Here is a 115,343-nt window from a genome sequence, read left to right as displayed (position 1 = left end):
GTACTTTTTCTGTTCATTTATTATTTCATTTGCGATAGGTAAGCTAAATAAAATTATTTAAAATATTAAATAAATGAAAAAACTCCTCCTTGTTATATTACCACTATCAGCCTCTATTTTGACACTTTGCTCGTCATCAGAAACAGCAGAACCAGATACTAAAATTCCAACACCAAAAACACCAGACCCTATACCTATTTATGGCTTTCAGAAAGAGGTAAGCTGGTCTGATGAGTTTGACAAAGATGGAAAACCTGACGCTAATACTTGGGGGTATGATTTAGGAGGAAATGGTTGGGGAAATAATGAAGCTCAAGTTTATACCAACGAACTTGAAAATGCTAGAGTAGAAAGTGGCAATCTGATAATTGAAGTAAAGAAAAAAAATGCAGCTTATACTTCTGCTAGGCTTGTCACTAAAAACAAAAAGGACTTCTTATACGGGCGAATGGAAGTTAAAGCTCTTCTTCCTATAGGGAGAGGTACATGGCCTGCCATTTGGACACTGGCTAGCGAAAACAATTATGGTGAAAGCTATTGGCCAGACAATGGTGAAATGGACATCATGGAACATGTAGGAATGGACCAAGACAGAATTCATACAAATATTCATACCAAAGCATTCCATCATTCAATAGGTACAAACAAAGGAAATAATAAAATTGTAGATAAAGCCTCTGAAGAGTTTCATATATATAGACTTGACTGGTATCCAAATACCATCAAATTCTATATTGACGACCAACTATTATTTGAATTTAAAAAAGAAGCTGGTTACACCTGGAAAGAGTGGCCTTTTGACAAGCCGCATCACCTACTATTAAATATTGCCGTTGGCGGAAACTGGGGAGGTCAGCAAGGTATTGACGATAGCATTTTCCCTCAAAAAATGCTAATAGATTATGTCAGGTTTTTCGATTTAGTAGAAATCAAATAGAATTAATTAATTGCTGGACGTTTCACTTTTACAATTACCCTGTTATTAATGGTATGACCGTGATAAGTTTTTGCTGCAAATTGATAATCGCCATCAGGTAGGTAGCCTAAGTCAAATACATTCCCAAACTGTTGAATGTTATAATAAGTTTGACCCGTGCTTACATTTACTAAAAGTTGGTCCGTATCCCAGTTTATTCCTTGGGCAGAAACCGTCACTCTTCCGTCATGTCTTGTCATCGTTGTTACTGTGCTCCAGTGCCCTCCTTGATAATTTCTATAAACGGTATATCGTGAGGCTGTTTGATAGCCATCATCTGAAATATCAACAATAAAGTCTTTCTTAACGGAGAAAGATGGTGTTACCATCATATCTCTATTAGGTCTTACTTGGAAAAGTGGATAAGAATATGTCTCAAAACCATAAAAGTCTCTACCGTTTACCCTAACATTAAGGTTAGCAATATTTCTATCTGCATATAAATTATATACAGGAATATCATTCCATAATGGCCTTCCCTCTAATTCAGAATTAACCATGATGTAATAGTCCTTTGTTGATGGATTAATACTTGGCATAGAATACGTTGGTAAGCCATACCACTCTTCCAGTGTATTTGTATAAACTTTTTGGTTTCTTACATCTCTATATTCCGGACAACCTGCCTTAGTTCTCAAAAGTGTATTTCTTTCCCAGCCATCATAAGGCTCTTGGTAATATTGATAATTTATATCGGAATTAGGAATAACGGGACCAGCTGTGGTCATTAATTTCCAATCCGTTAAGCCTTCAATTTTATATTCTGGAGTATATTTTGAAATCAAATTTCCAACAAAAGAATTTGAAGAAAAGTTAGCATAGAGGTGAGGATTGGTAGGACCATGATTTGAAAAATCTTCACATTGCTTTTCTGTATCAGGGGTTGGGTCGGGGTTTGGATCTGGGTCAGGGTTTGTACCGGGAATTTCACTAACTATTTGAGCATCAAATGAACTACCATACTCTGAATCAAAAAACTCATCAAGGTCAATATATTCTGTAGCCTTAATTTCTAAACAAGCTTCTGAAGAGCCCTTAATTACAGTATTTACAACATTAACCTCGTTTCCATACTCCGTCTGACAGTTTGGGTCATCTACTGTTCTAGAAACCTCAATTTGCTGATTTGAAACAGCCATATTTTGGGCTTCATTATTTTGTGCTTTGGCTTCTGATAAGGTACTTTGTGCCTGCACCTGATAACCTAAAGCTGTGAGAAGTATTATTGATTTTAAAACACGCATATAATTTCTTTTCCTGTATAAACCAAATAACTCAATTATTATGCCATCTACTGAAATCAAAAAAACAAGTATGGAAGAATTAGGGCGAATAAGCCCTAAGGAATTCAAAAAAAGTGATAAAGCTCCCATTTGTTTAGTCCTTGACAATATTCGTAGTCTTCAAAATGTAGGTTCAATTTTCAGAACCGCCGACGCTTTTAGAATCACCAAAATATATCTGTGTGGAATCACAGGACAGCCACCAAATAGAGAAATTGAAAAAACAGCTTTAGGAGCTACAGAGTCAATTGATTTTGAATACTTCAAAACGACTTTAGAAGCGATAAATGCCTTAAAAGAAAATAATTATAAAATAATTTCAATAGAACAGGCTCATAACAGTACCTCTTTAGAAAATTTCAAAATCCAAGCTAAGACGAAATATGCTTTTGTTTTTGGAAATGAGGTATTTGGAGTAGAAGAAACTGTAGTTCAAGAATCGGACGAAGTTGTAGAAATCCCACAATTTGGCACTAAACACTCTTTGAATGTCAGTATTTCAGCCGGAATTGTCATTTGGGACTACTACTCAAAAAACAATTTAAATCTTTTCTCAAGCCCATCATAGTCGAGCGTTAAGAAATAGATTCCTGTAGGCAAGTCTGAAGAAACTCTAATTTTTTGAGGGTAACTCAATTTCTGAATAACAAAGGGGTTCATCAGTATCCTGCCTTTGGCATCTTTTAAGGAAACTACTGCATCAATAGGAACCTCCGATGTTAAAGAAAAATCGCCGTCAATTACAGGATTAGGGTAAACAATTAAACCATTATGCTCAGGGCTTTTTTCATACCTAAATAATTCTGACTTTTCTGAGGCACAAGAAGAGGCGTAAGGTGCTGAATGAACTTCAACGCCCTTAACGGAATAAAAGCCATTTTCACTAGCCAGGATTTCGGATTCAACCTGACCTGCCAAGTCTTTACCTTCAAAAAACCATTGAAAACTTTCATAATCTTCAAGTGAAGAAACACCAACAGAGTAAGGCCCTGATTTAAATAAGGAGGGTGGTGAAGGTTTTTCAAATATCTTTATAGAAACGGGTTCTGAAAACGCTGACTCGCAACCATTTTCTGTAATAGTCAGAACTTGATATTCTCGCTCTCCTACACCATTAATAACAAGTTGGTCACCCCATTCTCCACTGCTCCACCGAAATATTCTATTCTCTGAACTAGCCATAAGCACAATGGACTCTCCATCACAGGCTCCATAACTACCAAATAAGCTAGTTATAGTTGGTGGTTCTGGTGTTGGAGTAAAAGACGCTCGTAGCGTAGGCGACCTAGCGGATTTACATCCATATTGGTCGGTTTGAACTGCATAAACAGGGTCTGTAGTATTAGTCAAAAACTCATAACCGGTGGTACCATCTGACCATTCCACCTCATTGGCTGTGGAATTAATATAAAACCTTGCATTTTTCCCGCTACAAGCTACACCATCATTTTCTGCAATTATACTTGGTGCTGGAGGCACTAAGCCATTCACGGTTACCTTTTCTGTTAAATGATAGTTACCGGTATTATCTCTTAACAAACCAGAAGCATCACCACTGATAATTGACATTGAACTAGCCGTAGAACCATTAACCCATTTATAAGCTGAGAATCCATTTTTTACGGCAGAAATGCTAATCGTATTACCCGAATTACATGCATACTTTAACTCTTCTATAGCTGTTCCTAGGGTGGGCTGCATTGATTGAATTACATTAAAGCTTAAGTCCCTATCAAAAGCATATGCCAGTTCCGTAATACCACTGTAAGATAAATGCACCCCATCCGTTCTAGGATTTTGGATTCTATCTGTAAAAGGACCTGAAAAAACGTTACTATTATCTGCCACAACCTCATTCTGAGCGGCTATAATCTGACCATAGGTTTTATCAAAAATATAGGATGTTCTACTTACCATCCAATTAATGTTTTTCCCTGTATCTGTAGCCACCTTTTTAACTAAAGTATTTAAGCGGTTTTTGTAATCAATTTGTTTGGTATCGAAATCATTCTCCCCTTGCATCCAAAGAATGGTTCTGAGTCCATAAATAGAAACATGATTCTGCAAAGTAACTCTCATAAAAGAGTAAGGAGCACCATTCTCAAAAGCCGTTCCTAAGCCATCATTATAAGTCGGTAAACCAGCTGAACTACTCACCCAGTTTTCAATAGTAGTACCTTCATAAGCTACATTAAAGAAAAGTATAGGAACGTTAAGTTTAGCTGCCAATAAATCTCCAAGCTGTCCCCATGCCCAAGCACTTTGCCCATGAGGCCCAATATTTAATTCCCTATCTAAATGACGAATATCAGTAAGTGTTGGATTTTCAGGTATTTCGTCTTTATTATAATAGCCATAACCATTTACTCTGTCATCAAAAGCTCCCACAGGAGGATTAAAAAGAAGAAAGCCCTGGGCATTTGATTGTCCAGCTACCATAAAGACCTCACCAATTCCTACTTTATAAACTACTGATGAAGATGAAACATTTCCGTTTACTATAGATCTTACCTCTAACCTATACCAGCCACCTACACCTTTTACTTTTCCAGAATAAGCTCCATTTAGAAGATTAGAATCAATGACTTGCCAGTCTGTGGCAACACCTTGACCTGATGTTACAGGCACCAACCTCCCTTCCACCGCATCAGCATTCACAGGACCAATCCCATAGACAGCAATTTCTCCTTGATTAGAATTATCACGTTGAAATATAGCTCGCTCAGAGGGAAAAGCGATGCTTAATTGAGCGTTACCTATTTGAACAAAACCTAATAAAAAAAATAGTAATCCTAAAAGTCTTCCAATCATTATTTTAACACAAACAAATTACAATTAAGCCCCTTGAAACTGTTTTAAGAATCTAACATCATTGTCAAAAAATAGCCTGATATCATTAATATCGTATTTCAACATAGCAATTCTCTCAATACCCATTCCAAAGGCAAATCCTGTGTACTCTTCAGGGTCAATATTGGCACTTTTTAATACATTAGGGTCTACCATTCCAGAACCTCCTATTTCAACCCAACCAGTTTTTTTGCAAATATTACATCCCTCGCCTTTACAGATAAAGCATGAAATGTCTATCTCGGCACTTGGCTCAGTAAAAGGAAAATAGCTAGGTCTTAGTCTTATTTCAGTATCCTTACCAAACATCTCTTTTGCAAAGTGAAGTAGTGTATTTTTCAAATCTAAGAAACTAACATTTTTATCAATATACAAACCCTCAGCTTGATGAAATTGGCAATGTGCTCTAGCGGAAATAGCCTCGTTTCGGTAAACTCTCCCAATCATAATAGATCTAATAGGTGGTTTACTGTTTTCCATTAATCTTACCTGCACATTTGAAGTATGAGTTCTAAGTAAAACATCATCACTTTGTTGCTCTCCCTTTGATACGAAAAACGTATCCTGCATCTCTCTTGCCGGATGATTCTCAGGAAAGTTAAGAGCTGTAAAATTATATCTATCTGTTTCTATTTCAGGTCCATCTTCACTACTGAAGCCCATTCTTGCAAAAATTTCTGTAATTCTCCTTTTCACTAGGGTCAATGGGTGCAGTGCTCCCAAGTCATTATTTAGGTCAGGTAAAGAAAGGTCAAAAGCATTGCTCACACTTTTCTCTTCAACCACCTCAGATTGAAGCTTTTGAAATTTTTCGTCTAGGTTATTCTTTAACTTATTTAACTCCTGCCCAAATTCCCTTTTCTTTTCCTTTGAAACAGTTTTAAACTCGTCAAAGAGCTCATTTAAAGCTCCCTTTTTACTTAAAAATTTTAAACGGTACTTTTCCAAGTCATCAGAATTCTTGACTTTCCATTCTTCCGCCTCTTGTAATATTCTATTTATTGAGTCTAACACTGAACTTTGGTTTTAATAAAAAAGTCTACAAAGATAAAAAGAAACTAAGAATAGTCTCAATCCTATCTAATAGAACATCATAATAGATAAAACATCACTAACTAGCTAAATCTTCAAAGAACATCTACCCAAAGCACTACGTATTTCTACGCTATAATCTCTACTAAAAATAACATTAAGTATTAATTATCAACCAATTAATAAAATTCAGTATTCCAGTCTAAGTTGATTATAACAACATTATGGCCTAACATTGTAAATGAAAACTAGACTTACAATAAAACAAAAGCCAGATAATGCTAAAGTATAATGAGGCTCAAAAATTTAAAGTATTTCTTAAAAAGAAAAGCAATCAAATAAGGCCAGAAAATATTTTACGCCTAGAAGCCCAAGCTAACTACACCTATGTCTACACAAAATCTGGCAAATTCATTTTTGCCAAAACATTAAAATCATTTGAGACCACATTAGACTCAGCTCAATTTATTAGAGCTCATAGGTCTCATTTGATTAACAAAACGCATGTTAAATCTGCATCCTCAAAGGGCCAAGGATTAGTCTTAAAATTAGAATCAGGAATAGAAATTGATGTATCAAGAAGACGACAAAGAAAAGTGAGAAAGTTCTTTGCCTCTATCTAACTCAATAAGATTTTAAAAAGTCCCATAAAAGCAGCTATTCTTTTTATAAGAGTGGCTGCTTTTTTAATTTATCAAAGCAAAATCTTGCTTCGCTTGTAATAAGGTAGTGCTGTTAAAATGCCACCATTCGCTGGTTATTGGCATAAAGCCCGCCTGTTTCATCACAGATCTCAAAATCTCTCTATTAGCTATTTGCTCTTTATTCAACAAACCTTGAGCTAGCATTTCCATTTCTTTTCTTGGATATGCTAAATATCCAAAATAGTCATATTTCGTACCCATATCCAGAAGGCTGTCTTTTGCCACATCATAAATACTTAAGTCAATAGCACAGCCATAATTATGCAATGAACCCACCATAGGGTCGGCCACATAGGCTTTTCTCACATTCACAGGTATACTATCCAGAGCATCCCACAAAATTTGTTGAACACTGTGCGGTCTTACAGCATCAAAAACCATTAATCTAAGATTAGTACTTTGACTTATCAAACTATCACTGGCTACGCCAAGTTTTGCAGCAACAAATTTGGGTAGAAAAGCCTTTTCAAGTTCCCCATAAACATCCTTGCCAAAAAAGTTGTCTTTCGTAGAGTATTTCAAATCAACTAAAATTAGTGGTGATTCCTTCTGAATATCAACCAAACCTTGAGCTATTAAACTTTTTTCCATTGCTCCTATTTCTAGCTCCTTCATAGTTGCCAGCACTGAAAGTCTTTCTTTTTGAGGATTAGATATGGGTTTCTCTGCTTCAGAAGCACAAGAAATGGTTAGAACCAATACCACAAACGACGATAATATTTCTTTCAAAAAAGTCTTTAGAATCATTAAAATCCGATACTTAATAGAGTAATTTGCTCTAAATTTCGTCAATTAATTTTTAGACATCTTCCTTTTATGGTTTTAAATTACGTTTGGTCTGGGTTCTTTATTATTGCCATGATTGTGGCATTATTTAAATACTTCATTTTAAACGACCAGCTGATTTTTGAAACCTTGGTTGCTGGAATTTTTGATTCTGCAAAAACAGGTTTTGAAATATCACTAGCTCTAACTGGTATAATGACCTTATTCCTAGGTATTTTAAAAATTGGCGAAGCCGCAGGTGCAATACGATTTATGTCAAGAATTGTAGGCCCGTTTTTCAACAAATTGTTCCCCGAAGTTCCTAAAGGTCATCCTGCTCATGGTCAAATGATCATGAATTTCTCAGCAAATATGCTCAATCTTGACAACGCTGCTACACCGTTTGGACTCAAGGCAATGGAAAGTTTACAAGAACTTAATCCAAATAAAGACACCGCATCCAATTCTCAAATTATGTTTTTGGTTCTTCAAACTTCCGGTTTGACCCTAATTCCAATTAACATTATGACTTATAGGGCTTCTATGGGTGCTTCTGACCCATCTGATGTATTTATTCCGCTTTTGATAAGTACCTATTTTGCCACAGTTATAAGTCTTATAGTTTTAATGTTTAAACAAAAAATAAAAATCTGGGACAAAACCATTATCGGTTGGATTGGTGGAATTTCAGCCTTTATCTTATTACTACTTTGGTATTTATCAAAACTGAGTCAAGGTGAAATAGAGGGGTTTTCTAAAGTTTACAGCAATCTTATATTATTCTCCGTTATAGTAGTTTTTATCATCGGAGGATTAAGAAAGAAAATTGACATTTTTGACACCTTTATAGAGGGAGCTAAAGAAGGATTCCAAGTTGCAGTAAAAATAATCCCCTACCTAGTGGGTATGTTAGTAGCCATAAGTGTTTTAAGAAACTCAGGGGTGCTTAATGCTATAACTGATGCATTAGCCTTTATTATAGGTAGCATGGGAATTGACACCAGGTTTGTAGAAGCTCTCCCTGTGGCCATTATGCGTCCTTTATCAGGTAGTGGAGCAAGAGGCTTAATGTTAGAAGCTATGGCTCCTGAAAATGGTGGACCCGACTCCTTTATAGGAAGATTGGTGTGTATATTTCAGGGAACAACAGACACCACTTTTTATATTGTGGCACTGTACTTTGGCTCTGTTGGTGTAACCAAAGTCAGATATGCTATCCAATACGGCCTTCTTGCTGATTTTATAGGCATTGTGGCAGCTATTTTGATAGGTTACATGTTCTTTGCTTAATGCCTTCTTCTATAGTTGAACTGTGTTGGCTTTCTGCAACTACCGCTGCTGCAGCCTACATTTAATAAGGTTTGAATTAAAAAACCAAAACCTAAAACATAGAGAAAAAAGCTATGCCCGTAAAAAAATGCTAGGCCTATAAAAACCAATGAGACCACCAAATACGTAATTCGAATAGGTGTCCAGTTTTCTAAAAGATTTTTCATAAAAATTACTGTTTACACTTATTTACGTTTTTTTTCTCATCTAAGTTCTATTTCAATTATGTCAAAGAAAATACTTCTTCCTATTGCCCTTTTTTCAATCCTATTTACAGCATGCAGTAAAACTGATGTAAATCCCCCCGAAATTATAAGTGACGAAGAAATTGCTATGAACAATGGCGATATTGAAATTTTATACAATGGTGACTTCATGGATGCTGCCCACCCAACTTCCGGATTGGTACAGGTTTATGAAGAAAATGGTGTAAAAAAACTACGCTTTACCAACTTCAAAACTGACTCTGGACCAGACTTAAGAGTCTATTTAGCAGAAAACGACGGAGCGGCGAATTTTATAGAAGTAAGTAAAAAAGTTGAAAACGGAACTTTAGAATACACTTTACCTGCCGAAGTTGACCTATCAAAACAAAATCATGTATTGATATGGTGTAAATTATTTAAAGTCAATTTTGGCACAGCTGTGCTTGCCATGCCTCAGTAAAACGCACTGTTTTAAACCGTTATATAAAATCCTTTCATGATTTTAATAATTTGTTAAGACCTTCAGTAATTTTGATTTTCGAAAACAATATCTAGTAAATTGATTTTGAATTCTTTATTAACCTTAACATATACTATCATGAAAGCTATATTTATTAGGTCAATTTTGGTAATGACCGCCTCATTCACATTTGTATCCTGCAGCAAAAGCGGGACAAAAGCTCTCGACAAGGGAGACTACTACAACGCCGTCCTTCAATCTGTAGACAAGCTAAAAAAAGACATTGACAACGAAAAGTCTTTATCGGTTTTGCCAGAAGCTTATACCTATGCCAGCCAAGATTTACTAGCAGATATAAGTTCTGCAAAAAATGCAAACCAACAGTTTAGGTGGGAAAGAGTCTTAGATGACTATTCTAAACTAAATAAAATGCATGACCTTATAGCTCGCTGTATGCCTTGTAGAAGGGTAATTAGCCCTACCTCATATTTCAAAGAAGCAGAAGAAGCAAGAGATTTAGCTGCAAATGAAAGATATATATACGCCAATGAAATGCTGGAGAGAGGAACTATTGAAGCTGGGAGAGCTGCATTTGACTCCTATGAAGAGCTTTTCCAGTTTGCTCCAAACTTTAAAGATGTAAGAATTAAAATGGATGAGGCTCTAAATGCAGGCTCTTATCATGTAGTGGTAGAACAACCAACTATCAACTCTAGAACTTACCAGCTCAGTCATGAATACTTTCAAGAGCAGATTGATGAGTTTCTTAGAGAAAACAAGCGTGTGAATAAGTTTATAAGATTCTATAGCCCAACAGAAGCTAAAGCTACCAAGGTGCAACCTGACCATATAGTGCGATTAGAATTTGTTGATTTTATAGTTGGTGAAACCTTCCTTGAGAAAAAGGAAACAACGCTAACAAGTGTAGATAGTGTCAAAACAGGAACTGCGACTATTAAAGGTGAAAAAGTAGATGTTTATGCCAAAGTAAAGGCCAAGTTTTATGATAACAGAAAAATAGTAAACTCAAAAGGCTTGCTTATCATGCAGATAATTGATTTCCAAAATGATAAACTACTAAAAAAAGAAGAGCTTCCAGGGGAATTTACTTGGGTTAATGAGTGGGCTAGCTTTAATGGAGATGAGCGTGCTTTGACAGATAAGGAATTAGCTTTAACTAAAAACAAAGAAGAAGTACCTCCAGCACCACAGCATTTATTTATAGAATTTAGTAGACCCATTTATGAGCAATTTACTTACAAAATAAAAAGATTCTACGACGACTATTAGCATCTAAAACCAAAAAAAGTCCTGTCGGTATTAAACCAATAGGACTTTAATATTATTATTTTATCCAGCTTTAATTAAGCTCTATTTCTTCTCCATGTGAATTAATAAAATGGAAATCTGTAACTCCTAAAGAAGAATCTTTAGTAAGCTTTATCCATTTCTTATACTTCATCAGCCATTTCATCTGACGTGATATTAAACCTTCTTTGTAATAAGCATAAATAAATGGGTGCAGAATCATACTCACACCAGATTCATTTTGCTTCTCCATCAAATGCTCAAGGTTATTCTCAATAGTATCAGTAACCGCAATACTAGCTTGAATATTACCAGTTCCACTACAAGTAGGGCATTTCTCTTTGGTAATAATATTCATTTCAGGCCTTACACGCTGACGAGTAATTTGAGCTAAGCCAAACTTAGTAATTGGTAGTATGGTATACTTTGACCTATCACCTTTCATCTCAGCCTTCAAAACATCGTTTATTTCACGTCTGTTTTGAGCCTTTTTCATGTCTATGAAATCAACTACTACAATACCGCCCATATCTCTTAAGCGTAACTGTCTAGCTATTTCTTTAGCTGCTTCCTTATTAACATTAATGGCTGTGGCTTCTTGGTCTTCCTCTTTGGTTGACTTATTTCCACTATTAACATCAATAACGTGTAAAGCTTCTGTATGCTCAATGATCAAATAGCCACCACTTGGTAAACTAACAGACTTACCAAAGCATGATTTCAGCTGCTTTTCAATACCATATTGCTCATAAAGCTTTGATTTAGTGCTGTTATGGTATTTTAGGATCTTCGCTTTTTCTGGAGCTATACTTTGAAGAAATGAGCTGATTTTGTCATGGTTTTCTTTATCATCAACCACTATATTGTCAAAATCATCATTCAGCATATCTCTTAAAAGAGAAGCTGCACGATCCATTTCTGTAACAATTCTATCACGAGATTTCGCACTTTTCAATGCTCTTATCCCAGCTTCCCACTTCTCAATACACTCTTCTAAATCACGTTGAAGCTCTTGAATGTCTTTATTCTCAGCTACTGTACGAACAATCACCCCAAAGTTATCTGGTTTGACAGAGTACAATAATTTATGAAGTCTTTGACGTTCTTGTTTACTAGTGATTTTCTTTGAAATATTAACGGCATTCGCAAATGGTACTAAAACCACGTAACGACCAGCTATTGATATATCACAAGACAGTCTGGGGCCTTTAGATGAAATTGGCTCTTTAACTACTTGCACTAAAATTGGTTGCCCTTTAGTTAGTACATCAGTGATTTTACCAAGTTTATCAATTTGAGGCTGTAGCTTAAAACCTTTTAACTTTGTACTAAAAGGTTTTTTATTCAAAATACCTTTGGTGTAGGCATTTAATGATTTGATGTTCGGGCTTAGGTCATGGTAATGAAGAAAGGCGTCTTTCTCATAACCAATATCAATAAAAGCGGCGTTTAGACCCGAAACTACTTTTTTCACCGTCCCTAAATATATATCTCCAACGGCAAAGTGACTCTCTGCGTTGTCGAAATGATATTCAATAAGACGTTTGTCCTGCAAAAGAGCTATCCGCTCACCTTTCTGCGTGGAACTTATAAATAATTCGTTGCTCAAATTTGAGTTAGAATTAAGGGTGATAAATTTATTAGATAAAACTAAAAAAGCAGTAAACAGGTAGATCTATATGAATAGCTCCTCTGCTCACTGCTAGTTTACTTAAGAAGATTGAAATCTATAGTTGCAAAGAAGACTACTTCTTCTTATGTCTATTCTTTCTTAAACGCTTCTTTCTTTTGTGAGTAGACATTTTATGTCTTTTTCTTTTCTTTCCGCAAGGCATAATTTATAAGCTAAATACCCTATCCCACTGGGCAATTTTAAAAATAATTTCTTTGAAAACAACCCCTTTGGGAAAAGGTCAGTTATTATCGAATCGCAAAAGTAGAAATTAGTTTAAACTTTTCAAAGTGTTGTCGATTTCATTTTGCAATACCTCGCCAACATCAAATTTTGAAACTTCTAAAAGAATCTCTTTCGCTTGGGCTCTCTCTCCAGTTTCTATCAAACTGTAAGCAAGACCCAATTTTGCATTAATATTAGTAGGTGACAGACCCAAAACCTGCTGAAACCTAGACACAGCCTTATCATACTGCCCAGACTGCATAGATAATGCCCCCATACTCATAATGGCCGGTATAAACTTCGGGTCTTCGTCAAGCACCTGTCTTAACATCAAAATAGCCTGCATTGGCGAACTTGATGTAGTATAGGTCATTGCCATATTCGTTTTAGCCTGAAGTTGATTTGGGTTAATCTCTAAAACCCGTTGGTAAACCTCTCTAGTTTTTTCTGCCATTTCCTCTCTTTTAATAGGATTTAGCGTCAACGAATATGCTTGGTAATATAAATCTGCGGTTTGTAACCAACTAGCCTCTGTATTACTAGTCTGAGCCAAAACGCCTGAATAGTAAGCAGCACTATCAAAAATGCTTTGCTCGCTAAAGAAATCAACCAATGACTGGTTCATCTCTTCCTCGGTCAGATTTTCCGAGTTTTTAATTGAAGTAAGTGTTTGTTCTTGCTCTGAGCTAAGAACTGTGTGACTTTCAGTATCTTCAGATGAAGAAGTAGTACTGGCGGATTGCTCCTTTGAATCACCATCGGTGCTAATAACAGTTTTAGGTAGAAAATAAAGCCCCACTGTAAGCAAAGCTCCTACCAATAACATAATACCAAAATGATTTTGAGGTTTCAATCCGCCAGACATAAAATTACTTAATGTTAGTTTTGATCATATCAACAAACTCCTTAGCTGGTTTAAAGCTAGGGATATGATGCTCGGGTACTGTAACCGTTGTTTTCTTTGAAATATTCCTGGCCTTTTTAGCGGCTCTTTTTTTGTTGACAAAACTTCCAAACCCTCTAACGTATAGAGCTTCTCCGCTTCCTAATGTGTCTTTTACTGTTACGAAAAAGGCTTCTAGTGTTGTTGATACACTGGCCTTATCAATACCAGTTTTGTCAGATATCACTGCAATTGCTTCTGCTTTAGTCACTTTATTAAAAAATTTTAGTTATAATTAAGAGATTATTAAGATGATTTATCATCTCGAATACTTTAATGGGCTCGCAAAGATAGCCCAATAGATTTTACACACACAAATTTATAATGATATTTTCATCTAGTCAATTTACTACAAGTGAGTTATCAAAACAACATCATAAACAATAATATTTAGGCATTTATGCTTTCAAAAAAAATTATCGGATGGTATCAAAAAAACAAACGCGACCTGCCATGGCGAAGAACTCAAGACCCTTACAAAATATGGCTATCCGAGATAATTTTGCAACAAACTAGGGTTGAACAGGGTTTACCCTACTATAATGAGTTTGTAAGAAAATTTAAAACCGTCGAAGATTTGGCGAATGCCAGCGAAGAAGAAGTACTACGAACTTGGCAAGGCTTAGGCTATTATTCACGTGCTAGAAACCTCCATTTTACAGCCCAATATATTAGTAAAAATTTAAAGGGCGTGTTCCCAAAAACTTACTTAGAGCTACTAAAACTAAAAGGAATTGGTGCCTATACCGCTGCGGCCATCTCATCCATATCATATGGTGAGCAGAGAGCAGTAGTTGACGGTAATGTTTATAGAGTTCTTTCTAGAGTATACGAAATTGCAACTCCCATCAATAGCTCAAAAGGCATAAAAGAATTTGCCACATTAGCCCAAAAACTAATTACTTCAGATAACCCAGCAGACTACAATCAAGGAGTTATGGAGATTGGAGCTAGAGTCTGTCTGCCGAGAAATCCAATTTGCACAGAATGCCCTATAATAGACCACTGCGGAGCTTTCAAGAACAAAAGTCACGACAAATATCCTGTAAAGTTAAAAAAACAAAAGAGCAGAGACAGGCACTTTAACTATCTCGTTATTAGCAATGAAGATAAACTATTCTTAAAAAAGAGAGAAAATAACGACATCTGGATTGGGCTTTTTGAATTTCTGCTAATTGAAACAGAAACAGCTACTGAAGACATTACAGCGTTAGAAAAAAGTTTTCCAAATTGGCTAAAGAACATTAAAAATATTGGTACTCCAATAAGCTCAAAACAAGTACTCAGCCATCAGAATATCTTCGCAAAATTTTGGCCAGTAGAAGTAGATAATCTTGGAGATTTACACTCAAAAGACTTCTATTCTAGCTACAATATTGAGCAATTGCCTAAGCACAGGCTCATCGAAAAGTATTTATTGGACAATATTAAATAGAAGCGTATCTTTAAATTTCATAAAGTGAATCAGAACCATGGCAGGATTAAATAAAGTATTACTTATAGGCAATGTGGGAGGAGACCCAGAAATAAGAACGCTTCCTAGCGGAGCTAAAGTGGCAAACTTCTCACTAGCTACCACAGAAAGCTATACCGACAGAACAGGTCAAAAGCAAAGCCAAACAGAGTGGCATAGAATAGAGATATGGGAAGGCCTAGCCAACGTGGTGGAACAATACGTTAAAAAGGGTGACCCGCTGTATATTGAAGGAAAAATAAAAAACGAGAAATGGACTGACCAAAACGGTCAAGAAAAAACTGGAATTAGAATTAGGGCTAATTCAATGCAAATGCTAGGTGGAAGACCTTCTTCTGGCAACAATAGTGCACAAGAAAGCAGCGGAAACACTTACGGTAATCAGAACACTCAAAGCACAAGCAACAAGGCTTCTGAGCCAGCTTCTCAGATGATTACTGGTTCTGACGAAGATGACCTTCCTTTCTAAATTCTTTCTATCTGTAATATCTTAAATTCGGTTCTTCTGTTTCTGCGATATTCGGCTTCAGTACATTGAACGCCGTCTTTACATTTATTGACAGGGTATTTTTCTCCCATACCTACTGCCTTAATTCTAGAAGATGTAATACCTTTTCTTACTAGGTAGGCTTTAACGTCATCTGCCCTCTTTTGAGAGAGTAGCAAATTACTTCTTGATGTACCTCTGGAGTCAGTATGAGAAAATATCTCAATAACCATATCTGAATATGATTCCATCACTAAAATCAACTGGTCTAAATCCTGCTGGGCACTAGAGGCCAATTTAAAATCTTTAGTTTCGTAATAGATATTATCAAGTTTAACAAAATCACCCACTTTGAAAATTCTTGGATCAAAGAACGAATTTGACGCTCGTTTAGCACCACTTGTACCGGAAGAGCCAGTATTAGATTTACCTGCCGCCCCTCCTACTCCGAAACTTCCGCTGTTATCACTACCAGCAGCACTATTACCTCCCCTATTGCTATTTCCAGTACCAGTACTTGTCACTGAAGGGTTGGCTCTAAGCACTCTCCTATCTTCCATAGGAACAAATTCATAGTTAGTGGCGAAACCCGCCTTTATGGCTATAAACTCGTAATCACAAGCTGGGTCTCTGTCAAAGCTATATTTACCATCTTTAGAAGTTACAATTTCCGAAGCTCTCCCTGTACATTTATTGACAAAACGAACCCTTACGCCTTCTACTCCTTTATCCACATCTCCTAAAAAGATAATCCCTCTATATTTATCAATTCTAGAAAGATCTCGCTCTCTTCCCATGACTAATACTTGTGGTCTTAGGATATTAGCATCTTGAGGCTTTTCTAGCACAACATCAATTGGGTTTACCCGATAATCAGAAATACCTTTGGTGTCAATATACTTGCCCGTGCTTACATAACTTGTATCTGCAAATTCAAAGTAATAAACAGATTCGGCATTTAAGCACAACTCCATTTTTCCATCACTATCTGTCTTGCCCTTCTTAATATTATCTTTATCGCTCAATTCGTAATAAATAAATGACAAGTTGGCCACAGGCTTTTCATCTGACACCACAGAAAGTAAAGCGTCTTTACAGCCTAATTTATCGCCGATTCTAGTAAACCTATAAATGTCATCATCAGAACCTCCTCTCTTACGATTACTGCTAAAATATCCCTTCTTAAAATCCTTATCACTAAGAATCCCAAAATCATCAAATGAAGAGTTTAATGGCTCTCCCAGATTATGAAGTCCACTTTCTACCTCTCCGTTTTCACTTAAAGTAATTGTAAACAAATCTAAGCCACCTAAGCCTGGATGCCCGTCAGATGAGAAATAAAGATTATTGGCTTCGTCAATAAAAGGGAACATCTCATTCCCATCAGTATTAATTTCTGGCCCAGCGTTCTTAGGCGTTTGCCACTCTTCATCCTCTAGTTTAGAATAATAAATATCCGTACCTCCATAGCCACCTGGCATATCAGACACAAAGAAGAGCGTTTTTTCCCCTGGCATAAATGCAGGATGACCCGTAGAGTAATTGCCATCATTAAATGGAAATCCTTCTAAGTTACCCCAATCTTTACCTATTTTCTTTGCCAAATAAAGGTGCACTCTATTCAAACCATCATCCGATTCATAAGATAAGTTTTTGATGCCATTTCTTGTAAAAATCACACGCTCACCATTATCAAAAAACTGACAGGGTCCTTCATGATATGTTGAATTCAATTTTCCGCTAAAACCTTCTGAAGCTAATTTCGGTTTAGTTTGAAAACCCATTGCTGTTTTGAAGCTAAGTGTAGGTCCATCATTGGCAGTATGCCTACTATAAGAATCATTTAAACTTGCTGTAGCATTAGCTTCATAAGAGCTTGAACTTAAACTGGCACTGCTAGAACCATCTTCGGATTCTAACTGCCCTTCGTTATCAATAAAGAATAAATCCAAAAATGGAGAGTAATCCCAAGCAAAAACTCTTTTAATAGGTGAATTCTTTGAACGAGCAGAAACAAAGACTAAACCGTCATCATAAGACGTTGGACTAAAGTCCGCATTGTTCGTATTGATAGGTAAAAAATAAGTTTGATAACTACTGGAATTTCTTTTTAAGGCTTGAATATTTGACTGCAAGGCTTTAAAGTCACTTGCTCTACTATTTGGGCTATTTTCTCCATATTCTGACCAAACTTTCGAAGATTGCTCATATTTACCGTTTCCTGCCAATACTTTGGCATACTTAGCCAAAACGTCTTTGTCGGCTTCAGAATCGCCCCTCACTAATGATGCCAGAAGTGAAAAATATTCTTCCGCCTGCTTGTAATCATTAATATTATATAGTGAATAAGCTAGCTTAGTGAGTACCTCTTTCTTCTGTGCTTCATCTAGAGAGTTATCTCTCTTCAAAATGTATTTAGCGTCGTTAATCACTCTCTGGTAAGATAATTTGGCATAATCCTTTGCCAATTTATCTACTTGCCAATTGCCACTTTGGGCAAAAGTCATGCATGAAATAAAAAATAATATTATAGTAAGTAAGCGACTCAAACGACCAGGTTTTTAAGTTAAGACCCTAACGCTAAACTAAGCAAAAATCGTGCCTTAGGCAGCTTTAAATGAAAAAAAATACCATCAAAACCTGATGGCATTTTTCACATCTTGCGAATACTAAAACCTATTTAGGGTCTAGTGCTAAAGTCACTCTTTCTAATAAATCTTTATAATGATAAGCAGTTAACTTATCTGAGGTCCGCTGAGCGGTAGTAAGTCTCGATTTTAACAAAAGTAAATGCCCTCGAGCTATGGAAGGAAGGTCTGTTTGATTTAAATCAATAGTACTACCTTGAAAACCATAAGTAACGCCTACAGGAACTGTCCGAAGAACCGCTTTCCCTGGTGTTAACAAGTCTATCAACTCTGACACATAAACTTTGTGCAGGTTCCTTCTGTATTGGTCTGCTGCTGTTCTGCTTTTGATTTCAGAAAGAATTCCATTTTCTAAATCTGTCAATAATTCATCTACAGAATAATTTCCGGCATCCATAGCACTATATTCCATAACTCTTGCCAGTCTTTCGCCATTCAGTATTTGACTAAGTACTCTTGCCTGCGTACGTTTAATTTCTTCTAAGCCAGTCTCCGCTTTAGTTTTACTATAAATGGATAGTGGGTAAAGCCATTCTGGCGTTTTGAACAGCTCTTTATTTAAAAAGGCTACCGCCTCTTTTTGCTTTGCCTGTGGCACCACCACAAACTGCTCACCCTCCATATCATAGGTTTTCTGCGTATCATAAACACCACCAATGTTTTTAGTCACATGCCCCATGTACCTTCTAAACTGGGTAGCTACTTGACCATGTAGTTCTCCTAATTCCTTGTAAGATTCTGCATCCTTTGCACTCCATTTCTCAAGGTTAGGAATTATTCTTTTTAGATTTTTAATTCCATAAGAAGATGCTAGCATGGCATCATCACCTAAATCTTCTGTTTGATATCTTGGGTCGTAAGGGCTTATTTCTGTACCAAATCTTAAGTTTGGTGTTTTATAGGCCTCTTTGGTCCATTCGTTTAGAATTAACTTTTCTTGTTCTTCGTTTTCTGTGTCCGCAAAATAACTGTAACCCCATTTTATAGCCCATTTATCATATGCTCCTATTCCTGAGAAAAGATGTGTGACACTATCTTCTGGCTGAGCTACATAGTTAAATCTGGCATAATCCATTATAGAAGAAGTATGGCCGTTTTCTGCCAACCATTTGTCATCTCGCAGCTTTTCTACTGGTGTGGCTGATGATGCTCCCATATTATGCCTTAAACCTAATGTATGACCAACCTCATGAGAAGAAACAAACTTAATTAACTCGCCCATCAAATCGTCATCAAATTCCATTTCCCTAGCTCTTGGGTCTACAGCAGCTGTTTGCACCAAATACCAGTTTCTTAACAATCGCATCACGTTATGATACCAACCAATGTGACTCTCTAGTATTTCGCCACTTCGTGGGTCATGTACATTGGGTCCATAGGCATTAGAAATAGGTGAAGCAAAATACCTAACAACAGAGAACCTAGCGTCTTCCAAACTCATAGTGGTATCACCTTCTGGCCAATATTCTCCTCTTATCGCGTTTTTCCAACCTGCTTGCTCAAAAGCTACATTCCAGTCGTCAATCCCTGCTTTGATATAAGGTTTCCATTTATCTGGCGTAGCTGGATCCACGTAATATACAATTGGCTTAGCAGGCTCAATCAGTTCTCCTGCTTTCTGAAGTTCCGCATCACTTTTACTTTTTGGCTCCAATCTCCAACGAACCGCAAATACATCTGAATCAGACTTTTGGGACTCTTCTTTGAAAACATCATATTGATTAGCAAAATAACCAACCCTTGCGTCAAACAATCTTTTACGCATTGGCACTTTAGGAAGCACCAAGAAAGATGTATTAAACTCCATAGTTACCACACCCGCATCTCTTGAAGCTGGTAAATAACGGCCAACCGATGGTGATGGCTTTAATTGCAACCTTGGAGTAGAAACCCCAAAAGTTTTAACGGTTCTTATTTCTGTATTTATCGGGTACGTTTTTATATTTTCAATATAAGACCTGTCTTTTTTTATACTCGTAATATTGAGCCTTTGCTTGTCTATTGGACTCAAAGAGAAAACTTGCTCATCTCCATCAAAGGTAGATGTCATATCAATCACGTATGATTTAAGATCTGAAACCGTATCATTCTTTATTGCTTTTATTTCAAAAGCTCCAATAATAGGGTCGGCACTAGAATTCCTAACTGCTGTTGCAATAGGTTTGGTGCTATCAGGACTCATGATGATGTAAGAAATAGACTTCATGAATAACTGGTCTTTGGGACCTTTTTCAAATTTCACCACCTGCCTATTCACCAACTCTCCACCATAAATAGAACCTCCTGCAGCTGTTTGAGAATAACGAGAAACTGTCATAATTTCTCTTCCTAATAAAGTATCCGAAACTTCGAAATACCACTTATCATTCATCAAATAGACATTGAAGAGTCCGTTTTGGCTCACCGCAGTACTATCAATAAAGTCACTAAAGGCCTTAGGACCTTTCTTTTCTTCTTTTTTCTTTTCCGGAGTTTTAGCTTTTGACAAACTATCAGAAACAGCCTGTGCCATAGCCTCCATTTCTTTCTTCTTTTTCTTCTTTTGGGCGTTTGCTCCAAAGAGTATGAAGAAACACATGGCAAAAAGTATTGCCTTTTGAAATCTCATTTTATAACAGTTTAAGGTTTATATGATATTTGATTGACAATAGCTTTCAAAGAAAGCTGCATCAATAACTTTAATCGCAATATAATTTAGTCTTTACTCGCATTCAATAATCTTGTATTTTTTAACGTTGATATTTAGTCAATTGATAAGTAAACTAGCCTAAATTTACATTCGCTTTTGGTTTTTTTGAATATTTTGAAGGATATTGCCATTCAGTCAAATAATACCCTATCTAGACCTTTTATTAATGCCCTTAGAACGTACTACAAGTAAAATCTCTTCTGAAACTTTGATTGACCAAAGTAAAATAAACTCTGAGGAAACTATTAATTACCTCAAAAACAACAATTTAGAAACATTAGGAGACTTAGAAGGCATGAATTCTATGTGCTACATAGAAGGCGTTGATAAAGACTTTTACTTGCACAGCAAGTCTTATGATTTAGATTTTGACATAGAAACCGTTTGGGATGGATACATGACAGTGCCTCCTTCTACCTCTTGGTGCGGAAGCAAATTATCTTTCTCCTTCGCCTTTGACTCTAAACCTAGAAACATTTCTTATGCTGGAGATAAATATGATGGTTTAAAAGACAATCAGTTAATCTTTATAGTTATAAAATTACTTTTCGGTTTTTTCAAATTAGCTGTAACACACTATGTAAGTAAAATCTCGGCAAAAGAGAAATTGGTAAAATTATGCTATGTGGAGGGCGGAAAATCTTCCGGCTCACAGTATATTAGGTTTGAAAAATTAGAAAAAAATAAAACAAGGGTTATTCATGACACTCGTTACAAAAGCGACTCAAAATTTAGAGACGAAAAGCTTTACCCCCTTCTTCATGAAATGATTATAAATCAGTTTCATAATAATGTTAAAAAGTATCTAATATCAGATTACAGACCCCAGCTGGTCAGCTAACTTTTGAACAAGGTTTTTAATTTTCATTGCCTGAAGTAAGACTTCTTCCTGCTCGTCTGTGTCTTCTATTGACTCTAATTTTTCAACCAGTTTTAGATAATCGTTTTCAAAACGTTCCTTCTTTATCCTAAGAATATTTCGGTAACTTAAATCATCTAAACTTTCTACATAATCTCTAATGAAAATCTCATATTTCTTCCAGCTTTCACTTAACTCATACGGAGGTGAAAGCCAATCAACTACCTTTTTCTGAACTTGCTCATCAGGATGAGAAGTAAAAAATGACGTTTCTGGTAACCTTCCTGCGTCATATTCTTCCCTATATATCTCAAGAATCTTGTTTAACTGAACCGACTGGAATTTAGCATCCCCTATTTCATGTAAGACGTAATCTGCCAAACGTACCTCCTCCCCTGTTTCTGGGTCTTTTTCTATCACTGCACTTCCGTAGCAAACTAAATCTTTAACAAAAAGCTCTTCTTTATAAGATACTGAAGAAATTAAATTATGCTCTTTATTAGCACTGGAGGGGTCATCAGGAGGGTTTATAAAAAAATCATCGGGCGGTAAATCTCCATCTGAAGGAGGCCCAGAGAACCTACTCTTAGCTTTATTTTTATTGCTAGTACTTTTTCTTAAAAGCTTATTACCTTCATTTATTAAAACAGCTTCGTCTATCTGTAAGAGTGTAGCTACTTCCTTATAAAAAACCGCTCGCTTAATAGCATCCGGAATCTTAGTAATAGTTTCTACCAACTCACTAATCAAACCGGCTTTAGCTACAGGGTCGTTACCTACTTTCTCTAAGCTAATTTCGGTTTTGAAGCGAATAAAATCCTTCGACTTTTCAGTAACGTAAGTCTTAAAAGCTTCCGAACCCACGTTTTGAACAAAACTATCAGGGTCTTCTCCATCAGGAAAAACCACCACCCTCACATTCATCCCTTCCTCCAGAATGAGGTCTGTTCCTCTCAAAGATGCATTTATACCTGCGGCATCACCATCATATAATACGGTAATATTAGTACTGAATCGTCTTATTAACTGTATTTGCTCTTTGGTAAGTGAGGTTCCTGAAGAAGCCACCACATTTTCAATACCAGATTGGTTTAAAGAAACCACATCTGTATAACCTTCTACCAAATAGCAATTGTCTTCATTCCTAATGCCATTTTTTGCAGTATATATACCATAGACAATTCTACTCTTATGGTAAATATCTGTCTCTGGCGAATTAAGATATTTAGGAGATTTTGGATTGGGTTTTAGAATTCTAGCTCCAAAAGCAATAGGTTTACCTGCCACATTATTTATAGGAAAAATAACCCTACCTCTAAACCTGTCAATTGGGTCTTTTCCTTCTTTGATAATGGTTAGGCCGGCCTTTTCTAAGATAGGTAAAGAGAAACCACTCTTTAAAGCATGCTTAGTAAAAGTATCCCAGGCATCAGGACTATAGCCTAAACCAAATCGCTCTATAGTGGCATCATTAAAACCTCTCTCTTTGAAATAGCTGTAACCTATACTTCTACCCTCATCAGATTTTAACTGCTCCATGTAATACTTTTGAGCAAACTCTGATACTATAAAAAGGCTATCTCTTTCATTTTGAGCTAAGAGTTCTTCATCGGTATACTCTTTCTCCTTAATTTCAATTCCATACTTTTTTGCCAGCCATTTTAGGGCTTCAGGGTAACTTAGCCCCTCTAAGTCCATAATAAAGCGTACAGCATCACCTCCTTTGCCGCAACCAAAACATTTATAAATTTGTTTGGTAGCCGAAACAGAAAAAGAAGGAGTTTTTTCATTATGAAAAGGGCAACACGCAATCATGTTGGCTCCTCGCTTCTTTAAAGAAACAAAGTCGCCAACTACATCTACCACATCTGCGGCTTGCAGAATCTGCTGAATGGTATCCTGAGGAATCATACCCAAAATTAGTGTTAAACATCCTCAGATAAAATGAAATCAAGAAATCATATAATTCTTAATACTATTAGCCATAATTAAAAGCCAAACTGGCAAGGTATTTGCCTACTCTTTGCCGAATTAAACTAATAGTTTATGACTAAAATACAATCATTCCTACTCATAGGATTGACCGTTATACTTGCTACTTCATGTAATAAAGGCACTGATGACGCCGAACCAATTCAAGAAGAGATCTCAACGCCAGTTTCTAATTACTCTGCTGCTATCTTAAACGATTATGCAGGACTTCAGTTAGAGGTAGTAAAAGCCACTCCGGGCTATGAGGGCCCTGTAGCTGCTAGAAGCATGGCTTACCTTGCACTTGCTGCATATGAAGCCGCTGTGCCAGGAATATCTAATAAGCAGAGCTTAGCTGGAAAATTACAAGGCTTTGATAACGTTCCGGTTATTGAAGAAAACCAAGAGTATAACTGGCCAATCGCGGTTAATGCCTCACAGCATACCTTAATGAAACTCCTTTATGGAACTACCAGCGATGTTTACAAAACAAAGATGGATGACCTTAAGAAGGAATATGAACAAACCTTAAAAGTTGGTGTTGGAACAGATGCCATAGAGCGTTCTATTAGGTTTGGAGCTGAAATGGCAAACGCTGTTTGGAACTATGCTAAAACGGATGGAGGGCACTTAGCTTACGATAATAATTACCCACTTAGTAATTCTCTTTTCAATTCTGTTTCATCATGGAAACCTACTGGAGATAAAAGCAGACCACTATTACCAAAATGGGGAGATGTAAGAAGCTTTGCTTCGGCCAACAGTTCATTCAGAGCACCAGCAGCTGAAGCCTTTTCTTTTGATGAAAATTCGACATTTTTTGCTCAAGCTTATGACACATATCTTACAGTAAACTCATTAAGTGTTGGTCAAAAAGAAATAATGAATTTCTGGAAAATGCCACATGGTTCTGTTACCCAGGCTGGAAATCAGTTAGCTTTAGTTTCAAAATTGATTACCAAAGAGAATTATAAACTGGATCAGGCACTCGAGCTTTATCTACAAGTTACATTTGCTATGCATGATGCTCTTGTCAGTTCGTGGAAAAGTAAGTTTGGCAACAACTTAATGCGACCAGTAACCTACATCAATCAAGCGATTGACCCTAAGTGGTCCCCTTTGCAAGAATCTATTGCGGCTCCTGATTATACATCAGAGGAAGCTTCTTTAGTTTCGGCTGTTGCCACTATTTTGGCAAATGAATTTGGAGAAGAGTATACTTTCGAGATTACAAATCAAAGCACCTCCTCTAAAAGAGCATACAAAAATTTTACAGACTATATTAAAGAGGCTAAAGTAGCTCCAGTTTACGCAGGTATTCACTACAGAATGTCTACCGAAAGCGGAACAAGCCAAGGTATTCAGATTGCTAATAACGTTTTAAACATTAACCTGAATAGTTTGTCAACTACAGATAGTTCAGCGGTAAGAGTAGCTTTTTAGCCAAAGAAAAATTTATTTGTAAAGAAAATCAGTACTTGAAATTCATGAAAAAGGGATTCTATTTTTTAAAATGGCATCCCTTTCTCTTGCAAAAAGTTTTTCTTTTATCCTTCGACACTCATGCGTTGACGGTTGGTTTCATAAAGTAAAACACCGCAAGCCACAGAAACATTAAGTGAACCTACTTTTCCTAGCATTGGTATTTTACCTAGCATGTCGCATTTCTCCATTAGTTCGTCAGAAATACCATCTTCCTCAGAACCCATCACTATAGCCAATGGCCCTGTAAGGTCATGTCTAAAATAAGTATCTTTTGTTTTTTCTGTACATCCTATAACCGTAAATCCGCTTTCTTGAAGCTCTTTAACAGCCGCTGTAAGTTCGTTAACTCTACAAACCGGAACATGCGTTAAGGCTCCAGAAGAGGTCTTCATTGCATCCGAATTTATTTGTGCCGCTCCTTTGGTTGGAATAACTATAGCGTTCACCGCAGATGCTTCTGAAGTCCTGGCAATAGCTCCAAAGTTTCTTACGTCGGTTATTCTATCTAAAATAAGAACGATAGGTGTTCTACCAGTTTCAAAGGCACTGGCAATAACATTACTTAAACTAGCATAATTGATAGCCGAAACATAAGCAATAACCCCTTGGTGGTTTTTACCAGTGACTTTATTAAGTCTTTCTACTGGTACTCGCTGAATCCCGATATTCCTTTCTCTTGCCAAGGTTTCCACCTCGTCATGAGAAAAACCTTTCTGAATCAATATTTTTTCTACATCTTTCTCAGAGTTTAAAACCTCCAAAACAGACTGAACACCAAACACAAAATCATCTGTATTTTGTTTAGGTGCTGGCTTATGAAATCTAGTTTTTTGCTGAAATGAATCCTGCTTTACTCCAAAACGCTTCCTGTTCTCCATGCTTCTACAAACGGGTACCAGTATGCCCCATATTCTGGGTATCTCACTAGCTCATAATGGTCCTCGCTAAATTGATTTTGTTTACGATAAAATGTAAATATTATTTCGGAGAAATTGGCACTTTGAGCGTATAACCATACTTCTCGCTGACCCGACCTTTGAATTCTGGACGGTGGGCCCAAAATTAGGTAAATCATTCCTTTATCTGTCTTCCATCCCTCTTTATATGTTGAAAACAAATCGTTAGCCTTCTCTACTCTTCTATAGTACGACTTGATAATTTGCTTCGCCAAAGATTCTTTTCCGGCAGTCATAGCTAAAAAATATAAATCTAAAGACTCTTTAAACTTCTCGGTTTCCTTTAAAGCTTTTATCTCATCATTAGTACTCATGTAAATAAGTGGCTCTACTAAATCTTCTACTTTAGTAAGACGTGGGTATCGATTATTTACCACCAAAAAACCAAAACCATTTTTAACGCCTTCGCTACTATCTAAAAGCACATATGTGCCTTCCTTTGATAAATTCAGCGTTTCGCCAGACATAAAACTTATAAGTTCCTCTTCTTTAAAACCAGTAAGTTCATCTCTCTTAGAGGTGCTCATAGGCGAAAGTGCCGCAAGACTTTCTGAAGAATACCGCTTCAAATAAAGCGGCTGCGGCTTACCATTCATACTTTTAAAAGCAATGGGCGTACCCGCCAAAACGAAAGATTCAAAAGTGGGTCTGCTACTATTATTCACAAACAAACCGTATCTATGATTTGGCCTAGTGCCATTAAAGTCAATAAGTGTTTGATTTGTAAACTTCCTAGAAGCTGATAAATCAATAAACTCTAAAGCAAAAATGGCCTCCGAGTATTCTCTTAATCTTGGAATTTCTAATTTCAGGTAAAGTCTATTACCTTCTAATTCTGCATTATTAGCATCCATTTCTATTCGGCCAGATTCTAACTTTTCCTTAATCCCCGCAGAAGGATTGTATGCCCAGTTTGTTTTAAACTTCTTATTTAAAGCCGCTACCGAAGTTAAGCCACTCCCATCTAAATTTTCAAAATCAACCTTCAGATACATTACTATCATGGAGGAATCTTTCAAAATGTAGTCTGTTTTAATAGCAGAAATTAATGGTTCAACATCCTTTTTAACATTTCGTTGTAATGCAGAAGCATCACCATTTACGGCAGTTTTCTTTTGCACTTTACAGGCAGACAGAAAACCTATCATCAAAAAGACCAATAATGTATGTAAGTAGCTCTTTTGTATCATAACTTTATCCTCAAATATAAACATATACTAAAGAACGAATAGTTGGGTTCATAATTATTTATGAAAGAAATAGAAAACAGAACCGATATTATAAACCTTGTCAATAAATTCTACGAATACGTTCATGCCGACCCAAAAATGGCTCCTGTTTTTGTGATGCCACCTGAGCAATGGGAAAGACATTTAGAAAGAACATATAATTTTTGGGACAACTGGCTTTTTCAAACTGGCAGCTATAAGGGTGGTTTAATGTGGGCCCACATTGAGAAAAATCAAAGCCATCCTATCACCACAGAACTTTTTGAGCATTGGCTTTCGCACTGGTTTAGAACAGTTGATGAACTTTTTACCGGAGAAAAAGCAGAGTTTCTGAAAAGTAAAGCTTTGGAACTTGGTCAAATAATGAATGCTAAACTAAACCGTCAATGAAATATCAAAGCATCAAGGTAGAACGTACCGCTCGCTATATTTTATTAGGTGAAGTTTCTGAAAAGACTAAAAACATCTGGGTTTGTTTCCATGGATACGGCCAATTGGCGTCTTACTTTGGAAAGAAATTCAAATTCATGGAAAACGAAGAAACAGCTATCCTAATTCCAGAAGGCCTTTCAAGGTTTTACCTCAATAATAAATACGAAAGAATAGGTGCAAGCTGGATTACCAGAGAAATGAGAGAGGACGAGGTAAATGATTATGTCAATTACCTGAATGTTCTTTTGGCTCAAATAAGCCAACAAGTCAATATGAAAAACCTCAATATTAACGTTTTAGGATTTTCACAAGGCTGTACCACAGCATGTAGATGGCTAAATCAGACTTCATTCTTTGCCTCCAACCTAGTGCTCTGGGCAGGTTTTTTCGGAAACGGAATTGAAGATGTTATTGAACCAAGCAAACTAAGCTCTACCAAGAGCTATTATGTTTATGGCACTAGCGATGTCTATTTGGTTAATCAGCCAGAAATGAAGAAGAAAATGCTGGATAATCTAAGAGAAAAAATCTCACCTACCATCATCGAATTTGACGGAGACCATGTCATTCGCCCAACAGTATTAAAAGAATTGATGGCTAAGATTGCCAATTCTTAATAACGTTGGTCATTTGCTCAAATTCTATCAAAAAACCATCATGACCATAGGTAGAATTTATTCTAGCAAAGGTAGCCCCTGGTATCAAATCACCTAAAACCTCCTGCTCGGCTATCGGGAAAAGCATATCGGACGAAATCCCAATCACCAGCGTTTTTGCTTTTATTTTAGAAAGTGCATCTGCAATAGACCCTCTACCACGGCTCACGTCATGTGAATCAAACATTCTGCTTAATACCCAGTAAGAATAAGCGTTAAATCGCTTTTTGATTTTTTCTCCTTGGTAACTTTGGTAAGTACTAGCTCTAAAAAAGTTTATTTGACCTTCGTCTCTTGACTGCGTTCTGTTATAAGTCTCGTAGTTTCTGTAAGAAAGTAAGGCAATACTGCGTGCCACTTTCATACCCTCTTTTCCTGCGTTTTCATGTGGTTCTTGCCAAGTTGGGTCGCTGGCTATTGCCATTCTTTGGCTTTCATTGAAAGCAATTCCCCATGGAGAATGAATGGCGTTTGTAGAAAACAAAATCAAATTCTCAAACAAATCAGGATTACTCACAGCCCACTCCACTGCTTGCTGGCCACCTAAAGAACCACCCATTAAAGTATGTATTTTTTCAATGCCTAAATCTGCTCTTAATAACTCAAAACATTGAATCACATCACGAATAGTGAGCATTGGAAAAGAAAAGAAAAATGGTTTCCCAGTGTCTGGATTAACACTTAACGGGTTTGAACTACCATAATGTGAACCAGGAACATTCACACATATCACAAAATGCTCTTTTGGATTAAAAAGCCTATTTTCACCAATCAATCCAGCCCACCAATCAGATGGGTTTGCGTTGCCTGTGAAAGCGTGACATACCCAAACTACATTACTTTTATCTTCATTAAGCTCACCATAAGTAGTATAGCCCAATTCCAACTCAGGAAGAAACTCGCCGTCTTCTAAGTGAATGGGTGCGTAATGATGAAATGTATGATTCTTTAACATAAATAGACTTAAAAAAAGAAAAATGCACGGTCAAAAATCCCTGACCGTGCATTAATTATTAGGCTTCCATTGCTTGCGTAATATCAGCTTTGATATCTTCTAAATGCTCAATACCAGCAGAAATTCTTAATTGATTTGGTAGAACACCAGCGTTTAACTGCTCTTGCTCTCCTAGCTGCGAGTGTGTAGTGCTGGCAGGATGTATTATCAATGTTTTTGCATCGCCCACATTAGCTAAATGCGAAATCAATTTCAATGAATTGACAAATTTCTCTGCCTTAGCTCTGTCTCCTTTCAGGTTGAATGAAAGCACACCACCAAAACCTCTTGTCAAATATTTCTTAGCCAAATCATGCGTAGGATGACTTTCAAGACCTGGGTAACTTACATCTTCTACCTCTGGGTGAGCTTCTAACCATTTGGCTAAACCCATGGCATTTTCACAAGTTCTCTCCACTCTTAAAGAAAGTGTTTCAAGCCCCTGTAATAACATAAATGAGTTAAACGGAGACTGAGCAGGACCAAAATCTCTAAGACCTTCTACTCTACATCTAATGATAAATTGGATGTTTCCGAATGGCCCGCCAATTCCAAATACATCATTCATCACTAAGCCATTATAACTTGGAGATGGCTCCGTAAATTGAGGATACTTACCATTTCCCCAGTTGAAGTTTCCGCCGTCTATAATCACACCACCCATGCTAGTACCGTGACCACCAATCCATTTGGTAGCAGATTCTACTACCACATTAGCTCCTAGTTTCAATGGCTGCACCAAAGAACCACCAGCACCAAAAGTATTATCAACTATTAGCGGTAAATCATGCTTTTTAGCCAAAGCTACCAAAGCCTCAAAATCAGGAACATTAAGACCAGGGTTTCCGATAGACTCTACATAAAGTAATTTAGTTTTCTCATCAATTAAAGATTCAAAACTGTCAACATCGTTTCCGTTTGCGAACCTTGCTTCTACTCCTAAGTTTTTAAAAGAGTTTTTGAATTGATTAAAAGAACCTCCGTATAAGAAAGAACTACTTACGAAATTATCTCCTACTGTAGTAATATTGTTGATAGCTAAAAACTGAGCTGAGTGCCCAGAAGCTGTAGCTAAAGCAGCAACTCCACCTTCTAAAGCCGCCATTCTTTTCTCAAAGACGTCATTAGTTGGGTTCATGATTCGGGTATAAATATTCCCAAATTCTTTCAGAGCAAAAAGATTAGCTCCGTGCTCAGAGTCTTTAAACTGATAGGCAGTAGTTTGATAAATAGGTACTGCTCTTGACAGCGTAGTTGGGTCAATTTCTTGACCTGCGTGTAATTGTAGGGTTTCAAATTTTAAATCAGACATGACCAATTTTAATTTTTAAAATGTTTATAATCATATACCAAAACATAAGATATATGCTCCCGAAAATCGGAATAAAACCAACAGGATTGTTTGAAAATCACAGACTGGTTTATAAGTCCCAAGGGCCTTTATTGCACCATTAGGTAGGTATTGGCACCTTATCGCATTATGCGGGACAGGTTGCCCGAGGTTCATAGAGCCTATTCTCTCCCCTCGTCTTTATAAATCAATCTTAAATGCGGGAAATCCGCTTTGAGAATGATGTTGCAAATATAAGTTTTTGATTATTTAAATTCCAAGACATACTTAGACTTTATTGACCCCTAGACTAAAAGCTTAATGCTTTCTTACAAACCGAAGTGTTTCATTATCAGCACTACTAATCTCTAAAAAATGCCAAGTAGGGTTAGCCAAAACATCTGGATAAAAGTAGAATCCTTTACCATCTGCTAACGTTTGGGTGAAATTGATAAAGGTTGGGTTATTCATCACATCTCGCTGTAAATAGCCAAGAGCCATTCGGTATTTAAACCCCTTCACAAATCCTATAGAAGTACTCACAACCTCATAAAAACCTGTAAAGCTGCCAGTATTAAACTTTCCATTTAACTCGCCTTTTTCAATGTCAATGTCTAGGTAGTTGCTCGATGCGATAGCTTTTTGATAGCTCGCTATGCTTAACTCAGCACCTTCTATTAAAAAGTACTTCTCTTGCCCAAAAGCAGAAAAACTTAAACTAATTAAGACCAAAAGAAAACTGTATCTCATGATTCTAAGGTAAGGTGAATTTCATTATTATCTAAAGTGAAACTATAAACTAGCTCAAAGTCTCGCATGGCATTGATAAAGGCTATCTTTTTGTATTCGGTCAAATCCCCTTTTGAAATTTCTTTGACCTTCAAAAAACCACTATCAATTAAAAACTGGCGTTTAACTCCTTTTAGCAAGTATGATTTAGGCGTAAACCAATCTGTTCCATCAAAAAATGCTAGATTGGAATAACTCGCATCTGTCAATTTCCCATTTTTTAGAAAAATAACATCCTCTGCATCAGTTTCAGAAACTGCATTATTTAAATAAACACGGTCTGCATATTTAAAAGAGTAATCATAATCGCCACATTCTTTTAATAGCACTTTTTGATGCAAGGCAGCTTTATAAGCCTTGAAAGTCACTTTTGAAATTCCCTCAGCATAATTCATTCTGCACTTGTAAAGGCCATCATCCTCAGGGAGCTTATCTAAAAAATCGATTGGATTAATAGGATTACGTAATCCCAGTTTTTCAAAACGAGTCCTGTTAAGTCGCTCTGCATGGTAATCCATTAAGAAAAACTCTCCTTTCTGATATTTGACTGTTTCAAAGAATAGGGACATATATTTTGCTTAATAATTCTTCGTATTCCTTTTCGGCAATACTTCTGGATGTTATTCCACCGCCACTTTTAAAAACTAAGCCTTCTGAAGTTTGTTCTATAAACCTAATCATAACTGCCGAATCGAGCTTTTCTCCATCAAACACGCCAAAAACACCTGTATAAAAACCTCTCTTTTCCGATTTAAAAGTAAGCCTTTCTGCCTCCTTTATTATCTCTAATGTTTTTGGCTTAGGTGCTCCTGAAATAGAGCCAGCAGGTAATAATTTAAATATTATCTCCCCTACTCGCTCTCGCCAATTCACTCCTAGCTCTCCACAAACCTCTGAACTTACTTGTAAAAGTTCTGAGCCATCCTGCCTTTTTATTCTGTCAATATACCTAAAACGCTCCACCCAGACCTTATTCGCTACACTGCTAAGGTCATTTCTTATAAGATCTACAATGGTGGTATGCTCGTATTTTTCTTTTTCATCTGCCAAAATAATAGCCTCCGCTTTTTCTATTTGAGCATTGATAGTCCCTTTCATTGGGAAAGAAGAAATTTTACCTGAAGAACCAATTTGAACAAAAGTTTCAGGCGAAAAGCAAATAAATTCACCTTTGACAAAAAGCTTATATTTGGATTTACATTGATGAAAAAGTGTTTCTAAAGACCAATTGCTAGTAATCTCAGTTTCGGCTGTCAGGTTTGTCAAAAAACTATTTCCTTTCTTTAGATTAGCTAAAACTTGACCAAAAGCTTTTTTAAAAGTCTTTAAGCCAATTGGTTTCTTAATTATCTGAAGAGGTTCTAAATTTTCAAAATTGATAGGATTAAAATTCTGATAACTGACAAAATTATCATTCATGGCATAAATCAGCCTATTACTATCTAAAGCATGGAGTGGAATAACCATGGGGGCTTCCATTTCAAAGTCGACCATAAAAAGAAAAGGAGTTTGGCTTTTGCCAAACTCATTCATCTTTTCTATTACGTCTATATTTTTTTTACGCTTCTGCATAAGCTTCTAGTGGCAGACAGCTGCACACTAGGTTTCTGTCGCCATAGGCCGAGTCAATTCTACTTACCGACGGCCAAAATTTACTCTGTTTCACATATTCTGCAGGAAACGCCGCTTTATTTCTAGCATAAGGTCTTTCCCATACGTCAGACATCACTACCTCCATGGTATGTGGTGCATTTACCAATACATTATCTTCAGAAGGATAGTCTCCATTCTCTATCTCTGCTATTTCAGCTCTAATAGAAATCAATGCATCACAGAATCTATCAAGCTCTTGTTTAGATTCTGACTCCGTAGGCTCTATCATCAAAGTACCTGCTACTGGAAAAGAAACCGTAGGAGCATGGAAACCATAATCAATTAGCCTTTTGGCTATATCTTCCACCTCTATACCTGCTGATGCTTTAAAAGCACGACAATCTACAATCATCTCATGAGCACATCTTCCATTTTTACCTGTATATAATATAGGAAAGTGCTCTTCTAATCTGGTTTTAATATAATTGGCGTTTAAAATAGCATATTGTGTAGCATTCTTTAAACCTTCTGCACCCATCATCTCTATATAGGCATACGAAATAGGCAAAATACTGGCACTACCCCATGGTGCTGCAGAAATAGCATGCGTAGACCCAAATGAATATCCACTAGAATCAGTCTCTGCACTTTTTCTATCTTTCATTTGTACATGTCCTGGCAAGAATGGTTCTAAGTCTTTCACTACGCCAATTGGCCCCATCCCAGGACCACCTCCACCATGAGGAATACAAAATGTTTTATGAAGGTTAAGATGACAAACATCCGCTCCTATAGTTCCCGGTGAGGTTAAGCCTACTTGTGCGTTCATATTGGCTCCGTCCATATAAACTCTACCGCCATGCTCGTGAATCAAGGCACATATTTCTTTAATACCTTCTTCAAAAACCCCATGGGTAGATGGATACGTCACCATCAAACAAGCTAAGTTTTCAGAATGCTCCTTTGCTTTAAGTTTTAAATCTTCTAAATCAATATTACCGTTATCGTCACAAGCCGTCACCACTACTTTCATACCAGCCATTACCGCTGAGGCTGGGTTGGTTCCGTGAGCGGAAGAAGGTATGAGTGCAATGTTCCTCTCCGTATCACCTCTGCTCTCATGAAACGCTCTTATTACCATTAGGCCTGCATATTCTCCCTGAGCACCTGAGTTAGGCTGTAAAGAAACGGCATCGAAACCTGTTATCTCCGCTAGCCAGTCTTGAAGGTTTTTGAAAAGCTCATGGTAACCTTCTGTTTGATTTGCCGGGGCAAAAGGATGAAGTCCTCCTATTTCTGGCCATGTTACAGGAATCATTTCTGCCGTAGCATTTAATTTCATGGTACAGCTACCTAATGAAATCATAGAATGAACAAGAGACAAATCTTTATTCTCCAAAGTTTTTAGATAACGTAACATCTCATGCTCCGAATGATGTGTATTAAAAACTTCATTCGTCAAAAAACTAGAACGCCTTTTCAGTATACTTGGAATACCTGACTCAATTTCGCCTTTAAGGCTCATCAAAACTCTGTCTCCTCTTGTCTCAGCAAAAATCTCTAACAAGTCGCCTACGTCACTCAATGTTTTAGCTTCATCAAAGCTTACGCAAACAGTATCGTCATCAACATACCTAAGATTGATACCTTTGGCTTCCGCCAATTCTTTTAGTTTTTCTGAGCCATTTACCTCTACAGATACCGTGTCAAAAAAGTCCTCATTATTGATTTTGAAGTCTAGGCCTTGAACAGAGTTGGCAAAAAATCGGGCTAAACCGTGAACTCTTTCCGCTATTCTTGTTAAACCTTCCGAGCCATGATATAAAGCATATGCAGCGGAAAGCACAGCTAATAACACCTGTGATGTACAAATATTTGAAGTTGCCTTTTCTCTTCTAATATGTTGCTCTCTAGTCTGAAGTGCCATTCTGTAGGCATCATTTCCATGAGCATCTTTTGACATGCCTATAATTCTTCCGGGAATTTGTCTTTTATAATTTTCTGTAACAGCAAAAAATGCTGCATGTGGCCCTCCAAGTCCCATTGGAATACCAAACCTTTGGGCAGTACCTAAAACACAATCTGCTCCCATCTCACCAGGAGATTTGATAAGCGTTAGTGATAATAAATCTACGGCTACAGCTACTTGAACATTTGCTGCATGAGCATCTTCAATAAGCTCCGTAAAGTCTTTTATTTCTCCGTCTTTTCCCGGGTTTTGAATCAAAACGCCGAAAACCTCTTCTGAAAACTCCATTTCTGCTTCCGAAACCACTTTTACCTTCAAACCTTGAGATAGGGCTCTACCAATAACAATATCAATAGTTTGAGGATGGCAATTTTCAGAAACTAAGAAAACATCAGCTACTTTCTTTTTAGCTCCTTTTCTGTTTCCATAAAACATTGCCATGGCTTCTGCTGCTGCAGTACCTTCATCTAGTAAAGATGCGTTCGCCAAAGGCATTTGTGTTAAATCACAAATTACTGTTTGAAAATTAAAGAGCATTTCTAGTCTTCCTTGGGCTATTTCTGCCTGATATGGTGTATATGCAGTATACCAAGCAGGATTCTCTAAAATATTTCGCTGAATTACATTTGGCAAAATTGACTCATAATAACCTAAACCTATAAAAGACTTGAAGACTTTGTTCTTATTGGCTAGAACTCTAAAATCTTTCAAAAACTGAGTTTCTGTTTTAGCTTCAGGCAAAGAAAGTGACTTCTTTAATCTGATGTCTGCAGGAACCGTTTCTCTAATTAGTTGGTCTATATTTTCAACGCCAACTTTGTGTAGCATTTCGTCTAGGTTTTTTGACCTTTTCCCATGATGCCTGTCTTCGAATTTTTCCTGAGTGGTAAGACTAATTGTCATATGATTTCAATACTTTATTTAAGGTAAATTTCAGCGGCACAAAAGTACTAAGAATGAATTGTTTGATAAAGCGAAACCTTTTACCTTATTTAACAATCATTTAATAACCATATCAAAAACCATTTTCAGAATGAAAACTCCTTTTGTCCTAATATTCCTCTCGAGTTTATTATCTATTAATGAGGCCACTTCCCAAAACAAATCAAAGATTTATGCAGAAACCATTACTACCTCTGATTTAAGAAAGCATCTAGAGATTATCGCCTCTGATGATATGGAAGGTAGAGAAACTACAACCAAAGGTCAATACAAGGCGGCAAATTACTTAGCAGGTCAATTTGAGAAACTGGGTTTGGAACGCATAGTAGACTTAGGTGAGTATAAATCATATTTTCAATGGTTTGATGTAGCAGTACAAGGTAAATTACAAAAATTACTAGCAGCAGACAGTGAAGTGCCGCCAAACTTTGAAAGACGGTCAACCATGAATATCCTAGGTTTGCTACCTGGTAAATCAAAAAAAGAAGAAGTTATTGTTATTTCTGCCCACTATGACCACATAGGAATTGACAGTAATGGGGAAATAAACAATGGTGCTGATGATGACGGTAGTGGTACTGCTGCTATACTAGAAATAGCAGAAGCTTTTACAAAAGCTAAAAATGAAGGGTACGGTCCAGAAAGAAGTATACTATTTTTATTAGTAGCTGGAGAAGAAAAAGGGCTTTTAGGTAGTAAATACTATGCAGACTTTGCTCCCGCCATTCCACTTGCTAATACAGTTTGCAATCTTAATATTGATATGATAGGAAGAAAGGACCAACATCACGAGACAGACGAATACGTTTACCTCATAGGGGCAGATAAGCTATCTTCCGACTTAGATAAAATAAGCAAGAAGGTTAATAAGAAATATATTAAATATAAACTCGACTATACCTATAACGATGAAAAGGATCCAAATCGGTTTTATTACCGTTCTGACCATTATAATTTTGCAAAAAATAATATTCCCGTAATATTCTTTTTTACGGGTGTTCATGAAGATTATCACAAACCCGGTGATGATATTGAAAAAATAATATTCCCTAAATACTCCTACATTACTAGGCTAGTTTTCCACACTGCATGGGAAGTCGCCAATAGAGCAGAAAGATTACAAGTTAATCGTTAAATCAAACCCAATTGTCTCCTTTCGATTATAGTCCATCTACTTAACCTACAATTCTGACCAGAAATTAACCTATCCGCTAAATAACAAAATATGAGTTTTTCGCATAAAAAAGCCTTCCAACGACTCTAAAGCGGTCTAAGGTAAAATCATAAAAAAATGAAGCAGCCATAAAAAAAGGAATCGTAAATGTTTTAGGTTCTAAGGTATTTTCCTTAGAATTGCCAAAGTTTTGTTTAGAATCTGACTACTTAAATCAGTTTTAGCGTTCTTTCGAAACCAATTAATATTTTTTTTATAACAAACGGTTTTATTAAATCAAAAACCCCAAAAATTCTAATCTAATGGAAAAAAAGACTACAGCTCCTGCGGCAAAGAAACCCGCACCAAAAAAAGCGGCAGCACCAAAAAAAGGTGGAGGACTTAATGCAGGTATTATCATTCCAATTTTGTTGGCAATTGGTATTTGCATCTGGATGTTCATTCTTGGCGATGGTGCTAACTTTGACGATCCTGAGGTAAAACATCACCCATCTAACATGTTAGGAATTGTTTACTCTGGTGGTGTTATTGTACCAATCCTTATTACTTGTTTTTTAATTGTAGTCGTTTTCTCTATTGAGCGTTTTATCACTATCGGTAAGTCTTCAGGAAAAGGAAACTTAGATGCATTTGTTGCAAAAATTCGTTCTCAGGTTTCTGCTGGTAACTTGGCAGACGCTATAAAAGAATGTGACAAGCAAAGTGGTACTGTAGGAAATGTTGCAAAAACTGCTCTAGCTAAGTACAATCAATTGGTTGGTGAAACTCAATTAACTAAAGACCAAAAATTAGCTGCTCTTCAGAAAGAAATCGAAGAAGCTACTTCTTTAGAGCTACCTATGTTAGAGAAAAACTTAACTATCCTTTCTACTTTAGGTTCTGTTGCTACGCTTATTGCACTTCTAGGTACAGTACTTGGTATGATTCGTTCTTTCTTCGCCATTGGTGAAGGTGGAGGAGCTCCTGATGCTGCTGAGCTAGCTCGTGGTATTGCTGAGGCCCTAATTAACACAGGTCTTGGAATTGGAACTTCAGCCGTTGCCATTATCATGTACAACTTGTTTACTAGCAAAATTGACAGTCTTACATTTAAGATTGACGAAATTGGAATGAGCTTACAGCAAACTTTCTCTGCTAATAATTAATCAACTAATTCTTTAGTTAATTAGAATAATTGTTTAACTTTAAGCATTAAAAGAAAAATATATGGCAGCTGTAAAACCAAAACGACATGGTCCTTCAATGGACATGACTGCGATGTGTGATGTGGCATTCTTGTTATTGACATTCTTTATTATGGCTAGTTCATTTAAGAGTGAAGAAACAGTAACTATTGATACTCCATCTTCCATATCCTTAGATTTAATCCCTGAAACTGATGCCTCTATGGTGTCAATTGACAAAGACGGGAAATACTATTTCGGCATTGTAGATCCATCTCAAAGAGATGACTTTGCAAAGATTTTAAGTGATAAATACAACCTTGGTTTATCTAATAAAGAGATTGTGGGTTTCTCTACATTGTCGGAAGTAGGTGTACCAATGAAACAATTGAAAGCTTATATCAATTTAACAGAAGAGCAAAGAATGTCTTATGACCTAACAGGAATCCCGTTAGACTCTACAGACAACGAGCTAGTTGATTGGGTAAAAACTTTCGGTGAATCATTTTCTGGTTCTAAGATTACTGTAAGAGGAGACGGTGGCACACCTTATCCTTCTTTAAGAAATCTATTTAAAGAATTCAGTGCGGCAGATTTGAATAAGTTTCAACTGATAACCAAAACCGAGAAATAACAATGGCAGAAGTACAAGTAAAAGATTCCGGCGGAGGTAAAGGTAAATCGAAAGTAAAGAAAGGTGCAGGTAAACCAGACATGACACCAATGGTGGATTTAGGTTTCTTACTTATCACATTCTTTATTTACACTACCACCTTCAGTAAGCCGAATACAATGGTGTATAACACACCTAAGGAGTTACCACCGGAAGATAGAGTAGAACAAGAACTTGATATTAAAGTTTCTAACACTATTACTATCATACTAGGTGAAGACAATAGAGTTTTCTGGTACCAGAAACCTTTGAAAGAAGTAACCGCTGACGACTTAGTGGAGACAGATTATTCAAAAGAAGGTATTAGAACCGCTATTCTTTCAAAGAAAAGCAAAGCTCTAAGCCCAGAGAATTGGACCGTAATCATTAAGCCAAGTGACGAGTCTACTTGGAAGAATTCGGTTGATATCCTGGATGAGATGGCCATTACTGAAAGTAATAAGAAGGCCGTAGTGGAATTGCAACAAGTAGAAAAGGAAGCCTATTATACAAAAATAGGTAAGCCAATACCTGCTGAATAATTTTAAATTCCTTAAGAAATGGATAATAATAAAAATAGCAGTCCAGCAAATTTGGATGATATAATTTTTGAACATAGAAATAAGACCTACGGTGCTTATTTCTTGAGAAAGAATTATTCCAAATTTCTGACAAAAGCAGCAGTATATGGCATTAGTTCATGTCTCTTGCTTATAGGAGGTGCTTGGGGATACCAAAAATTTGTTGTTCCTAATTTAGCACCAGAAGAAATAACCTCTGTAGAGATTGACTTATCTGCATTGGAAGAGGAAATGGAAGAGGAGGAGGAAATTGACATTCCGCCACCAGAGGAGGAGGAACCACCACCACCACCACCAGAACTTAAACAAGTTCAATTCTTACCTCCTGAGCCTAAGGCTGATGAAGAGGTAATTATTGAAACGCCTCCTCCAGAAGATAAAGATTTGGAAGATGCCATTGTATCTACACAAGATGTAGAAGGTGAGGATGTGACTGATGTATTTACGCCACCACCTCCACCACCTCCAGCTATCACAAAACCAGCTGGCCTTGGTAAACCAAAAGAAGAACAAATCTTTACTGCGGTAGAGCAAAATCCTGAATTTCCGGGAGGAACAACAGAAATGTATAAGTTCATTGCTTCTAAAATAAAATACCCACCAGCAGCTCAAAGAGCTAACATTTCAGGTAGAGTATTTGTGAAGTTCGTTGTTGAAAAAGATGGTTCAATAGGTAAAATTGATGTTCTTAAAGGAATTGGTTTTGGCTGTGATGAAGAAGCAATTCGTGTAATCAAAGCTATGCCAAAATGGAATCCTGGACGTCAAAACGGTAAGAATGTTCGTGTATTCTTTACTATGCCAGTATTTTATCAACTTGAGTAATGCTTGGACGTAAGGACCCTAAAAAACTATGGGAATTGACAAAAGTTATTCTCCATGTTACAATGGGCTTGTTATATATAATCATTGGTGCCTATATTATAGATAAGCAATGGTTTATGTCAAGCTTACCACCTAATGTCAGTTATGCCTTAGGAGGAGTACTCATAGTTTACGGGATATTTAGAATTTACCGTATTTGGAAAAACAGGTCACTTTAAGTGACCTGTTCTTTTTTAAAAGACTCTCTAAAACCATTTGCGATAATTATCGTATTTATGATAAATGCTCTTCATATGAAAAACTTATTTCTAACAAGCCTCGTCCTTACCTTTCTAATTTCTTGCTCTCACCCAAAAGAAACCGATAAATTATCTGTAGCTAGGGGAGAAATAACCGTGGCTGTTGATGAATCATTTAGACCAATAGCAGAAGCCGAAATTGGTGCATATCAAGCACATTATCCAGAGGCAAAATTTAACGTACAATATTTACCTGAGCAGAAGGCTGTGAATTACATGCTTTCAGATTCCGCAGAATTAATAATGATTTCCCGAGAACTATCTTCGGAGGAACAGAAATATTATACCCAACGTAATAGAGAATATCACCCTGCCATTATGGCTCTAGATGCTGTTACACTTATCGCTAATAAAGAAAGTGATCTCTCCAGTATTTCCATAGAAGAGATAGAAGCCATACTTAAAGGTAAAGAGTCCAACTTAAAACTTATTTTTGACAATAGTAGCTCAAGTAACCTAAACATGATGCTGTCAAAATTTGACATAAAAGATATAAACAAATCTAATATTTTCGCTACCAACGGAACCTTGGAGGTTTTTGAACAGGTACAGAAAAATAAGAATGCAATTGGTCTTATAGGCCTTAACTGGATTAGCGATGAGGATGATAAAAAATCCATGAATTTAAAAAACCAAATAAAAATTCTAGGTATAAATACTACCACTTCAGAAAAGCCTGTTTACCCAACCTTAAGTACAATTAAGAGTCAAGAATACCCTTTTGTCAAAATAATATATCTTCATACCACCCAGAATGGTTGGGGAGTTGCAATGGGCTTTATAAGATTTGCTTGTACTCAGATAGGTCAACTTGTGGTAGAGAAAATGGGACTTCAACCATTTTACCTCATTCCTAAGAATTATCAACTTACCTCAAGTGACCCTTTTGAAGTAGTAGAATAAGAATATTTTCTATTAACAAATCCTTTACAATCCTATTAAACTTAAAAAAGTCTAACTAAAACATAAAAAAAACATTAGTTTGTGGAGCTAAAGGCTTTTGGTTAAGCCACATTTTTATAAATTTGCAGACTTTAATTTAACAGAAATACAAACCTTAACTTGGAAGTGAAGATGAAGAAGATTATGAAAACACTGTTATTTAGCTTTTCAGTTTTAATGCTGACAGCTTTAAATGGCAATGCCCAATCAGTAGATGAAGGCCTTAAACATTTAAATGCCGAACGTTATATATTAGCTGAAGAAACATTTACAGATTTAGTTAAATCAAATCCAACGGCTGAAAATTATTTTGAGTTAGGTAGATACTATTTAAGCACGCCGAATGCTAAAGAAAACCTTGACAAAGCTCAAGAAGTTTTTACAAAAGGAAATGCTCTTGACAAAAAAGGCAATCCATTAAATAACATTGGTCTTGCCATGGTAAAAATTGGCAAAGGAGATTTAGCTGGAGCAAAACTTCTTATTGAAGACGAGATTGGTAAAGGTAGAGGAGCTAAAGACTCTGAACTTATTTACAGAGCTGCCGAGGCTTACACCATGTTCGATTGGTCAAACGACCCAGCCGAAGCTATCATTTTAATTGATAAAGCTTTAGAGGTTAAAAAAATTGATAATCCGCAATATTATGTAGTTAAAGCCAAAGCTTACGACATAATGAATGAGGGTGGTGATTTGATGAACGCTTTGAGAAATGCTGAAAGACTTAATCCTAAAGATAAAGCAGCAATCTATTCTTTCATGGCTAAGATTTGGCTACAGGGTAAAAACTACCCAGAAGCACAAGCAGCCATCGACAATTCAATTGCGGCTGACCCAACGCATGCACCAGCCTACTACTATAAATCTTCTTTACTTCAAACATACCAGAAATGGGGAGAGGCTGCTGAAGCTGCAAAGAAATACCTTGAAAATGGTGATGGCGACTGTATGGCTAACTTAAGATATGCCAAGCTTGCTTTTACAGCAAAAGATTTTGACAATGTTTTAGCTAAGATAAAAGAAATTGAGTCTTGCAATGAAGACCCAATAGTTTTCAGATTAGCTGGTATTTCTAAATTTGAGCAAGGTAAGTATGACGAAGCCATAGCTGACTTAAAGAAATATACTAGCGTTGCTTCTAAAGAGGAAATCTTTGGATTAGATTATGGTTTCATAGGAAGAGCATTCTTAGCTAAAGCTACTGATGATGAAGAACCAGCAGCAAACGAAGCTTTAGCAATTCAAAATATGGATAAGGCTGTTTCTATGAATGATACTACTTACGAGTACTACACAGAATTAGGAAGATACTTCCAGGAGAAGAGAGACTATGACAACGCATTAGTCTTTGTAAAGAAATCTATTGACAATAAAAAGAAACCAAACGGACAAGACTTTTGGACTTTGGGCTCTCTTCAGTATATGACGAAAAACTTCGAAAAAGCTGATTCTACTTTTGATAAGGTAAAAGCAGCCTATAAGGACTCATGGCCTATGCCGTATTTAATGAGTGCTAGAACCAAAATAAACATAAACAGAGAAGATACTACCTTTATTGCTTCGGAAATGTATGAAAAATACATCTCTCTAATTCCAGAGGAACAAAAAGCAGCTGATGCTAGAAATCTTTCTGAAGCTTACAGTTATCTAGCTGGTAAAGAGTGGTTGGTTAACAAGAATACAGAGAAAGCAATGGTCTATGTTGACGAACTTCTTAAATATGACCCAACTAATCAAAGAGCAATTGACCTTAAAAATTCAATATTAGGAATTGAGCCTGAAATTGAAGAAATGGAAGGCGATAGCACAGGAACAGATAGCACTGCTACTGAGCCTGGTAAATAAGAACTCTTCACAAAATATAAGCCTGGCATTGCCAGGCTTTTTTTGTTTACTTAAGTTATATCTTCTCATTTGACAAATAGTCCTAAATTTGTCGAAAGTTAATCTAAAAATCTATTCATGTTTAATCTTGTTATTTTTGGGCCTCCAGGGGCAGGAAAAGGCACCCAGTCTGCCAAAATTATTGAAAAGTATAATCTTGCTCATATTTCTACAGGAGATATGTTCAGAATGCACATTACACAAAATACGGTGCTAGGCCAAAAGGTTAAAGAACTACTCTCAGAAGGAATTTTGGTGCCAGACTCTATCACCATTAATATGTTGGAAGAAGAGGTAAATAACAATCCTGACGTTTCTGGCTTTATTTTTGATGGATTTCCACGAACGGTAGCACAGGCCGAATCTCTTGATGTTTTTCTAAAAGCGAAAAATGAAGAAATTAGCCTTGTGTTGCAGTTAGATGTAAATGAGGACGAAATAAAACAAAGAATTGCTGAAAGAAAAAAAGTAAGCGGCAGAGCCGATGACGACGAAACAAAACTGATTAGACGAATAGACGAGTACTTCCAAAAAACTGTTCATGTACTTCCGTACTATGAAAAACAAGCAAAGCTTATAAAAATCGAAGGAGTTGGAGCAATAGATGATATCTTTGCAAATATTACCAAAGCCATTGATAATCAGATAAACCGTTAAATCATTTTCTAGCTTCTGGCTTAATTTTTCAATTATTACTTTCTAGTTTTAAACTAATTCTTTCAATGACATCGAATTTTATTGATTACGTAAAAATTCACTGCCAATCCGGAGACGGAGGTGCGGGTTCAGTTCATTTTAGAAGGGAGAAGATGGTTGACAAAGGTGGACCAGATGGAGGTGACGGCGGTAGAGGCGGTCACGTGATTCTAAAAGGGAATCGCAATTTATGGACATTAATCCATCTGAGATACCAGAAACACATTAAAGCAAGTAAAGGAGTTCGTGGAAGCGGTAGTAGAAGTACCGGAGCTCAGGGTCAAGATGTAATCATAGAAGTTCCTATGGGAACAGTTGTTAAAGACCCTGAAACTGGAGAACTATTAGCTGAAATCACTGAAGATGGTCAAGAAGAAATTCTTTTCGCAGGTGGTATGGGAGGTTTGGGAAATACACATTTCAAATCTTCTACCAAGCAAACCCCTCATTACGCTCAACCAGGCCAACCTGGTAAAGACGGTTGGGTTATTTGTGAGTTAAAAGTTTTAGCTGATGTTGGTTTAGTTGGTTTTCCCAATGCAGGAAAATCTACTTTGCTCTCCGTAGTTTCGGCTGCAAAGCCAGAAATTGCCAATTATGCTTTTACCACACTTACACCTAATTTGGGTGTTGTAGCATACCACGATTATAAGTCATTCATAATGGCGGATATTCCTGGCATTATTGAAGGTGCTGCAGAAGGAAAGGGGCTTGGAATAAGGTTTTTGAGACATATAGAGCGTAACTCTATATTACTCTTTTTGGTGTCTGCTGAAAGTGAAGACGTTGAAGCTGAATACCAAACCTTATTAAACGAATTAAAAAAATATAATCCTGAGTTATTAGACAAAAACAGGATTTTGGGTATCTCTAAGATAGACACTCAGACAGATAAAGACCTTGAAGAAATAAAGAAAAAATTACCTCAGGATATTCCAGTGGTTTTCTTTTCATCCCTAAACCTAAAAGGAATTAACGAGTTAAAAGATATTCTCTGGGATAATCTTGCTTAATAATTCCCCCTGAAAAAATGTGCTTTTTTATAACTGATTTTAAAAATAGAAAACCGTTTTGGTTAGATGGGAATTTTAAAAAAAGGACTTTTTATTCTTTTAGCTTGCTGCTATACAAATTCATTTGGACAGGATATTGACATAACCTTCCCTTCTGAGAGAGCTGTATTTCAAAGAAATAATGGCAATGCCACTATCGTTTATATAGCTGGAAATTATAGAAAGAGAATGGATAGAATTGAGGCTAAACTCATTCCTATTCAAGGCGGACAGGCTATAGACTGGACATCTATAGTTGCTCAACCTTTCTTCGGTAGCTATCGTGGCTCTTTGGTAGTTCAAGGTGGATGGTACCAGCTGAAAGTTAGAGGTATTTTGGAAGGTCAGGTAGTGGCCGAAACAACAATCAATAAGTTCGGAGTAGGAGAAGTCTTTTTAATTTCTGGGCAATCCAATGCTCAAGGTTATTATGGCCGTGGGCAACGTGGAGCATATGATGACCGAGTAAACGTAGTTTCAAATTTTTTCAGCGAAGGCTATAACCAACCAATATTTCCTTCATTTGGTCATTTAGATGCTGGTTCTTCTATTGCTCCCACAGGCAAAGGAGCCTGGTACTGGGGAGAACTAGGCGACTTACTCGCTACCAAACTAAACGTACCCGTACTATTTATGAATGCGGCTTGGGAAGGCTTTCAAGTTTCTCAATTTGTACAATCATCACAAGGGGGAAAAGGTACCAACCCATACTCCTATAATCAAGCACCTCCTGGCTATCCTTTCGGAAGTATTACCGATGCCCTTCATTATTACACAAACTTAACTGGATTAAGAGCCATCTTATGGCATCAAGGAGAAAGCGACAATTATTTAAGTACAGATTTTCAGTCTTACTATAATGACTTAAATCAAATCATTTCAGAAACTAATAACAGAACGGGTAAAAACATTTCTTGGATGGTGGCCAGAGTATCTAAGGACAAGAATAGGTTTTACCAACCAGTAATTGACGCTCAAAACTCAGTTATTGCCCATAATTCTAATGTTTTCCCTGGACCAAACACTGATGATATCTTAGACAGAGTAGATGGCGTGCATTTCTCTACCACCGGCTTTTCCAAAGTAGCTGGGCAATGGAATAACTACATGTCTTCTGAGTTTTTTGCTTATTCCAATCCAACCTATGGTAATCCGCCTGTTCAGCTAGAATCTTATTGTGGAAACGAAGACCCTACCAAACCTATGAGTCTTAGGGCCCCTTTCGGTTATTCTTCCTACCAATGGAATAATGGCTCTAACGAAAGAGACATCAAGGTTGGCCCGGGTTATCATCAAACAATGGCTAAAGACATATACGGGAATGTATACTACTCTGCCCCTATCCTGTTTGAGAACTCGCTATATCCAGTTAAGCCAAACATTCAGGCATTAGGAACAACAGAGTTTTGTCAAGGGCAATCCGTTGAACTTAAAACTGACAAGCCTTATTGGAATTATTGGAACACCGGTCAAAATGCTCAAAGTATTTATGCTAGCCAAGAAGGCAGTTATTTCCTGACACATGTAAACCTCTACTTGTGCGGAGCAGAAAGCGATAAAATTCAAATCAAGAACTACCCTACCCCTGTTCCAGAAATAATTGCATCAGGGCCATTAGATATCTGTTCTGACGAAGAATTAATACTTCGTTCTAACCTTAACAACGGTATAGAGTGGAATACAGGCTCTACAGAGCCTGAGCTAAAAATAAACACCTCTGGAACATTTACGTTAAAGGCTAAAAATGATTTTGGCTGTCAAGGAGAATCCAATCCCGTTAATGTAACCATTAAGCCAGCAGCTCAAAAACCAACCATAGAAAACCTTGGTTTAGACGTTCTTTGCCAAAGGGATTCTACCATTTTAAGAGTTCAAAATGAGCAAAATATGAAGTGGAACCTTGGTGTGACTTCTAAAGAATTAGTCATAAAAAACACTGGAGAATACTTCGCAATTAATACCAACGAGTTTGGCTGTACATCGACCTCAAATACTATTAACATTTTGGTTAACCCTATTCCCAGCAAACCAACTATTATATCCGAAGGGAGTTTAGAAGTATGCGATGACGAGTCTGTTCTACTTAAAGCCACACCTGCCTATGCATATAACTGGAGTACAGGACATACTAGCGACGAAATTGAACTTACAAACACGCGAGAAGTATACCTAAGAACCAAAAATGAATTTGGCTGTATGTCTGTACCTTCTGACATCAAAGAAATAGTGGTTTTAGAAAAGCCAAAGAATCCAACTATTATTCAAACAGGTACCTTCACATTAAGCTCGATATTTACCTCGGATACAGCAAATGTTATCTATAAATGGAGTGTTAACAATACTCAGATTGAAAGTAACAGACCCTATATTAAAGCTGTTAGAACTGGAGACTATAAACTACAAGGTTTAAAAAGCTATGAGCTTAAAAACGGAACGCAAAAAGTTTGTATATCTGACACTTCAAATGCCTTCCAATATTACTTAGATGGTAGTAAAAATGGTTTCAGCTACTATCCTAATCCTACTACAGACAATAGAATCACAATAGAAACTCTAGAAGATGTGGATAGAGCCACGGTAACCATTTTTGATTTACAAGGTAAACCACGTTTCTCAGAATATGTTGAAGTATTTGACGAACCAAAGACATTCGAATTCTTGAATTTACCACATGGAAAATACATTTTAAAGGTCAAAAACAATAGAAGTAAATTCACTGGCAAAATCATGGTTGAATAAAAATTAGGTAATTAACCTTATTATTAAATACTTTCTCCCAAATATTCTATTTCTAGCCATCACGAATATTTCTAGCTTATTTTTAAGTTCAATTTACCTTCTGTTCAATTTTGAAAACACTCTTAGTAGTGGTAATTTTGCATCTTGATTACAAGACAAAATGAACAGTAATTTACCTCAGGAATACCTACCGATAATATTTCAATTTGCTTTAGCGGCAGGTTTTGTCGGATTTACAATTGTGATAACACACCTTATTGGCCCAAGGCTAAAAAGCAATGTTAAAGAAAGCCCATTTGAATGTGGTATTGAGTCAGAAGGCGACGCAAGGTCTCCACTTTCTGTAAGATATTTCTTAATAGCCATTTTGTTTGTATTATTTGATGTAGAAATCATTTTCATGTATCCGTGGGCCGTCAACTTTAAAAGCTTAGGTTGGTTTGGTTTTATGGAGATGTTACTTTTTGTCACATTTCTTATGGCGGGCTTTTACTACATCATCAGAAAAGGCGTATTAAACTGGGAGCGAGATTAGATATACTAAACAAAACTCATGAGTACAGTAAAAACAGTAGAAGCACCAAGTGGATATGAAGGTTCAGGCTTTTTTGCAACTTCATTAGACCAAGTTATTGGTATAGCTCGTAGTAATTCATTATGGCCTCTTCCATTTGCCACATCATGCTGCGGAATTGAATTCATGGCTACCATGGGGGCACATTATGATATTTCAAGGTTTGGCTCAGAAAGACCTAGCTTTTCACCAAGACAAGCAGATTTACTCATGGTAATGGGTACTATTGCAAAAAAAATGGGGCCTGTAGTTAAACAGGTATATGAACAAATGGCCGAACCAAGATGGGTTATGGCTGTAGGTGCATGTGCTTCATCGGGTGGCGTTTTTGACACATACTCTGTTTTACAAGGTATTGACAGGATAATACCTGTGGATGTTTATGTACCAGGTTGCCCACCAAGGCCAGAACAAATTTTAGATGGCCTAATGCAAGTGCAAGAACTAGCGAAAAACGAACCCCTCAGAAGGCGTGAATCTGAAGAATACAAAGCCCTTTTAGCCTCTTACAATATATGATTAGTCACCAAGAAATAGTTGAAGAACTAGTTGGCCATTTTGGCACTAAGGTTACGGAATTTGAAGAGCCTCATGGCTTACTAACCTTCACCTGCCCGTCAAATGACATCATCGATATTCTTACCTACTTAAATAAAAGTGACACGCTTAGGTTTCGTTTTTTAACAGACATAACGGGTATTCATTTTCCTGATGCAAAAGGCAAAGAGTTTGGTGTAGTTTATCACTTACATAGTTTTGAAAATGGAGTTAGACTAAGAATTAAGGCTTACCTCTCAAAAGATGATCTAAACATACCTACGGCTAGTGAGCTTTATGCGGGAGCCAACTGGATGGAACGTGAAACCTTTGACTTTTACGGAATTAAATTTACTGGTCATCCTAATTTGACTCGTATTCTAAATATGGATGAAATGGACTATCACCCAATGCGAAAAGAATACCCATTGGAAGATGCCACTAGAGAAGATAAAATTGATGCACTATTTGGAAGATAAAAAATGGCAGAAGAATTAAACGTACCAAAAATAACTTCCGACGCACTCGCTCTCAATCTACCAATAGTAGAAGAGAACGAGCATACTACGCTTAACCTTGGCCCTACTCACCCAGCCACACACGGTATATTTCAAAATGTACTACAAATGGACGGTGACAAGATAATTTCTGGCGTTCAGACTGTTGGGTATATCCACAGAGCCTTTGAAAAAATTGCAGAAAGAAGACCTTTCTATCAAATCACTACACTCACCGATAGACTAAACTATTGTTCATCGCCAATAAATAACTTTGGTTGGCATATGACTGTAGAAAAGCTTTTAAATGTAGAAGTGCCAAAAAGAGCACAATACATTCGTGTAATTTTGATGGAATTAGCTAGAATTTCTGACCACCTAATATGTAATTCTATTTTAGGTGTAGATACTGGAGCATATTCTGGTTTCTTGTATGTCTTTCAAGAAAGAGAAAAGATATATGAAATCTACGAAGAAATATGTGGTGCTAGGCTCACCACAAACATGGGTCGTGTGGGCGGAATGGAAAGAGACCTCTCTCCTACTGCTTTGGCTAAAATCAAAGATTTAGTTTATAATTCCTTCCCGAAGGTTCTTGCTGAATTTGAAAGTCTACTAAGTAGAAATAGAATTTTCATGGATAGAACTATCAATGTAGGAGGTATTACCGCCGAAAGAGCCATGGAATACGGTTTTACAGGTCCCAACTTAAGAGCTGCAGGTGTAGATTATGACGTAAGAGCTATGGAGCCTTACTCGTCTTATGAAGATTTTGAATTTGAAATCCCCGTAGGGCATAATGGAGACACCTATGACCGTTACCAAGTAAGAAATGCAGAAATGTGGGAGAGCTTAAAAATCATAAGACAAGCACTAGAAAACCTTCCTGAAGGACCATATTTCGCAAACGAAGATCATTACTATTTACCTCCTAAAAAGGAAGTTTATAGAAGCATGGAAGCTTTAATATATCACTTTAAAATTATCATGGGAGAAATAGAAGCTCCTATTGGTGAAGTGTACCATGCTGTTGAAGGAGGAAATGGAGAATTAGGTTATTACCTAGTGAGTGATGGTGGTAGAGCACCTTATAGACTCCATTTCAGAAGACCAAGTTTTATATATTATCAAGCCTACTCTGAAATGGTACAAGGATTAACCATATCAGACGCAGTAGCCATAATGAGTAGTTTAAATGTAATCGCTGGAGAATTAGATGCCTGAGTTAACAGAAAATATCGTTTTCAGTAAAGAGAGACTTGAGAAAGTTGAAGAAATAATAGCTCGATACCCAGAAGGTAAGCAGAAGTCAGCATTACTGCCTATTCTTCATTTGGCTCAAGAGCAGTTTGGTTGGTTAAGTTCAAAAACCATGGACTATGTAGCCGGACTCTTATCTATCCAGCCTGTTGAAGTATACGAAGTAGCAACTTTTTATACCATGTTTCACCTTAAACCCGTTGGCAAACACGTAATTGAGTATTGCCGAACAGGTCCTTGCTGTGTAATGGGTGGCGAAGAAGTATATGCTCACTTAAGAGATAAACTCAATATAGAAACAGGACAAACCACAGAAGATGGTTTAATAACGCTCAAAGAAGTAGAATGCTTAGCCGCTTGCGGTTGGGGTCCTTGTTTCCAAATAAGAGAAAAATATTTTATGCACCTTGATAATCAAAAAGTTGATGAGATTATCGAAGACCTGAGGAAGACTAACTAATGGCAAACAATATCAAAATATTGACCAAAGATATAGGTACTGATGGTCTTGAAAGCATCAGTGTTTATAAAAAGCTTGGAGGTTATTTAGGCGTAGAAAAAGCCTTAAAGAAAATGTCTCCAGATGAGGTGGTAGAAGAGGTCAAAAAAGCTGGAGTAAGAGGACGTGGTGGTGCTGGATTTCCAATGGGTATGAAATGGGGATTCTTGGCTAAACCTGAAGGTGTGCCTCGTTACTTGGTATGTAACGCTGACGAATCTGAGCCAGGTACTTTCAAAGACCATTACTTAATGATGAAAAACCCTCATCTATTGATAGAGGGAATGATTATATCAAGTTTTGCTCTGGGAGCAAATAAGTCTTTCATCTATGTAAGAGGTGAACTTATGTATGTCATACATATTTTAGAGAAGGCTATAGAAGAAGCTAAACAAGCAGGATACTTAGGAAAAAATATTTTAGGCTCAGGTTTTGACTTAGAACTTATAGTTCAACCTGGTGGTGGAGCATATATTTGTGGTGAAGAAACTGCTCTTTTAGAATCTTTGGAGGGCAAAAGAGGTAACCCAAGAAATAAACCCCCTTTTCCTGCGGTCAAAGGTTTATACCAATGCCCTACTGTAGTAAATAATGTGGAGTCCATTGCAAACACACCTTGGATAATCCAGAACGGAGGAGATTCCTATGCAGCCATTGGAATTGGAAGAAGTACAGGAACAAAACTTATTTCGGCATCTGGAAATGTTAAAAAACCTGGTGTTTACGAATTAGAATTAGGTCTACCAGTAGAAGAATTTATTTATTCGGATGAATATTTAGGCGGAATAAGAGATGGTCATCATTTAAAGGCTGTGGTAGCTGGAGGTTCTTCTGTACCAATTTTGCCAGCAGAGCTTATTCTAAAAACTGCTGAAGGCCAACCTAGGTTAATGACATACGAATCACTTTCAGAAGGTGGTTTTGTTTCAGGAACAATGTTAGGCTCTGGTGGCTTTATTGCTATGGACGAAACAACCTGTATTGTTAGAAATACATGGAATTTTACACGATTCTATCGTCATGAGTCTTGTGGGCAATGTTCGCCTTGTCGTGAAGGTACCGGTTGGATGGAGAAAGTACTTTACAGAATAGAACATGGTACTGGCAACGAGAGAGATATTGACCTCTTGGTAGATGTAGCTAAAAGAATAGAAGGAAACACTATCTGTCCTCTCGGAGATGCAGCTGCATGGCCTGTAGGAAGTGCTATTCGCCATTTTAGAGACGAGTTTGAATGGCATATTAAACACCCTGCTCAAGCCACAGCAAAAGGTGCTATATATTCAAAATCAGTAATAGAAACACTTGCCTAATGAAAAGAGTATTTTACAGTTTGATAATATTCATATTTACGCTTTTGATAGCGGAAGTAATACTGTTATTCTTTGTAAAATTACCTGACCCATATGATCATTTAAGAGTAAAATCATACTCCACAGGGGAAGTAGTAAGACTTCAAAACAGCCGAAACTCTGACTTTGCGTTTCTATTTAGGCCAAATGAACTCTTCCCTATGGATTCTAGTGTTGTGACCGACATTCATATCAATAATTTCGGTTTCAGGCATAATGATGACGTAGATACCACCCGAGATGAATTCAGTATTTATGCTATAGGCGGTAGCACTACCCAAGGTTATGACTACCCCTATAACCAAAGCTGGTGCCAAGTGGTAGAACAGAAACTTGAAAAAGTAACCTCCAAGCCTATAAACGTATATAATGGTGGTACTGCTGGTGCTGCAATGTTTGACCACATAGCACTTCTGCAAAACAGAGTCATCCACCTTAAACCTAATATGGTTATCCTTTTCTCAGGAGTAAACGATTTGAATGTCCTTCTTGGAGACAATAATTTACACCGCTTTGACGACATTCATGAATCTTCGGAACTGGTCAATTGGCCTAAACTCCTTTTAGGTAAGTCTGCAATTTTTCGTTTGGCCCATAATGCCAGAAACAAAATCAATATGAAAGTTTCTGCCCCAGCCAACTTAGAGGAAAGAAAACATAGACCTATACCGGACAGTGTAGACATTCAATTTTCTGATCACTTGCTCCCACCTTTACTTACTAATGAACTCCCTTTAGGAACGAAAGACCATGTGGATTTTGACTACTACAAAAAAATGGTTACTTCTTTTGTTGGCATTTGCAAAGCAAATGAAATTCCTATAATAGTTATGACGCAACCCACCACTTGGACATCAAAAGACACTACGCTTCAAAAGTATCACTGGATGAACAAGAATAAGGAGCACAAGTTTTCAAAAGAATTCATGCAAGGGGCTATGGATAGAATGAATTCGGATGTCGTAGAAATAGCTTCAAAACAGGAAATACCAATTATTACACTAGATAAAGAAATACCAAATAACGGAGAGTATTTTTATGATGATTGTCATTTCACACCTAAAGGCTCTGTCTTTGTAGGAGAAACAGTAGCCAGATATATATCTGAGAATAATTTAATACCCATTAAATAAATGGAGAATAGTATAAAAGTAACAATAGACGGTGTAGAAACGGAGGTTCCGCAAGGTACCACAATTCTGCAAGCCGCAAGGCAAATAGGACCAGAAGTGGCACCTCCTGCCATGTGTTACTATAAGCCACTAGAAAAATCTGGTGGTAAGTGTAGAGCATGTTTAGTAAAGGTAACACAAGGCTCTGAAAAGGATAAAAGGCCAATGCCAAAGTTGGTAGCCTCGTGCATAACCCCTGCTCAAGACGGCATGATAGTAGAAAACTACACCAACGAAGAGGTAGTTGACACTAGAAAAGGAATCGTAGAGTTTTTATTGATAAACCATCCCTTGGATTGCCCAGTATGTGACCAAGCTGGGGAATGTCATCTTCAAGACTTTTCTTTCAAACATGGTACCGAAACCCAACGCTTTGAAGAAGATAGAAGAACTTTTGAAAAAGAAGATATCGGTTCTAATATCCAATTACACATGAACCGCTGTATTTTATGTTACAGATGTGTTCACACTGCAGACCAAATCACAGATGGTAGATGTCATGGTGTAATGAATAGAGGAGACCATGCTGAAATTAGCACTTATATTGGTCAAGCAATTGACAATGATTTCTCCGGAAATATGATAGACGTTTGTCCTGTGGGAGCTCTTACAGATAAAACCTATCGTTTCAAAAACCGCGTTTGGTTCACTAAACCTATGGATGCACACAGAGATTGTGATAAATGCTGTGGCGAGGTTCATTTATGGTATAAAGGGGAAGAAATTATCCGTGTAACTGGACGAAAAAACCAATGGGGTGAAGTGGATGAATTCATATGTAACACCTGTAGATTTGACAAAAAAGAAACAGCAGACTGGACTATTGAAGGCCCTGCGGTTATGACTCGTCACTCGGTTACTTCAGCTAATAAATACCGCAAAGATTTAATAGCCAAACCTTCCTTCGCTGTCGATTATGCAAAACATCATTACAAAAACATTAATGATGACAGGCCGTACGACAAAAATTTGAAAGAGGTCAAAGCTTCGGAAGATTATAAGGCTTTAATGGAACAGAATAAGGACTTTAATTTGCTAGAAGAATAATTTAATGGAAGGAGCAATCATTATAAAAGGTTTAATTATTCTAGGCATATTTGCTATTTCTTTGACTATAGCAGCCTATGAAACCTACTTTGAGCGTGTAATAGCCGCCTATATTCAAGATAGGGTTGGGCCCGACAGAGCTGGCCCTTTTGGTATCTTACAGCCACTGGCAGATGCAGGAAAACTATTCTTCAAAGAGGATTTTGTACCTACACTAGCAGACAAATGGCTGTTTATTTTTGGCCCATCTTTAGCCATGCTAACTGCCATGATGACCAGTGCGGTTATTCCTTTTGGCGATAGCATTTTATACGAAGGAAAAGAGATTTTTGTTCAGGCTATTGAAGTTAACATAGGCATCCTATGGGTTTTTGGTGTGGTATCTTTAGGAGTATACGGTATTTTAATTGGAGGATGGGCTTCCAATAATAAATATTCACTTTACGGAGCCATTAGAGCAGCTTCGCAAAACATCTCTTATGAACTCGCCATGGGCGTTTCTATCATTGCTATTGTGATGATGTCAAGCTCGCTCTCGTTAAGAACTATTGTAGAAAATCAACATGGTGGAAACTGGAATATATTCTATCAACCTTTGGGCTTCTTAATTTTCTTAGTCTGTTCTTTTGCAGAATGTAACAGAACACCTTTTGACCTTCCAGAATCTGAAAACGAATTAGTAGCAGGATATCACACGGAGTATGGTTCTATGAAGTTAGGTTTATATCTCTTTTCAGAATATGTCAATATGTTCATCTCCTCGGCGGTCATTGCTACGCTATTCTTAGGTGGTTTTAATTACCTCGGAATGGACTGGGTTTCTTCACAACTTATAGGTCAATTTGGTGAAACAACTGGTCATAATTTAGCTACGCTATTGGGTACACTAGTATTCTTTGGAAAGATTTTCTTCTTCATCTTTGTCTTTATGTGGGTAAGGTGGACACTTCCAAGATTTAGGTATGACCAATTAATGGATTTAGGCTGGAAAGCCTTAATTCCCTTATCAATTGTAAATTTGGTAATTACAGCAGCAGCAGAACTTTCAGGCCAACCTTTGATAGTTAACTGGCTTGGTCTAGCCATTTTTATTGGCTTAGCCTATGCCTATACATTTTTGTTCACAAAAAATAAAGCAAGTATCTAATATGCAACTTACTAATAGAGCAAAAAAAACAGATAAGAAGCCTTTAACGCTTGCCGAAAGAACATATCTTCCCGGTATCGCAAAAGGAATGGGAATTACACTAAAGCATTTCTTTTCTAAGAAAGCAACTATACGTTACCCTGAACAAAAAAGATATTTAGGTCCTATTTTTAGAGGTCATCACATCTTAAAGCGTGACGAGGAAGGTAGAGAAAGATGTACAGCCTGTGGTTTATGTGCTGTAGCTTGTCCTGCTGAGGCCATTTCTATGGTTGCTGCTGAAAGGGAGCCAGGAGAAGAAAAACTTTATAGAGAAGAGAAATACGCAGCTGCTTATGAAGTAAACATGCTTCGCTGTATTTTCTGTGGATTATGTGAAGAAGCATGTCCTAAAGAGGCCGTTTATCTTAGACACGACAAATTTGTACCTGTGTTTACCAGCCGTGACCAAGTCATTTATGGTAAAGACCAACTAGTGGAAGACATGAATGAAAGGTACGAACGTGACGCATGGACCAAAGAGGAGATGCAGAAGCTTTGGGAGCAACAAAAACCAGTTAATTACTAATTTCGACGTCAAATGGATTTAATAAATAATTTACAAAACATGACTTCGACGCAGTGGCTATTTTATGTCATTTCGGTAGTTACACTTTTTGGTGCCTTAGGGACTATAACCTCAAAAAATGCCATTCACAGCGTCATATATCTTATTTTGACATTCTTCTCGCTTTCGGCTCATTATGTGTTGATGAATGCTCAGTTTATTGCGGTGGTAAATATCATTGTATATGCTGGAGCCATTATGGTTTTATTCCTCTTTGTGGTTATGTTTTTGAATATCAAAGAAGAAAACACGCCTGGTTTAAATAATAACAAACTCATGATAGCCGCTACCATTGTAGCAGGTACCATCAGTTTGATTCTTATATCGGCTATTAGAATGACAGATATTCCTAGAACCAACCCAGCTACATACCAAGTTAAAACAGGGTTTATAGAGACTTTAGGTACCTTGCTTTATAGTAAATACCTACTTCCTTTTGAATTAGTTTCTATTCTTTTTTTAATAGCCATGACCGGAGCTGTAATGCTAGGTAAAAGAGAAAAAGGCGAACGCCATTTCTAATGCTAACCTCGGCGAGGTTAACATATAGACAGATAAACGCTGACGACGAAGCGGAATCATTAGTCATGGCTCAAAGTGAAGAGGTTATGACCTATATTACAGGAGCGGCTTTAAGCCTCAAAGAAGCAAAAGAAAGATTCAAACATCAATTTGCAGTCAATCGGGAGAGCCAATATTTAGGTTTTCTAAGGGCAGAGTCTATAGAAACCAGAGAATTTGTGGGCTATGTTAAAATGACCCCACTCACCTCTAAGGAATTAGAAATTGGCTATGCTATTCTTCCTCCGTTTTGGGGCAAAGGTTTTGCCACAGAAATGCTTAAGGCCATGGAAGTATGTGCAAGTAGCTTACCTGACGTCGACAATTTGATTGGAATAGCCCATTCTTCTAACCAAGCTTCCATAAACGTTCTTCTTAAAAACGGCTTCGGCTTTCAAAAGCAAGGCGAAAAAGAAGACACTCATTACATTAAAAACATCCGATAATATGGCAACTATTCTTCCAATAAAAGGCATAAGCCCTAAAATTCCAACATCAACCTGGCTAGCACCAAACGCCACTGTGGTGGGCGATACTGAAATGGGCGAAGACTGTACCGTTTGGTTTAATGCCGTAGTTAGAGGTGATGTAAACAGCATTAGAATAGGCAACAGAGTCAATATTCAAGACGGTGTGGTGATACACTGTACATATGAGAAAACTAAAACTATAATAGGCGATAATGTGAGTATTGGCCACAACGCCATACTTCATGGTTGCGTAGTAGAAAAAGAAGTTTTGATAGGTATGGGAGCCATTGTGATGGATGGTGCCGTGATTGAAAAGAATGCTATAATAGGTGCAGGTGCTGTGGTTACTTCAAACACTAGAGTTCCCTCTGGTCAGATATGGGTAGGAAACCCTGCAAAATACCTTAAAGATGTATCCGACAAGGCAGGTGAAGTATTTATGCGAACTGCCGATAATTATTTAACCTATGCTAGCTGGTTTGGGAAAGAGTAACTAATTCAGCTTTAATTACTTCCACGCATTATAGCGTCTCTTGAGCCTTCCGTTTTTGGTATGTAATCACCCTTTTTCCAAGCCTTATTAGTAAACGTACCATCTTTTATTGATTTGATAAAACTAGCCCAGGCAAACGGACTGGTAAGAGGATTCGTGGTGATTGTTCCTCTACTTTGAATATGCATCAGCTGCTGATTCATTGCATATCTATAATTGGCGTCAGCACTCATACCTTGCATCGCAAAAGCCCTATCCAGGTTTTCACGACTAAGGTTCTCTTCCATGTTTGCTCTTTCTCTAGCATCTGGAAGTTCCATTTCTATCAAAGCTAATTTGAATTCTTCCTCGGTGCTAAAAGGATAAACTTTAACTTCTTTTAACATGGTAGCATCCTGCCTAAGCTCCACTACAGCCGAATATGACAAACTTACGTCAGAAGGAATGATGTGAAATTGTTTCTTAAAACCTAGGTAGCTAAAAATCAAACTATCGCCTGGAAAAACATTGATTAAGAAGTAGCCTTTGTCATTTGTCAAAGTCCCCCTACCAGCACGGTCATTTACAATATATGCCCCTGGAAGCGGCTCATCGTTATCTCCATCGATAACAAAACCACTAAAGGTAACAAACTTCTTTTCCCCCTGAGCATAGGTTTTCCCTACCACTAAAAAGGTTATTAAAATCAATAATACGAGTGTCTTCTGTTGACGCATTAAGCGAATATTTTGAGAAAAGTAAGAATAAAAGGCATTGAAAGCAACAAGCCATCAAACCTGTCAAGGAAGCCACCATGACCTGGAATAAAACTACCAGAGTCTTTAATCGCTATACTCCTTTTGAAAAGAGATTCAACCAAATCACCTAAAGTACCTGTTACCACTATAATTCCAGCAATAACAATCCATTTCCAAGGGTCTATGACATTGTAATACTTAGAAAAAACTAACGCAGCTATCAAAGAGCTTATTGCTCCGCCAAATAGCCCCTCCCAAGTCTTCTTCGGTGATATCCGTTCAAACAATTTACGCTTGCCCATCATAGTACCTACGAAATAAGCACCGCTATCGTTGACCCAAAGGATAACTAAAATACCCAAAACCAAAAGAGGCTTATAATGATGTGCCTCCATTGCCACCTCATTTACCAAAGCAAAAGGTACCGCCACATAAATAATTCCTAAAAAAGTATAGCCCAGATTTTCAAAGGGTTTTGGGTCTTTCCTTTTATAAAGCTTTATAAAAAAAGTTATAGCCAAAAGAGGGACTATTAAGTAATAAAACTTAAATGGCCAATCTCCTTTTTCTATAAAGAATGTGAGAGCGTTTAAAACAGTTCCACAGATGGTTCCATAAATGGATAATGGCAAATTCCCGTTCAGACCAACTAGTTTGTAAAACTCGTATTGCGTCATTATCGACAGAAATAAAAACACCAACCAAAAAGTATAAGCAGAGAAAAATATGCCTGTTATAATGATGGCGACACCTATTACCGCAGCTATAATTCGCTGTGTTAAGTTAGAATACTTATCCAATCTCTGATTCATTCTTATTCAAAAAAGCTTCAATAATAACCTTAGCTACGTGCTCGTCGCTGGTCTGGGTATATAAAATATTTGCTCCAAAAATAGGGTACATCGTATCCTTCTTATTGACAATGAAACATTTTATCTCATTGTTTTCTAATTCATTTTTGAGCAATTCTGCTTGCATGGCATTTTCTGTCTTATGGACAACCTGCCAATTCTCGGATTCTGTAGATAGTATCATTCAGTCCATTTTAAGGTTTCTAAAAGATGCATACAGTCATCTTTCATATAATTTACTAGCGGTCTTAAAGAGTCGTTTAAAGTAGGCTCTATAAGATAAACCGCCCCACGCAAATAGTGTTGGGAGGTATCTGTCACATAAAACTGAAAATGACTAGGCACCTCTCCTTCTAACTCTATAACTACTGCTCTTTTTCCATTCTCAAGTTCTACCACTTTCTCTACCTGAGAGTCCGCTTTTACATGATGCTTTCCTGCTAATTTGTAAGCGTCGTCAATATGTTTTGACAACTTATTTAAATCACCATTTAAAGGTTTATATGTAAGTTGTATACGTGCCATCATGTCTTTGTAATGTAAGATAATCCAGTGAGGTTCAGCATTACCAAAGGTGTCTGGCTCAACAATGGCATTTACATTATGCTCAAATGTATAAGGATGCTTCTCTTCTAATTGCACGTATTTATGTGCAGGCAAATCTAAGCGATTATAGCCTTTTGGTTTTGGAAAATAATCAGAAGAACCTCCGCAAGAAATCAATAGCGAGGCAAACAGAACAATAAGCACATTTCTTTCTTTAAGGGGCATAGGGCTCACTTTGTAATTGACAAAGATACACAATCAATTTTCATGTACCATACTCTTTAAAATGCGGATTTTGACAAGAATAAAAGAGTATGAGGTTACAAAATCAATATCGACACAGATACTATCAAAACGAAAGCTTATGAATAATTTAAAACAACCTGTGTATTTAGGAGCACGCACCAGCCTACTTCCCGCCCAAGTCACTCACCTTGAAGCAGAAATAAACTATACCACGGTTTACATGGCCTTAGGTCAAAAACAAATTTTATCAAGTACCATAAAAACGGTATATGAATTCCTGAAGCCTCATGGAGACTTTGTAAGAATTAGCAAGAAACATGTGGTAAATATGGAATTTGTCAAATCAACTTCGCCAGATAGCTTAACACTTAAAAATGGCCTAACACTTAATCCATCAAGGCGAAGAAAACGCGACTTGTTTAACGTTTTTACCTAGGAGATTTTTAAGAAATACAGCATTCTGGTCAATTGTGGAATAGATATTTATGCTATATTTAAGAAAAAGCTCAACCTTATGCATTACTCCCCAGGAATAAACAGTCTACTGCCCCTTTTTTATGTTGGCTGGGCAGATTCCGTACTTAGTCCTTCTGAAATGAAAATCATTCGTCAACACGTTGACGCTATGGATTTCTTGACTTTTGCGGACAAAAAACAACTCATGAAATGGACTGACCAGGCAAATCCGCCATCTGAAGAAACTTATAAAGAGTGGTTGGCAGACATTAATGCAGGTGCCATGAAACTGGACCTTGACAGAAAATTGTCTCTGGTGCAGTTAGGAATTAACATTGCCAAAAACACATCAAAATCTGAGGATAATAAAATTTGGGATTCTCCAAAAGTAAAAGCTTCTATAGAAGGACTTGAGGCCGCTCTTGGCGTAGATAACCAACTTTCAAAAGTTGCATTCTATACCACCGTCAAACCTGAGACCGAAACCCAGATTGAAGATATCGATGCATTTGACAGCAGGAAGGTACAAAGCATTTTAGACGGGAAGTTTGCAGAGCATAAAAACAGAACAAAAAAACTCCTCATGGATTCTTACTTTGAGGTGCCTTATGCTTTAAAAGAAAAAGACGCCTTAAGAAATTTAGTTTTAGACCAATGTAAAGAACTAGCAAAACAGGGTTTTGGAGCCTTAGCATTTCCTGAAGAATACGGTGGGGAGAATTCACCGGGAGCCAGCTCTGCGGTTTTTGAAACAATGGCCTTAGGAAATATCAGCTTATTGATAAAGTTTGGCGTACAGTTTGGCCTCTTTGGCGGAGCCGTTTTACAATTAGGCACTAAAAAGCACCATGATAAATATTTGGCAAAAACAGGCTCTTTAGACCTTGCAGGTTGTTTTGCGATGACCGAAACTGGTCATGGTAGTAATGTGAGAGACTTAGAAACCACCGCCACTTATAACCCAGAAGACCAAACTATCACCATTCACTCCCCTACCCACACGGCGGGTAAAGAGTATATTGGTAATGCACTGCATTCTAAAATGGCCGCTGTATTTACCCAGCTAAAAGTAGGTGGGCAAAATCACGGAATTCATGCTGTTTTAGTACCACTGCGTGACGAAAAGCATCAAGAACTACCAGGAATAACCGTCAAAGACAATGGTTATAAAATGGGGCTCAATGGCGTGGATAATGGCAGAATTTGGTTTGACCAAGTCAAAGTTCCTGTAGAAAACCTCTTAGATAAATATGGGGGAATTGATGCCGAAGGAAACTACCAAAGCAGCATAAAGAAAGAATCTAAAAGGTTTTTCACCATGCTGGGAGCCTTAGTGGGCGGAAGAGTTTCTATTGCTCTGGGGTCTAATACCGCTGCTAAGAAAGCTCTAGATATCGCTATAAAATATGCCTTGAGAAGAAGGCAATTTGACTCCTTAAATGAAACTACCGAAACACTCATTTTAGATTACCCAAGTCATCAAAAGCGTTTGTTCCCACTTATTGCTAAGAGTTATGCTCTGAGTTTTGCACTGGAAAGTCTGCGTGATAAATTTATAGAACAATACAAAAACACCGACAAAAGAGAAGTGGAAACGCTAGCTGCCGGATTAAAAAGCTATGCTTCTTGGCATGCCACAGCCACCATTCAAGAGTGCCGTGAAGCCTGCGGCGGAAAAGGCTATTTGGCAGAAAACGAGTTTGCAGATTTAAAAGCCGACACTGACATTTTCACCACTTTTGAGGGCGATAACCATGTGCTGCTTCAGCTCGTGGCAAAAGCACTCCTTACAGACTTTAAACAAGAATTTAATGATGGCGGATTTATGGCCGTGGCTCGTCATGTACTTAAAAGAGTGGGAACTTCTGTTACTGACCTAAATCCCTTAACGGTTAGAAATACCAACTCAGAACATATACTGAGTTATGATTTTCTAGACAGTGCTTTTGAGTTTAGACAGCAGAAATTGCTGTTTACCCTCTCCGACAGAATGCGAAACTTTCTTAGAAAAAAATTACATCCTTCTGAGATATTTCTTCGTGTGCAAAATCACATGATTACGCTCGCTCTAGCTCAAGTAGAACATTATATCTACAAAGAATTTAAAACGAAGGTTTTGGCTATGCCAAAAGATTCCGAAAGGGAGGCATTGGAAATAATGTTAAGAACTTACAGCCTTGACGCTATTTTGAGAGACAGCGGCTGGTTCTTAGAAAATGACTTCTTGACAGGTGAAAAATCAAAAGCCATAAGGCGTGTGCAAAACAGTCTTTTTAGGAAAATAAGACCTCTCGCCGCCAGTTATGTGGATGCATTCGGTATACCGAAAGTTTTAAGAAGAGCAGAAATAGTGAAGGAGGTTTAGCTAAACCTCCTCTTCGTTCTTATCTGCAGAATATCTGGCTAAAAGCTTACCCGAAACCTTATAAGAAGCTGCATAAAGCAATCCTTCTTGACGATGTGTAAAAGTTAAGAAGGCTTTGTTATACCATTTTGGGTCTGTGGCTTTCTTTTTGAACTTCTCATGTTCTGACTCCCCGAAAGCCTCACCATTATGAATGGTATTAATTTTATATACGCCTATACCAAAATACTCTACACGTTCTAATACCTTTTCAAAATCAGCTTGAGAGAAATAATGATTGCCACTCTCATCAACTCCGTTGTTAAGGTTTTCTAAACCCACAAATACATGTTTTTCTAAAAACTCCGCTTGCTCCATATTTTCAATTTTGGCAAAGATTGCTTGTTTTTTTGGGGTTTGGGTAAACCGTTTTGAATACTTTCAAAAAAGTTTAAATCTTCATTCCTGATTTCAGAGACTGAAACTATGCTTAGGTCCAAATTAATGCCTATTTTCAATCTATAAATCAATTAATTAAGAGTCAATTCTATTTCATGAGAAGCTATAAAAACTACGAATATATGGGGTTGCTCTATTACAAACTTTCACACTTGGGAATCCCTGACCCCAGACTTAAGAATCCCATCCAATTAACCTTTGCATTACAAAAAGTTATAGCTTTTTTAAAATCTGAACACGAAAGTTACGTCAATAAAAATTTTACAGATACACATTTAATAGAACGCCTATTTAATCAAAAAACTTTTTTCACAGAAAAGGAGTATCACCAGCATATGAAAGCTCAATTTCATCTTGCCGTCAAATCTTTCAATGAGTTAGTCAAAAAAATGCAAGGAGAAAACACCTCAATAGAATACTCCACGATTATTCTATATAAAAAACACCTAATAAACTACCTCTATGATTTGAAAGAAATAATCGAATATTTCAGGAGACCGAAGGATAAAGAATTCATACTTTTCGACGCTTACCGAAGCCAGGATATTCATTCTTTTGAAATCATGAAAGCCGCAAATAACTCATTTTGGGATCCTATTCCAGAAACATATCCTTCAGGAAGAACCTTTATAATGAATTCTAATAATAGTATCTTTTTATTACGACAAGCTATTGAAATAAAGTTCAAAAGTATATTTGGAATAAAAAATATTAAACTCCAAAATGGCATTAGACTTAAAAATGACTATTTGGCCAATTTCATTTCAGAAAACATGGAAGCATTCGAATTAAATAATGTCGAACTTAGGTCTCTATTGAAAATATATAATTGGACAAATTCTGGAATTCATCTTGCCATAAAACCTCGAATTTGGGAGTTACAATTTGCCCTTAAAATTTGTAGTGCTTTTTTTGAGTTCGAAACCAGCTTTGACGAAAAAGGTAACCCAACAACCATGAGACTATTTGGCAATGTAAAAATCAATGATTTCTCAAAAACCTGTACCCTTTTAGAAGAGAAACTTAAAAGTGAGTATGGTTCAGAAATTCTAATAGACTGGTCTAGGCTGAGGGAAAGTCTAGATAAATAACTCTAAATAAAAACATCAAATACCCCCTCCCACATATAAATACCACCTAACAGGCTGCTAATAATAATAGCTAAGCTAAATTTGCGGCATGAATTACTTATCGGCAGAAAATATAGGAAGAGACCTCGGGGAGAAATGGCTTTTTAAAGGTTTGACCTTTGGCATACTTCAGGGTGAAAAAGTAGCTTTAATTGGCTCTAACGGCTCTGGTAAAACCACTTTACTAAATATGGTGGCAGGCATCACCGAAACCGACGGTGGAGAAATATCTGTCAGAAAAGACATCAGAGTGGGCTATTTACCGCAGGAGCCTGAGATGAAAGGCGAACTTACTGTGATGGAAACCATTTTCTATGCCGAAAATGAGATTACTACAGCCATAAAAAATTACGAACTTTCTATGGTTAATAATGACGTCGATTTAATGTCTTCTGCCATAGAAACATTGGATGCTTTACAGGCTTGGGATTATGAAGCCAAAGTGAAACAGATATTAGGGAAACTAGGAATTCATGATTTTGACAAACTAATTTCTCAGCTTTCTGGTGGTCAGAAAAAACGTGTGGCATTAGCTGCTGTATTAATTGACAACCCTGATTTTTTAATCTTAGATGAGCCTACCAACCACCTAGACTTACAGAGTATTGAGTGGCTTGAAGGTTTCTTATCTACGTCTAATACTACTTTATTTCTGGTAACGCATGATAGGTATTTCTTAGACAAAGTGGCCAACAGAATCATGGAATTGAACAATAATCAAATTCATAAATTCACGGGCAACTATGCCTATTTCTTAGAGAAAAAAGCCGCTCGCGAAGCTAATGATGCTGTGGTGCATGAGAAAAACCAACAGCTCCTAAAGAAGGAGTTGGAATGGATGCGTAGACAGCCTAAAGCCAGAACCACCAAAGCACAATATAGGATAGATGCCTTTAATGACTTAAAGGAGAAGACAGCTGCAGGATTTAAAAAAGATGATAAGGTAGAACTGAATGTCCGTACGGAAAGAATGGGCAAGAAAATCATTGAGATACATGATATCAGCAAGGCTTATAATGGCACCACTTTTATAGACCACTTCAATTATGTCTTTAAGCGTGGTGACAAAATCGGGATTGTAGGGAAAAACGGGATGGGTAAAACCACCATGCTGGACATCATCATGGGCATTACCAAACCTGACAGCGGTTCGGTGATAAAAGGTGAAACCATAAAAATTGGTTATTACTCGCAGGGTGGTTTAGATTTTAGCGAAGACCAAAAGGTGATTGACGCCATTAGAGAATATGCAGAGTTTGTTAAACTTGGCGATGGTAGAGAATTATCTATCTCGGCGTTTTTGACCATGTTTTTATTTCCACCAAAGGTGCAATACAATCCTATTTACAAGCTTTCTGGAGGTGAGAAAAGGCGTTTACAGCTAATGAAAGTATTGGTGCAAAGCCCAAACTTCTTGATTCTGGATGAGCCTACAAATGATTTGGATATTGACACGCTTAATGTTTTAGAAGAATTTTTAGAAGGTTTTGGCGGCTGCCTACTAGTGGTGTCTCACGATAGGTACTTCATGGATAAAATCATTGACCACGTTTTTGCTTTTGAGGGAAAAGGCTATATCAAAGATTTCCCTGGGAACTACACAGAATACAGAAACTGGAAAGACGAGGAAGAAAAAGAAGCTCTTTCTGAGAAAAAAGACAAAGCTCCTGAAGTAGTGGTAGAAGCCCCAAAGGCTCCATCTCCCAACAAAAAGAAAATGAGCTTTAAGGAGAAAAAGGAGTTTGAGGACATTGAAAAAGCCATGCAAAAATTGGAAAAACGAAAAACGGAGGTGTTTGACCTTATGAACGGCGGCGAAACTGATTTTGAAAAGTTAGGTGCTCTAGGCCAAGAACTAGAAGAAATCAAAAATGAATTAGAAGAAAAAGAACTCAGATGGTTAGAGCTTTCTGAAATTGAAAGCTAAGGAAATGTGAAGTTTTTATAAAAAGATATTTAAAATGACCAAAAGCATTTTCATTTATTCTCATAAGCTTTAATTTTACGGTATACCCCTTAGAAATGGAGCAAATCGCTGACTTTTTCCAATACCTCACTAATTCTGAAGAAATCATTCAGACAGGGGGATTGATAGCGGTTGTCTTGATAGTTTATATAGAAAATGGACTGTTTTTTGGCTTCTTTTTACCTGGCGACTACCTCCTATTTTTATCAGGCGTGTTCTGTGGTTTAGTCATTTTAAAGGTAAATATCTTCTTATTGCTTATTTCTGTTTTTGCAGCAGCCGTTCTTGGCTCCTTTACGGGCTATATTTCTGGCTATTATTTTGGCGAAGCCCTAGAAAATAAAAAAGAGAACCTGTTTTTTAAGAAAAAACACATCAAAAAGACCAAACGTTATTTTGAAAAGTATGGCAGCCGTACGCTCATTATTGCGAGGTTTTTGCCTATCGTCCGCACCTTTGCTCCTATTATGGCTGGTTTGGTTAAAATGAAAATTATTCGTTTCTGGATTTATAATATTTTAGGCGGAGCCATCTGGGTGGTGGTTTTAGTGGGTGGTGGTTATTATTTCGGTGTTCATTTCCCATGGATAATAGACTATGTGCATTACATTATTCTCTTCTTTTTGGTGATTACTTCTTTCACTGTGGTTAAAGGTTATTTTTCTGCCAAAGAAGAAATAGAGCAGAGTTAAAACTAAAAACCTCACCACGGCAGGCACCATGATGAGGTCAAATCTCAAAACTCCGATGTTATTTTTTAGCTAAATCAGGATTCAGTAAATCATAAAACTGATCTAATTTTGGCATAAGAATGATGCGTGTTCTTCTGTTTAAAGCCATATTCTCAGAAGTGTTATTAGGCACTAAAGTATTGTATTCGCCCCTTCCGGCAGCTATTAGCCTGTTTGGGTCTATGTTATGCTTCCCTTGCAATACACGAATTACCGCCGTGGAACGCTTAGTACTTAGCTCCCAGTTATCTTCAATGCTACCAGAGATAGGCTTATTGTCCGTATAACCCTCCACCATAACCTCTAGGTCTGGTCTGGCTTTAATCACTTTCGCTATTTTACCTAAAACCTCGTTTGCTCTTGGTGTAAGTTTATAGCTTCCTGAGCTGTACATCATGGCATCAGAAAGGTTAATCATAACCACCGTTTTATCTACTTTGATATCAATATCTTTATCATTTAGGTCTAAGCCAATGCTGCTTTTTAGATTTACGGCTAAAGCCAAGTTTATGGAGTCTGTTTTGGTTCTAGCTGCATACAGTAATCTGATATACTTATCTTTATCACTCATTTGGTTTAGCGTTTTTTCAATGTTGCTATTCGCCGCTCTTGAAAGCACCGTCAAACCTTCTACTTGCATTACCTGCTGGTCTCTATTTTTCTGTAAGTCAGATATTTGATTTCTTAAATCTTTTAACTGGTCATCTCTAAGTTTTGATGTATTTGAAACCGTCATATTAGCGGCATCTAGGTCGCTCCTCAGCTTCTGATTATCTTGCTTTGCGGTCAATAAATCATCACTACATTTTATCAAACTAGCGTCTGAGGTTTTGTATTTTGACTGCATGTCTGCATACTTTTTCTTACTAACACATGAAACAAAAGTTCCGGCAAATAAGATCGAAACCAATATCCATTTTAAGCTTTTCATTTTCTTTTTTTGATTTTGATTGTTTATGAAAATCAAAAGGGAAACGCTTTACTTTCCCTTTGACGAAACAAAATAACTGCGGAATTCTTTATTAAAACTTAAGTGGGGCTTAAAAGAAACTTAAATTTTGAAACCGATTCTGAAACGGTTCAAAAGAGATGATGGCGATTCATAGGCGAGGTCGGCCTCATGAAATTGAAGAATACGTTTTGTAATTCTCAAGCCTAAACCATAGCCATTCACTTTGGCGGCATTGCTCCCTCTCATAAATGAGCTAAAAAGCCTCATTTGCTCTCCTTTAGAGATGGTTTGTCCATTATTTTCAATCAAAACTTTAAGGGTAGCATCACCTGAAATAATCTTAACCTGAATGGCATTATCTGAGGCATATAAGAAAGCATTTTTCACAAGGTTATTAACAGCTATTTGAAGCAGCGGCTTTATTCCCATAACTTCCATGTGGTACTCCCCTCCTTCGGTTTCTACTATTTCAAACTTCATATCATAAAGTGGGTCTAGCTTTTTCATTTCTTCATAAGCCGCAAAAATCAACTCATCTACCCTTACTTTTTCAAAATCCTTTCCTTTTTCCTGTTTCTCTAAACGAGATAGCAACAAAAGCGTATTAATCAAATCTGACATTTGATGTACTTCGTTTTTGATGTTTTTTAGGTAGGTAAATACTTCTGGCGGATGCTGGTAATTTTGCATCATGCCTTCTAACTGAAATGCTATGCGAGTCAGAGGTGTTTTAAGCTCATGAGATGCATTCGCAGTAAATTCCTTTTGCGACTCAAAAGCACCATCTATTCGCTCTATCATGCTGTTGAAAGAGTTTGCAAGGGTTTCTATTTCGTCATTTCTTTTATTGCCAGTAATACGATGATTAAGTTTATTGGCAGAAATATTGACTATTTGAGCCTTAAAATTCTCTAAGGGAAGGAGTAAATTTTTGATAAGAAAAAGTGTGGAAATCCAAACTAAAATACTTCCTGCAAAGAACGTCACCAGCAAAATATAGAGCAAATAAGAGAGCTTGCGACGACCATATTTATCGCTCGCTGATGTTATCACAAAGTAGTCTCGCTGCTCAAAATTATAAAACATACCCACCACCTCTTTATCATTATCATTTCTGTAGAAAAAGCCCTTCTCTTTTAATAAGTCAAGGTCGTTTTGATTCCACTGAATTTTGGCATCGTCTAGGCTGCTGTAAATAAGATTTGAGGTGTCGTCAAAGACTATCGTCTTTTCATCCAAAAGTTTATAAATAGTGTTTTGGTCTATAAGTTTTAGGAGTTGCTTATCAACCTCTTTTACCTCTATTAAGAGCTTTGCAGTAGTTAGAGCTTTGTCTTGAAGCCTATCAATAAATTCGGTTTTACGGTATTGAGCTGATGTACTATAAATAAGAATACAAGCCAAAGCCAAAAATGCTGAAAAAACAGAAGCCACGCCTACTGAAATCCTTCTTCTTAGCGTCATGACTCTTCTGCGGTTAGGTAATATCCAAAACCAGGTTTGGTGTGAATCAGCTTTTGAGAAAAACCTTTGTCAATTTTGTTCCGAAGGAAGTTTATATAAACCTCAATGGTATTAAGACTAGTCTCAAAATGTATGTCCCAGATTTGCTCTGCAATAGTCTGCTTGGAAACCACGCGGCCTTTTGCCTTGGTTAAAAATACGAGCAACTGATATTCCTTTTTAGTGAGTTCTATGGTGACACTCCCTCTTTTCACTACCATATCCGTTTGGTTTATTTCTAAATCTCCCACGGTGAGTAATTCTACTTGGGCTTTTTCAGGATTCCCTCTTCTCAGAATAGAATTGATGCGGAGCAATAGCTCCTCGAAATGAAAAGGTTTTACTAGGTAATCATCTGCACCAACATTGAATGCATCCTTTTTATCTTGGATATCGCCATAGGCTGTCAACATAATCACCGGAGTGGTTACACCTTCTTTTCTTAACCTTTTACAAACCTCCAAACCGTTTAATAAAGGCACATTAATATCCAGCAGCAGCACGTCATAAGAGTTCTGACGAATCTGTCTGAAAAGGACTTCTCCGTCAAAAACCACATCACATTTTATATTCCTAGAGTTCAAAAAACTTTTTACCTCCTTTACCAGTGTTTTGTCATCTTCCAATAAAAGGGTAGTAATTTCATTCATATCTCATTGGTTTAAGCATCAAACTAACTCCAAATTTGATACAATATTGCGATACAAATCTCTACAATATTTTTGAGTTTAAAACTGTAAATGATTCGCCTTCCAAATTCTGCAAAAAACACTTATAATTAATAAGTTAACATAAAAAAAACCGCATCATGATTACTCATAATGCGGTTTAAAAAAAATTCAAGCTATTACTTAGAAACCATGTCTGGGTTTAATAAGTCATAGAATTGATTAAGTTTCGGCATTAATATAATTCTTGTTCGTCTGTTCATGGCCATATTGGCAGTGCTGTTATTAGGTACCATGGTGTTATACTCACCTCTACCAGCTGCTATTAATCTGTTAGGGTCTACGCCATAAGTATCTTGAAGCACTCTAATTACAGAGGTTGATCTTTTCACACTCAGCTCCCAGTTATCTTGAGCTACTGCATTATTTATTGGTTGATTATCAGTATAACCCTCCACCATCACTTCTAACTCAGGTCTTGATTTAATAATTTTAGATATCTTACCTAAAACTTCTTTAGCTCTTGGCGTTAAGTTAAAGCTACCAGAATTATACATCATGGCATCTGATAGGTTAATCATGACCACTGTTTTGTCTACTTTAATGTCAACATCTTTATCATCCAAATCTAGGCCTATGCTGCTTTTCAAATTAACCGCCAAAGCTAGATTTATAGAATCTACTTTATTTCTAGCTGCTTGTAATAAGTTAATGTATCTATCTTTTTCCCCTAACTGGGTTAGCGTTTTGTCTACATTATTACTGGCCGCTTGGGAAAGCACCGTAAGACCTTCTACTTGCATTACTTGCTGGTCTCTGTTTTTCTGTAAATCTGTAATTTGCTCTTTTAAATTTTGAATTTGTTCCTGCCTGTATTTTGTAACATTACCTACCTCCATTTCTGCCGCAGCTAAATCAGCTTTTAATTTCGCTATATCTTGACTAGCAGAAATCAAATCATCGTTACACTCTAGTAAGTTTTCACTGGCGGTTTTCCACTTTGATTGGCTATCCACATATTTCTTTTTACTTACACATGAGGTAAATACACCCGCCATCAATAGGGGTACAATTAGTAATTTTAACTTTTTCATTTTCTTTTTCACATTAAGTTTGTCCAAATAATCATTTCTACCTTGAGGGTTTAAATAAGTATTCCAAACTTCTAAAAGAAAATAAATAGCTATTAGTCAGCAAACTACCAGCACACACAAAAAAGGCAACCAAAAACTGTAGAATAAAATCAACACTTTATGTAGAATATTACGACTTATTAAATCGCTTTAGCTCTAGGTTTACACCATCAAAAACTCCGTAAGAATCAAAACGTATCCAGTCACCCAAATTAACATATTTAGTTTGCTCGTTAAGCTGCTGGTCTAATGCAATGTGCCTGTGACCAAAAATATAGAAATCATGATGGTTTCCAGATTTTTCCATCTCCATGATATATTGATAAAGAAATTCTTTTTCAAGGTCAATTTCTTCAAAAACAACATCCTCCGCTCTGTTCTTTTTCCAGGAATTAAGCGACCAAAGGTTTCCTAGAGTCATACCCAAATTTGGATGCATGATTCTACCAAATAAAAAGATAAAAAGAGGATTATTAAAAAGGGAGGCTTTAAGGAATTTATAGGCCTTATCTCCTGGTCCTAGGCCATCTCCATGACCTACATAGAAGGTCTTTTCATGGCAGGTAAAGTCAATAGGAGCATGAATTACCTCCGTGCCTATCTCCTTTTCAAAATAGTCTGCCATCCAGAGGTCATGATTTCCTGTAAATATCTTTACAGTTATTCCAGCATCTACTAGTTCGGCCAGCTTACCCAAAAACCTTACATAGCCCTTTGGCACTACCTCTTTATATTCAAACCAGAAGTCAAATAAATCGCCCACCAGAAATATCTCTTGAGCATCTGTTTTAATATGGTCGAGCCATGTTATAATACGCTTTTCACGCACCAAACTGTCTGCATGGTTAGGTGCTCCTAAATGAAAATCAGAAGCGAAATACAACTTTTTGCTAGGTGCTAGTGCGATGTGAGGAATGTCTTTTTTCATGCGTGCACAAAGGTAGGTCTTAAAATTAAAATCTTAAGTCTTTTAGCACTAAGTACGAATACTATTTCAATCTACTTTCGTATCTTAAATCGATTCAAAAACACTCACAGACTCAACATTATTCTAAAACCGATATTAAAGCATGAAAAAAATATTAACATTTCTGGTTTGTCTTGCTATTCCGCTGGCTGTAGGTGGTATTTCAGGTTTTGCTACGGTTACAGGTATTGAATCTTGGTACAGTACCATAAACAAACCTTTCTTTAATCCGCCAAACTGGATTTTCGCACCTGTATGGACCACTTTATATGCCATTATGGGTGTAGGTCTTTATCTGATTTGGCAAAGCCCAAAAAGTGAAAGCAGAAAAAATGCATTAAATATTTTTGGAATACAGCTTGCTCTTAATTTCTTATGGAGTTTCCTGTTTTTCTATTTTGAAAGCCCAGGAATAGCTTTAATCGAAATATCTATTCTCTGGATAGCCATAGTAATGATGATAGCCTTTTTTAGAAAGGTCAATAAAACAGCAGGAAATCTTCAAATCCCATACCTCCTTTGGGTTTCTTTTGCCAGCTGCCTAAATGCTGCCATTTGGTGGCTAAATTGATTAGTATTTCGGAGGCATATTTACCAATCTTAGATTAATTCACTAAGCTTGCTCTATGAAAATGCAGCCATACAAATTCAGAGATATAGATGAGATGTTAGATTCTTTACCAAAAGAAGAACGCAAAATCACCGAATTTTTAAGGGCATTAGTTTTAGACACTTTACCACAGGTCAAAGAAAAACTATCTTTCAATGTCCCTTTTTATTTTCTCCGAAAAAATGTGTGTCATATTTGGCCAGGCTCCGTGTCTTGGGGAAAGAAAACGTATGAAGGTGTTAGCTTTGGTTTTGCTTACGGCAGTTTACTTTTAGATGAGACTGACTATTTAGACAAAGGCACTAGAAAACAAATTTATACCAAGAAATTCCTAAGCCTTTCAGAAATAGACGCCCCACTTCTGAAATCTTACCTCTTTGAGTCTGCTTTGATTGATGAAGAAGCTTATCAAAATAAGAAGCTGAAAAATATAGTTTGCTAAGAACTCCTTCTTCAACTTTTTAGTTACCTACATCCACCTATATTAGTTCTAAAAACACCACCACTTTCAACATTAAACCCAGGATTTAACCTAATACTCCGACCTGCCGAGTATTCAACAATTCCATTGGCACCAATTTCATTTGGCAAACCAGATTCTAGAAATAATGACGCCTGCCTGTAAGCATCGATATTTAAATTTTCGTTAACACTAATAGCGAAAGAACAAGGATTTTCAATAAACTGGCAGTTATTAATATTATAGAGTGATGATACTTCGTCATTTGAAAGAGCTCTATTAAAGAAAAGCACATCATCTACATCGCCTTTAAAGTAATGATTTGCTCCCCCCGTCCTTGAACCTACTTTGGCAACATTACTCCCATACGTGGCGGCTTTCCCTGAAAAAATCTGAGAAATTAACTGCCCATCAATATAAGTTTTCAATGAATCAGTTGATCTAACACCCGCATAATGATACCATCGTTCTAGTCTTATATCATACTCAGGCCTATCTATTGAAGGTTCAACCCCAGTTTGAAAATATGAACTAAAAAATGGGTCAACTGGGTTTGGCGTATCGTATATATAATAATTATTATTAAGAGCTAAAATTTGGTCAGGGGCCCAATTACCACCTACTGAAATAAGTGTAGAAAGAGAATTATAGGTGGGTAATTCATTCATTTTAAACCAACAAGAAAACGTGTAACTTGTATTTAAAAGCCTTTCTGTATTCAATGAAACTGCACTGTTTCCATTTAATCTCAGAGAAGAATTCTGTTGACCAAAACGATCATTAGTAAAGCTAAGGCTACCAATTTCTACTCCATCAGTTTGACTTATGCTATCGCGATAGCTGTTATTGAAAGAATAACAGCCTACTAATGGAGAGCCTTGCGGAACCACGTTAACTGGCTCAATGGGTTGAATCTCTTTATAAATAATACTTCCCCCTTGAGGTTGATTTAAAGAAAAAGAGAGTGCCGAGTTAGAAAAATTAGCCACAAGTAATAAAAACTTCTGTCCAACAAGTGTATTTGCTAAAGCCATAGAAACTGTACTTGAAGCAGAATAATCACAAGCAACTGGATTATTACTTAAAAGTGAACAGACATTTGAGTAATCGCTATTTAAGCCACCCCATATCGCACCATCAATATCACGACTTGTTGAAGAACTTATTGAAAAGTCTAAATTCCCACCAGATGTTATTTCTAAAATAAACCATGACTGATTTTCAGAAGAGCCCAAACACCCATAATTAGTGTACACACTTCCATCCAAGCAAACCGAATTATTAACAATAGCCTCAAACGAACTACTTGAAAAAGCATCGCCAAGATTTGCGTTATTCGTAACTAAATTACAAACATACTCTGTCTGGCTACACTCACTTGCAATGCTCAGTTTAGACTTTTCTATTTTTTGGCCAAATAAATTTATAGTGCTAAGAAAGCATAAAATTAAAAACGTATTCCGCATAGGGGTGAATCTAAGTTGTATAAATTAGTAGTCTATTCTTTTCAAAAATAATTACTTTTCTTAGAATAAGTAACACATGGAACCATATTAATCAGACCACAACTATCTCATAGTTTTGCTCTATATTCCAATTGAATAATTTGCTTAACTATTTAGACAAAGGCACTAGAAAACAAATTTATACCAAGAAATTCTTAAGCCTTTCAGAAATAGACGCCCCACTTCTAAAATCTTACCTCTTTGAGTCTGCCTTGATTGATGAAGAAGCTTATATAGCTAAATCGATTAACTAAGTTCTCAAAGTCGAAATATAGTCTTGTGTCTGTCACAAAAGTTATAATTGTCTATTTGACAAGTATTATCTTAAATCATAGCATGCTGATTCTTTATGAATTGTTTAAATTGTAAAGGAATTCAAAGAACCCTATATGAAAAAAATAAACTATTTGGCATTCCTATGCCTTGGAGCCATTATGCTCTGCCCTAAAATTGGGCTATCTCAGCAAATCTCGGAAGACTATATGCTTCTCCTCACCAGAGAATGGAAAGGAGAACGATTTGACGACGGCCGTCCCAAAGTTTCGGATGACATATTGAACCGAATGAAACTGGTAACATTAGAAGAGGCTTGGGCTGTACTGCGTAATCATAATTATAAACAACAGTTTGAAGGTAATTGGCAGTTAATAAACCCAGATTCTGTCATGGTAGGTCGAGCCTTAACGGCCACTTTTATGCCCGGAAGACCAGACATCCAAAAAGCGATAGATGACAAAGGCCACAATAAAGATGGGCGTGTACAGTCGCAAAATTCATGGCCGATTGACTTATTACAAAAAGGTGACGTTTACGTAGCAGACCAGTTTGGTGCCTATAAAGATGGCCCTACCATTGGAGATAACCTTGGCAACTCCATTTATGCCAAAAGCGGAAACGGAATAGTTTATGACGGTGCTATAAGAGACATCGGTGGTTTGAAAGAAATAGGTGGCTTCACATCTTTCTTTAGAAGTTATCATCCCTCTCATCATTTAAATAATGCAGAAAAAGCCCTAAACACCACTTTAGTAGGAATAAATCATCCAACTAGAATAGGCAATACCACCTGTATGCCCGGCGATATAGTTTTAGGAAGAGATGGCGGCGTGGTGTTTATCCCCCCTCACCTAGCCGAAGAAGTGGTTAAGGTTTCTGAAGTAGTTCGTTTGAGAGATATGTTTGGACATGAGAAACTGCGTGAACAAAAATATACACCAGGTGAAATAGATATGCGATGGTCTGATGTCATTGAAAAAGATTTTTCTGGCTGGCTAAATGAGCATATTGATAATTTACCCGTGTCCAGAGAACAAATTCAAGAAATTTTAAACAAAAGGACTTGGTGATTTTTCATCATATCTTATACAGTTAATTGGACTCCTTTTGAAAAAAGAGAGCCATTAAACTACACTCTACCTTCTCAAATAGAATAATTCAACCCTAAACTATAATAAAATGAAACGGAGATCATTTTTAAACAAAGCCGCCATAACATCGGCACTTACAGCAGCACCACTTTTAAATTTCGCAAGAGAATATGAAACGGCCATAGACCGAACACCCAAAAGTTCAATGCCTTCTGACCTGAAAATCACTGATATAAAATGTGGTTATATAAGAGGTGGGCATAGCCTATTTGTCAAAATATATAGTAACCAAGATATTGTAGGTCATGGAGAAGGTGTAGATGCCACTCCTGGTACCTACCATTTGGTAAAAATAATGGGTGAGAGAATTAAAGGACAAAACCCATTAAATGTCAACAAGCTTTTTGAAACTATAAGAAAATCAGGATTCTTTGAGGGAGCACAGGCTGGAATGTATGTAGCTGTTTTAACGGCCGTAGAAACTGCCTTATGGGATTTAGCTGGTAAAGCTCTTGGTCTACCGGTCTATCAACTTTTAGGAGGAAAGTTTAGAGACTCTGTAAGAGTTTACATGGATACCGCTCTTTACCAAAACAGACTACCAAAGCCTGAAGACTTTGCAGAAGCTGCCAAAGAGGCTGTGGACATGGGATTTACGGCAGTCAAATTTGACCTAGACCAAGCGAACGACCCTAATAAATACGACAAGTTCAATTGGACGGCTAGTCCTGCCGAACTTCAAAGAATGTATGACCAAATGGCTGCCACAAGAGCCGCTGTCGGCCCTAATATCGACATCTGTGCTGATATGCACGGAAGATATGATGCCATAACAGGTGAGCGAGTAGCTAAAATGTTAGAGCCATTGAACCTAATGTGGTTAGAAGAGCCAATAGCGGCAGAAAACTCAGATGCCTATAAAAAAATAACGGCGTCTACCTCCACGCCTATTTGTGCGGGGGAAAATCACTATTTAGCTCATGGTTTCCGCCCATTATTAGAAGATGGTGCAGTAGATATTATTATGCCAGACCTACAGAAATGCGGCGGACTGGGTGAGGCTCAGCGTATTGCCAACTTGGCAAACCTTTATTATGTTCCTTTTGCTCCGCACATGGTAGCATCCTATTTAGGAGCTATGGCATCTGCTCATGTATGTGCCTCGGTACCTAATTTTATGATAATGGAGTGGCAGATCTATTTCCATAAAAACCCCATGTATCGAGAGATAGTGACATTTGAAGGCGAAGCCGTTGAAAACGGATTTATTCGTGTTAGAGATGTTCCGGGTATAGGCGTAGAGATAAATCAGGAAGCTATGAGAAAATATGCTCCCAAAGATGTCCCATTTTTTGAGTGATAAACGTTTTGGTATTGAAGGCATGTCGAACTGCGACATTAAAACTACTGTTACTAAGATTGACAGGCCTTTATAATCTATAACCAAAATTCTAAAACAATGAAAAAAATATTGACACCCCTAAACATCTTGCTAACGCTTTTCATAGCGTCATTTTCTAGTGCCATGGCATTAGATACTCCTAGTACCTCAAAATCTGATATGATAGCCGACTTTGAAAGAGCCAAGGCTTTTTCTCTTGAGTATATGGAAGCTATGCCAGCAGATGCTTACGCCTTCAAACCAACGGAAGATATACGTTCATTCGCAGAGCAATTTTTACATATGGCTGACGCCAATTTTGGATTGACGGCCATGATAGCTGGTGTGGACAACCCGATGGGTGAGAAAAAGTTAGAAAAAGATGAGGCTTCGCAGTCAAAAGCTGCAGCTATAAAAGCAGTTTCTGACAGCTATGACTTCGTTTTAAGTACACTAAAAAATATGAGTGAAGAGCAATTAAGTGAAGAAATCAAACTCTTCAATGCCTTTGAACTTACGAAGGGACAGGGAATGGCAAAGATTTTTGAACATGCGACACACCATAGAGGTCAAACCACCATATACATAAGACTTAAAGGTATTAAGCCACCAGACGAGAAGTTATTTTAACCAATAGATTTCTCCGTAAAAATCTCAATCCAAACGGTTTGAGATTTTTTTTATCTAATCTGAACATTTTTAGACTCTTTTTGCGTTAATCTCCTGCCTTCTTAAAATATAGGTAATCAGTGAGACAATTTTTCTTCGTTATTTTATTATTATCATTTACCGCTAATGCAGCTTTACCGCTTACCATTGGCGATAAATTAGGCGATAATCCTCCGCCAAGAATCATCAGAACATGCTGCTCTTTTGGCTCAGAAGTTAAGGTAACTGGTATTCCTTTTCTGAAAGTTTCTGATGTAACAAGTGTTGAAAAATTGGGTGAACACACATATTTAGGCAGTGACTTAGAAAACAATGGCATCATTTATACCAATAAAGGCGGCTTTATTGACATAGGGCATTTAAGAGATCAAGCCGACTGGACGGCCTATTTATACCAACAAATTTTAAATGCCGACAATGAGGATTTTAGTATTGAACTTGGCAGAGAAGGTGGTCAAAAGAGATTAGACATTTACCCAAGTCAACTAAAAACTAATGCTGACAAAATAGCTCTGGCCGGGAAAATAGCTTATAACCTATCTGTATGGCATGAAATAGCTACTTTTTTTGGTGCTTCATATATTCCGATGGTGCCTGAAAGGTACTCGGCTTTTAGTATGGAAGATGCTTATTCTAATCTTTTGGGTGTTCAGTTAGGTATGAGAGCCTTGCAAAGCAAACTGCCTTTTGAAGAAGCTATGACCAAACTTTTGTCAGAAAAATTGACAGAGCTTGACGCCGTCTCGGATATGGAAGGCACACTAGACGCCATGGAAACCGTTAGAGATATATGGTGGACCAGAGAGGCAAAACTCCCTAGCAAAAAGGTTTTACTTCAAAGAGAGTTTGAAATAGAAAACTGCCTAAGTCCGTGGCTGATAGAAGACATAGATAATATTGCGAGTAACAAACTTGAAATATGCCCACCAACTATTACACAAGACGGCACAGATTTAGAAAACTACTATCTCTTAAGTATTCAGCTTAATAGCAAGTTTCCGGTAAGGCGAGTGCTGCCTAAGGAGTTTAACAGGGTAATTACCCAGAAAGACTTCAACCTACTCATAGCAGAAGCTGAACGCAAAACAGAGCTTAGAGACAGCAGAACCAAGCTCTAAATAGCTCTTTAAAGGCTTAAAACAGCCCTTTACCAATCTTCAAGGAAAAACTACCATTCTTCATTTTAGAATACCACTCATGTACTATGCATTGCAAAGTACCTTGTCTTGGTGTATGTTTGTATCATCAAGTCAGCGATAGTGTTGGCGATTAATTGAAAACTTATAAAAACAAGAATATTATGAAAAGGTTATTTAGAATAAAAGGTTCGGAGAAGATGTTAGGTGGTGTAGCAGCAGGTTTAGCTAACTATCTTGATTTAGACCCCACTATAGTTAGGGTTTTACTTGCTATCGGGTTTTTCTCTCCAGTACCGGTAGTGCTTATCTATATTATATTATGGATAGTAATGCCAGCCGAAGAAACATATCAACTTCCTGCAGCAACAGAAGTCGCGGCATAGTTATAAAACATTCAGTTTAGATTAGGGTTTGCCCGAGAGGGCATCAAAAAATAAACCCGTCCGGTTTTGCCAGACGGGTTTTTACTTTGAATAATATTCAAGAATCAAGCACCTTCTTTAGGAATAATAAAGGCCATAATGGCATAAATAAGAATAGGTGAGCCTATTCCTAAGAAAGTCACCACTACCCATAAAACTCTTATCAAAGAGGCATCCAAACTAAAAAACTTTGACATGCCACCGCATATCCCAAAAAGCATTGCCTCTTTACCTGAAGTTCTTCTAAGTTTTTTACTTGCCATGATTCTTTATTTTTTTACACAGAAAAACTCTCCCCACAGCCACAAGTTCTTGAGGCGTTCGGGTTCTTAAATTGAAAACCTTTTCCGTTTAATCCGTCTGAAAAGTCTAATTGTGTACCTATTAGGTACAATAAACTCTTTTTGTCTACAAAAACCTTTACCCCATTGTCTACAAAAACTTGGTCATTATCTCGCTCTTCTGTGTCAAACTCTAAGTCATACATCAGACCTGAGCAGCCACCACCTTCTACAGACACTCTTATGCCGTCTAACTCGGTTTTGCCTTCTTTTTGCTTTAGCTCAGCAATTTTATTCTTTGCTTGCTCTGTTACTGTCACCATAAAAAACTAATTTGCTCTAAATTCTAATGTACCCCAATAACCCCTCCAATCGTTCAAAAGTTTCATGGCCATTCCCTTATATAATAAACAAAAGCTAGAAAAACTCTTCAAAAGAGAAGACCGTGAAACTAATATACAAAATTACAATAAGATTAGGGGAGAATTGAAATCTGGCGACCTACTATTTTTTTCGGGAGACCACTGGTTATCAAGCCTTATTAGAGGAAGGTCACGCTCTGCATGGAGCCACATGGGTATAGTGGTGCGTTTAGAAGAGATGAACAGGGTTTTTCTGGTAGAAAGTGTACTGGGCAATGGCGTAAGAATGGTGCCCATGTCAAATGTATTTAACGACTATGAAGGAAACCAGAAACCTTATGTAGGCCGTGTGGCCTGGGCAAGACATCAATCTCTCAGCTCTAACAGCATCAAAACTAGAATTATAAAAGAGTTTTGTCTGGACAACCTTACCAAACAATATGACAACTGGGAATACTTTAGAATAGCCTGGCGGACACTTTTAGGCAGTAAAGAGCTCTTTCATGATGATAAATTCACCTGCTCTGAGTTTGTTTATGAGGCCTTCAAATTTGCAGGAATCACCTTACCAAAAGAGCGTGGTTATTTCATAAGCCCAGGTGCTTTTTGGAGATTGGATGAGGTGGAAATGAAGGGGGTTATGATTTAAGGGGCTTGGGCTTTCCAAGTGCTGCCATACTCCCTATTTTTAAGAAATCCCGACATGAATCGTTTTGTTGAGTTATGAGATTCATGGTTTCTAATTTTGATTTGATATAAGGATTTGCAGCCATAAGAAGTTGGCGATTTAATAGCACTAAACTATCCGCCGCCACAAAACTTGCTACGAAGTACAAAGCTTCATTTAACCACTAAACCGCTATCTTTTTTGCAGGTGGCGTATGGGCTGCCTTTCTCGTCATCCGTGTTAATTTACTTTAAATATAACTTCATAGTCGTGAGCGGTTACAAACATTGGAATATTGTCCCAGTTTCCTTTGTTTGTCCTGTATGCTTCTCTGAATAATTCGTGAAGTCTTAGAATTACTAAAAGTTCACATACTTCATAGGCTTTTTCAATATTCGGTTCCTCAAATCTGGCGTTTTCGTGAACGTCTTCAAAAACTTTTTGAATATCTTCGAAGCCCGTAATTGTTAAGTCGTTTGCTGTTGAGTCATAAAAATCAGATAACCATTCCCAATCTTTCAAACTATAATTCTCAAATGAAAATAGGTCGATAAACCACCGGTCATAATTGATGGCAAAACCATTCATTTCACAATAATATGCTGATGGATTTATGTCTTTCCCAGAGCCAAACAGATTTTTTATAAACCCTTGTTTTTTCTTTAAAACAACTTTTGTTGACTTGTCAAATTCTTCTATGCGATTAGCTAAGTCGGAAGCCAAGTGCAAAATATTCTTACCAAGAATTTCATGAAAGTCAGTTGCCGGTATTTCTCGAAGGTTCTTTTCTGCAAAATCAATTGCTTCGTCCAGTTTATTACTTTCTAGAAGTTCGGATAATCTGTCTGCTAATACAAAGTTCATATTTGAGTTGTCTGTTCTTTAAGGTCGCCCATAACGATTCTGGTTCTACACCATATCCGTTACTAACCGTTACCAAACAAATAATAAAAATAAGAAAACCCCACCAAGTAATTCCCAAAATCTATAAGATTCTCTCTCTAAAAAACAACCACCCGCCTAATCCAACTATTCTCTTTGGAACTAAGTTTTAAGAAATAAACACCTTGGGTTATGCCTTCTTTTAATTTGATGGTATAGGTATCTAGTGTCTTGTCAGCTTGTATCAACGCACCACTAAGATTATAAAGTTTGTATGACTCCAGTTTTTCTTTTGTCTCTATTTTTATAAAGCCTGAACTAGGATTTGGGTACACTTTTATGTTGATATTGGCAGGCTCAGTAGCCAAAACAGTTTCTTCTTCAATTACCTCCTCCTCTTCTATCACTTCTTCAATTTTCACATCTTGCAAAAAAATAGTCGCCAAGTCCCCACCCATATCAAAAACAAATCTGGCTTGTGGGTCAGTTTCGGCGTTCATTTGAAAACTGAATAGATATTCCTCCTCATCCAAACCTATTGTAAAACTACTGAACCCTGAATATGAATTCCACGGCGATGCAGATTGCCCTAAATATGATGATATGGAAATATCCTGATCAGCACTAGCTTTAAAACTCACCAGATACCTTTTCCCTTTTTCTAGGTTGACATTATTAAGCACAAGCTGTACTCGCCAAGCCTCCTCATCTATAGCAGTGACCTCTACCTTGGCCTTATCATCCTCCAAAGAAAAATCAGCTGAAGCTACACCACTGGTTTGTAAATTCCATTCAGCATTAGCATTCCCAAAGTCTGAAGTATAAATCACCTTGGTCTCCGTAACCGTAGGTTCTGGCAAAGGATTATTTAATAAAGCATCTAAAAGCTTTGGATTGTATTGGTTGGTATTTGGGTCGAAAAAACCAAAGCCAGCACTAAACTCCCAATACGCCCAACTATATCCTTGCTGTTCAAACCACCTTGCTAAAAAAGTAGTCCAAACACCCCTACTTACTAAATCAGCCTTAGAATAAGCCCCAAACTCACCGATATTAATCGGAACATTGTTTTCTTTCGCGAAATCATCTGCAAACTCAAATTGCTTTTTAACCGCCTCCTGTTCTAAATCTGTGTTTTCCCATTTTGTTCCTAGCCATGGAGAAGAGTTCTCTACCCATTCGGCTCCTTGATGTGTAAACTGGAAAGGCTCATAATAATGAATGCTTAATATAATATTCTCATCGCTCTCGGGAATAACTATTTGCGGCACGGCGGATAATCCACCATAAGCAGCTATACCCATTATTACCGCCCTATCAGGATTCTCCTTTCTAATCACGTCCAAAGCATCGGCAAAGAATTCTTTCCACAGTTCTGGGCTTAAATTTCCATGCGGCTCATTCAGTACTTCAAAAAGTAAGTTTTCATCATAGTCTTTAAACGCTTCTGAAATTTGCTCCCATTGACTTAAAAATTCTGGTTTTGCAGCTTCTGGATTCACAAACAAATCTTCATGATGATGCATATTAATTATCGCCATCAATCCCACTTCCTGAGCTTTGTCTACCACATATTTAATCCGCTCCATGAAAGAACTCTCAATAGTATAAGGTGCAGTTTGCTGAGCTCTGGCTTCTAAATCCCAGTTAATTGGAATTCTGACATGGTCAAATCCTAAATCAGCAATCCTTTCGAAATAGTCATCTCTAAACGGATTACCCCATTCTTCTTCTGAAGGGGCTTCAAACATGTTTCCCATGTTAACACCTCTGCCTAATTTTTCATTGACCGTGAAAATATCTTGTCCGGTCAAACTAAGAGGAAGCACAAAGAATAATAATATGATGCCGTAATTTCTCATGTTTAACATTGAAAAAACTAGACTAAAAAATGGTTATCACTTAAAATATACACCCAAAAGGCTTAAAGCTCTTTGATTTTGATATTCTTGAAGGAAACTCCTTTGGCCCAATCTTGTAATGCTAGATGTCCTTCTGTGTTTTTGCCGTAGGCCTCAAAAGTTTTGAAACCGCTGTCCGCTATCATCTCCTTCCATTCTTCTCCTTTCAGGTCTTGCTCGGCAGTTTTGACATCATTTAACCAAAAACTCACTACGCCATTCTCCTGCTTAATTCTAGAATGATTCCATTCTCCTGAAGCATTTGGCGTTACAGCGTTTAAGTTCGGTTTAAAACCATATAAACATGCCGCCCAGTGCGTAGTATTTTCAAGATACTCTTTATGAATTCCCAAATTATCTAGCAACTGATACTCCGGACCTGTAGTCCATGCTGTAGGGTATTCTTCTTTTTCTTGAACATTAAAAAAGACGCCTGAATTACCTGCTTCTGAAATTTTCCAGTCAAATTTTAAATCAAAATTACTGTAAACCTTGTCGGTCAATAAATCGCCGTGCTCTACCTCAAAAGTATCAGGCTTGCAGTATAACTCACCATCAATCACTATCCAGGCAGAAGGTACATCTCCCCTATTATAAAGATGCCAGCCATTTGTGGTTTCACCATCAAAAAGAAGATTCCAGCCTTCTTCCACTTCGGTTTCGCTGAGCGTATTTTCTTTATGTTCCGCTTCTTTACAAGATATAAAGGCAATGCTTAATAAGAATAGGAGAATAGTTTTGTTCATTATTGGGTTGTTTTTTGATTGCAAGATAGGATATATTTTTACTCTCATCCTGTCAAATTTGGAATTGCCTTAAAAACAGCCCTCTCTCCACAGGAAACAGCTGTTGTCCTAAATTCCTAATAGGCCTCCCCCCTTTTTACCAGGCTCGCTTTCCAGCGTGGAGTTCATTTTTTTTCGAAAAAATATGAACGGCAGCGGCCGACCGTCAAAAAAACAGCACTCTTTAAACTCACACAGTCAAAATTCTTATTAAGGTCCGTTAAAATTAAAACTCTAGAGCTAGAATTTAGACCGTGTTCAAACAGTACAGAGCGATATAAGGAATTCATACTGTTTATGTTTTCAAATGACAATATTTTCCTTCTCTTCTAAAGCATTGCTCACTTTAATCATTGTCTTGTTTACTTCTAAAAAACAATTCATAAAAAAAGTTAATTACGAAAATAATCGTAGATAGATTTGTTAGTACGAATTCTTTCGTAGTATATTTGTTACGAAATTAATCGTAGATGAATTATGGCATTGGCTAAACCGACAGAATCAGAATTAGAAATACTACAACTTCTTTGGAAAAAGGGACCGTCGTCTGTTAGAGAAATAAATGACGAAATAAACAAAAACAAAGAAGTAGGCTACACTACTACCTTAAAGATAATGCAGCTCATGCTTGGCAAAGAACTGGTCACCAGAACAGAGCAAGGCAGATTTCACATATACAAGTCGGCAGTATCACAAAAAAGCATGCAAGAACAGTTGCTAAATAAATTTGTGGATGCAGCATTCGGAGGACAAGCCATGGACATGGTGATGCAGGCTTTGGGGAATCATAAGGCCTCTAAAGATGAGCTCAGCCAAATAAAGAAACTTATAGAAGGACTAGAAAGCTAATACTATTACAAATACAAATTATGAAAAACAGAAGATTGGTTGATGCTTCGGCATCAATCACCTTCGAAAAACTAAAACTATGAAAAACCTAACATCACTGTTTGAAACTCCTCTGGCCGGCACCTTTGGTCAGACCATGCTCCATTCCCTTTGGCAAGGGGTTCTCATTGTAGGAGTCTACCTCATTGCCGTAAGATTTATCAAATCGGCTAATAACAAGACTTGGGCTGGGCTCGCTGCCTTTGGTTTACAGTTCTTAGTTTCTGCCTTTACATTTTCCATTTTAATGCCTACAGAAACTGCAACAATAGCAGAAAGCACTAGTCAAACACTAACTTTCAATGTTGTTTTAAACGAGCTGGTGGGTTCACAAGCATCTCAGTCTTACCTTGATATTATTGAGGTCAACGCTCATTGGCTATTTGCTGGCTGGGTCATTGGTTTCGCCTTTCTCTTTGTAAGACAAATGGGCGGTCTTTTCTATGTACAATTTTTGAAAAGCACTGGCATTTCTCAGCTATCGCAAAAATCAGAAAAAGCCATTGACAATGTTTTGAAAAAAATTGAAGGTAAACTGCCCACTTTCCAAGCTTTCCACTCTAACAAAGTAGATACAGCCATGGTACTTGGAGCATTAAAACCGGTTATTTTGATTCCTACGTCTTTGGTAAGCGGTTTAAGTGCCGAGCAGCTAGAGCTTATCATTGCCCATGAAATAGCTCACATTAAAAGAAATGACTTCCTTATAAACTTAGGACAAACTCTTCTTGAAAACCTTTTCTTCTACCATCCTATATTTTGGCTAGTTAGCCATCAAATAAGAGAAAACCGCGAACATGCCTGTGACGACTGGGCGGCAGAATTAACAGGAAACAAAGTACTATTGGCTAAAACTTTGGCTCAAATTCAGTTGTCAACTCACCAACCGAGTTTAGCCATGGCCTTTGGCAAAAAGCGAATGCCTATGCTAAGTAGAATTCAGCGATTACTTGGCGTTACGCCCGAGACTCAAAAAGTAAAGTTCACTGCACTTTTACTAATGCTTCTTTCGGTATGTACCCTAGGCTTTGTACAAAATGAGCAAATTCCAGAAAGCGAAATGGAGGAATTCACCCTAATTTCTGATTTGAATATTGAAGCAGAAGCGGTAGACATCGACAAGACGCCAATTGGAACTCCAGAGACCATCATAAAAAAAGATACTAGCGATTTAGGTATTGGTTATAATTATGATGTTGACCAAGAGGAGGAACAACACTACCATTATGACCTGGGAGACCGTAACCTTAATATTACCACGAATGACTATAGCGTTAGAATAGACCCAAACAAAATAGTTATTAATGGCAAAGAACAGCCTTTAACGGTGGCCGAAAAAAAGAAATTGAAAATGCACTTTGATGAGATGCAAGAGGCAAATAAAAAAATAGAAAGCGTATCTAAGGAAATTAATATTGAGGTGAAGAAAATAACTGATTTACAGGTTAATGCTATGGCAGACGTAGATTTCAACCCTCAAAACGACCCATCTTTTAAAAAGTCAATGGAACAGATTCAGAAAGAATCTCAAGTAATAGCCAAATATGCTGTAGCGTTTCAAAGTGACATTGCCAAATTAGACCCAAATGCTAGCAACTACGAAGCAGAGATAAATAAGCTAGAAAAAGCGTTTGAAGCCAAGGTTAAAGTACATGAAGAAAAGATGGAGAACTTCGAAATTGACATGTCGGATTTTGAAGAAAAAATGAAAAAATTTGAAGTCAAAATGGAAAAGGAGTTTGAAATTCCTGCGAAAGAAATTGAAATAGTCTTAGACAAAAAAGAAGCTATCATTGACAAACATGCCAATGACATGGAAAAACATCATGAGGCCATTTTAAAAATGTTACCGAAGGAAGTACAAAACAATATTGGAATGGACCGTCCTGAAAGACCTGAAAGACCCGATAGACCTGAACGTCCTGAGAGACCTGAAAAGCTTGAAAAACCAGAAAAACCTGAGAAATCAGAAAAGCCCGAGAAGCCTGCAAAACCGGCAAAAGCACCTAAAGCGGAATAAACGTCAAACACCTCTCTTAGCAACTAAGGGAGGTGTTTTTTTTTTAAAATGGATGAGCTATAGCCAAATTGAAAATGAGATTATTTTGTCTCCACACCTTTTGGTCAAAACTAATCTTATCAAACACCCAAGGGTCGTCAAGCCAAGGCTTTCTTACTGGAATGGCAAAATCACCACGTAGTACCAAATAGGTAAAGTCTAAACGTAAGCCCACACCCACATCCACCGCTAGGTCTTTTACAAAATCTGCAGTGAACTTAGCTTTCTCACCATAAAAAGTATCGTCTCTGTATGTCCAGATATTTCCAGCATCTATAAAGGCCGCTAGCTCTATATAACTAGAAGCCTTAAACCTTAATTCCGAATTCAATTCTAACTTAATATCACCTTGAGAGTTAGCACCAAAAAGCTCTTGGCTAATATCTTCTGGGGCTGTTGTCCCTGGTCCCAAACTCCTACCCCTAAAACCTCTTAAACCGTTACTTCCTCCAGAAAAGTACTGCTTAGTTTGAGGTAACATAATGGAGTTTTTATAAGGAATACCAAAACCTGTAAAGAGCCTATTGGCCCAGGTGGTTTTGCCTATAGTTTTAAAGTACTTACCTTCAAAATCAAACTTAGCAAACTGCTCATAGGGCACGCCAAAAATCTGTCGATAACCACCATCTCCTTCTTCAGGTTTTTTAGCAATCAAAGAAGCTACATTACCAGAAACATCAAAACCAAAATTAAAAGAAACCCTATCTCTACTACTTTGAAGTACTTTTGGGGTATAAATAAGATTATACTCTAATCCCAATAATAGCTTATTTTCCAAAATCTGAAAATACCTTTCCAAATCACTCAGGTTTTCGCTAAACAGTATTTGGTTAACAAAATTCTCAGAAAAATTACTCGCCTTAATTAGACTAAAATAAACGGGCGTTAAGGTATGCTCATACTCCGTATTTTTTCTCCAGAAATAGGAGAATGCAGCATTAGAACTGGCTAGGGTATAAAAATCTTTTCGTCTAAGAATCTCATAAGAGATATTAATATTGGTCTTAGGCACGCCAGATGAAACCTTAGTCCTTTGTTTAATAAAAGGAATTAAAAAACGAGGAAAAGTAAGGTCGCCTGCTACGCTTAGTCTTCTATAATTATTGCCGTATTCTATCTGACCAAACTGTAGGTCTATACCTCCATTTACCTCAAATTTGAGAATTTCAGCTCCATGAAATACATTCCTATTTTGCCATGAGACGTTCGCCTCCGACCCATAAAGTCCATTACTTTTTGTAAGGCCACTTAACTGCCCTTTTAAAGACTTTTTCTTTAAAGGCGTTAAGAAATAATTGACATCTAAATACGTAGAATCAGCTGTTCTGTGAGGTTCGTACCTGTTTCTTATGTATTGGAAATTTTTAAGGTTAGACAGTCTGTTAAGGCTAGCCTCTTGTTTTGACCTACTATAAAGCTCCCCCTGTCTAAAAATTATAGATTCCGTAAATACCTTTGGCTTATAAGACTTATCATTTTCAGCTATTGAAAGTCCGCTTCTTTCTAGGTTTTTAAATGACGTTTTAACTTCCTTATCTCCCTGTTTGGCAGAGCTAAGCACATTAATTTCTCTGATATAATATTTATCTACAGCCGCACTACTATAATCTGGAGAGAGCTTAGTTTTAATAGTAAGTAGGTTTGAATTCAGGTTGGTATCTACCTCTAAAACAAACTGACTAGGACTCATATAGAAGTAGCCCTTTTCTTGTAAAACATTGCTTAGTCGCTGCCTTTCTGCTATTAGCTCGTCTAAATTATACGGCTTACCTTCTTTTAGCACCGTTCCTTCGCTTATGGCTTTAGCATCTTTTCCAAAAACTTGCAAACCTAAAGTGTCTATACTTACTTCTTTAATAAAGTATTGTGGAGCTAAATTTACTTCATATTCTACCTTAGTTTTATACTTTTTTGTTACGGACTCAGAGCTAGCTGTACTTTTGAAGTATCCGTTATTTTCTGCTACGTTAACCAAGTTTGCTCGGTTAATCTTAGGATATCCCACCTCATAGAAAACCGGTTTTTGACCCACTTTATTACGAAGGAAATTCCTTAATCCTTTTGGCTTTTTAGGTTCGCCAATATTATAATAAAGCCACACCTTATAGGGGAAACCTAGCACCATGCTATTAGTTCTAGGAGCAAGCACTGCCTCCATATCTACCTCTAGGTTATCCTTATCTTTTTTAGATGCTTCACCCACCACCTTCACGCTACCACCACTATATATAGTTTTTCCTTCTGGAAGTTTTTTAGACAAACTGCATCCAGTTAAGACAAGTAATAGGGTAATATATAATCCTAAATTTTTCATTTACTCTTTTACCCCCTTTTTAAACAAATCCTTCACTTTTTCATATTCAGCTTGCAGCACAAAACTAACTCCAGTCTCTAGCACAAAACCCTCTAAAACTGTTTGAAACTGACTAGTTCTATACACTTTTACGGCATAACGTCCGTCGGCGGTTATGTTGTAACCAATTTCAATATTGTCTAAAATCTCCGCAGAGTTTTGGTCAATACCAGACCCATTCTCTAATTCAAAGTTCTTTCCTACCGAGATTTTCACCCTATCATTTAAGAAGCTTTTCTTAAGACCAATATTTAGGTCGGTTCTATAAGCACTGTTTCCTCCGGTACCAATTTGCTCAGAGTTTAAACCAAAATTTAAACCCACTGAACCTATTACATCTCCCGCTAAGGCATTGAGTTGCTCGGTCAATAACTTGCTTACGCTTTGCCTAGCTGATTGGTTTCCTAACACTTCACCTAAGCGAAAATCATCTGTGTTAAATAAAAACTGGTTTAATGTCAACAGCACAAAAACCTGCTGATTCATAATATTGGCATCTTTGCTTAAAAATGATAAAACGTCATTACTCTCTAGTAGGGTCTTGGTGGTGCTAGATGCTTTGTCAGAAACCTCCATATCAAAACTTATAAGTGGATTCTCAATGGTTCCGTCAATCTTCAAAATCACATCAAGTGGCACTTTAGCCAAGTCCGTCAAGAGAATTCCTGCTTCCTCAAGTAATGGATTAATATCCGGGTTTACTTGATAAACCGCTTTTAACTGTAATGAAGCCCTCATAGGGTCGCCAGACCAAATTATTACACTACCAGGCTCTATCAAAAAGTTCTTTTTTAAGACCTCTACCAGTGTGGTATTATAAGAACCCGAAGTGATTTCATAAATACCAATGCAGAATATCTCACCTGTTGGGTAAATACCTACAGTCAAATTTGCTGTGCCTTTAACGCTTAGTTTATCGCCGGTAAGCTCATCTAATATGATACTTAACTCGGCCTTAGGGTCTGTTTCTATATCTAAAATAACCTCCGAATCTAAGCCTGTTCCATTCGCTAGTTTGGTGGTAGGTATTTCCAAGGTTTCAATTTCCTTATCGCTTGGCGGTGGCACAAAAGTCACTACACCGTTTGACTCCGCGGTTTCTACCTCCGTAGGCATAATAACGGTTACATTACTTTGCTCATTCACCCTTATTTTACCACTCACGTTTGGACTTGCTCCCGTACCTGCCACCATCAGATTAGCATTAACATTTGCTTTTCCATAAAAGAGCTCATTACTTCCTCGTTCCGTATTTATTAAAAGGAAATTCTTGGTATCTAGTTTTAAATCATAAGAAACCTCGTCTAGATTCGACCAATTCACCTTCCCATTAACAGCCATTTTTTGATTCAATGAATCTTTGACCACAAAATTCTCAAAACTGACGTCATTTCCTTTAAAATAGACTTGCTGGTCCTCAATTTTTAAAGGAATTCCCAAATAATACGGTGTAACATTATAATCTACAAAAGATAAATTCCCATCTGCTAAAGGTTTATCAGCATTACCAGATAATTTAACTTTCCCAGTTACAAATCCTTTTGACTTTGTCAACTGACCTCCACTTAGGCTTTCAATTAACCTGGCATCCACTTTTGTGATATTAGCTGTAAAATTCACAGGAACATCACCTGTCAAACCTACATTTCCTTTAAAATCAAGCTTGCTATCTTTTCCATCCAAACCGCCACTAATGGAAGCATGAACAGCATTTACCTCTTCTATATTTAGTGTCAAACCACCTCCTGCTATGCCACCTACTTCAAAACCCTTTACCGCTAAATCGCCTTTGATATTATAGTCTTCCATGTAATCTACCACCACCAAATCGCCATTTAGCTTGCCTTTTACCCCTTCTGATTTATACCCTGCAAAGTTGGCAAACGGGTTTATTGCAATATCCACCACATTAGCATTAAGCTGTTTTTTAGTAGCGTTTATGGTGAGCATTTCATTGTTTTTAGAAATGGTCAAGCCTTTAATCAGAATACCATCATCACCGTAATAAATTGGAGTTTTACTGATTTTGAATTCCTTTTTATCTACCGTAAGGTCGTTTAAAGCTATTTTGTACAGCGGCCCTTCTGTTTCCATTCTTAAAGCTAGGCCATGCCTTTTATCTTCAGAAAGGCTATCTTTTGATATAAAACTGGCTTCCAAAATGCTGTTAGAAAGGTTAAGGTCAAATTCGTTTTTGGCCAAAACAAAACTACCAGAACGCAGACTTTTCAATTTGGCATTTCCCGTCAATTCTTTACCATTTCCTGTTAGGTCTAATTGGAAATCTTTAAAGAGCATATCTCCATAAGTAAGATTCCCGAAATTCATTTCTCCTTTTAACTTGTCTTCATTAAGTGTAGCGTTTAGCCTTATACTTCTGTCAAAAGCCAACTCAGGAACAAACACCTGCCAAATAGGATGCTCTAACACCTCGGCTTTTAATTCAAAATCTCGTTTTCCTGAAACCTCTTTATACTCCACAGAGTCTTGCTTGAAATAACCATTAACCTCCGCCGTAAGAATATCAGGCAGTGCATAATAATCAAACTCTCCTTCTAAATTGACCTTCAAAAAGGGCGACTCTATTTTAGCAATATGCCTATTTTTCTCATTTATAAAATCTCCCGAAAGTTCACCCACATTCAGAGTTCCTAGAGCTAGCTGCTTAACCTTAAAAGTACCAGCCAACTCCTCAGGCTTTAGCGATGTCATATTTAAATCAAAAACACCCTTTATGTCTTCTTCAAAATCTGAAAGACCTAAAGCTTCCAAATTAAGTTTAGTGATAGAAACATTGCCATTTACTGGATACTCTTCTTTTCCTAAATCAACAGTAAGCTCTGTAGTTAAACGAGCGTTTGGGTCTTCCGACGAACCATTTAAAACTAAGAGACTGTCTGCCATGGTAGCGTCAACCTCTAAACCCTGATAGGTATAGCCACTATAAACAATCTTTTGAATTTCGCCTTTAGCCTCAATAGACTGAAAGCTTGCGTCAGATTTTAGGTAAATATCTGTAGAAAGTAAACCGAGGTCTTGCTTCTCTTTGAAGAACTTATCAACCGCCAAATCTTCTGTATGCAAGTTTCCTTCGTAAGACATTAGTGTAGAATCTCCTAAGTTTCTAACTACACCATTTAGCTTCAAATCTCCCAAAGTACTAGTCACATCAGTGTCTATATTTAAAACACCAGCATCTCCCTTAATTTTCCCTTTAAGGCTTAACCTTTCAGGAATATTATAATTTGCTAGCATCTCCGTATCTGATACCAATAGATTTACCAAACCTGAATTAACAGTAAACTCCTGAATATTTAAATCAGCTTTCAGGTAATCCAAATTATCTAAACGAGCAACACTTCCAGAAATACTCACTTTAGAGTTCTGCAAGCCTTCCATTTTTAGCTCATTTATCTGCAAGGCACTCATGCCACCTTTAAGGGCAGCTTTTATTCTAATTTTCTGGTTTCTTTCACTTGCAACTATTTGATTAGAATCCAAACTAGGGCTGAGCAAAAGCATATCACTAACAGCCAGAAAGCTGTTACTAATATTTAAATCAAGATTTACGGCAGGAAGGTTTTCTGTTAAATCATCAATACTATTATAAGTGACCTTTGTAGCTGTTCTAATCTCGGAGTAAGGAGTTCTTAAATCAATATTTTCAAGCGTGATTCCAGTATCAGAATACGTAACTTTTCCGGACAATCGCTCTAAAGTGAGTTTTGACTTATCTCTAAATTGTACATCGTTTAAGTTCACCTCAATTCCGGATTCGGTATAAGAAATGTCAGCTAAATCAATCTTGGTACCTCTAAAGTTTAAGTGATTATAATCAAAGCCTCTGGCCAAACGTGGAGCGTTTTCATCATCGTAAACCACATTGGTATTGTCAATCAAAAGCTCGCCTAATGAGACATTCCAAGGAATTAATGACTCTTCAGTTTCTATTGATGTTGATGGTGTTGAAAATGAACCTGCTCTAAAAGCTACTTGAATTTTAGAATCTATTAGGTTGACAAAATCAATTTTGACCAAGTTTTGGTTTAAATCTAATTCGTCCAGTTCTAATTCAAAGTTCTTAAAGATGATTTTATTATCAATACCGAGGTCATCTCCTATTAACTTCCAAGCTACATTATTTACTCTTACCCCATTTAAATCTAGCTCAAGAGCACTGGAAGCTTCCTCTACGGTGCTGAGGGTTTTGCCATTAAAAGTTCTCAAAACGGCATAGCCGTCGTTAACATCAATATTGTTTATGTGGTATTTATTAGTGTTTAGGTCTATCTCACTAAAACTAACTCTAACATCGTCTAGTTTTCCTTTAAAATTGACCCCTCCATATTCGTCTTTATAAGCCAAGGATAATTTATTAGCCTTAACCTGATTTAGTGAGAAAAATGGCCCGGTAGTTGGCTCCTCCACCACTTGATTTTCAATAGCTGTAGTGTCTGATGCAAAAGCATCAATCAAAAATTGATAATTAAAGTTTTCGTTAGGGGCATTTCTGTAAACATTGACATTGGCGTCTTCTATTAAAATTTGGTCTATGTCTATAATGCCTCTTACCAGAGCCCACATAGAAATATCTACCCTAAACCTCTTTGAGCTAAGCAATTCATTCTGTTCTGTATCTTCCACATAAACATCTGCCACGCTTATATAATCTGGAATTTCGTATCGTATGGCTCCGATACTAAAAGGTGTGTCAATTTTTGATTTCAGAAATTTATTCACCTCTGTGGTTACTAGTTTTTGACCACTCTCTGTACCCACATACCAAAACACGAAAAGCATCAGCGAAACGCTGATGCCTATTATCCAAGCCAATACTTTTAAAGCTTTAGTCATAAAACTATTTTACTTCAAACTCGTCGTCTGGTACGTTATTAATCTTAATATCTGTTTTCACAGTTCTGGTTTTTCCTTGCTCAGTCATTACACTTTCAGAAGGATATCTAAGCCCGTTTTCTAATTTATCATAAGCTGTATGCTTATAAGAAATTTTATCCCCATTAGAGTACGTCAATTCTTCCTGAACTATCAAGTTGGTTTTGGTAGAAAAATAATAGTTTCTAGTTACGTCAGTATTTGACAACTCTACTTGTATGGTATTTTCTCCGCCAATGTTTTTTGGCCCAACCACTTTTGCTCTATATCCTTTGGCTTTATAGTTCATAAATGGTAAATACTTGTCATTCAATTCTACTTGTAATTTTGATTTCTCAAAATCACTCAATTTTTGTGTTTGGAAAGAGTTACCTCTGTTTAAACCACCTGTAGGTACATGAAGGTTGGCATTATTACCATTTAACTCATACAGGAAATTTCTTGACAGAACCGTTCTAGAGCGAAGTACTTTGTTGTTTTTGACCGATACGGCCAAATTAGACTCGTAAGGCACTTTTGAGTCCTCATCTGCTTGATGAATGGAAAAAACCTCTATGCCATTGTAAACGTCCTCGCCACCTGTGGCTTTTACGTAATTCTCAAAAATGGTTTCGGGTGTTTGGGCAAAAGCCCCAAATGACATTGTTATAAAACCTAAAATTATTAACGCTTGCTTTTTCATTGATTATGTTGATTTATTCTTTTCTAAACGAAATCTATTTTTACTTATTCCAGACCTGCAAAGTATTTTAGAATAACACTATTGACAAACCTATACTATGATAACGTTGATTTTAGTCAAAAAGATCCTAAGAAACTGTTAATAGATCATATATATTTAGGCATGCAAAAACTTCTCCAAGAGATTTCCAATTGCCGTATTTGTGAAAGTTTTTTATTAACGGGTTGTAGACCCGTAATTCAAGCAAGCAAAAAGAGTAAAATAGCCATTATAGGCCAAGCACCGGGCCGAAAGGTGCATGAAAGCGGTATCCCATGGGACGACAAAAGCGGCGATAACCTTAGAACATGGCTTGGGGTTTCTAAAGAATCTTTTTACGACCCAGCTATTTTTGCTCTTATTCCTATGGGGTTTTGTTATCCCGGAACTGGTAAAAGTGGGGATTTGCCTCCACGCCCTGAATGTGCTCCCCTGTGGCATCAAAAGCTTTGGGACTTCATGCCTGATATTCAATTAACCTTGCTCTTTGGGCAGTATGCTCAAAAACACTATTTAGGGAATTATACAAAGAAAACATTAACCGAAACGGTCAAAAACTATAAAGCTTACTTACCTGAATACCTTCCTCTACCGCACCCCTCTCCACGAAACAATATCTGGATGAAGAAAAATGAATGGTTTAGCCAAGAAATAATTCCTGAACTACGGAAGGTAGTAATCGCTATACTCTAAGTTTCTCTGTGATTGGTAATGTTTAACTGTTAAGCTAAAGCCTCTGTATACTTCTTAAAGTTATCTAAAATAGCTTGCCAGCCAGCCTTTTGCATTTCAAAAGGATTTTCAGATTCAGGCTCGAAAAGCTCTACTACTTTAGTTTCATTACCTAACTGCATAAACTCAATCCTAACTTTTCTGCCGTCTTCTAAAGTATAGGCTATCAATTCGTTTTCTACCAAAGCGGTATAAACACCCCCAAAATCAAAACTAAAACTGCCATCTTTTGCGGCCATGGTATAAATAAATTTCCCTGAAACCTTAAGGTCATTAGTAGCTGCCGGTGTATGCCAGTCGTCCGAGGCATTATTCCACTTCATGATGTGCGAAGGCGTAGTCCAACTTTCCCAAACCTTGTTTAAAGAGGCACTTACTGTACTTTCAACCAAAATGGTATTTTTATTCATCTTTTAATAGTTAATTAACCTTCTAATTTAATTATTTTCTTTCATTTGAAAATCAAAAAGTAGTCTACATTAGCTTGCCAATCCTGACAGCTCATCCGTACTCATAGGCAGTTTATCCTTTAACTCTACCCTAGTTCTTGGTAAACTTTCTGGATAATTATTTTGAATAAATCCTATCATTTTTTCACGAATAAGCACTCTTAAATCCCATGCAGTTGGCGAGTTTTTAGCACTTACCAAAATCCTAATTTCTACTGAAAACTCTTTTGAGTCGGTAACCTGTAACACATTCACTTTTTTATCCCAAAGGTTAGTTCCTTCTAAAAGCTTGGTTAGTTCTGCCCGCAGGGCATCAAAAGGTACATTATAATCAGTATAAAGAAAGACGGTTCCGATAATATCTGCGGAGTTTCTGGTCCAATTTTGAAAAGGTTTATCTAAAAAATAAGCGACGGTAAAACAAGTCGCCTTTTATCCCAAATTCTAACCACCACGTAGGTCAGGTTTATTTCTTCTATCCAGCCCCACTCCCCTTCTACCACCACAGCATCCTCAATTCTAAAAGGTTGGGTAATGGCTATTTGGATTCCAGCCAATAGCGTCCCCATTATTTTTTGAGCGGACAAACCTAGAATAATACCCGCCACACCTGCAGAGGCAAATAGGCCTATTCCCAGTTGTCTAATTTTGTCAAAAGAGAGCAAGATGAGACCAATCCCGAAAAGTATGACTATAAAATTTGCTATCTTTTCAAGTAGATTTATCTGGGTATAAACCTTTCTTGATTCTAAATTATTCTCTTGCTCGATGTCATATTGGCGAAGCAATAAAACCTTTAGTCTAGCTATAAGTTCAATCACAAACCAAGTTCCCCCCATAATTATGAGTATGTAACTATAGCTTTTTATAAAAGAGACAAACTCCCCTCCAGCATCCACATATTTGTTTAATAAGGGTTTAATAAAAATAGCGACCAAAGTGAACGCAATACTTACGTAAAAACTCTTCCTGTTTTTTCTCATATCTTCTTAAATGGCTTTTTATACTTGTATTACGACTATCCCTAAAAGCTAGTTTCCAAATATATTCTAATCCAGAAAATCCCTTCTAAAAACACAATATCCTCTTTAATATCTTATCTCACAGCACTCTTATCTATAGATGAAAGACTTAACTTGTTTGCTAAAGCCCTTTTTAACAACTTTGACACTTTACTGACTCAACCATTATCAAATGAAATTCAAAAAACTAGCTCTTGCTGTATTGGCCTTTGCAGCATTCTCTTGTCAACAAGAAGAGCAAAAAAAGCCCAACATTCTGTTTATCATGTCAGACGATCACGCCTATCAGGCTATTTCGGCTTATGATAATACGCTGATAGAGACCCCGAATATTGATAGGATAGCAAACGAAGGCATGTTATTTACCAATGCATGCGTCACTAACTCTATATGTGCTCCTTCAAGAGCAGTGATTTTGACAGGAAAACACAGTCATTTGAACGGAAAAATTGACAACAATTTCCCCTTTGACACCACCCAAATGACCTTTCCGCAATTGCTTCAGCAAAATGGCTATCAAACTGCCATGTTCGGGAAACTCCACTTTGGAAATAGTCCTAAGGGTTTTGACGAATTTCAAATATTGCCCGGTCAGGGAAGGTATTACAACCCTGAGTTTATCACAAAAAAAGAAGGTAAAAAAACTATCACAGGTTATGTAACTGACATCATTACAGACTTGACTATAAATTGGTTAAAAGATGAAAGAGACCAAGAAAAGCCATTCTTCATGGCTTACCTTCATAAAGCTCCGCATAGAGAGTGGCTACCTGCAGAAAGGCACTACAAGGAGTTCACAACGAAAACTTTTAAAGAGCCTGCTACACTTTTTGATGATTACGAAGGAAGAGGCTCTGCCGCCAAAGAGGCAGAAATGAATCTACTAACGCATATGAACTGGGCGGGAGATTCTAAAATTTATCCTGACGTAATGGACGAATTAGGAATAGATGAAACCTCAACTTGGGACAAAGGTGCTTTCAAAAGAGAAGTGGGTGCTATGAACGCAGAACAAAGAGCTGCTTGGGATAAAGTATACGGGCCAATGAATGAAGAATTCAAAAAGCTTTACCCTAACATGACACAGACAGACAAAATGAAATGGCGTTACCAGCGATACATGCAGGATTATCTTGGTAGCATAGCTTCTGTAGATGAAGGGGTAGGTAAAGTTTTAGACTATCTGGAAGAAAGCGGATTGGCAGAAAACACGATTGTGATTTATACTTCTGACCAAGGCTTTTACTTAGGCGAGCATGGCTGGTTTGACAAGCGTTTTATATACAATGAATCTTTCAAAACGCCGCTTTTAGTTAAATGGCCAAACGTTATCAAGCCTGGAACTACTAATACGCAGATGGTTCAAAATTTAGATTTTGCCCAGACTATTTTAGCTGCCGCTCAAATAGAAGCTCCTTCCGATATGCAAGGCGAAAACTTAATCCCGTTATTTAAAGGTGAGACTGAAAACTTTAGAGAGGCCGTTTATTACCACTATTATGAATACCCAGCGGTACACATGGTAAAAAGGCATTATGGTATAGTGACAGAAGATTATAAGTTAATCCATTTCTACGATGATGTGGACGAATGGGAACTATACGATCGTAAGAAAGACCCACAAGAAATGAAAAGCGTCTACGATGACCCAGCTTATGCAGAAACATTAGCAAAGCTAAAATCTGACCTAGCCGACCTAAGAGTAAAATATAAAGATTCTGAAGACCTAGACAAAAAGTATATGGAGATGTATAAGAATAAGGACTTTAGGCCGAGTGGCGGTGGGAAGTAGAATATAGAATTAGGAGAGTAGAATTTATAACAGGAGGCTGTATCAAAAATGCGAGACAGCCTCCTGTTATTTTGACACCTTCTGAGAAAGTTTAGAATAAACAATTCTCTGAGCCTACTTTTTACTTTTGGAACGCCCTCTTGTTGCTTTTAGGAACAAGAGAAAAGTGTTTCCCATTAATACAAACCGCCTGACGGATATCAAGATAAAAATAGTCCAACAATTTTTTATCCCGTATCTTCATGGCACAATTCTGGCATTTCTAATAAGCACGTGCAAACTGATTAATAATTTCGATGTTTTACTCTTTCATAATTCCGGTTTTTAATAGGCCAGACGAGACACAAGAGCTTTTACAAAGTTTTGAAGCTTTGGAGACTGACATCTCTTTTGAAATTGTAATTATTGAAGATGGCTCCACTATTCCCTCAAAATCAGTAGTAGATACCTTTAAAGATAAGTTAGATATCACATACTATTCTAAGGAAAATTCTGGCCCAGGAGATTCACGAAACTTTGGGATGCGTCACGCAAAAGGCGATTATTTTATCATTTTAGACAGTGACTGCATTTTACCAAAAGAGTACTTAAACAAAGTTGATAAAAGCTTAAAGAAAGAATACGTCGACTGTTTTGGAGGGCCAGATGCCGCTAGCGAGTCTTTCACAAACCTGCAAAAGGCCATTAATTTCTCCATGACTTCTTTTATCACCACTGGAGGTATCAGAGGTAACAAGAAAAGCGTTGGGAAATTTCAACCCAGAAGTTTTAACATGGGGATATCAAAAGAAGCTTTTGAGGCTTCAAAAGGTTTTGGTACTATTCACCCTGGCGAAGATCCTGATTTATCTATCCGCCTTTGGGATTTGGGTTTTAAAACGAAGTTAATTCCCGAGGCATGGATATATCACAAACGTCGCATATCCTGGAAGAAGTTTTATACGCAAGTGAATAAATTTGGATTGGTACGTCCTATCTTAAATAAATGGCATCCGAGTACAGCAAAGGTCACTTACTGGTTTCCTACCTTATTCATGCTAGGTTTCATCACATCACTTATTCTTCTACTTCTTAACTTTAAGTGGCTCCTTATTTGCTATGCAGTGTACTTTCTGATTGCATTTATGGCGGCATTAACCTCTTCAAAGAGCCTTTCAGTCAGCATACTTTCTATAATGGCTATTGCAGTACAGTTTTCTGGCTATGGCTATGGCTTTTTAAAATCTACTATTTCGGTTGGACTATTAAACAAGGATCCAGAAAAAGAGTTTCCGAGTTTATTTTTCAAATCAAAATAATACTACTAGCCTGTAGACTTGATATTAAAGTGCCGCTTTAAACTTTTCTAATTCTGTAAATAGAGCATCTTTTAATTCAGAGTTTACTAGTCCTTCTCCTTCTTTAAAATTCTGAGAGAAAGATGGCAAAGAAAACTTTGTCACCAAATTCTTATTAGCAAAACTATAAGCATTAAAGGCAATATCTAACACCCGAGCACCACCTCTAGCTCCGGGAGATGTAGCCAACAAACAAAGTGGTTTATCATAGAAAAAGCTCTTCTCTATTCTAGAAGCCCAATCATATATATTTTTGTAAGCGGCTGAATAGGCAGCATTATGTTCTGCAAAAGAAATTAGAATACCGTCTGCAGCTTTTATATGCTCTTTAAACTTATACGCCAATGGATGAATACCATTTTCATTTTCCCTGTCAACACTAAAAATGGGCATTTCAAAGTCGTTCAAATCCAATATTTCAACTTCCACATTTTCAATCGCGTTGGCGGCATAAATGGCGAATTTCCTGTTGATAGAGGCTTTGCTACTACTTGCTCCAAAAGCTAAAACTCTTTTCATATAATTAATTATCTGAAGGTTCGCCAGCTTTTACTCCATCATAAACCGACTTTATAGAAGACATTTCCTTTATTAAAAAGCTTTGAAGTGCCTCATTAAAAGCTGGCTTTTCTTCCTCCGGAAGCTGGGCATAATATTCTTTTAACTCTTTATTAATAGCTGCCTTTTCTTCATGAGTAGATGCATTCATAGCTCTAACGTGATATTTTTTAAAGTCAAATGCCATTTTATTTTTTAATTTCTAGTTCTAATGATTGATTAATTATAGCCTCTAACCTAATACCAAAATCTACCAAAGCCTTTATTTCTGCCACTCCACTGTGCCTTTCTTTGTCCATAATTAAAAGGCCACCCTCTCCATTTGATTCTATATGGTAATAACTATTACTTTCAAAAAACAATATGAGCTCGTCGGTAAAGAACCTTCTTATACCTAATAGGTTTTCACCACGAAGCGTAAATCTTCTTGCAAAGTCTCGGAAGGTTTTAAATTTGATTTCTTTATATCCTCCTAAATAATGCATACGCTCATAAAAATCACCTTTATCGAGGGTAAATGCAGGGATAGTATTTCTGGTATTTATGCATAACATTGTAGCATGAAGTTCCTCTTCTAGAATAAATGCACCTTCTGAATACTCTACATCAAACAGCTTGAATACCTTATTTTTATCACTCGCCTTATTATAAAGATGATCTACCTGTCTTGTTCTAAAATAATTAAAATGCCTTAAAAAGAACATATGATAATCATTCTCGGTACTAAAATACCAACCCAAGCTCTCCATAAAGCTACCTATCTCTTTTTGACGTTTAGTCTGAACATCCGGAGCATTCACAAAGGGAACATATTTCAAAGCTCTTCTCAAAGCAAAAGGGTGATTAGATTCCGCACTATGTAAGTCAAGCCCTATCACCTCAAATTCTCCTCCGTTTTTATCAAATGTTTGTTCATAATCCCATAAATTCTCCATTACTGTATGATCTACAAAATTACATTCTAGTAAATCAACAACTACACGTTCGCTTGGCTTGATTCCGTCAAGTACATTTTTAAGTCTGAAAAAATTAAGGAATGTGCTAAAGTACTTTACCGTAATGTGCTGTTTACCGTCTTCTTCTAAATATTTAGAAACGTTATTATTTTTAATATTAGAAAAGAATAGTGACACACTTCTGGTCAAAATCATATGAACAACGAAAGTGGTCAAAATACCTACAGCAATACCAATTATTAAGCTAGTCAAGAGCGTAACAATCAGTGTAACAAAAAATATCAGAACCTGCTCTTTCCCTATATCTCTTATTTTCTGAATAATAGCTGGAGAAGCTAATTTATACCCTGTAAAAACTAATATGGCGGCCAATGCAGGGAACGGAATGTTCTCTAATTGGTCCTTAAAAAGCCAAATAAACAGCACCAAGAAAATAGCATGAAAGAAATTGGCACTTCTGTTAGTTGCATTATTATTAACATTAACGGAGCTTCTAGCGATTACCGTAACCACATTCAAACCTCCTAAAAAACCAGAAATAATGGTAGCCAAACCTAAAGCTCTCAAGTCTTTATTTACTTTAGACTGCCTACGCTGTGGGTCCAGTTTATCTACAGCCTTAATAGACAGCAAAGACTCTATACTTGCAATTAAAGTGATACTAATAACCGCCATTATGAAGTCCCCAGATAGCACTTTTGAGAAGTTAGGCGTAGGGAAATTTGAAAAAACATTGTCAGGAATTCTGACCAAATATTCATCGGAAATAGGATTATCCATGCCTAACTTATTGGCGTAAAAGTAGGCCACGCCCACAGAAAGAAATACAATCCACATAGGTGCAGGAATCAGCTGAAAATATCTATTCCTGATTCTGGGATAAAATACCATAATCATTAATGATAAAACTCCTGCAATAGCTGCTGGGTGTCTTGATGGGGTTTTTATCGCCTCCATTATAGACTTTGGAATAGCTGCTACAAGCTCCAAAGGTGAACCAGACGCATCTAAATTTCCAACCATAATATGAAACTGCTTAGCTAAAATAATAATACCAATGGCTGCTAACATTCCCTGAATAGCCGAAGAAGGAAAGAAATTTGACAATTTCCCTAAGTTAACAAAAGCTAAAAGTAAAATTAACGCTCCAGAAATAATGATTGCAGCTAAGGTGTACAAATAGCCTTGGTACATGTCTCCCTCACCTAAAACGGTAATGGCAGCTAAAACTGCTACCACTAAGCCATTGCCAGGTCCGGTAATAGTTACATTAGAGCCTCCCAAGATAGAGACCACTATCCCTCCTACTACAGCAGCAATTACGCCTGAAATAGGTGGGGCACCCGAAGCTAGTGCTAAACCCAAACCTAGAGGTAGAGCGATAAGCGACACTACAAGGCCTGAAAAAATATTATTGGCCAAACCTTCGCCAAAAACGTTCTTTAATGTCATAAAATCTGTTTAAAAGTTTAGGGTTTCAATGGAGTCAGAAATTTCTACCTCGCCATAACCATTTTCCATTCGCACTGGTTTCCTTTTTCCCCAAGAATCCTCAAAATATAAATGCCATGGCTTAAATCCGAATTTAATTTCAATTTTTGAGTCAATCCTTTTTCTTTAAAAAGTGTATTTGGCACTATTTGACCTTGAGAATTTATAATTTCTACCTTTTCAAAGCTTAAATTTTCGGTATATAAATCAATAGCCTGACTTGGATTGAAAGGATTCGGATAAGTCAGACAAACAGGCTCTTCATTCACATTCTCTGTCACCAAGTTATCTCCTTTATTCTCTTCAAGTGGACTGTCTGCTTCGCAACTTTCTACTTTCACCAAAATCTCTTTCAAAGGACTAATACAACCATTCTCAAAAACTGTTTCAAAAAAGTATGTCTCTTGATTCGCCACATTCTGGGCTATTGCTAACGTGTCTCCTATCTTAGTTTTCAAACTATCATTATTAAACCAAGTATAATTGTCAATCCCCTCGATATTTAAAACCGTGGATGTATCCTCTGTACAAAAGGCAAATTCATTACTCATGAGAAAAACAGAATCTGCCGGCAATACTTCCAATAAGAAAGTGTCCTTTTCACTAAAACAGCCTGAAACAGTGTCCTGATATGCATAATAATACGTAAATAAACCTGCACTGTCGGAAGGAAAATCCCCTATAAAAGAAGTATCAGCCATGTTTCCAAACCATTTATAAGACAAAGTGTCCAGAGCTGGTAAATCCAGTTTCATGTTTTGACAAAGCTCAATACTAAGTTTTTCAGGTTTGCTTGGCCGTTCCTCCTGTCTAAAGTTAAATTCGTCCGTACTTCTAGAGCAGGTTCCGCCATTTTCCGCCTCAAAAACCAACCTAATTCGGTAGTCAGAATTTGTAAAGACTGTATCTTTCAAATCATAGAAACTCATGATTCCTGTAGAGTCAAGCGTCAAAACGGTGTCTAGAGTTACCCATGACCGTTCTGGTTGTACTTGAAGTTGATATTCATTAACCTGACCTTGAATATCTAAATCATTCAAATTGAATCGCCAGTTATCATCCGTACAATAATACTGGGTATTAATGCTTCCTTTGATTTCATTAACCAGTAGATAAGCTGCATTGGAAGTTTCTACTCCGGTGGTGTCGCTCACCTTTACCCTAAACTGAGTTTTGTGCGGATTCTCAATTGAACCAATTTTTGAAACTAAGAGTGTATTTCCCGCCTCTCCTTCTATTTCCCTAAACAAAGTATCTCCTGGAATTTTCCTTTCCCATAAATACTCTAAATTTCCTAATCCTTTGCCATTAGATACAAACCTCACACTGTTCCCTTCGCAGTCCGCCTTATCTTCCAATTCCTTTTTGAAGCCCAAGGTTCCTTGGATAAAAGAGATAATTAAGGTTCTATCACTTTCACAGCCAAATTCACTGGTTTGGGAAACGTAGTGTTTGTATTCATCAATCTCGGCGTAAAAAGGATTCTCTGTTTGAAACTTTCTTCCTGTTCTGGATGTAAACCAATGTAAATTTTCGCCTTTGGCGTCAAAAAGCAACGTATCGCCTTCATTTACAAACTGCGGAGTAATGCTAGTAGGTGCTTCTGGTTTAGGATGAATAATTACCGTGTATTTAGCCTTTGGGCTTTCACATTCTTCATCCGTAATTTCTGTAAACCACCAAGTAAATTCGCCTGATTCATCAGAACTTGGCCTTGGAGCTTTTTTGAAACCTATAGCTTCCTTATTTTCATGTGTATACCATAGCTCATCATTTGGTTTCCCATTGAAAGAGAGTGTTTTTGTAGTTTTTCCTTGACAATACTCCGCTGATAAGTCTGGCGGCCTGTTTGGGTAATCACTAATTTTGAGAATCGTTTGGTCGGTATTTTCAGTACACTGAAATCCACCAGTATTAAATATTAAGCTACATCTATACTTTCTATTATCATATAATTGAATGTTTCTAATCGTCATATTGGCAGACTGTGCCCCAGAGGTTCTAAAATCATCTTGAATATCTTCCCATTTATCTGTGACCTCATTTCTAATTTGCCATTGAAACGACATAATATCCCCCGTGGTTCTTACAAAATCATATAACCTGAACTCAAAATCGGTTCCTACACAAGCATCCATATTAGGAAGCGTTCCGTCAATAACATTTGCATAAAGTACACGCTCGTAAGTTTGAATATAACTTAATGAATCGCTCATTCTACATCTGTATTCAGATAAAACAGGATTATCATTATCGCCGACTGCCGACACTCTCAAATTAGCTCTATGAGGAAATTTTATTCCCTCATCATCATCTTTTAAGTCTGTAAACACAGTTTCTCCGGGACGTCTTCGTTGCCATTGGTAATAGATATCTCCTGCTCCTATTGCCTCAACAGAGAAATAGACAGAATTCCCCTCACAGTCATATTGATCAATAGGCTGAGTTACTATTCTAAGTGGGCTATAAACGTTAGCGGTTATCGCTATCCTAGGGCTTTCACAAGTGCTATTTGACTGGCTAACAAAGTAGGTATAAGTTCCTATTTCGGTTTCCGTTGGAGCTGCATTTAAACTAGTATCAACAGTGGCAGAGGCGTACCATTTCAAATTAGTCCCAGCCGCCGAAAACGTTAACACATCTGGCTGAATGGCACTTATAGGCGTGGTATTGACCGCAGGTTCGTAACCAGGAATGGCATTAAGGTTTGCGGTAGCTGTAAATGTTCCGCAAGCACTTGTGCAGGTAGCCGTGTATGATGTAGAGGCCATAACCTCAATAGTTCTTGATAAACCCTCTCCCCCATCAGACCAAGTCAAAATACCTCCACAACTGGATGCTGTAAGCACAACAGAATTCCCTATGCAAACGGTAGAATCTGTCATATTCAAAACTACTTCCGAAGAAGGTAATACCTGCATTTCAAAAGCGTCAGAAGTAGCTTTATTGCAGTTGGTCAAATCACAATCATAAATTGCCCTGTAATAGACTGAAATAGTACTGGCTTCAGTATTTTCTAAATCTGAAATAGTATTAGTCAAAGCAGTTCCGGGTATGTCTTCCCAAAATGAAGAACCGGATGCAGAAGACTTCAAGTTTCGCTGCCAAATGGTATTACATACACCAGTTCCTCCTGAAACCGTTGCGGTAAGCATGAAACTTTGATTAGAACAAATACTGGACTCTGAGGACGTAACTATTACTGATGGGTCATCAACAATCTGAATAGTAGAAATATTGGAATAGAGTTCTGCTCCGCATTCATCTACTACTTTTCTTCTGTAACAGGTCGTTTTTTGAATGGTAGATGGATTGAAAGTCAAACCCGTTTCGTCTGGAATTAGGCTCCAAGTAGGGCTATCCGCAGAACAATTTTCTGACATTTCCCATGAGATGGTCAACACTCCCTTCCCTCCGAGTGCATCACTTTCGTTACTTATCGTGGCTGGGTTAAAACCTGCACAATTCACATCGGCATAAATACCAATACTTCCTGGATTTAACTCAGGGTACCCTTGAACATCAATGGTATTTGAAATAGGGCTGGTACACGAATTTGCGGAGCAAGTGGCTGAATAAGGAACTAAATTTGTAGGTTTCACCACTATATCAGCAGCAGTTTCGGCATTACTCCATAATATATCACCCGTACAACCCTCAACACTTAGTTTTACAGAATCTCCAAAACATATTTCCGTTTTAGTTGCCGTTATAGTTGGAGCAGCAATACCTGGCCTTACCGTAATTTCAACAGAATCCTTCGCTATCGTCCCGCAGCCAGAGATAGAGCAAGTCGCCACCAAATAACCAGAGGAAGTCGGACTTAAAACGCGTAGAGAATCTGAACTAGCATCAAACCAAGTTAAGGTTCCATGGCAGCCTTTGGCAGAAACATTGATACGCTCTCCTTCACAAATGTCATTCTTATCTGTGCTTACATTTACCACTATTAGAGGGGCAACCTGAATTTCAATAGCATCAGAAGTAGCTTTATTGCAGTTTGTCAACTCACAATCATAAATAGCTCTGTAATAGACTGAAATAGTACTGGTTTCTGTGTTTTCTAAATCTGTAATAGTATTAGTCAAAGCAGTTCCGGGTATGTCTTCCCAAAATGAAGAACCGGAAGCGGAAGATTTCAAATTTCGCTGCCAAATGGTATTACAAACACCAGTACCGCCGGATACAGCCGCGGTAAGTGTAAAACTTTGATTGGAACAAATGCTGGACTCTGAAGATGTAACTACTACCGAAGGGTCATCAACAATTTGAACAGTTGAAATATTGGTATAAAGCTCTATACCGCATTCGTCCACTACTTTTCTTCTGTAACATGTTGTTTTACTTAAAGCAGTAGGATTAAAAGTTTCACCGGAAGCACTTGGTACTATCGTCCATATAGGACTTACATCAGAGCAGTTCTCAGATGACTCCCATGAAATTGTAATTATACCTTTTCCACCTGAGGGACTTGCCTCGTTTGATATGGTAGAAGGATTAAATCCTGCACAATTCACATCAGTAGAAACTGAAATACTTCCAGGTATTAATTCTGGATAGGCCGTGATATCAATCGTATTTGAAACAGGACTAGTGCAGCCACTATCAGTACAGGTGGCTGAGTAGTTTACAGTCCCAACAGTCTTAGCTATAATTTCAGAAGTGCTTTCTCCCGAACTCCATAAAATAACTCCATTACACCCTGAGATTGATAAAGTAGCAGAATCACCAAAGCAAACCTCTGTCTTATTAGCCATAATAGTGGGAGCAGTAATTCCTGGTTTTACCGTAACAGTAAGGCTATTTGATGCAGAAACCGTGCAGTTATCTAAAGTGCAGTTTGCCGTATAAACTGTAGTTTCGGTAGGTGAAACAGAGATGCTCGCACCTTCTTGACTATCTGACCAAGTCAATGTTCCATTACAGCCGGTGGCTGTCAAAGTGGTAGTTTCACCTGAACATATTTCAGCACTTCCTGACAATGTGGTTTCTGTCACTTCCGTAACATTCAAAGTACCGCCATCTGAAGTTTCTAAGCAGGTGCCTCCTGTTTTTTCAAAAGTGATTTTGACGCGATATTCGTCATCATTCTCTGAAGAGGTCACATCATTGATAACATAGCTTGGAGAACTTCCTGTCTGCACTTGAACGAAGCTACCGCCAGAAATCCTTTTTTGCCATTCATAATTTTCGATAACACCGACCGTAGCTGGCGGATTCCATGTTACTATATCACCAACACATACATCTTGACTTGCCAAGTTCTCGGTAAAGTCATTGACATTTAAAACCACTTCATCAGACACCTTAGAACAAGTTGAAGAAGCTGCTGTCACTCTATAAGAAGTACCATGAGGATTAGTGACATTTCCTACATTGGTTAGCCTTAAATCAACATCAGACTCCCCTGCAATTATAGCCCAATTACCATCTGGTAGTTTCTTTTCCCAAGACATGGTGTAGGCTGCATCCGTTGCTGTTTTAAATGTTACCGTATTTCCATCACAATTAGTTTGACTAAGCGGCTGTGTTGTAAAAACTGGTGCAGCACCCGAGGTCACGGTTAGCGAGGTAGTGGCAGAACAACCTTTGTTATCTTGAAGTGTAATTTGATAAGCCTTAGCAGTTAAATCACTAAATACATTGGCTGTTTGAAAAGAACCTGCATCTAATTTAAACTGATAAGGCAAATTACTTGTTTGCGGAGCTAAAGAAACACTTCCGTTTCCGTCTCCAGGACAGCTTTCTGGCGTTATGGTTTCTACTATGGCAGGAGTATCATAAACCGCAATACTAACCGCTGTCCTTTCGGTTTCACATGTGGTAAGTCCGTCTGTTTGCTGTACAGCGGCATAATAAGTTTTAGCAGACAACACATTTGAAATATTAAAAATGGCAGAACTATTCAGACTTGCATTTCCAGTAGGTGAGGCGTACCATTTATAATCTGTTCCTGCGGTATTTGTGGCAGCACTAAAAGTTACACTTCCACCAGAACAGACCGTATAAGGCAAAGTCAAACCAGAGCCTGACACCGTAGGACCCTGACTTGCACCAGGTAATACTGCGGTAATTGTACTTGTTTTTGTGACTCTACAATAACCCGAAGTTACTTTGACATAATAATCTCCTGCACCAGAACCCGTGTATGTTTCACCGATTTCTCCATTAACATCAACATTGTCTTTACCCCATTGATAAGTGTAATTCCCATCTCCATTTTGACCAGCTATGGTAAAAAGCACTGTTTTATTTATTTCTCCATGAGCACAAACCGCCGAAGTACTTGATGATAAATTGGCTGTTACGGCTTCGGTAACTTTTACTTTAATGAGGGCTCTCTCACTTTCGCAGGAATTAGCATCCGTCTGTGATACATAGTAATTAATAGTGCCAGCTGTGGTGGTACTTGGCGTTGATGCTGTTGAGGATGAAATACCTCCCGTTGAACTATTTCCATACCAATTTAATTGATTACTTGCCGTTGCTGTAGCGGTCAAAGCCCCTGCAGTACTATTTAAACAATAACCCGTATCTATCACGGTGGGTGCCATTGGTAAAGCATAAACCGTTAAAGTGGCTTCAGCCGAAAGACTATCACCACAGTCCCCTTGTACTAGGCAAGTTATTTTGGCTCCACTATCGGAGGCCGAGACATCTTCCAGGGTCAAAGAGCTTGAATTTGTACCAATATTGTTTCCGTCTTTTTTCCATTGATATGTTAAAGTTCCTGAACCCGTAGCAGCTACAGAGAAGCTTACATCTGAGCCTTCACAAACAGCATCACTTATTGGCTGCGTGCTTATTTTAGTTTTGGGTTTCACCGTCAAAACTACTGCCGATGAATTTACAAAACCGCAGGTGGCCGTCACTTTACAATAATAGGTCCCTCCATTTGAAAGCGTAGCCTTGTCAATTTGGTAAGTGGCACTTTCTGCCCCTGAAATCAAATTAGAATCAAAATACCATTGGTATGAAATTGTTCCTTCCCCATCAGCCACTACAGAAAATGTATGAGATGTTCCTTCACAAATCTCTGCTGTAAGAGGCTCGGTGGTGATGCTGGTAGCTTTTTGAATGTAAAGATTGACTGGAATAATCTCTGAAAGGCATTCGGTAGTTGAGTTTTCTAAAACAAGGTTAAATGTATAGTTTCCGTTAGTAGCATTTGTGGGCAAGGCTATGGTTAAAGCAGTAGCTGAAATGGCAGCATTACTAATTGGTACAAAATCAGGCATTGAACCTGAAGACAAAGTCAAGGAATATTTATCTGCTCCTGCCGAGAGATTACTAAAAGGAATTTCAAAAGAACTAAGTCCTGGGCAGACGGGGGCAATAGTGCCTAAAGTTAAACTCGGTAAAGGGTTGACCGTAGCCAAAACCGAGTCTGGTCCTGATTTACAATTATTGGCATCTGTGATGCTTACATAATAGAATGCACTAGAGCTTAAACTCGGTGTGGCGAAAGTTTTACCTGTCCCAAGTACGGTTCCGTCTGGGGTAGCAGACCAATTCCAATCTGTTCGTGCATCTGTTACTTCTAAATTTACAACGCCACTTCCGCATACGGAGTCCGCGGCAATTCTACTTGGGCTTGCTGGTTTTGGGTTCGTTGTATAGTAGCTGCTCCTATCTCTTGAATAAGCACAAGTTCCTGCTACCAAAGAACCATTGGGCTGCATTAGGCTATTGATAAATTGAAGAGTTACTTCTACTCCTGATAAATTAGAAGGTACTTTATTGACATTGAAACTTAAGGCAGATACTTCTTCGAACTCACTTCCAGAGAAAGTATTGGTGCCATCATTGGCTGACCATTGATAAGAGTCTACTGTGCCATCGACATCACTTGTTTTCAAAAAAAAGTTAGCAAAACCATCTTCACAGAATTCTGTGGAACTGGTGGGCTGAATAGTGCCAGTACTATTAATAAAGATTGTTCCAGCCTCCGAAGTATTTTCACAGCCATTGGAATCGGTAACCTTACACCTAAATGAGTCATTCTGTTCTGCGGAATTAGCTCCATCTATCCAAAGTGCAGAGGTGTTCTCGTTTTTTATTTTTGCTGCAAAACCTGCACTAGAAAATGCTCCTCCATTATTGGACCGCTCCCATTCATAAGTATTCCCCGCCACCTCATCCACATAAAAATAAATATCTTCCCCTAAACACTGAACTTGATTCTGCGGTTGAACAGTAAAAGTGGGTCTTTGGGCAAATACTTGAAAATCATCAGAATTAGTGGTGCCGCTAGCATTTGTAAAGGTTACCCGCAGTGTTAACTCCTGGGTTACATTTACTAAATTAATGGTTATGGCTCCGCCAGATGCATTCCCTGAATAACCTCCAAAGTCTTTATAGGTATTAGACACAGTATTCTTGGTTTGAAGTTGATAGCCAGAGGCATCATTGACAATAGCTTTAATTTCGGCAGTAGAGCCGTAACAAACAAAACCTCCGTTTAAATATGGTTGGGTAGTGATTGTGGGATTTTGAGCAATTAAAAATAAAGAATTGAAGACAAACAAAACTGACAAATAGAGTTCTTTCATATATAGATAAAGGTTCGCTTATCTACAATATAAGGCTTTTCATCGAAACAATTAAGCCATAAGAGGTTTCAAAAAAAATCCAGCCGAAAAATACGACTGGATTTTAAATTAACCCTGAACTCAATTCTAATAACTATTGTCTTTTGTAATAATTTAAATTGCTCTTTTTCCCTTTAAAAAGGAGCGTTTTCCCTAAATAACCTAGTAAGGCTGGAATGATGAAAATTAGCAGCATGCGAACTAAGGTGAAAATCAACTCTGATGCACTCATGTCTTATATAGTTTAGATTCAAAAACTAAATTTCATAACTATAACGAAACAAGGCTAGGGTATTATTACCCTATTTATTACCGAATAATAAAAAACATGGTAACTCTTGCATTTCAAACATAAATTAGTGAACTTTAGACAAGTACAGTTTATAAAGTTGGTGAGTATTTAATACTCACAATTAATGGTTTGAAAGAATAACCCGATTCTATAGAGTCGGGTTATCTTTTTTATACCCAAGCTTCCATTTTTTCCTAGGTAAATACATCAACTCTTTCTGGACCCTTCCAAATTAATTTGTAATAAATGTGACTTTTTTAAAAATCACACTCTTAATAGGGAAGGCAAAACTTCTTCATAAGAAACTTATTCATAAGTATTAACCTAAATACTCAAAACTAGAAAACATGGAAAACCAACTACAAGACTTTATGAATTCGAACTTCGGTTCGCAACTATCAGGAATGATAGGCCCTGGACTTTTAAGAGCATTATCAGCCTTACTTATCTTTTTGATAACCTGGATGGTAGCCAAATTTGTATCAGGACTTATTACTAAACTTGTCAAAAAAGCTCCTTTCGATGAAAGAATGGGTGAAAAGGGAAATACCAAACCGTCAAAGCTCATTGGAAAACTGGTTCATTACCTTCTTTTAATAATGGGGTCTTTAATTGCACTGGAAATACTTGGTGTAAGCAATGTTTTGGAGCCTTTGAAAGACATGCTTTCCAAATTCATGCAATCAGTCCCTAATATTATTGGTGCTGGTGTAATTGGTATAATTGGTTATTATTTAGCTCAGTTTGTATCAGAATTAGTTTCTATGGCTGGCGACTTTATAAACAAATACTCTGAAAAGTTAAACTTGGGCAACCTAGACTTAGGTAACATCCTAAAAAAGATTGTATTCGTTATTGTATTCGTGCCTATCCTTATGGTGGCATTAGATTATCTTCAAATGACTGTAATCACCGACCCCGCTAAAGTCCTTTTCACTAACCTACTTAGTGCTATACCTAAGATTATACTAGCAGTGATCATCATGGCCGTTTTTTATATAGTCGGAAAATATGTGGTACAGCTTCTAGAAGGGATTCTTGAAAACATTGGAATTAATGAATATGCCGTAAAATACAATATGACCTCAATAACTGGTGAAAGAAAACTTAGCTCAGTTATAGGAAGCGTGGCCACTTTCATGATTCTATTGATTGGTGCTACTACTGCAGTAGGCGAATTAGAATTTGCAGCACTTACAAATATCCTAAACGAGGTTTTAGCACTAGCTTCAAAAGTCCTTTTTGGACTTCTTATTCTACTTTTAGGAAACTTTTTGGCTAATACTGCCTATAAGTTCATCAACAAATCAGACGATAACGTTTTGGTTGCCAACATAGCTAAGTATGTCATTTTAGCTTTATTTATTGCCATTTCTTTACGTCAAATGGGCATTGCTAACGAAATAATTGAATTAGCTTTTGGACTTACACTTGGAGCCATTGCCGTAGCATTTGCACTTATGTTTGGGCTTGGCGGTAGAGAAGCTGCAGGTGAGCAGGTTCGCGAATTTTTTAAGAAATTCAAGAAATAAGCAGACTTAAGTCTACAAAAAAGGAGGCTGTCTCAAAAGGGCAGTCTCTTTTTTTATGTTTAAATTTTTGTAACTTCT

Annotated in this window: 103 protein-coding genes and 1 riboswitch (1 of these 104 running past the window's edge); of the genes, 56 read left to right on the top strand and 47 right to left on the bottom strand. The window is 37.2% G+C overall.

Translation table 11 applies throughout. The annotated features are described in order from the left end of the window. Positions 1 to 17, bottom strand: the 5' end (the start) of a protein-coding gene (locus AADJ06_RS12845) for a TIM barrel protein (RefSeq protein ID WP_341226866.1). 880 nt of this gene lie to the left of the window's left edge; only the first 17 of its 897 coding nucleotides appear in the window; it begins with the start codon at positions 15 to 17; the stop codon falls past the left edge of the window. 56 nt (positions 18 to 73) lie between these two features. Between AADJ06_RS12845 and AADJ06_RS12840 the strand changes: the two genes are divergently transcribed. Beyond that, on the top strand, positions 74 to 937 hold the full coding sequence (locus AADJ06_RS12840; RefSeq protein ID WP_341226865.1) for a glycoside hydrolase family 16 protein: 864 nt from the start codon (positions 74 to 76) through the stop codon (positions 935 to 937). A 2-nt stretch (positions 938 to 939) separates the two neighbouring features. On the opposite strand, the gene AADJ06_RS12835 is transcribed toward AADJ06_RS12840, so the two are convergent. Continuing rightward, positions 940 to 2,220 (bottom strand): hypothetical protein, encoded by a 1,281-nt coding sequence (locus AADJ06_RS12835; protein WP_341226864.1) that lies wholly within the window; start codon positions 2,218 to 2,220, stop codon positions 940 to 942. A gap of 40 nt (positions 2,221 to 2,260) precedes the next feature. Here AADJ06_RS12835 and AADJ06_RS12830 point away from each other — a divergent pair, with 40 nt between their 5' ends. After that, positions 2,261 to 2,827 (top strand): RNA methyltransferase, encoded by a 567-nt coding sequence (locus tag AADJ06_RS12830; RefSeq protein WP_341226863.1) that lies wholly within the window; start codon positions 2,261 to 2,263, stop codon positions 2,825 to 2,827. Here the strand turns inward: AADJ06_RS12830 and AADJ06_RS12825 are convergent. Beyond that, the gene (locus AADJ06_RS12825) at positions 2,785 to 5,070 is read right to left on the bottom strand and encodes a sialate O-acetylesterase (protein ID WP_341226862.1); all 2,286 of its coding nucleotides are present in this window, start codon (positions 5,068 to 5,070) and stop codon (positions 2,785 to 2,787) included. The genes AADJ06_RS12830 and AADJ06_RS12825 overlap by 43 nt on opposite strands. 24 nt (positions 5,071 to 5,094) lie before the next feature. Next, positions 5,095 to 6,123 (bottom strand): phenylalanine--tRNA ligase subunit alpha, encoded by a 1,029-nt coding sequence (pheS, locus tag AADJ06_RS12820; protein ID WP_341226861.1) that lies wholly within the window; start codon positions 6,121 to 6,123, stop codon positions 5,095 to 5,097. A 296-nt stretch (positions 6,124 to 6,419) separates the two neighbouring features. On the opposite strand from pheS, the gene AADJ06_RS12815 reads away from it, so the two are divergent. Further along, positions 6,420 to 6,764 carry a LytTR family DNA-binding domain-containing protein gene (locus AADJ06_RS12815; protein ID WP_341226860.1) on the top strand — a complete coding sequence of 115 codons (345 nt, stop codon included), beginning with the start codon at positions 6,420 to 6,422 and terminating at the stop codon, positions 6,762 to 6,764. Between the two features lie 63 nt (positions 6,765 to 6,827). On the opposite strand, the gene AADJ06_RS12810 is transcribed toward AADJ06_RS12815, so the two are convergent. After that, on the bottom strand, positions 6,828 to 7,574 hold the full coding sequence (locus AADJ06_RS12810; RefSeq protein ID WP_341226859.1) for a M15 family metallopeptidase: 747 nt from the start codon (positions 7,572 to 7,574) through the stop codon (positions 6,828 to 6,830). A gap of 87 nt (positions 7,575 to 7,661) precedes the next feature. Here AADJ06_RS12810 and AADJ06_RS12805 point away from each other — a divergent pair, with 87 nt between their 5' ends. Further along, a complete protein-coding gene (locus AADJ06_RS12805) occupies positions 7,662 to 8,900 on the top strand; it encodes a nucleoside recognition domain-containing protein (RefSeq protein WP_341226858.1) in 1,239 nt (412 codons plus the stop codon). Here AADJ06_RS12805 and AADJ06_RS12800 read toward each other — a convergent pair. After that, positions 8,897 to 9,106: a hypothetical protein gene (locus AADJ06_RS12800; protein ID WP_341226857.1), complete on the bottom strand. Its 210-nt coding sequence runs from the start codon at positions 9,104 to 9,106 to the stop codon at positions 8,897 to 8,899. The genes AADJ06_RS12805 and AADJ06_RS12800 overlap by 4 nt on opposite strands. A gap of 58 nt (positions 9,107 to 9,164) precedes the next feature. Here AADJ06_RS12800 and AADJ06_RS12795 point away from each other — a divergent pair, with 58 nt between their 5' ends. Together AADJ06_RS12795 and AADJ06_RS12790 are read left to right on the top strand one after the other, a co-directional pair. Next, positions 9,165 to 9,605, top strand: a complete 441-nt coding sequence (locus AADJ06_RS12795; RefSeq protein WP_341226856.1) for a DM13 domain-containing protein — start codon at positions 9,165 to 9,167, stop codon at positions 9,603 to 9,605. Between the two features lie 138 nt (positions 9,606 to 9,743). Further along, on the top strand, positions 9,744 to 10,895 hold the full coding sequence (locus tag AADJ06_RS12790) for a hypothetical protein (RefSeq protein ID WP_341226855.1): 1,152 nt from the start codon (positions 9,744 to 9,746) through the stop codon (positions 10,893 to 10,895). Between the two features lie 70 nt (positions 10,896 to 10,965). Here the strand turns inward: AADJ06_RS12790 and AADJ06_RS12785 are convergent, their stop codons facing one another. The 3 genes from AADJ06_RS12785 to AADJ06_RS12775 all read right to left on the bottom strand — a co-directional run bounded on the left by AADJ06_RS12785 (position 10,966) and on the right by AADJ06_RS12775 (position 13,964). Then, the gene (locus AADJ06_RS12785; RefSeq protein ID WP_341226854.1) at positions 10,966 to 12,522 is read right to left on the bottom strand and encodes an Rne/Rng family ribonuclease; all 1,557 of its coding nucleotides are present in this window, start codon (positions 12,520 to 12,522) and stop codon (positions 10,966 to 10,968) included. 334 nt (positions 12,523 to 12,856) lie between these two features. Then, positions 12,857 to 13,675: a tetratricopeptide repeat protein gene (locus tag AADJ06_RS12780; protein ID WP_341226853.1), complete on the bottom strand. Its 819-nt coding sequence runs from the start codon at positions 13,673 to 13,675 to the stop codon at positions 12,857 to 12,859. A gap of 4 nt (positions 13,676 to 13,679) precedes the next feature. After that, entirely contained in the window at positions 13,680 to 13,964 is a 285-nt protein-coding gene (locus AADJ06_RS12775) for an HU family DNA-binding protein (RefSeq protein ID WP_111371231.1), read from the bottom strand. A gap of 189 nt (positions 13,965 to 14,153) precedes the next feature. On the opposite strand from AADJ06_RS12775, the gene mutY reads away from it, so the two are divergent. After that, positions 14,154 to 15,188 (top strand): A/G-specific adenine glycosylase, encoded by a 1,035-nt coding sequence (gene mutY / locus AADJ06_RS12770; protein WP_341226852.1) that lies wholly within the window; start codon positions 14,154 to 14,156, stop codon positions 15,186 to 15,188. A 37-nt stretch (positions 15,189 to 15,225) separates the two neighbouring features. Then, on the top strand, positions 15,226 to 15,696 hold the full coding sequence (locus AADJ06_RS12765; protein WP_341226851.1) for a single-stranded DNA-binding protein: 471 nt from the start codon (positions 15,226 to 15,228) through the stop codon (positions 15,694 to 15,696). Here the strand turns inward: AADJ06_RS12765 and AADJ06_RS12760 are convergent. After that, positions 15,693 to 18,263 carry an OmpA family protein gene (locus AADJ06_RS12760; protein WP_341226850.1) on the bottom strand — a complete coding sequence of 857 codons (2,571 nt, stop codon included), beginning with the start codon at positions 18,261 to 18,263 and terminating at the stop codon, positions 15,693 to 15,695. The two genes, AADJ06_RS12765 and AADJ06_RS12760, sit on opposite strands and share 4 nt — an antisense overlap. Before the next feature lie 127 nt (positions 18,264 to 18,390). Beyond that, complete coding sequence (locus AADJ06_RS12755) at positions 18,391 to 20,970, bottom strand: zinc-dependent metalloprotease (RefSeq protein ID WP_341226849.1); 2,580 nt, start codon at positions 20,968 to 20,970, stop codon at positions 18,391 to 18,393. A gap of 247 nt (positions 20,971 to 21,217) precedes the next feature. Between AADJ06_RS12755 and AADJ06_RS12750 the strand changes: the two genes are divergently transcribed. Next, positions 21,218 to 21,892, top strand: coding sequence for a hypothetical protein (locus tag AADJ06_RS12750; RefSeq protein ID WP_341226848.1), 675 nt, complete (start codon positions 21,218 to 21,220; stop codon positions 21,890 to 21,892). Here AADJ06_RS12750 and dnaG read toward each other — a convergent pair. Then, complete coding sequence (gene dnaG, locus AADJ06_RS12745; protein WP_341226847.1) at positions 21,863 to 23,821, bottom strand: DNA primase; 1,959 nt, start codon at positions 23,819 to 23,821, stop codon at positions 21,863 to 21,865. The genes AADJ06_RS12750 and dnaG overlap by 30 nt on opposite strands. Before the next feature lie 135 nt (positions 23,822 to 23,956). On the opposite strand from dnaG, the gene AADJ06_RS12740 reads away from it, so the two are divergent. Continuing rightward, entirely contained in the window at positions 23,957 to 25,324 is a 1,368-nt protein-coding gene (locus AADJ06_RS12740) for a vanadium-dependent haloperoxidase (protein WP_341226846.1), read from the top strand. Between the two features lie 104 nt (positions 25,325 to 25,428). On the opposite strand, the gene rlmB is transcribed toward AADJ06_RS12740, so the two are convergent. Both rlmB and AADJ06_RS12730 read right to left on the bottom strand, forming a co-directional pair. Continuing rightward, a complete protein-coding gene (gene rlmB, locus AADJ06_RS12735) occupies positions 25,429 to 26,244 on the bottom strand; it encodes a 23S rRNA (guanosine(2251)-2'-O)-methyltransferase RlmB (protein ID WP_341226845.1) in 816 nt (271 codons plus the stop codon). Further along, on the bottom strand, positions 26,217 to 27,512 hold the full coding sequence (locus AADJ06_RS12730) for a GWxTD domain-containing protein (protein WP_341226844.1): 1,296 nt from the start codon (positions 27,510 to 27,512) through the stop codon (positions 26,217 to 26,219). Before AADJ06_RS12730 ends, rlmB begins: the two co-directional genes overlap by 28 nt. A 60-nt stretch (positions 27,513 to 27,572) precedes the next feature. Between AADJ06_RS12730 and AADJ06_RS12725 the strand changes: the two genes are divergently transcribed. After that, positions 27,573 to 27,941, top strand: a complete 369-nt coding sequence (locus AADJ06_RS12725; RefSeq protein WP_341226843.1) for a group III truncated hemoglobin — start codon at positions 27,573 to 27,575, stop codon at positions 27,939 to 27,941. Next, positions 27,938 to 28,600 carry a phospholipase gene (locus AADJ06_RS12720; RefSeq protein ID WP_341226842.1) on the top strand — a complete coding sequence of 221 codons (663 nt, stop codon included), beginning with the start codon at positions 27,938 to 27,940 and terminating at the stop codon, positions 28,598 to 28,600. The genes AADJ06_RS12725 and AADJ06_RS12720 overlap by 4 nt, the downstream gene beginning before the upstream one ends. On the opposite strand, the gene metX is transcribed toward AADJ06_RS12720, so the two are convergent. The 6 genes from metX to gcvP all read right to left on the bottom strand — a co-directional run bounded on the left by metX (position 28,581) and on the right by gcvP (position 36,217). Further along, positions 28,581 to 29,594, bottom strand: coding sequence for a homoserine O-acetyltransferase (gene metX, locus AADJ06_RS12715; RefSeq protein ID WP_341226841.1), 1,014 nt, complete (start codon positions 29,592 to 29,594; stop codon positions 28,581 to 28,583). The two genes, AADJ06_RS12720 and metX, sit on opposite strands and share 20 nt — an antisense overlap. A 58-nt stretch (positions 29,595 to 29,652) precedes the next feature. Beyond that, complete coding sequence (locus tag AADJ06_RS12710; protein ID WP_341226840.1) at positions 29,653 to 30,945, bottom strand: O-acetylhomoserine aminocarboxypropyltransferase/cysteine synthase; 1,293 nt, start codon at positions 30,943 to 30,945, stop codon at positions 29,653 to 29,655. Between the two features lie 106 nt (positions 30,946 to 31,051). Further along, positions 31,052 to 31,173, bottom strand: a riboswitch (SAM riboswitch). 108 nt (positions 31,174 to 31,281) lie between these two features. Next, positions 31,282 to 31,713 carry a hypothetical protein gene (locus AADJ06_RS12705; RefSeq protein ID WP_341226839.1) on the bottom strand — a complete coding sequence of 144 codons (432 nt, stop codon included), beginning with the start codon at positions 31,711 to 31,713 and terminating at the stop codon, positions 31,282 to 31,284. Further along, a complete protein-coding gene (locus AADJ06_RS12700; RefSeq protein ID WP_341226838.1) occupies positions 31,710 to 32,321 on the bottom strand; it encodes an aminotransferase class IV in 612 nt (203 codons plus the stop codon). Before AADJ06_RS12700 ends, AADJ06_RS12705 begins: the two co-directional genes overlap by 4 nt. Then, positions 32,305 to 33,324 carry an aminodeoxychorismate synthase component I gene (locus AADJ06_RS12695; RefSeq protein WP_341226837.1) on the bottom strand — a complete coding sequence of 340 codons (1,020 nt, stop codon included), beginning with the start codon at positions 33,322 to 33,324 and terminating at the stop codon, positions 32,305 to 32,307. The genes AADJ06_RS12700 and AADJ06_RS12695 overlap by 17 nt, the downstream gene beginning before the upstream one ends. Then, the gene (gcvP, locus tag AADJ06_RS12690; protein WP_341226836.1) at positions 33,311 to 36,217 is read right to left on the bottom strand and encodes an aminomethyl-transferring glycine dehydrogenase; all 2,907 of its coding nucleotides are present in this window, start codon (positions 36,215 to 36,217) and stop codon (positions 33,311 to 33,313) included. Before gcvP ends, AADJ06_RS12695 begins: the two co-directional genes overlap by 14 nt. A 130-nt stretch (positions 36,218 to 36,347) precedes the next feature. On the opposite strand from gcvP, the gene AADJ06_RS12685 reads away from it, so the two are divergent. The 24 genes from AADJ06_RS12685 (at position 36,348) to AADJ06_RS12570 (ending at position 58,479) form a co-directional block, all read left to right on the top strand. Then, positions 36,348 to 37,391, top strand: coding sequence for a M28 family peptidase (locus AADJ06_RS12685; protein ID WP_341226835.1), 1,044 nt, complete (start codon positions 36,348 to 36,350; stop codon positions 37,389 to 37,391). A 341-nt stretch (positions 37,392 to 37,732) separates the two neighbouring features. Continuing rightward, positions 37,733 to 38,575 carry a MotA/TolQ/ExbB proton channel family protein gene (locus AADJ06_RS12680; RefSeq protein WP_341226834.1) on the top strand — a complete coding sequence of 281 codons (843 nt, stop codon included), beginning with the start codon at positions 37,733 to 37,735 and terminating at the stop codon, positions 38,573 to 38,575. A gap of 61 nt (positions 38,576 to 38,636) precedes the next feature. Further along, a complete protein-coding gene (locus tag AADJ06_RS12675; RefSeq protein ID WP_341226833.1) occupies positions 38,637 to 39,227 on the top strand; it encodes a biopolymer transporter ExbD in 591 nt (196 codons plus the stop codon). A 2-nt stretch (positions 39,228 to 39,229) separates the two neighbouring features. Beyond that, positions 39,230 to 39,787: a biopolymer transporter ExbD gene (locus tag AADJ06_RS12670; protein WP_341226832.1), complete on the top strand. Its 558-nt coding sequence runs from the start codon at positions 39,230 to 39,232 to the stop codon at positions 39,785 to 39,787. A gap of 18 nt (positions 39,788 to 39,805) precedes the next feature. Next, entirely contained in the window at positions 39,806 to 40,651 is an 846-nt protein-coding gene (locus AADJ06_RS12665; RefSeq protein ID WP_341226831.1) for an energy transducer TonB, read from the top strand. Continuing rightward, on the top strand, positions 40,651 to 40,869 hold the full coding sequence (locus AADJ06_RS12660; RefSeq protein WP_341226830.1) for a hypothetical protein: 219 nt from the start codon (positions 40,651 to 40,653) through the stop codon (positions 40,867 to 40,869). Before AADJ06_RS12665 ends, AADJ06_RS12660 begins: the two co-directional genes overlap by 1 nt. 75 nt (positions 40,870 to 40,944) lie before the next feature. After that, on the top strand, positions 40,945 to 41,853 hold the full coding sequence (locus tag AADJ06_RS12655; RefSeq protein ID WP_341226829.1) for a substrate-binding domain-containing protein: 909 nt from the start codon (positions 40,945 to 40,947) through the stop codon (positions 41,851 to 41,853). Positions 41,854 to 42,036: 183 nt separating this feature from the next. After that, positions 42,037 to 43,737, top strand: a complete 1,701-nt coding sequence (locus AADJ06_RS12650; protein WP_341226828.1) for a hypothetical protein — start codon at positions 42,037 to 42,039, stop codon at positions 43,735 to 43,737. A gap of 117 nt (positions 43,738 to 43,854) precedes the next feature. Beyond that, the gene (locus AADJ06_RS12645; protein WP_341226827.1) at positions 43,855 to 44,433 is read left to right on the top strand and encodes an adenylate kinase; all 579 of its coding nucleotides are present in this window, start codon (positions 43,855 to 43,857) and stop codon (positions 44,431 to 44,433) included. Positions 44,434 to 44,498: 65 nt separating this feature from the next. After that, positions 44,499 to 45,485: a GTPase ObgE gene (obgE, locus tag AADJ06_RS12640; RefSeq protein WP_341226826.1), complete on the top strand. Its 987-nt coding sequence runs from the start codon at positions 44,499 to 44,501 to the stop codon at positions 45,483 to 45,485. A 66-nt stretch (positions 45,486 to 45,551) separates the two neighbouring features. After that, positions 45,552 to 48,263: a sialate O-acetylesterase gene (locus tag AADJ06_RS12635; RefSeq protein WP_341226825.1), complete on the top strand. Its 2,712-nt coding sequence runs from the start codon at positions 45,552 to 45,554 to the stop codon at positions 48,261 to 48,263. Between the two features lie 160 nt (positions 48,264 to 48,423). After that, entirely contained in the window at positions 48,424 to 48,798 is a 375-nt protein-coding gene (locus AADJ06_RS12630) for an NADH-quinone oxidoreductase subunit A (RefSeq protein ID WP_341226824.1), read from the top strand. Positions 48,799 to 48,816: 18 nt separating this feature from the next. After that, the gene (locus AADJ06_RS12625; protein ID WP_341226823.1) at positions 48,817 to 49,356 is read left to right on the top strand and encodes an NADH-quinone oxidoreductase subunit B; all 540 of its coding nucleotides are present in this window, start codon (positions 48,817 to 48,819) and stop codon (positions 49,354 to 49,356) included. Continuing rightward, a complete protein-coding gene (locus AADJ06_RS12620) occupies positions 49,353 to 49,853 on the top strand; it encodes an NADH-quinone oxidoreductase subunit C (RefSeq protein ID WP_341226822.1) in 501 nt (166 codons plus the stop codon). Before AADJ06_RS12625 ends, AADJ06_RS12620 begins: the two co-directional genes overlap by 4 nt. Positions 49,854 to 49,856: 3 nt before the next feature. Next, positions 49,857 to 51,095 (top strand): NADH dehydrogenase (quinone) subunit D, encoded by a 1,239-nt coding sequence (gene nuoD / locus AADJ06_RS12615; protein WP_341226821.1) that lies wholly within the window; start codon positions 49,857 to 49,859, stop codon positions 51,093 to 51,095. Then, positions 51,088 to 51,591 carry an NADH-quinone oxidoreductase subunit NuoE gene (gene nuoE, locus AADJ06_RS12610; protein ID WP_341226820.1) on the top strand — a complete coding sequence of 168 codons (504 nt, stop codon included), beginning with the start codon at positions 51,088 to 51,090 and terminating at the stop codon, positions 51,589 to 51,591. Before nuoD ends, nuoE begins: the two co-directional genes overlap by 8 nt. Beyond that, entirely contained in the window at positions 51,591 to 52,943 is a 1,353-nt protein-coding gene (nuoF, locus tag AADJ06_RS12605; protein ID WP_341226819.1) for an NADH-quinone oxidoreductase subunit NuoF, read from the top strand. The genes nuoE and nuoF overlap by 1 nt, the downstream gene beginning before the upstream one ends. Then, positions 52,943 to 54,115, top strand: a complete 1,173-nt coding sequence (locus AADJ06_RS12600; protein ID WP_341226818.1) for an SGNH/GDSL hydrolase family protein — start codon at positions 52,943 to 52,945, stop codon at positions 54,113 to 54,115. Before nuoF ends, AADJ06_RS12600 begins: the two co-directional genes overlap by 1 nt. Beyond that, the gene (locus AADJ06_RS12595; protein ID WP_341226817.1) at positions 54,116 to 55,201 is read left to right on the top strand and encodes a 2Fe-2S iron-sulfur cluster-binding protein; all 1,086 of its coding nucleotides are present in this window, start codon (positions 54,116 to 54,118) and stop codon (positions 55,199 to 55,201) included. Between the two features lie 4 nt (positions 55,202 to 55,205). Next, positions 55,206 to 56,348: an NADH-quinone oxidoreductase subunit NuoH gene (gene nuoH / locus AADJ06_RS12590; protein WP_341226816.1), complete on the top strand. Its 1,143-nt coding sequence runs from the start codon at positions 55,206 to 55,208 to the stop codon at positions 56,346 to 56,348. Position 56,349: 1 nt separating this feature from the next. After that, a complete protein-coding gene (locus AADJ06_RS12585) occupies positions 56,350 to 56,916 on the top strand; it encodes an NADH-quinone oxidoreductase subunit I (RefSeq protein ID WP_341226815.1) in 567 nt (188 codons plus the stop codon). A 39-nt stretch (positions 56,917 to 56,955) separates the two neighbouring features. Further along, positions 56,956 to 57,477: an NADH-quinone oxidoreductase subunit J gene (locus tag AADJ06_RS12580; protein WP_341226814.1), complete on the top strand. Its 522-nt coding sequence runs from the start codon at positions 56,956 to 56,958 to the stop codon at positions 57,475 to 57,477. After that, complete coding sequence (locus tag AADJ06_RS12575; RefSeq protein ID WP_341226813.1) at positions 57,477 to 57,962, top strand: GNAT family N-acetyltransferase; 486 nt, start codon at positions 57,477 to 57,479, stop codon at positions 57,960 to 57,962. The genes AADJ06_RS12580 and AADJ06_RS12575 overlap by 1 nt, the downstream gene beginning before the upstream one ends. 1 nt (position 57,963) lies before the next feature. Continuing rightward, the gene (locus AADJ06_RS12570) at positions 57,964 to 58,479 is read left to right on the top strand and encodes a gamma carbonic anhydrase family protein (protein ID WP_341226812.1); all 516 of its coding nucleotides are present in this window, start codon (positions 57,964 to 57,966) and stop codon (positions 58,477 to 58,479) included. An 11-nt stretch (positions 58,480 to 58,490) separates the two neighbouring features. On the opposite strand, the gene AADJ06_RS12565 is transcribed toward AADJ06_RS12570, so the two are convergent. The 4 genes from AADJ06_RS12565 to gldD are packed head-to-tail and all read right to left on the bottom strand — an operon-like array spanning position 58,491 to position 60,838. After that, positions 58,491 to 59,195: a carboxypeptidase-like regulatory domain-containing protein gene (locus AADJ06_RS12565; protein WP_341226811.1), complete on the bottom strand. Its 705-nt coding sequence runs from the start codon at positions 59,193 to 59,195 to the stop codon at positions 58,491 to 58,493. Beyond that, positions 59,195 to 60,028, bottom strand: coding sequence for a phosphatidate cytidylyltransferase (locus AADJ06_RS12560; protein ID WP_341226810.1), 834 nt, complete (start codon positions 60,026 to 60,028; stop codon positions 59,195 to 59,197). The genes AADJ06_RS12565 and AADJ06_RS12560 overlap by 1 nt, the downstream gene beginning before the upstream one ends. Beyond that, positions 60,009 to 60,251, bottom strand: a complete 243-nt coding sequence (locus tag AADJ06_RS12555; RefSeq protein WP_341226809.1) for a DUF2007 domain-containing protein — start codon at positions 60,249 to 60,251, stop codon at positions 60,009 to 60,011. Before AADJ06_RS12555 ends, AADJ06_RS12560 begins: the two co-directional genes overlap by 20 nt. Continuing rightward, positions 60,248 to 60,838: a gliding motility lipoprotein GldD gene (gene gldD, locus AADJ06_RS12550; protein ID WP_341226808.1), complete on the bottom strand. Its 591-nt coding sequence runs from the start codon at positions 60,836 to 60,838 to the stop codon at positions 60,248 to 60,250. Before gldD ends, AADJ06_RS12555 begins: the two co-directional genes overlap by 4 nt. A 139-nt stretch (positions 60,839 to 60,977) precedes the next feature. Here gldD and AADJ06_RS12545 point away from each other — a divergent pair, with 139 nt between their 5' ends. Further along, positions 60,978 to 61,295, top strand: coding sequence for a LytTR family DNA-binding domain-containing protein (locus tag AADJ06_RS12545; protein WP_341226807.1), 318 nt, complete (start codon positions 60,978 to 60,980; stop codon positions 61,293 to 61,295). Positions 61,296 to 61,373: 78 nt separating this feature from the next. Then, positions 61,374 to 63,680: an acyl-CoA dehydrogenase gene (locus tag AADJ06_RS12540; RefSeq protein ID WP_341226806.1), complete on the top strand. Its 2,307-nt coding sequence runs from the start codon at positions 61,374 to 61,376 to the stop codon at positions 63,678 to 63,680. Here the strand turns inward: AADJ06_RS12540 and AADJ06_RS12535 are convergent, their stop codons facing one another. Beyond that, positions 63,681 to 64,037, bottom strand: coding sequence for a hypothetical protein (locus tag AADJ06_RS12535; RefSeq protein WP_341226805.1), 357 nt, complete (start codon positions 64,035 to 64,037; stop codon positions 63,681 to 63,683). A 176-nt stretch (positions 64,038 to 64,213) separates the two neighbouring features. On the opposite strand from AADJ06_RS12535, the gene AADJ06_RS12530 reads away from it, so the two are divergent. The 3 genes from AADJ06_RS12530 (at position 64,214) to AADJ06_RS12520 (ending at position 67,906) form a co-directional block, all read left to right on the top strand. Further along, the gene (locus AADJ06_RS12530; protein ID WP_341226804.1) at positions 64,214 to 65,209 is read left to right on the top strand and encodes a hypothetical protein; all 996 of its coding nucleotides are present in this window, start codon (positions 64,214 to 64,216) and stop codon (positions 65,207 to 65,209) included. 88 nt (positions 65,210 to 65,297) lie between these two features. After that, entirely contained in the window at positions 65,298 to 67,175 is a 1,878-nt protein-coding gene (locus AADJ06_RS12525; protein ID WP_341226803.1) for an ABC-F family ATP-binding cassette domain-containing protein, read from the top strand. A gap of 95 nt (positions 67,176 to 67,270) precedes the next feature. Next, positions 67,271 to 67,906 carry a DedA family protein gene (locus AADJ06_RS12520; protein WP_341226802.1) on the top strand — a complete coding sequence of 212 codons (636 nt, stop codon included), beginning with the start codon at positions 67,271 to 67,273 and terminating at the stop codon, positions 67,904 to 67,906. Positions 67,907 to 67,964: 58 nt separating this feature from the next. Here the strand turns inward: AADJ06_RS12520 and AADJ06_RS12515 are convergent, their stop codons facing one another. The 5 genes from AADJ06_RS12515 to AADJ06_RS12495 all read right to left on the bottom strand — a co-directional run bounded on the left by AADJ06_RS12515 (position 67,965) and on the right by AADJ06_RS12495 (position 73,129). Beyond that, positions 67,965 to 68,876, bottom strand: a complete 912-nt coding sequence (locus AADJ06_RS12515) for an OmpA family protein (RefSeq protein WP_341226801.1) — start codon at positions 68,874 to 68,876, stop codon at positions 67,965 to 67,967. 120 nt (positions 68,877 to 68,996) lie between these two features. Further along, on the bottom strand, positions 68,997 to 70,361 hold the full coding sequence (locus tag AADJ06_RS12510; RefSeq protein ID WP_341226800.1) for a HAMP domain-containing sensor histidine kinase: 1,365 nt from the start codon (positions 70,359 to 70,361) through the stop codon (positions 68,997 to 68,999). Beyond that, positions 70,358 to 71,050 carry a response regulator transcription factor gene (locus AADJ06_RS12505; protein WP_341226799.1) on the bottom strand — a complete coding sequence of 231 codons (693 nt, stop codon included), beginning with the start codon at positions 71,048 to 71,050 and terminating at the stop codon, positions 70,358 to 70,360. The genes AADJ06_RS12510 and AADJ06_RS12505 overlap by 4 nt, the downstream gene beginning before the upstream one ends. Before the next feature lie 197 nt (positions 71,051 to 71,247). Next, a complete protein-coding gene (locus AADJ06_RS12500) occupies positions 71,248 to 72,162 on the bottom strand; it encodes an OmpA family protein (protein ID WP_341226798.1) in 915 nt (304 codons plus the stop codon). Positions 72,163 to 72,331: 169 nt separating this feature from the next. After that, positions 72,332 to 73,129, bottom strand: coding sequence for a UDP-2,3-diacylglucosamine diphosphatase (locus AADJ06_RS12495; RefSeq protein ID WP_341226797.1), 798 nt, complete (start codon positions 73,127 to 73,129; stop codon positions 72,332 to 72,334). A gap of 142 nt (positions 73,130 to 73,271) precedes the next feature. Between AADJ06_RS12495 and AADJ06_RS12490 the strand changes: the two genes are divergently transcribed. Further along, positions 73,272 to 73,739, top strand: coding sequence for a TspO/MBR family protein (locus AADJ06_RS12490; RefSeq protein WP_341226796.1), 468 nt, complete (start codon positions 73,272 to 73,274; stop codon positions 73,737 to 73,739). A 61-nt stretch (positions 73,740 to 73,800) separates the two neighbouring features. Beyond that, complete coding sequence (locus AADJ06_RS12485) at positions 73,801 to 74,220, top strand: DUF1801 domain-containing protein (protein WP_341226795.1); 420 nt, start codon at positions 73,801 to 73,803, stop codon at positions 74,218 to 74,220. A 23-nt stretch (positions 74,221 to 74,243) separates the two neighbouring features. Here AADJ06_RS12485 and AADJ06_RS12480 read toward each other — a convergent pair whose 3' ends face one another. Further along, positions 74,244 to 75,704, bottom strand: coding sequence for a LamG domain-containing protein (locus AADJ06_RS12480; protein ID WP_341226794.1), 1,461 nt, complete (start codon positions 75,702 to 75,704; stop codon positions 74,244 to 74,246). A 140-nt stretch (positions 75,705 to 75,844) separates the two neighbouring features. On the opposite strand from AADJ06_RS12480, the gene AADJ06_RS12475 reads away from it, so the two are divergent. The 6 genes from AADJ06_RS12475 (at position 75,845) to AADJ06_RS12450 (ending at position 80,682) form a co-directional block, all read left to right on the top strand. Then, positions 75,845 to 75,997: a hypothetical protein gene (locus tag AADJ06_RS12475; protein ID WP_341226793.1), complete on the top strand. Its 153-nt coding sequence runs from the start codon at positions 75,845 to 75,847 to the stop codon at positions 75,995 to 75,997. A gap of 180 nt (positions 75,998 to 76,177) precedes the next feature. Beyond that, positions 76,178 to 77,089: an RraA family protein gene (locus AADJ06_RS12470; RefSeq protein WP_341227200.1), complete on the top strand. Its 912-nt coding sequence runs from the start codon at positions 76,178 to 76,180 to the stop codon at positions 77,087 to 77,089. A gap of 109 nt (positions 77,090 to 77,198) precedes the next feature. Continuing rightward, positions 77,199 to 78,470 (top strand): mandelate racemase/muconate lactonizing enzyme family protein, encoded by a 1,272-nt coding sequence (locus AADJ06_RS12465; protein WP_341226792.1) that lies wholly within the window; start codon positions 77,199 to 77,201, stop codon positions 78,468 to 78,470. A 99-nt stretch (positions 78,471 to 78,569) separates the two neighbouring features. Next, entirely contained in the window at positions 78,570 to 79,121 is a 552-nt protein-coding gene (locus AADJ06_RS12460; protein ID WP_341226791.1) for a DinB family protein, read from the top strand. 119 nt (positions 79,122 to 79,240) lie between these two features. Beyond that, complete coding sequence (locus AADJ06_RS12455) at positions 79,241 to 80,278, top strand: DUF4056 domain-containing protein (protein WP_341226790.1); 1,038 nt, start codon at positions 79,241 to 79,243, stop codon at positions 80,276 to 80,278. Between the two features lie 182 nt (positions 80,279 to 80,460). After that, complete coding sequence (locus AADJ06_RS12450; RefSeq protein ID WP_341226789.1) at positions 80,461 to 80,682, top strand: PspC domain-containing protein; 222 nt, start codon at positions 80,461 to 80,463, stop codon at positions 80,680 to 80,682. A gap of 104 nt (positions 80,683 to 80,786) precedes the next feature. Here AADJ06_RS12450 and AADJ06_RS12445 read toward each other — a convergent pair whose 3' ends face one another. Next, complete coding sequence (locus AADJ06_RS12445) at positions 80,787 to 80,984, bottom strand: PspC domain-containing protein (RefSeq protein ID WP_341226788.1); 198 nt, start codon at positions 80,982 to 80,984, stop codon at positions 80,787 to 80,789. Between the two features lie 14 nt (positions 80,985 to 80,998). After that, positions 80,999 to 81,325 (bottom strand): iron-sulfur cluster assembly accessory protein, encoded by a 327-nt coding sequence (locus AADJ06_RS12440; protein WP_341226787.1) that lies wholly within the window; start codon positions 81,323 to 81,325, stop codon positions 80,999 to 81,001. 64 nt (positions 81,326 to 81,389) lie between these two features. Here AADJ06_RS12440 and AADJ06_RS12435 point away from each other — a divergent pair, with 64 nt between their 5' ends. Further along, the gene (locus tag AADJ06_RS12435; protein WP_341226786.1) at positions 81,390 to 82,013 is read left to right on the top strand and encodes a YiiX/YebB-like N1pC/P60 family cysteine hydrolase; all 624 of its coding nucleotides are present in this window, start codon (positions 81,390 to 81,392) and stop codon (positions 82,011 to 82,013) included. Positions 82,014 to 82,271: 258 nt separating this feature from the next. Here AADJ06_RS12435 and AADJ06_RS12430 read toward each other — a convergent pair whose 3' ends face one another. The 3 genes from AADJ06_RS12430 to AADJ06_RS12420 all read right to left on the bottom strand — a co-directional run bounded on the left by AADJ06_RS12430 (position 82,272) and on the right by AADJ06_RS12420 (position 85,560). Beyond that, positions 82,272 to 82,895, bottom strand: coding sequence for a hypothetical protein (locus AADJ06_RS12430; RefSeq protein ID WP_341226785.1), 624 nt, complete (start codon positions 82,893 to 82,895; stop codon positions 82,272 to 82,274). Between the two features lie 137 nt (positions 82,896 to 83,032). Continuing rightward, entirely contained in the window at positions 83,033 to 84,775 is a 1,743-nt protein-coding gene (locus AADJ06_RS12425; protein WP_341226784.1) for a cellulase family glycosylhydrolase, read from the bottom strand. Positions 84,776 to 84,837: 62 nt separating this feature from the next. After that, positions 84,838 to 85,560: a DUF1080 domain-containing protein gene (locus AADJ06_RS12420; protein ID WP_341226783.1), complete on the bottom strand. Its 723-nt coding sequence runs from the start codon at positions 85,558 to 85,560 to the stop codon at positions 84,838 to 84,840. Positions 85,561 to 86,076: 516 nt separating this feature from the next. Here AADJ06_RS12420 and AADJ06_RS12415 point away from each other — a divergent pair. Both AADJ06_RS12415 and AADJ06_RS12410 read left to right on the top strand, forming a co-directional pair. After that, entirely contained in the window at positions 86,077 to 86,448 is a 372-nt protein-coding gene (locus AADJ06_RS12415; RefSeq protein WP_341226782.1) for a BlaI/MecI/CopY family transcriptional regulator, read from the top strand. 79 nt (positions 86,449 to 86,527) lie between these two features. Beyond that, entirely contained in the window at positions 86,528 to 88,507 is a 1,980-nt protein-coding gene (locus AADJ06_RS12410) for a M56 family metallopeptidase (protein WP_341226781.1), read from the top strand. A gap of 43 nt (positions 88,508 to 88,550) precedes the next feature. On the opposite strand, the gene AADJ06_RS12405 is transcribed toward AADJ06_RS12410, so the two are convergent. Genes AADJ06_RS12405 through AADJ06_RS12395 form a run of 3 tightly spaced genes read right to left on the bottom strand, consistent with a single transcriptional unit; the run spans position 88,551 to position 96,474 of the window. Next, complete coding sequence (locus tag AADJ06_RS12405) at positions 88,551 to 90,860, bottom strand: BamA/TamA family outer membrane protein (protein ID WP_341226780.1); 2,310 nt, start codon at positions 90,858 to 90,860, stop codon at positions 88,551 to 88,553. Beyond that, positions 90,861 to 95,753 (bottom strand): translocation/assembly module TamB domain-containing protein, encoded by a 4,893-nt coding sequence (locus AADJ06_RS12400; RefSeq protein ID WP_341226779.1) that lies wholly within the window; start codon positions 95,751 to 95,753, stop codon positions 90,861 to 90,863. Positions 95,754 to 95,757: 4 nt separating this feature from the next. After that, positions 95,758 to 96,474 carry a hypothetical protein gene (locus AADJ06_RS12395; RefSeq protein ID WP_341226778.1) on the bottom strand — a complete coding sequence of 239 codons (717 nt, stop codon included), beginning with the start codon at positions 96,472 to 96,474 and terminating at the stop codon, positions 95,758 to 95,760. A gap of 162 nt (positions 96,475 to 96,636) precedes the next feature. Here AADJ06_RS12395 and AADJ06_RS12390 point away from each other — a divergent pair, with 162 nt between their 5' ends. Beyond that, entirely contained in the window at positions 96,637 to 97,206 is a 570-nt protein-coding gene (locus AADJ06_RS12390; RefSeq protein WP_341226777.1) for a uracil-DNA glycosylase family protein, read from the top strand. A gap of 29 nt (positions 97,207 to 97,235) precedes the next feature. On the opposite strand, the gene AADJ06_RS12385 is transcribed toward AADJ06_RS12390, so the two are convergent. From AADJ06_RS12385 to AADJ06_RS12375, 3 genes are all read right to left on the bottom strand, one after another. Continuing rightward, positions 97,236 to 97,655 carry an SRPBCC family protein gene (locus AADJ06_RS12385; RefSeq protein WP_341226776.1) on the bottom strand — a complete coding sequence of 140 codons (420 nt, stop codon included), beginning with the start codon at positions 97,653 to 97,655 and terminating at the stop codon, positions 97,236 to 97,238. 69 nt (positions 97,656 to 97,724) lie between these two features. Then, positions 97,725 to 97,949 (bottom strand): hypothetical protein, encoded by a 225-nt coding sequence (locus AADJ06_RS12380; RefSeq protein ID WP_341226775.1) that lies wholly within the window; start codon positions 97,947 to 97,949, stop codon positions 97,725 to 97,727. Positions 97,950 to 98,092: 143 nt separating this feature from the next. Beyond that, entirely contained in the window at positions 98,093 to 98,677 is a 585-nt protein-coding gene (locus AADJ06_RS12375; protein WP_341226774.1) for a mechanosensitive ion channel domain-containing protein, read from the bottom strand. A 211-nt stretch (positions 98,678 to 98,888) separates the two neighbouring features. Between AADJ06_RS12375 and AADJ06_RS12370 the strand changes: the two genes are divergently transcribed. Next, complete coding sequence (locus tag AADJ06_RS12370) at positions 98,889 to 100,508, top strand: sulfatase (protein WP_341226773.1); 1,620 nt, start codon at positions 98,889 to 98,891, stop codon at positions 100,506 to 100,508. Positions 100,509 to 100,804: 296 nt separating this feature from the next. Continuing rightward, positions 100,805 to 101,806, top strand: coding sequence for a glycosyltransferase (locus AADJ06_RS12365; RefSeq protein WP_341226772.1), 1,002 nt, complete (start codon positions 100,805 to 100,807; stop codon positions 101,804 to 101,806). 24 nt (positions 101,807 to 101,830) lie between these two features. On the opposite strand, the gene AADJ06_RS12360 is transcribed toward AADJ06_RS12365, so the two are convergent. From AADJ06_RS12360 to AADJ06_RS12340, 5 genes are all read right to left on the bottom strand, one after another. After that, the gene (locus tag AADJ06_RS12360) at positions 101,831 to 102,364 is read right to left on the bottom strand and encodes an NAD(P)H-dependent oxidoreductase (protein WP_341226771.1); all 534 of its coding nucleotides are present in this window, start codon (positions 102,362 to 102,364) and stop codon (positions 101,831 to 101,833) included. A 4-nt stretch (positions 102,365 to 102,368) separates the two neighbouring features. Continuing rightward, a complete protein-coding gene (locus tag AADJ06_RS12355; protein ID WP_341226770.1) occupies positions 102,369 to 102,590 on the bottom strand; it encodes a hypothetical protein in 222 nt (73 codons plus the stop codon). Between the two features lies 1 nt (position 102,591). Next, on the bottom strand, positions 102,592 to 104,811 hold the full coding sequence (locus tag AADJ06_RS12350) for a SulP family inorganic anion transporter (RefSeq protein WP_341226769.1): 2,220 nt from the start codon (positions 104,809 to 104,811) through the stop codon (positions 102,592 to 102,594). Positions 104,812 to 104,855: 44 nt separating this feature from the next. Further along, positions 104,856 to 113,402, bottom strand: coding sequence for an immunoglobulin domain-containing protein (locus AADJ06_RS12345; protein ID WP_341226768.1), 8,547 nt, complete (start codon positions 113,400 to 113,402; stop codon positions 104,856 to 104,858). Positions 113,403 to 113,535: 133 nt separating this feature from the next. Continuing rightward, positions 113,536 to 113,673 (bottom strand): hypothetical protein, encoded by a 138-nt coding sequence (locus AADJ06_RS12340; protein WP_341226767.1) that lies wholly within the window; start codon positions 113,671 to 113,673, stop codon positions 113,536 to 113,538. A 407-nt stretch (positions 113,674 to 114,080) separates the two neighbouring features. On the opposite strand from AADJ06_RS12340, the gene AADJ06_RS12335 reads away from it, so the two are divergent. Then, a complete protein-coding gene (locus AADJ06_RS12335) occupies positions 114,081 to 115,265 on the top strand; it encodes a mechanosensitive ion channel (RefSeq protein ID WP_341226766.1) in 1,185 nt (394 codons plus the stop codon). Positions 115,266 to 115,343: the final 78 nt, after the last annotated feature.

Origin of the sequence: uncultured Arcticibacterium sp., from assembly GCF_964021845.1 — a bacterium.
Classification (GTDB): Bacteria; Bacteroidota; Bacteroidia; order Cytophagales; family Spirosomataceae; genus Arcticibacterium.
The sequence above is the reverse complement of the archived record's forward strand: the minus strand, read 5'-3'. Positions and strand labels throughout refer to the sequence as shown.

What these genes read in the sequence shown, in the direction of transcription:
- AADJ06_RS12840 (WP_341226865.1), top strand. Translation starts at nt 74, where the DNA reads ATGAAAAAACTCCTCCTTGTTATATTACCACTATCAGCCTCTATTTTG.
- AADJ06_RS12835 (WP_341226864.1), bottom strand. Translation starts at nt 2,220, where the DNA reads ATGCGTGTTTTAAAATCAATAATACTTCTCACAGCTTTAGGTTATCAG.
- AADJ06_RS12830 (WP_341226863.1), top strand. Translation starts at nt 2,261, where the DNA reads ATGCCATCTACTGAAATCAAAAAAACAAGTATGGAAGAATTAGGGCGA.
- AADJ06_RS12825 (WP_341226862.1), bottom strand. Translation starts at nt 5,070, where the DNA reads ATGATTGGAAGACTTTTAGGATTACTATTTTTTTTATTAGGTTTTGTT.
- AADJ06_RS12815 (WP_341226860.1), top strand. Translation starts at nt 6,420, where the DNA reads ATGCTAAAGTATAATGAGGCTCAAAAATTTAAAGTATTTCTTAAAAAG.
- AADJ06_RS12805 (WP_341226858.1), top strand. Translation starts at nt 7,662, where the DNA reads ATGGTTTTAAATTACGTTTGGTCTGGGTTCTTTATTATTGCCATGATT.
- AADJ06_RS12800 (WP_341226857.1), bottom strand. Translation starts at nt 9,106, where the DNA reads ATGAAAAATCTTTTAGAAAACTGGACACCTATTCGAATTACGTATTTG.
- AADJ06_RS12795 (WP_341226856.1), top strand. Translation starts at nt 9,165, where the DNA reads ATGTCAAAGAAAATACTTCTTCCTATTGCCCTTTTTTCAATCCTATTT.
- AADJ06_RS12790 (WP_341226855.1), top strand. Translation starts at nt 9,744, where the DNA reads ATGAAAGCTATATTTATTAGGTCAATTTTGGTAATGACCGCCTCATTC.
- AADJ06_RS12780 (WP_341226853.1), bottom strand. Translation starts at nt 13,675, where the DNA reads ATGTCTGGCGGATTGAAACCTCAAAATCATTTTGGTATTATGTTATTG.
- mutY (WP_341226852.1), top strand. Translation starts at nt 14,154, where the DNA reads ATGCTTTCAAAAAAAATTATCGGATGGTATCAAAAAAACAAACGCGAC.
- AADJ06_RS12765 (WP_341226851.1), top strand. Translation starts at nt 15,226, where the DNA reads ATGGCAGGATTAAATAAAGTATTACTTATAGGCAATGTGGGAGGAGAC.
- AADJ06_RS12755 (WP_341226849.1), bottom strand. Translation starts at nt 20,970, where the DNA reads ATGAGATTTCAAAAGGCAATACTTTTTGCCATGTGTTTCTTCATACTC.
- AADJ06_RS12750 (WP_341226848.1), top strand. Translation starts at nt 21,218, where the DNA reads ATGCCCTTAGAACGTACTACAAGTAAAATCTCTTCTGAAACTTTGATT.
- dnaG (WP_341226847.1), bottom strand. Translation starts at nt 23,821, where the DNA reads ATGATTCCTCAGGATACCATTCAGCAGATTCTGCAAGCCGCAGATGTG.
- AADJ06_RS12740 (WP_341226846.1), top strand. Translation starts at nt 23,957, where the DNA reads ATGACTAAAATACAATCATTCCTACTCATAGGATTGACCGTTATACTT.
- rlmB (WP_341226845.1), bottom strand. Translation starts at nt 26,244, where the DNA reads ATGGAGAACAGGAAGCGTTTTGGAGTAAAGCAGGATTCATTTCAGCAA.
- AADJ06_RS12730 (WP_341226844.1), bottom strand. Translation starts at nt 27,512, where the DNA reads ATGATACAAAAGAGCTACTTACATACATTATTGGTCTTTTTGATGATA.
- AADJ06_RS12725 (WP_341226843.1), top strand. Translation starts at nt 27,573, where the DNA reads ATGAAAGAAATAGAAAACAGAACCGATATTATAAACCTTGTCAATAAA.
- AADJ06_RS12720 (WP_341226842.1), top strand. Translation starts at nt 27,938, where the DNA reads ATGAAATATCAAAGCATCAAGGTAGAACGTACCGCTCGCTATATTTTA.
- metX (WP_341226841.1), bottom strand. Translation starts at nt 29,594, where the DNA reads ATGTTAAAGAATCATACATTTCATCATTACGCACCCATTCACTTAGAA.
- AADJ06_RS12710 (WP_341226840.1), bottom strand. Translation starts at nt 30,945, where the DNA reads ATGTCTGATTTAAAATTTGAAACCCTACAATTACACGCAGGTCAAGAA.
- AADJ06_RS12705 (WP_341226839.1), bottom strand. Translation starts at nt 31,713, where the DNA reads ATGAGATACAGTTTTCTTTTGGTCTTAATTAGTTTAAGTTTTTCTGCT.
- AADJ06_RS12700 (WP_341226838.1), bottom strand. Translation starts at nt 32,321, where the DNA reads ATGTCCCTATTCTTTGAAACAGTCAAATATCAGAAAGGAGAGTTTTTC.
- AADJ06_RS12695 (WP_341226837.1), bottom strand. Translation starts at nt 33,324, where the DNA reads ATGCAGAAGCGTAAAAAAAATATAGACGTAATAGAAAAGATGAATGAG.
- gcvP (WP_341226836.1), bottom strand. Translation starts at nt 36,217, where the DNA reads ATGACAATTAGTCTTACCACTCAGGAAAAATTCGAAGACAGGCATCAT.
- AADJ06_RS12685 (WP_341226835.1), top strand. Translation starts at nt 36,348, where the DNA reads ATGAAAACTCCTTTTGTCCTAATATTCCTCTCGAGTTTATTATCTATT.
- AADJ06_RS12680 (WP_341226834.1), top strand. Translation starts at nt 37,733, where the DNA reads ATGGAAAAAAAGACTACAGCTCCTGCGGCAAAGAAACCCGCACCAAAA.
- AADJ06_RS12675 (WP_341226833.1), top strand. Translation starts at nt 38,637, where the DNA reads ATGGCAGCTGTAAAACCAAAACGACATGGTCCTTCAATGGACATGACT.
- AADJ06_RS12670 (WP_341226832.1), top strand. Translation starts at nt 39,230, where the DNA reads ATGGCAGAAGTACAAGTAAAAGATTCCGGCGGAGGTAAAGGTAAATCG.
- AADJ06_RS12665 (WP_341226831.1), top strand. Translation starts at nt 39,806, where the DNA reads ATGGATAATAATAAAAATAGCAGTCCAGCAAATTTGGATGATATAATT.
- AADJ06_RS12660 (WP_341226830.1), top strand. Translation starts at nt 40,651, where the DNA reads ATGCTTGGACGTAAGGACCCTAAAAAACTATGGGAATTGACAAAAGTT.
- AADJ06_RS12655 (WP_341226829.1), top strand. Translation starts at nt 40,945, where the DNA reads ATGAAAAACTTATTTCTAACAAGCCTCGTCCTTACCTTTCTAATTTCT.
- AADJ06_RS12650 (WP_341226828.1), top strand. Translation starts at nt 42,037, where the DNA reads ATGAAAACACTGTTATTTAGCTTTTCAGTTTTAATGCTGACAGCTTTA.
- AADJ06_RS12645 (WP_341226827.1), top strand. Translation starts at nt 43,855, where the DNA reads ATGTTTAATCTTGTTATTTTTGGGCCTCCAGGGGCAGGAAAAGGCACC.
- obgE (WP_341226826.1), top strand. Translation starts at nt 44,499, where the DNA reads ATGACATCGAATTTTATTGATTACGTAAAAATTCACTGCCAATCCGGA.
- AADJ06_RS12635 (WP_341226825.1), top strand. Translation starts at nt 45,552, where the DNA reads ATGGGAATTTTAAAAAAAGGACTTTTTATTCTTTTAGCTTGCTGCTAT.
- AADJ06_RS12630 (WP_341226824.1), top strand. Translation starts at nt 48,424, where the DNA reads ATGAACAGTAATTTACCTCAGGAATACCTACCGATAATATTTCAATTT.
- AADJ06_RS12625 (WP_341226823.1), top strand. Translation starts at nt 48,817, where the DNA reads ATGAGTACAGTAAAAACAGTAGAAGCACCAAGTGGATATGAAGGTTCA.
- AADJ06_RS12620 (WP_341226822.1), top strand. Translation starts at nt 49,353, where the DNA reads ATGATTAGTCACCAAGAAATAGTTGAAGAACTAGTTGGCCATTTTGGC.
- nuoD (WP_341226821.1), top strand. Translation starts at nt 49,857, where the DNA reads ATGGCAGAAGAATTAAACGTACCAAAAATAACTTCCGACGCACTCGCT.
- nuoE (WP_341226820.1), top strand. Translation starts at nt 51,088, where the DNA reads ATGCCTGAGTTAACAGAAAATATCGTTTTCAGTAAAGAGAGACTTGAG.
- nuoF (WP_341226819.1), top strand. Translation starts at nt 51,591, where the DNA reads ATGGCAAACAATATCAAAATATTGACCAAAGATATAGGTACTGATGGT.
- AADJ06_RS12600 (WP_341226818.1), top strand. Translation starts at nt 52,943, where the DNA reads ATGAAAAGAGTATTTTACAGTTTGATAATATTCATATTTACGCTTTTG.
- AADJ06_RS12595 (WP_341226817.1), top strand. Translation starts at nt 54,116, where the DNA reads ATGGAGAATAGTATAAAAGTAACAATAGACGGTGTAGAAACGGAGGTT.
- nuoH (WP_341226816.1), top strand. Translation starts at nt 55,206, where the DNA reads ATGGAAGGAGCAATCATTATAAAAGGTTTAATTATTCTAGGCATATTT.
- AADJ06_RS12585 (WP_341226815.1), top strand. Translation starts at nt 56,350, where the DNA reads ATGCAACTTACTAATAGAGCAAAAAAAACAGATAAGAAGCCTTTAACG.
- AADJ06_RS12580 (WP_341226814.1), top strand. Translation starts at nt 56,956, where the DNA reads ATGACTTCGACGCAGTGGCTATTTTATGTCATTTCGGTAGTTACACTT.
- AADJ06_RS12575 (WP_341226813.1), top strand. Translation starts at nt 57,477, where the DNA reads ATGCTAACCTCGGCGAGGTTAACATATAGACAGATAAACGCTGACGAC.
- AADJ06_RS12570 (WP_341226812.1), top strand. Translation starts at nt 57,964, where the DNA reads ATGGCAACTATTCTTCCAATAAAAGGCATAAGCCCTAAAATTCCAACA.
- AADJ06_RS12565 (WP_341226811.1), bottom strand. Translation starts at nt 59,195, where the DNA reads ATGCGTCAACAGAAGACACTCGTATTATTGATTTTAATAACCTTTTTA.
- AADJ06_RS12560 (WP_341226810.1), bottom strand. Translation starts at nt 60,028, where the DNA reads ATGAATCAGAGATTGGATAAGTATTCTAACTTAACACAGCGAATTATA.
- AADJ06_RS12555 (WP_341226809.1), bottom strand. Translation starts at nt 60,251, where the DNA reads ATGATACTATCTACAGAATCCGAGAATTGGCAGGTTGTCCATAAGACA.
- gldD (WP_341226808.1), bottom strand. Translation starts at nt 60,838, where the DNA reads ATGCCCCTTAAAGAAAGAAATGTGCTTATTGTTCTGTTTGCCTCGCTA.
- AADJ06_RS12545 (WP_341226807.1), top strand. Translation starts at nt 60,978, where the DNA reads ATGAATAATTTAAAACAACCTGTGTATTTAGGAGCACGCACCAGCCTA.
- AADJ06_RS12540 (WP_341226806.1), top strand. Translation starts at nt 61,374, where the DNA reads ATGCATTACTCCCCAGGAATAAACAGTCTACTGCCCCTTTTTTATGTT.
- AADJ06_RS12535 (WP_341226805.1), bottom strand. Translation starts at nt 64,037, where the DNA reads ATGGAGCAAGCGGAGTTTTTAGAAAAACATGTATTTGTGGGTTTAGAA.
- AADJ06_RS12530 (WP_341226804.1), top strand. Translation starts at nt 64,214, where the DNA reads ATGAGAAGCTATAAAAACTACGAATATATGGGGTTGCTCTATTACAAA.
- AADJ06_RS12525 (WP_341226803.1), top strand. Translation starts at nt 65,298, where the DNA reads ATGAATTACTTATCGGCAGAAAATATAGGAAGAGACCTCGGGGAGAAA.
- AADJ06_RS12520 (WP_341226802.1), top strand. Translation starts at nt 67,271, where the DNA reads ATGGAGCAAATCGCTGACTTTTTCCAATACCTCACTAATTCTGAAGAA.
- AADJ06_RS12515 (WP_341226801.1), bottom strand. Translation starts at nt 68,876, where the DNA reads ATGAAAAGCTTAAAATGGATATTGGTTTCGATCTTATTTGCCGGAACT.
- AADJ06_RS12510 (WP_341226800.1), bottom strand. Translation starts at nt 70,361, where the DNA reads ATGACGCTAAGAAGAAGGATTTCAGTAGGCGTGGCTTCTGTTTTTTCA.
- AADJ06_RS12505 (WP_341226799.1), bottom strand. Translation starts at nt 71,050, where the DNA reads ATGAATGAAATTACTACCCTTTTATTGGAAGATGACAAAACACTGGTA.
- AADJ06_RS12500 (WP_341226798.1), bottom strand. Translation starts at nt 72,162, where the DNA reads ATGAAAAAGTTAAAATTACTAATTGTACCCCTATTGATGGCGGGTGTA.
- AADJ06_RS12495 (WP_341226797.1), bottom strand. Translation starts at nt 73,129, where the DNA reads ATGAAAAAAGACATTCCTCACATCGCACTAGCACCTAGCAAAAAGTTG.
- AADJ06_RS12490 (WP_341226796.1), top strand. Translation starts at nt 73,272, where the DNA reads ATGAAAAAAATATTAACATTTCTGGTTTGTCTTGCTATTCCGCTGGCT.
- AADJ06_RS12485 (WP_341226795.1), top strand. Translation starts at nt 73,801, where the DNA reads ATGCAGCCATACAAATTCAGAGATATAGATGAGATGTTAGATTCTTTA.
- AADJ06_RS12480 (WP_341226794.1), bottom strand. Translation starts at nt 75,704, where the DNA reads ATGCGGAATACGTTTTTAATTTTATGCTTTCTTAGCACTATAAATTTA.
- AADJ06_RS12470 (WP_341227200.1), top strand. Translation starts at nt 76,178, where the DNA reads ATGCTCTGCCCTAAAATTGGGCTATCTCAGCAAATCTCGGAAGACTAT.
- AADJ06_RS12465 (WP_341226792.1), top strand. Translation starts at nt 77,199, where the DNA reads ATGAAACGGAGATCATTTTTAAACAAAGCCGCCATAACATCGGCACTT.
- AADJ06_RS12460 (WP_341226791.1), top strand. Translation starts at nt 78,570, where the DNA reads ATGAAAAAAATATTGACACCCCTAAACATCTTGCTAACGCTTTTCATA.
- AADJ06_RS12450 (WP_341226789.1), top strand. Translation starts at nt 80,461, where the DNA reads ATGAAAAGGTTATTTAGAATAAAAGGTTCGGAGAAGATGTTAGGTGGT.
- AADJ06_RS12445 (WP_341226788.1), bottom strand. Translation starts at nt 80,984, where the DNA reads ATGGCAAGTAAAAAACTTAGAAGAACTTCAGGTAAAGAGGCAATGCTT.
- AADJ06_RS12440 (WP_341226787.1), bottom strand. Translation starts at nt 81,325, where the DNA reads ATGGTGACAGTAACAGAGCAAGCAAAGAATAAAATTGCTGAGCTAAAG.
- AADJ06_RS12435 (WP_341226786.1), top strand. Translation starts at nt 81,390, where the DNA reads ATGGCCATTCCCTTATATAATAAACAAAAGCTAGAAAAACTCTTCAAA.
- AADJ06_RS12430 (WP_341226785.1), bottom strand. Translation starts at nt 82,895, where the DNA reads ATGAACTTTGTATTAGCAGACAGATTATCCGAACTTCTAGAAAGTAAT.
- AADJ06_RS12425 (WP_341226784.1), bottom strand. Translation starts at nt 84,775, where the DNA reads ATGAGAAATTACGGCATCATATTATTATTCTTTGTGCTTCCTCTTAGT.
- AADJ06_RS12420 (WP_341226783.1), bottom strand. Translation starts at nt 85,560, where the DNA reads ATGAACAAAACTATTCTCCTATTCTTATTAAGCATTGCCTTTATATCT.
- AADJ06_RS12415 (WP_341226782.1), top strand. Translation starts at nt 86,077, where the DNA reads ATGGCATTGGCTAAACCGACAGAATCAGAATTAGAAATACTACAACTT.
- AADJ06_RS12410 (WP_341226781.1), top strand. Translation starts at nt 86,528, where the DNA reads ATGAAAAACCTAACATCACTGTTTGAAACTCCTCTGGCCGGCACCTTT.
- AADJ06_RS12405 (WP_341226780.1), bottom strand. Translation starts at nt 90,860, where the DNA reads ATGAAAAATTTAGGATTATATATTACCCTATTACTTGTCTTAACTGGA.
- AADJ06_RS12400 (WP_341226779.1), bottom strand. Translation starts at nt 95,753, where the DNA reads ATGACTAAAGCTTTAAAAGTATTGGCTTGGATAATAGGCATCAGCGTT.
- AADJ06_RS12395 (WP_341226778.1), bottom strand. Translation starts at nt 96,474, where the DNA reads ATGAAAAAGCAAGCGTTAATAATTTTAGGTTTTATAACAATGTCATTT.
- AADJ06_RS12390 (WP_341226777.1), top strand. Translation starts at nt 96,637, where the DNA reads ATGCAAAAACTTCTCCAAGAGATTTCCAATTGCCGTATTTGTGAAAGT.
- AADJ06_RS12385 (WP_341226776.1), bottom strand. Translation starts at nt 97,655, where the DNA reads ATGAATAAAAATACCATTTTGGTTGAAAGTACAGTAAGTGCCTCTTTA.
- AADJ06_RS12375 (WP_341226774.1), bottom strand. Translation starts at nt 98,677, where the DNA reads ATGAGAAAAAACAGGAAGAGTTTTTACGTAAGTATTGCGTTCACTTTG.
- AADJ06_RS12370 (WP_341226773.1), top strand. Translation starts at nt 98,889, where the DNA reads ATGAAATTCAAAAAACTAGCTCTTGCTGTATTGGCCTTTGCAGCATTC.
- AADJ06_RS12365 (WP_341226772.1), top strand. Translation starts at nt 100,805, where the DNA reads ATGTTTTACTCTTTCATAATTCCGGTTTTTAATAGGCCAGACGAGACA.
- AADJ06_RS12360 (WP_341226771.1), bottom strand. Translation starts at nt 102,364, where the DNA reads ATGAAAAGAGTTTTAGCTTTTGGAGCAAGTAGTAGCAAAGCCTCTATC.
- AADJ06_RS12355 (WP_341226770.1), bottom strand. Translation starts at nt 102,590, where the DNA reads ATGGCATTTGACTTTAAAAAATATCACGTTAGAGCTATGAATGCATCT.
- AADJ06_RS12350 (WP_341226769.1), bottom strand. Translation starts at nt 104,811, where the DNA reads ATGACATTAAAGAACGTTTTTGGCGAAGGTTTGGCCAATAATATTTTT.
- AADJ06_RS12345 (WP_341226768.1), bottom strand. Translation starts at nt 113,402, where the DNA reads ATGAAAGAACTCTATTTGTCAGTTTTGTTTGTCTTCAATTCTTTATTT.
- AADJ06_RS12340 (WP_341226767.1), bottom strand. Translation starts at nt 113,673, where the DNA reads ATGAGTGCATCAGAGTTGATTTTCACCTTAGTTCGCATGCTGCTAATT.
- AADJ06_RS12335 (WP_341226766.1), top strand. Translation starts at nt 114,081, where the DNA reads ATGGAAAACCAACTACAAGACTTTATGAATTCGAACTTCGGTTCGCAA.